Source organism: Sphingobium chungangianum (assembly GCF_977014255.1).
On record NZ_CDRNIV010000006.1, the window covers coordinates 2,122,204 to 2,234,459 of the forward strand.

107 protein-coding genes, 2 tRNA genes and 6 pseudogenes (2 of these 115 only partly in view) are annotated in these 112,256 nt (G+C 62.5%); 53 read left to right on the forward strand and 62 right to left on the reverse strand.

The window, feature by feature from the left end; all coding sequences use genetic code 11:
- A protein-coding gene (locus ACWNC0_RS17570) for an N-acetyltransferase (protein ID WP_449473455.1) crosses the window boundary here: on the forward strand, positions 1–195 show its final stretch. It extends 966 nt beyond the left edge of the window; only the last 195 of its 1,161 coding nucleotides appear in the window; its start codon lies off the left edge, out of view; it ends in the stop codon at positions 193–195.
- A gap of 4 nt (positions 196–199) precedes the next feature.
- Here ACWNC0_RS17570 and ACWNC0_RS17575 read toward each other — a convergent pair whose 3' ends face one another.
- Positions 200–1,090, reverse strand: coding sequence for a diacylglycerol/lipid kinase family protein (locus ACWNC0_RS17575; RefSeq protein ID WP_449473456.1), 891 nt, complete (start codon positions 1,088–1,090; stop codon positions 200–202).
- A gap of 72 nt (positions 1,091–1,162) precedes the next feature.
- Here ACWNC0_RS17575 and ACWNC0_RS17580 point away from each other — a divergent pair, with 72 nt between their 5' ends.
- Complete coding sequence (locus ACWNC0_RS17580) at positions 1,163–2,044, forward strand: metallophosphoesterase family protein (protein WP_449473458.1); 882 nt, start codon at positions 1,163–1,165, stop codon at positions 2,042–2,044.
- On the opposite strand, the gene xth is transcribed toward ACWNC0_RS17580, so the two are convergent.
- The 6 genes and pseudogenes from xth to ACWNC0_RS17610 form a co-directional block, all read right to left on the reverse strand.
- Positions 2,045–2,818: an exodeoxyribonuclease III gene (gene xth / locus ACWNC0_RS17585; protein WP_449473460.1), complete on the reverse strand. Its 774-nt coding sequence runs from the start codon at positions 2,816–2,818 to the stop codon at positions 2,045–2,047.
- 164 nt (positions 2,819–2,982) lie between these two features.
- The gene (erpA, locus tag ACWNC0_RS17590) at positions 2,983–3,309 is read right to left on the reverse strand and encodes an iron-sulfur cluster insertion protein ErpA (RefSeq protein ID WP_449473462.1); all 327 of its coding nucleotides are present in this window, start codon (positions 3,307–3,309) and stop codon (positions 2,983–2,985) included.
- A gap of 81 nt (positions 3,310–3,390) precedes the next feature.
- A complete protein-coding gene (locus ACWNC0_RS17595) occupies positions 3,391–4,116 on the reverse strand; it encodes a M23 family metallopeptidase (protein ID WP_449473464.1) in 726 nt (241 codons plus the stop codon).
- 109 nt (positions 4,117–4,225) lie between these two features.
- On the reverse strand, positions 4,226–5,035 hold the full coding sequence (locus tag ACWNC0_RS17600; protein ID WP_449473466.1) for a ferritin-like domain-containing protein: 810 nt from the start codon (positions 5,033–5,035) through the stop codon (positions 4,226–4,228).
- A complete protein-coding gene (gene bcp / locus ACWNC0_RS17605) occupies positions 5,032–5,493 on the reverse strand; it encodes a thioredoxin-dependent thiol peroxidase (RefSeq protein WP_449473468.1) in 462 nt (153 codons plus the stop codon). The genes ACWNC0_RS17600 and bcp overlap by 4 nt, the downstream gene beginning before the upstream one ends.
- Positions 5,477–8,198: pseudogene (locus tag ACWNC0_RS17610) on the reverse strand (bifunctional [glutamine synthetase] adenylyltransferase/[glutamine synthetase]-adenylyl-L-tyrosine phosphorylase). Before ACWNC0_RS17610 ends, bcp begins: the two are co-directional and overlap by 17 nt.
- A gap of 331 nt (positions 8,199–8,529) precedes the next feature.
- Between ACWNC0_RS17610 and ACWNC0_RS17615 the strand changes: the two are divergent.
- Positions 8,530–8,874 (forward strand): hypothetical protein, encoded by a 345-nt coding sequence (locus tag ACWNC0_RS17615; protein ID WP_449473469.1) that lies wholly within the window; start codon positions 8,530–8,532, stop codon positions 8,872–8,874.
- A gap of 16 nt (positions 8,875–8,890) precedes the next feature.
- Here the strand turns inward: ACWNC0_RS17615 and ypfJ are convergent, their stop codons facing one another.
- Positions 8,891–9,766, reverse strand: coding sequence for a KPN_02809 family neutral zinc metallopeptidase (gene ypfJ, locus ACWNC0_RS17620; RefSeq protein ID WP_449473471.1), 876 nt, complete (start codon positions 9,764–9,766; stop codon positions 8,891–8,893).
- Positions 9,767–9,911: 145 nt separating this feature from the next.
- Between ypfJ and ACWNC0_RS17625 the strand changes: the two are divergent.
- From ACWNC0_RS17625 to ACWNC0_RS17645, 5 genes and pseudogenes are all read left to right on the forward strand, one after another.
- Positions 9,912–11,089: pseudogene (locus ACWNC0_RS17625) on the forward strand (patatin-like phospholipase family protein).
- Entirely contained in the window at positions 11,086–11,877 is a 792-nt protein-coding gene (locus tag ACWNC0_RS17630; protein ID WP_449473472.1) for a 3-hydroxybutyrate dehydrogenase, read from the forward strand. The pseudogene ACWNC0_RS17625 and the gene ACWNC0_RS17630 overlap by 4 nt, the downstream one beginning before the upstream one ends.
- A gap of 21 nt (positions 11,878–11,898) precedes the next feature.
- Positions 11,899–12,057 (forward strand): annotated as a pseudogene (locus tag ACWNC0_RS17635) (opacity protein); the annotation flags it as partial.
- A 121-nt stretch (positions 12,058–12,178) separates the two neighbouring features.
- Positions 12,179–13,528 (forward strand): amidohydrolase, encoded by a 1,350-nt coding sequence (locus ACWNC0_RS17640; protein WP_449473474.1) that lies wholly within the window; start codon positions 12,179–12,181, stop codon positions 13,526–13,528.
- A gap of 46 nt (positions 13,529–13,574) precedes the next feature.
- Entirely contained in the window at positions 13,575–14,162 is a 588-nt protein-coding gene (locus ACWNC0_RS17645) for an arsinothricin resistance N-acetyltransferase ArsN1 family B (RefSeq protein ID WP_449473476.1), read from the forward strand.
- Here ACWNC0_RS17645 and ACWNC0_RS17650 read toward each other — a convergent pair.
- From ACWNC0_RS17650 to ACWNC0_RS17665, 4 genes are read right to left on the reverse strand one after another with little or no spacing between them, the layout of a single operon-like run.
- Entirely contained in the window at positions 14,159–15,190 is a 1,032-nt protein-coding gene (locus ACWNC0_RS17650; RefSeq protein ID WP_449473478.1) for a nucleotidyltransferase domain-containing protein, read from the reverse strand. The two genes, ACWNC0_RS17645 and ACWNC0_RS17650, sit on opposite strands and share 4 nt — an antisense overlap.
- On the reverse strand, positions 15,187–16,050 hold the full coding sequence (locus tag ACWNC0_RS17655; protein WP_449473479.1) for an HprK-related kinase A: 864 nt from the start codon (positions 16,048–16,050) through the stop codon (positions 15,187–15,189). Before ACWNC0_RS17655 ends, ACWNC0_RS17650 begins: the two co-directional genes overlap by 4 nt.
- Entirely contained in the window at positions 16,047–16,328 is a 282-nt protein-coding gene (locus ACWNC0_RS17660; protein ID WP_449473481.1) for an HPr-rel-A system PqqD family peptide chaperone, read from the reverse strand. Before ACWNC0_RS17660 ends, ACWNC0_RS17655 begins: the two co-directional genes overlap by 4 nt.
- Positions 16,329–16,387: 59 nt before the next feature.
- Complete coding sequence (locus ACWNC0_RS17665) at positions 16,388–16,726, reverse strand: hypothetical protein (protein WP_449474653.1); 339 nt, start codon at positions 16,724–16,726, stop codon at positions 16,388–16,390.
- 200 nt (positions 16,727–16,926) lie between these two features.
- On the opposite strand from ACWNC0_RS17665, the gene ACWNC0_RS17670 reads away from it, so the two are divergent.
- From ACWNC0_RS17670 to phoB, 7 genes and pseudogenes are all read left to right on the forward strand, one after another.
- On the forward strand, positions 16,927–18,180 hold the full coding sequence (locus ACWNC0_RS17670) for an ATP-binding protein (RefSeq protein ID WP_449473482.1): 1,254 nt from the start codon (positions 16,927–16,929) through the stop codon (positions 18,178–18,180).
- A gap of 145 nt (positions 18,181–18,325) precedes the next feature.
- Complete coding sequence (locus tag ACWNC0_RS17675) at positions 18,326–19,381, forward strand: substrate-binding domain-containing protein (RefSeq protein ID WP_449473484.1); 1,056 nt, start codon at positions 18,326–18,328, stop codon at positions 19,379–19,381.
- A gap of 9 nt (positions 19,382–19,390) precedes the next feature.
- Complete coding sequence (pstC, locus tag ACWNC0_RS17680) at positions 19,391–20,785, forward strand: phosphate ABC transporter permease subunit PstC (protein ID WP_449473485.1); 1,395 nt, start codon at positions 19,391–19,393, stop codon at positions 20,783–20,785.
- Positions 20,785–22,029: a phosphate ABC transporter permease PstA gene (pstA, locus tag ACWNC0_RS17685; RefSeq protein WP_449473487.1), complete on the forward strand. Its 1,245-nt coding sequence runs from the start codon at positions 20,785–20,787 to the stop codon at positions 22,027–22,029. Before pstC ends, pstA begins: the two co-directional genes overlap by 1 nt.
- 5 nt (positions 22,030–22,034) lie before the next feature.
- Entirely contained in the window at positions 22,035–22,823 is a 789-nt protein-coding gene (gene pstB / locus ACWNC0_RS17690) for a phosphate ABC transporter ATP-binding protein PstB (RefSeq protein ID WP_449474654.1), read from the forward strand.
- Between the two features lie 99 nt (positions 22,824–22,922).
- Positions 22,923–23,618, forward strand: coding sequence for a phosphate signaling complex protein PhoU (gene phoU / locus ACWNC0_RS17695; RefSeq protein ID WP_449473488.1), 696 nt, complete (start codon positions 22,923–22,925; stop codon positions 23,616–23,618).
- Between the two features lie 2 nt (positions 23,619–23,620).
- A pseudogene (phoB, locus tag ACWNC0_RS17700) lies at positions 23,621–24,321 on the forward strand (phosphate regulon transcriptional regulator PhoB).
- Between the two features lie 194 nt (positions 24,322–24,515).
- Here phoB and def read toward each other — a convergent pair.
- Both def and recR read right to left on the reverse strand, forming a co-directional pair.
- Positions 24,516–25,046, reverse strand: coding sequence for a peptide deformylase (gene def / locus ACWNC0_RS17705; RefSeq protein WP_449473490.1), 531 nt, complete (start codon positions 25,044–25,046; stop codon positions 24,516–24,518).
- A 48-nt stretch (positions 25,047–25,094) separates the two neighbouring features.
- Positions 25,095–25,691: a recombination mediator RecR gene (gene recR / locus ACWNC0_RS17710; RefSeq protein ID WP_449473492.1), complete on the reverse strand. Its 597-nt coding sequence runs from the start codon at positions 25,689–25,691 to the stop codon at positions 25,095–25,097.
- Positions 25,692–25,744: 53 nt separating this feature from the next.
- On the opposite strand from recR, the gene fmt reads away from it, so the two are divergent.
- Positions 25,745–26,653 (forward strand): methionyl-tRNA formyltransferase, encoded by a 909-nt coding sequence (gene fmt, locus ACWNC0_RS17715; RefSeq protein ID WP_449473494.1) that lies wholly within the window; start codon positions 25,745–25,747, stop codon positions 26,651–26,653.
- Positions 26,654–26,780: 127 nt separating this feature from the next.
- Entirely contained in the window at positions 26,781–27,518 is a 738-nt protein-coding gene (gene truA, locus ACWNC0_RS17720) for a tRNA pseudouridine(38-40) synthase TruA (RefSeq protein WP_449473496.1), read from the forward strand.
- Positions 27,519–27,558: 40 nt separating this feature from the next.
- Here the strand turns inward: truA and ACWNC0_RS17725 are convergent, their stop codons facing one another.
- Positions 27,559–28,278 carry a queuosine precursor transporter gene (locus ACWNC0_RS17725; protein ID WP_449473498.1) on the reverse strand — a complete coding sequence of 240 codons (720 nt, stop codon included), beginning with the start codon at positions 28,276–28,278 and terminating at the stop codon, positions 27,559–27,561.
- An 87-nt stretch (positions 28,279–28,365) separates the two neighbouring features.
- On the opposite strand from ACWNC0_RS17725, the gene ACWNC0_RS17730 reads away from it, so the two are divergent.
- Positions 28,366–28,442, forward strand: a tRNA-Arg gene (locus ACWNC0_RS17730).
- Positions 28,443–28,536: 94 nt separating this feature from the next.
- Here ACWNC0_RS17730 and ACWNC0_RS17735 read toward each other — a convergent pair.
- On the reverse strand, positions 28,537–28,887 hold the full coding sequence (locus ACWNC0_RS17735; RefSeq protein ID WP_449473499.1) for an antibiotic biosynthesis monooxygenase family protein: 351 nt from the start codon (positions 28,885–28,887) through the stop codon (positions 28,537–28,539).
- Between the two features lie 140 nt (positions 28,888–29,027).
- Positions 29,028–29,681, reverse strand: coding sequence for a fructose-6-phosphate aldolase (fsa, locus tag ACWNC0_RS17740; protein ID WP_449473500.1), 654 nt, complete (start codon positions 29,679–29,681; stop codon positions 29,028–29,030).
- 138 nt (positions 29,682–29,819) lie between these two features.
- Here fsa and ACWNC0_RS17745 point away from each other — a divergent pair, with 138 nt between their 5' ends.
- From ACWNC0_RS17745 to ACWNC0_RS17755, 3 genes are read left to right on the forward strand one after another with little or no spacing between them, the layout of a single operon-like run.
- Complete coding sequence (locus ACWNC0_RS17745; RefSeq protein WP_449473502.1) at positions 29,820–30,485, forward strand: DUF2490 domain-containing protein; 666 nt, start codon at positions 29,820–29,822, stop codon at positions 30,483–30,485.
- A 45-nt stretch (positions 30,486–30,530) separates the two neighbouring features.
- Complete coding sequence (locus ACWNC0_RS17750) at positions 30,531–32,702, forward strand: primosomal protein N' (protein WP_449473503.1); 2,172 nt, start codon at positions 30,531–30,533, stop codon at positions 32,700–32,702.
- Positions 32,703–32,716: 14 nt separating this feature from the next.
- Positions 32,717–32,884: a DUF1289 domain-containing protein gene (locus tag ACWNC0_RS17755; RefSeq protein ID WP_449473504.1), complete on the forward strand. Its 168-nt coding sequence runs from the start codon at positions 32,717–32,719 to the stop codon at positions 32,882–32,884.
- Positions 32,885–33,020: 136 nt separating this feature from the next.
- On the opposite strand, the gene ada is transcribed toward ACWNC0_RS17755, so the two are convergent.
- On the reverse strand, positions 33,021–34,109 hold the full coding sequence (gene ada / locus ACWNC0_RS17760) for a bifunctional DNA-binding transcriptional regulator/O6-methylguanine-DNA methyltransferase Ada (RefSeq protein WP_449473506.1): 1,089 nt from the start codon (positions 34,107–34,109) through the stop codon (positions 33,021–33,023).
- Between the two features lie 104 nt (positions 34,110–34,213).
- Between ada and ACWNC0_RS17765 the strand changes: the two genes are divergently transcribed.
- The 8 genes from ACWNC0_RS17765 (at position 34,214) to ACWNC0_RS17800 (ending at position 43,727) form a co-directional block, all read left to right on the forward strand.
- Positions 34,214–35,761 (forward strand): S1C family serine protease, encoded by a 1,548-nt coding sequence (locus ACWNC0_RS17765; protein ID WP_449473508.1) that lies wholly within the window; start codon positions 34,214–34,216, stop codon positions 35,759–35,761.
- A gap of 201 nt (positions 35,762–35,962) precedes the next feature.
- Entirely contained in the window at positions 35,963–36,517 is a 555-nt protein-coding gene (locus ACWNC0_RS17770; protein WP_449473511.1) for a F0F1 ATP synthase subunit delta, read from the forward strand.
- A 2-nt stretch (positions 36,518–36,519) separates the two neighbouring features.
- Positions 36,520–38,049 (forward strand): F0F1 ATP synthase subunit alpha, encoded by a 1,530-nt coding sequence (gene atpA / locus ACWNC0_RS17775; protein ID WP_449473514.1) that lies wholly within the window; start codon positions 36,520–36,522, stop codon positions 38,047–38,049.
- A gap of 105 nt (positions 38,050–38,154) precedes the next feature.
- Entirely contained in the window at positions 38,155–39,039 is an 885-nt protein-coding gene (locus ACWNC0_RS17780; protein ID WP_449473515.1) for a F0F1 ATP synthase subunit gamma, read from the forward strand.
- Between the two features lie 25 nt (positions 39,040–39,064).
- On the forward strand, positions 39,065–40,510 hold the full coding sequence (atpD, locus tag ACWNC0_RS17785) for a F0F1 ATP synthase subunit beta (RefSeq protein WP_449473516.1): 1,446 nt from the start codon (positions 39,065–39,067) through the stop codon (positions 40,508–40,510).
- 165 nt (positions 40,511–40,675) lie between these two features.
- Positions 40,676–40,930 (forward strand): ATP synthase F1 subunit epsilon, encoded by a 255-nt coding sequence (locus ACWNC0_RS17790; protein WP_449473518.1) that lies wholly within the window; start codon positions 40,676–40,678, stop codon positions 40,928–40,930.
- A gap of 218 nt (positions 40,931–41,148) precedes the next feature.
- The gene (locus tag ACWNC0_RS17795; protein WP_449473519.1) at positions 41,149–42,678 is read left to right on the forward strand and encodes a CpaF family protein; all 1,530 of its coding nucleotides are present in this window, start codon (positions 41,149–41,151) and stop codon (positions 42,676–42,678) included.
- Between the two features lie 212 nt (positions 42,679–42,890).
- Positions 42,891–43,727, forward strand: a complete 837-nt coding sequence (locus ACWNC0_RS17800; protein ID WP_449474655.1) for a DMT family transporter — start codon at positions 42,891–42,893, stop codon at positions 43,725–43,727.
- On the opposite strand, the gene ACWNC0_RS17805 is transcribed toward ACWNC0_RS17800, so the two are convergent.
- A complete protein-coding gene (locus ACWNC0_RS17805; protein ID WP_449473520.1) occupies positions 43,719–44,150 on the reverse strand; it encodes an OsmC family protein in 432 nt (143 codons plus the stop codon). The two genes, ACWNC0_RS17800 and ACWNC0_RS17805, sit on opposite strands and share 9 nt — an antisense overlap.
- 86 nt (positions 44,151–44,236) lie before the next feature.
- On the opposite strand from ACWNC0_RS17805, the gene ACWNC0_RS17810 reads away from it, so the two are divergent.
- The 11 genes from ACWNC0_RS17810 to ACWNC0_RS17860 all read left to right on the forward strand — a co-directional run bounded on the left by ACWNC0_RS17810 (position 44,237) and on the right by ACWNC0_RS17860 (position 54,842).
- A complete protein-coding gene (locus ACWNC0_RS17810; protein ID WP_449473521.1) occupies positions 44,237–44,602 on the forward strand; it encodes a PRC-barrel domain-containing protein in 366 nt (121 codons plus the stop codon).
- A gap of 150 nt (positions 44,603–44,752) precedes the next feature.
- A complete protein-coding gene (locus tag ACWNC0_RS17815) occupies positions 44,753–45,427 on the forward strand; it encodes an RBBP9/YdeN family alpha/beta hydrolase (protein ID WP_449473522.1) in 675 nt (224 codons plus the stop codon).
- A 97-nt stretch (positions 45,428–45,524) separates the two neighbouring features.
- Positions 45,525–45,716, forward strand: coding sequence for a YezD family protein (locus tag ACWNC0_RS17820; protein ID WP_449473523.1), 192 nt, complete (start codon positions 45,525–45,527; stop codon positions 45,714–45,716).
- Between the two features lie 175 nt (positions 45,717–45,891).
- Complete coding sequence (locus ACWNC0_RS17825) at positions 45,892–48,372, forward strand: TonB-dependent receptor (protein WP_449473524.1); 2,481 nt, start codon at positions 45,892–45,894, stop codon at positions 48,370–48,372.
- A 195-nt stretch (positions 48,373–48,567) separates the two neighbouring features.
- Positions 48,568–49,440, forward strand: a complete 873-nt coding sequence (gene panB, locus ACWNC0_RS17830) for a 3-methyl-2-oxobutanoate hydroxymethyltransferase (RefSeq protein WP_449473525.1) — start codon at positions 48,568–48,570, stop codon at positions 49,438–49,440.
- A 74-nt stretch (positions 49,441–49,514) separates the two neighbouring features.
- On the forward strand, positions 49,515–50,213 hold the full coding sequence (locus tag ACWNC0_RS17835; RefSeq protein WP_449473527.1) for a tetratricopeptide repeat protein: 699 nt from the start codon (positions 49,515–49,517) through the stop codon (positions 50,211–50,213).
- Between the two features lie 10 nt (positions 50,214–50,223).
- A complete protein-coding gene (locus tag ACWNC0_RS17840; RefSeq protein ID WP_449473529.1) occupies positions 50,224–51,573 on the forward strand; it encodes a PQQ-binding-like beta-propeller repeat protein in 1,350 nt (449 codons plus the stop codon).
- A 116-nt stretch (positions 51,574–51,689) separates the two neighbouring features.
- Positions 51,690–53,069, forward strand: a complete 1,380-nt coding sequence (der, locus tag ACWNC0_RS17845) for a ribosome biogenesis GTPase Der (RefSeq protein WP_449473531.1) — start codon at positions 51,690–51,692, stop codon at positions 53,067–53,069.
- Positions 53,056–53,271, forward strand: a complete 216-nt coding sequence (locus ACWNC0_RS17850; RefSeq protein WP_449473533.1) for a sulfurtransferase TusA family protein — start codon at positions 53,056–53,058, stop codon at positions 53,269–53,271. Before der ends, ACWNC0_RS17850 begins: the two co-directional genes overlap by 14 nt.
- An 84-nt stretch (positions 53,272–53,355) precedes the next feature.
- On the forward strand, positions 53,356–53,796 hold the full coding sequence (locus ACWNC0_RS17855) for an Hpt domain-containing protein (RefSeq protein WP_449473535.1): 441 nt from the start codon (positions 53,356–53,358) through the stop codon (positions 53,794–53,796).
- A gap of 56 nt (positions 53,797–53,852) precedes the next feature.
- Entirely contained in the window at positions 53,853–54,842 is a 990-nt protein-coding gene (locus tag ACWNC0_RS17860; protein ID WP_449473537.1) for an LLM class flavin-dependent oxidoreductase, read from the forward strand.
- Here ACWNC0_RS17860 and ACWNC0_RS17865 read toward each other — a convergent pair.
- Positions 54,835–55,932, reverse strand: coding sequence for an acyltransferase family protein (locus ACWNC0_RS17865; protein ID WP_449473538.1), 1,098 nt, complete (start codon positions 55,930–55,932; stop codon positions 54,835–54,837). The two genes, ACWNC0_RS17860 and ACWNC0_RS17865, sit on opposite strands and share 8 nt — an antisense overlap.
- Before the next feature lie 222 nt (positions 55,933–56,154).
- On the opposite strand from ACWNC0_RS17865, the gene ACWNC0_RS17870 reads away from it, so the two are divergent.
- Complete coding sequence (locus ACWNC0_RS17870; protein ID WP_449473539.1) at positions 56,155–57,807, forward strand: ATP-binding protein; 1,653 nt, start codon at positions 56,155–56,157, stop codon at positions 57,805–57,807.
- A 3-nt stretch (positions 57,808–57,810) separates the two neighbouring features.
- On the opposite strand, the gene ACWNC0_RS17875 is transcribed toward ACWNC0_RS17870, so the two are convergent.
- The 5 genes from ACWNC0_RS17875 to ACWNC0_RS17895 all read right to left on the reverse strand — a co-directional run bounded on the left by ACWNC0_RS17875 (position 57,811) and on the right by ACWNC0_RS17895 (position 64,832).
- On the reverse strand, positions 57,811–59,262 hold the full coding sequence (locus ACWNC0_RS17875; protein ID WP_449473540.1) for an MATE family efflux transporter: 1,452 nt from the start codon (positions 59,260–59,262) through the stop codon (positions 57,811–57,813).
- A gap of 35 nt (positions 59,263–59,297) precedes the next feature.
- A complete protein-coding gene (locus tag ACWNC0_RS17880; RefSeq protein ID WP_449473542.1) occupies positions 59,298–62,120 on the reverse strand; it encodes a valine--tRNA ligase in 2,823 nt (940 codons plus the stop codon).
- A 108-nt stretch (positions 62,121–62,228) separates the two neighbouring features.
- Positions 62,229–62,705 carry a DUF2497 domain-containing protein gene (locus tag ACWNC0_RS17885; protein WP_449473544.1) on the reverse strand — a complete coding sequence of 159 codons (477 nt, stop codon included), beginning with the start codon at positions 62,703–62,705 and terminating at the stop codon, positions 62,229–62,231.
- Positions 62,706–62,723: 18 nt separating this feature from the next.
- The gene (locus ACWNC0_RS17890) at positions 62,724–64,184 is read right to left on the reverse strand and encodes a TolC family outer membrane protein (RefSeq protein ID WP_449473546.1); all 1,461 of its coding nucleotides are present in this window, start codon (positions 64,182–64,184) and stop codon (positions 62,724–62,726) included.
- A gap of 15 nt (positions 64,185–64,199) precedes the next feature.
- Complete coding sequence (locus ACWNC0_RS17895; RefSeq protein ID WP_449473548.1) at positions 64,200–64,832, reverse strand: protein-L-isoaspartate O-methyltransferase family protein; 633 nt, start codon at positions 64,830–64,832, stop codon at positions 64,200–64,202.
- A gap of 190 nt (positions 64,833–65,022) precedes the next feature.
- On the opposite strand from ACWNC0_RS17895, the gene ACWNC0_RS17900 reads away from it, so the two are divergent.
- Positions 65,023–65,096: transfer RNA gene (locus ACWNC0_RS17900), tRNA-Cys, on the forward strand.
- 87 nt (positions 65,097–65,183) lie between these two features.
- Here ACWNC0_RS17900 and ACWNC0_RS17905 read toward each other — a convergent pair.
- A pseudogene (locus ACWNC0_RS17905) lies at positions 65,184–65,939 on the reverse strand (sulfite exporter TauE/SafE family protein); the annotation flags it as partial.
- A gap of 128 nt (positions 65,940–66,067) precedes the next feature.
- Here ACWNC0_RS17905 and ACWNC0_RS17910 point away from each other — a divergent pair.
- Positions 66,068–66,742, forward strand: coding sequence for a glutathione S-transferase family protein (locus ACWNC0_RS17910; protein WP_449473549.1), 675 nt, complete (start codon positions 66,068–66,070; stop codon positions 66,740–66,742).
- Between the two features lie 272 nt (positions 66,743–67,014).
- On the opposite strand, the gene ndk is transcribed toward ACWNC0_RS17910, so the two are convergent.
- From ndk to ACWNC0_RS17925, 3 genes are all read right to left on the reverse strand, one after another.
- Positions 67,015–67,437, reverse strand: coding sequence for a nucleoside-diphosphate kinase (ndk, locus tag ACWNC0_RS17915; protein ID WP_009820765.1), 423 nt, complete (start codon positions 67,435–67,437; stop codon positions 67,015–67,017).
- Positions 67,438–67,526: 89 nt separating this feature from the next.
- Positions 67,527–67,964, reverse strand: coding sequence for a DNA polymerase III subunit chi (locus ACWNC0_RS17920; protein WP_449473551.1), 438 nt, complete (start codon positions 67,962–67,964; stop codon positions 67,527–67,529).
- Entirely contained in the window at positions 67,964–69,409 is a 1,446-nt protein-coding gene (locus tag ACWNC0_RS17925; RefSeq protein WP_449473553.1) for a leucyl aminopeptidase, read from the reverse strand. The genes ACWNC0_RS17920 and ACWNC0_RS17925 overlap by 1 nt, the downstream gene beginning before the upstream one ends.
- Positions 69,410–69,664: 255 nt before the next feature.
- Between ACWNC0_RS17925 and ACWNC0_RS17930 the strand changes: the two genes are divergently transcribed.
- The 4 genes from ACWNC0_RS17930 (at position 69,665) to rsmA (ending at position 75,208) form a co-directional block, all read left to right on the forward strand.
- Positions 69,665–71,869 carry an LPS-assembly protein LptD gene (locus tag ACWNC0_RS17930; protein ID WP_449474656.1) on the forward strand — a complete coding sequence of 735 codons (2,205 nt, stop codon included), beginning with the start codon at positions 69,665–69,667 and terminating at the stop codon, positions 71,867–71,869.
- A gap of 100 nt (positions 71,870–71,969) precedes the next feature.
- The gene (locus tag ACWNC0_RS17935; protein ID WP_449473555.1) at positions 71,970–73,355 is read left to right on the forward strand and encodes a peptidylprolyl isomerase; all 1,386 of its coding nucleotides are present in this window, start codon (positions 71,970–71,972) and stop codon (positions 73,353–73,355) included.
- Entirely contained in the window at positions 73,333–74,370 is a 1,038-nt protein-coding gene (pdxA, locus tag ACWNC0_RS17940) for a 4-hydroxythreonine-4-phosphate dehydrogenase PdxA (RefSeq protein ID WP_449474657.1), read from the forward strand. Before ACWNC0_RS17935 ends, pdxA begins: the two co-directional genes overlap by 23 nt.
- A complete protein-coding gene (rsmA, locus tag ACWNC0_RS17945) occupies positions 74,360–75,208 on the forward strand; it encodes a 16S rRNA (adenine(1518)-N(6)/adenine(1519)-N(6))-dimethyltransferase RsmA (protein ID WP_449473556.1) in 849 nt (282 codons plus the stop codon). Before pdxA ends, rsmA begins: the two co-directional genes overlap by 11 nt.
- A gap of 15 nt (positions 75,209–75,223) precedes the next feature.
- Here rsmA and ACWNC0_RS17950 read toward each other — a convergent pair whose 3' ends face one another.
- The 16 genes from ACWNC0_RS17950 to ACWNC0_RS18025 all read right to left on the reverse strand — a co-directional run bounded on the left by ACWNC0_RS17950 (position 75,224) and on the right by ACWNC0_RS18025 (position 90,748).
- Positions 75,224–76,024, reverse strand: a complete 801-nt coding sequence (locus ACWNC0_RS17950; protein WP_449473558.1) for a COG4705 family protein — start codon at positions 76,022–76,024, stop codon at positions 75,224–75,226.
- Positions 76,025–76,362: 338 nt separating this feature from the next.
- A complete protein-coding gene (locus tag ACWNC0_RS17955) occupies positions 76,363–76,881 on the reverse strand; it encodes a tetratricopeptide repeat protein (RefSeq protein ID WP_449473560.1) in 519 nt (172 codons plus the stop codon).
- A 77-nt stretch (positions 76,882–76,958) separates the two neighbouring features.
- Positions 76,959–78,134 (reverse strand): RsmB/NOP family class I SAM-dependent RNA methyltransferase, encoded by a 1,176-nt coding sequence (locus tag ACWNC0_RS17960; RefSeq protein ID WP_449473562.1) that lies wholly within the window; start codon positions 78,132–78,134, stop codon positions 76,959–76,961.
- Positions 78,135–78,146: 12 nt separating this feature from the next.
- On the reverse strand, positions 78,147–79,604 hold the full coding sequence (guaB, locus tag ACWNC0_RS17965) for an IMP dehydrogenase (RefSeq protein ID WP_449473564.1): 1,458 nt from the start codon (positions 79,602–79,604) through the stop codon (positions 78,147–78,149).
- Positions 79,605–79,758: 154 nt separating this feature from the next.
- A complete protein-coding gene (locus tag ACWNC0_RS17970; RefSeq protein WP_449473566.1) occupies positions 79,759–80,109 on the reverse strand; it encodes a hypothetical protein in 351 nt (116 codons plus the stop codon).
- An 88-nt stretch (positions 80,110–80,197) separates the two neighbouring features.
- Positions 80,198–82,147: an ATP-dependent zinc metalloprotease FtsH gene (gene ftsH / locus ACWNC0_RS17975; protein ID WP_196226569.1), complete on the reverse strand. Its 1,950-nt coding sequence runs from the start codon at positions 82,145–82,147 to the stop codon at positions 80,198–80,200.
- Between the two features lie 73 nt (positions 82,148–82,220).
- Positions 82,221–82,412 (reverse strand): hypothetical protein, encoded by a 192-nt coding sequence (locus tag ACWNC0_RS17980; protein WP_449473567.1) that lies wholly within the window; start codon positions 82,410–82,412, stop codon positions 82,221–82,223.
- 208 nt (positions 82,413–82,620) lie between these two features.
- Positions 82,621–83,571 (reverse strand): tRNA lysidine(34) synthetase TilS, encoded by a 951-nt coding sequence (tilS, locus tag ACWNC0_RS17985; RefSeq protein ID WP_449473568.1) that lies wholly within the window; start codon positions 83,569–83,571, stop codon positions 82,621–82,623.
- Between the two features lie 9 nt (positions 83,572–83,580).
- Positions 83,581–84,486, reverse strand: coding sequence for a hypothetical protein (locus tag ACWNC0_RS17990; protein ID WP_449473569.1), 906 nt, complete (start codon positions 84,484–84,486; stop codon positions 83,581–83,583).
- 132 nt (positions 84,487–84,618) lie between these two features.
- Positions 84,619–85,548 (reverse strand): helix-turn-helix domain-containing protein, encoded by a 930-nt coding sequence (locus ACWNC0_RS17995; protein WP_449473571.1) that lies wholly within the window; start codon positions 85,546–85,548, stop codon positions 84,619–84,621.
- 90 nt (positions 85,549–85,638) lie between these two features.
- Entirely contained in the window at positions 85,639–87,915 is a 2,277-nt protein-coding gene (gene ptsP, locus ACWNC0_RS18000; protein ID WP_449473572.1) for a phosphoenolpyruvate--protein phosphotransferase, read from the reverse strand.
- A gap of 208 nt (positions 87,916–88,123) precedes the next feature.
- On the reverse strand, positions 88,124–88,591 hold the full coding sequence (locus ACWNC0_RS18005; protein ID WP_449473573.1) for an SRPBCC family protein: 468 nt from the start codon (positions 88,589–88,591) through the stop codon (positions 88,124–88,126).
- Positions 88,588–89,076 carry a VOC family protein gene (locus ACWNC0_RS18010; protein ID WP_449473575.1) on the reverse strand — a complete coding sequence of 163 codons (489 nt, stop codon included), beginning with the start codon at positions 89,074–89,076 and terminating at the stop codon, positions 88,588–88,590. The genes ACWNC0_RS18005 and ACWNC0_RS18010 overlap by 4 nt, the downstream gene beginning before the upstream one ends.
- An 11-nt stretch (positions 89,077–89,087) precedes the next feature.
- Positions 89,088–89,891 carry a VOC family protein gene (locus ACWNC0_RS18015; protein ID WP_449474658.1) on the reverse strand — a complete coding sequence of 268 codons (804 nt, stop codon included), beginning with the start codon at positions 89,889–89,891 and terminating at the stop codon, positions 89,088–89,090.
- A gap of 25 nt (positions 89,892–89,916) precedes the next feature.
- The gene (locus tag ACWNC0_RS18020) at positions 89,917–90,273 is read right to left on the reverse strand and encodes a DUF1428 domain-containing protein (RefSeq protein WP_449474659.1); all 357 of its coding nucleotides are present in this window, start codon (positions 90,271–90,273) and stop codon (positions 89,917–89,919) included.
- 31 nt (positions 90,274–90,304) lie between these two features.
- Positions 90,305–90,748: a VOC family protein gene (locus ACWNC0_RS18025; RefSeq protein ID WP_449473577.1), complete on the reverse strand. Its 444-nt coding sequence runs from the start codon at positions 90,746–90,748 to the stop codon at positions 90,305–90,307.
- Positions 90,749–90,871: 123 nt separating this feature from the next.
- Between ACWNC0_RS18025 and ACWNC0_RS18030 the strand changes: the two genes are divergently transcribed.
- Entirely contained in the window at positions 90,872–91,540 is a 669-nt protein-coding gene (locus tag ACWNC0_RS18030; protein ID WP_449473579.1) for a winged helix-turn-helix transcriptional regulator, read from the forward strand.
- Here ACWNC0_RS18030 and ACWNC0_RS18035 read toward each other — a convergent pair.
- The 3 genes from ACWNC0_RS18035 to ACWNC0_RS18045 all read right to left on the reverse strand — a co-directional run bounded on the left by ACWNC0_RS18035 (position 91,537) and on the right by ACWNC0_RS18045 (position 94,960).
- A complete protein-coding gene (locus tag ACWNC0_RS18035; RefSeq protein ID WP_449473581.1) occupies positions 91,537–92,364 on the reverse strand; it encodes a hypothetical protein in 828 nt (275 codons plus the stop codon). The genes ACWNC0_RS18030 and ACWNC0_RS18035 overlap by 4 nt on opposite strands.
- Positions 92,365–92,508: 144 nt before the next feature.
- Positions 92,509–93,522, reverse strand: coding sequence for an NAD(P)H-dependent flavin oxidoreductase (locus ACWNC0_RS18040; protein WP_449473583.1), 1,014 nt, complete (start codon positions 93,520–93,522; stop codon positions 92,509–92,511).
- A gap of 172 nt (positions 93,523–93,694) precedes the next feature.
- Positions 93,695–94,960 carry an aspartate kinase gene (locus ACWNC0_RS18045; RefSeq protein ID WP_196224203.1) on the reverse strand — a complete coding sequence of 422 codons (1,266 nt, stop codon included), beginning with the start codon at positions 94,958–94,960 and terminating at the stop codon, positions 93,695–93,697.
- A 390-nt stretch (positions 94,961–95,350) separates the two neighbouring features.
- On the opposite strand from ACWNC0_RS18045, the gene ubiG reads away from it, so the two are divergent.
- A complete protein-coding gene (gene ubiG / locus ACWNC0_RS18050) occupies positions 95,351–96,088 on the forward strand; it encodes a bifunctional 2-polyprenyl-6-hydroxyphenol methylase/3-demethylubiquinol 3-O-methyltransferase UbiG (RefSeq protein WP_449473584.1) in 738 nt (245 codons plus the stop codon).
- Between the two features lie 288 nt (positions 96,089–96,376).
- On the opposite strand, the gene ahpF is transcribed toward ubiG, so the two are convergent.
- The 4 genes from ahpF to ACWNC0_RS18070 all read right to left on the reverse strand — a co-directional run bounded on the left by ahpF (position 96,377) and on the right by ACWNC0_RS18070 (position 99,940).
- A complete protein-coding gene (ahpF, locus tag ACWNC0_RS18055; RefSeq protein ID WP_449473586.1) occupies positions 96,377–97,957 on the reverse strand; it encodes an alkyl hydroperoxide reductase subunit F in 1,581 nt (526 codons plus the stop codon).
- A gap of 164 nt (positions 97,958–98,121) precedes the next feature.
- Positions 98,122–98,685: an alkyl hydroperoxide reductase subunit C gene (gene ahpC / locus ACWNC0_RS18060; RefSeq protein WP_449473588.1), complete on the reverse strand. Its 564-nt coding sequence runs from the start codon at positions 98,683–98,685 to the stop codon at positions 98,122–98,124.
- Between the two features lie 106 nt (positions 98,686–98,791).
- Complete coding sequence (gene betI, locus ACWNC0_RS18065; protein ID WP_449473590.1) at positions 98,792–99,463, reverse strand: transcriptional regulator BetI; 672 nt, start codon at positions 99,461–99,463, stop codon at positions 98,792–98,794.
- A 132-nt stretch (positions 99,464–99,595) separates the two neighbouring features.
- Positions 99,596–99,940, reverse strand: a complete 345-nt coding sequence (locus ACWNC0_RS18070; protein ID WP_449473592.1) for an ArsR/SmtB family transcription factor — start codon at positions 99,938–99,940, stop codon at positions 99,596–99,598.
- Between the two features lie 287 nt (positions 99,941–100,227).
- On the opposite strand from ACWNC0_RS18070, the gene ACWNC0_RS18075 reads away from it, so the two are divergent.
- A complete protein-coding gene (locus ACWNC0_RS18075; RefSeq protein ID WP_449473594.1) occupies positions 100,228–101,367 on the forward strand; it encodes a DNA methyltransferase in 1,140 nt (379 codons plus the stop codon).
- Between the two features lie 99 nt (positions 101,368–101,466).
- Complete coding sequence (folP, locus tag ACWNC0_RS18080) at positions 101,467–102,591, forward strand: dihydropteroate synthase (protein ID WP_449474660.1); 1,125 nt, start codon at positions 101,467–101,469, stop codon at positions 102,589–102,591.
- Positions 102,592–102,979: 388 nt separating this feature from the next.
- Here folP and ACWNC0_RS18085 read toward each other — a convergent pair whose 3' ends face one another.
- From ACWNC0_RS18085 to glmM, 5 genes and pseudogenes are all read right to left on the reverse strand, one after another.
- Entirely contained in the window at positions 102,980–103,669 is a 690-nt protein-coding gene (locus ACWNC0_RS18085) for a L,D-transpeptidase family protein (protein ID WP_449473596.1), read from the reverse strand.
- A gap of 335 nt (positions 103,670–104,004) precedes the next feature.
- Positions 104,005–104,604: a ribonuclease HII gene (locus tag ACWNC0_RS18090; protein WP_449473597.1), complete on the reverse strand. Its 600-nt coding sequence runs from the start codon at positions 104,602–104,604 to the stop codon at positions 104,005–104,007.
- Entirely contained in the window at positions 104,597–105,358 is a 762-nt protein-coding gene (gene thiD / locus ACWNC0_RS18095) for a bifunctional hydroxymethylpyrimidine kinase/phosphomethylpyrimidine kinase (RefSeq protein ID WP_449473599.1), read from the reverse strand. Before thiD ends, ACWNC0_RS18090 begins: the two co-directional genes overlap by 8 nt.
- A complete protein-coding gene (locus ACWNC0_RS18100; protein WP_449473601.1) occupies positions 105,355–105,579 on the reverse strand; it encodes a DUF1272 domain-containing protein in 225 nt (74 codons plus the stop codon). Before ACWNC0_RS18100 ends, thiD begins: the two co-directional genes overlap by 4 nt.
- Positions 105,579–106,918 (reverse strand): annotated as a pseudogene (gene glmM, locus ACWNC0_RS18105) (phosphoglucosamine mutase). The gene ACWNC0_RS18100 and the pseudogene glmM overlap by 1 nt, the downstream one beginning before the upstream one ends.
- Before the next feature lie 88 nt (positions 106,919–107,006).
- On the opposite strand from glmM, the gene ACWNC0_RS18110 reads away from it, so the two are divergent.
- On the forward strand, positions 107,007–108,404 hold the full coding sequence (locus ACWNC0_RS18110) for an alanine/glycine:cation symporter family protein (RefSeq protein ID WP_449473603.1): 1,398 nt from the start codon (positions 107,007–107,009) through the stop codon (positions 108,402–108,404).
- Positions 108,405–108,467: 63 nt separating this feature from the next.
- On the opposite strand, the gene ACWNC0_RS18115 is transcribed toward ACWNC0_RS18110, so the two are convergent.
- The 5 genes from ACWNC0_RS18115 to ACWNC0_RS18135 all read right to left on the reverse strand — a co-directional run bounded on the left by ACWNC0_RS18115 (position 108,468) and on the right by ACWNC0_RS18135 (position 111,295).
- Complete coding sequence (locus ACWNC0_RS18115) at positions 108,468–108,650, reverse strand: CsbD family protein (RefSeq protein ID WP_449473604.1); 183 nt, start codon at positions 108,648–108,650, stop codon at positions 108,468–108,470.
- 140 nt (positions 108,651–108,790) lie between these two features.
- A complete protein-coding gene (gene rpsI / locus ACWNC0_RS18120; RefSeq protein ID WP_449473606.1) occupies positions 108,791–109,324 on the reverse strand; it encodes a 30S ribosomal protein S9 in 534 nt (177 codons plus the stop codon).
- The gene (gene rplM / locus ACWNC0_RS18125) at positions 109,324–109,803 is read right to left on the reverse strand and encodes a 50S ribosomal protein L13 (RefSeq protein WP_097092068.1); all 480 of its coding nucleotides are present in this window, start codon (positions 109,801–109,803) and stop codon (positions 109,324–109,326) included. The genes rpsI and rplM overlap by 1 nt, the downstream gene beginning before the upstream one ends.
- A gap of 131 nt (positions 109,804–109,934) precedes the next feature.
- The gene (gene cutA / locus ACWNC0_RS18130) at positions 109,935–110,255 is read right to left on the reverse strand and encodes a divalent-cation tolerance protein CutA (RefSeq protein WP_449473607.1); all 321 of its coding nucleotides are present in this window, start codon (positions 110,253–110,255) and stop codon (positions 109,935–109,937) included.
- Entirely contained in the window at positions 110,252–111,295 is a 1,044-nt protein-coding gene (locus tag ACWNC0_RS18135) for a COX15/CtaA family protein (protein ID WP_449473608.1), read from the reverse strand. The genes cutA and ACWNC0_RS18135 overlap by 4 nt, the downstream gene beginning before the upstream one ends.
- 140 nt (positions 111,296–111,435) lie before the next feature.
- On the opposite strand from ACWNC0_RS18135, the gene ACWNC0_RS18140 reads away from it, so the two are divergent.
- Positions 111,436–112,256 carry the 5' end (the start) of a PAS domain S-box protein gene (locus ACWNC0_RS18140; protein WP_449473610.1) on the forward strand. The gene runs 1,216 nt beyond the window's last position, so the window shows 821 of its 2,037 coding nt (coding positions 1–821); its start codon is at positions 111,436–111,438; its stop codon lies beyond the right edge, outside the window.

Sequence of the window (112,256 nt, forward strand, 5' to 3'; positions counted from 1 at the left end):
TCCTCCCGCCTTGCCAGCCAGCTCGCCTTCATGATGATCGAATATATCCGCCGCAATGCCGTCAGCCGCTATGGCGCGACGCGGGGTGAGCTCGGCTGGGTGCTCGACGACAATCAGGGGATGAACGCCATCGCAGATGCCATCGATGGCAAGGTGAACAAGATCTACCAGATCTACGAAAAGAACCTCGCCTGAAAGCCTAACCCGGCACCGCCACATCAATAGCGCCCGCGGCAACCTTGACCGTTGCGGGCGTCCTCGCGACCACCTCGCCATCGATCGAAATGCGCTGCCTAGGCTGCGTCTCGATCCGAAAAGACTGGCCCCGAAACTCCTCCGTCTGCGCATCCCTGTCGCGCAGCTTGAAGAATTTAGCGTACCAGTCCCACGCCAGCCGCGCATGGCTGCGCCCCACCACCGCCTGAACCACGATCTCGCCGCTATCCACGTCGGCACGATCGGACAGTTCAACCCCGCCATGATAGGGTCCGTTCAATATCCGCACTTCCGTCGACCACATGCGCCGCTCGGCCTGGCCGTCATCGATCATCAAGCGGAACGCCCGAAACCCGACCGAACATTTCACCGCCCAGATCAGATAGCCGATCCGCCCCAGATAGCGCTTCAGCTTGTGCGGCACCGTTTTCCCGATCATCGGCGACAACCCCAGCGAGGCCGCGTTGACGAAATAATCGTGATCGATCATCCCCAGGTCAATGCGCCGCCGCCTGCCCTGCGCGATCACCTGCACGGCCCCATCCAGATCCAGCGGAATGCCGAGCGTCCGCGCAAAGCTGTTGGCCGTGCCAAGCGGCAACACGCCAAACACGCAATCCTTCCCCACCAGCTCATCCACCGTCCCGGACAATGACCCATCACCGCCGCCCACGATGACCATCGGCGCACCACTGCCCACCGCCTCTCGCACCGTCTCCTGCAATCGTTCGGGATCGCGCACCGCATGGGCCGCAATCAAGCGCACCCCCGCCGCCTCCAACTTCTCGCGCGCCTGTTGGAAAAGCGCCTCTCCCTTCCGGCTGTGGACATTGACGATCAGCACCGCATCGCGCGGCAGGGAGTTCGTTTCCATGCCCCAACAACTCGCCAGAACCCCATCGGCTCCTCACCGCAACAAATCCGCGTGAACAGTCGTTGGAAAGCCATGGCTCGCATCGCTCACCTGTCCGACATCCATTTCGGCGCCAACGATCCCAAAATAGTATCCGCCACCGGAGCCTGGCTGGAACACAGCCAGCCCGACCTGGTCATCATCAGCGGCGATTTCACGCAGCGCGCCCGCATCGATCAGTTCCGCGCCGCCTCCGCCTGGCTCAATCGGCTACGCGCGGCGGGCATGCGCCTGCTCGTCATTCCGGGCAATCATGACGTCCCGCTCTATGACGTGGTCCGCCGTTTCGCCGCCCCCCTGGACCGCTACAAACGCTATATCAGCAATGAGCTTTGCCCCTGGTATGAGGATGAAAAGGTCGCGATCCTGGGCATCAACACGGCCCGTTCGCTGACGATCAAGGACGGGCGCATCAATCATGACCAGATGAAGATGATCGAAGAGCGCTTCGCACCGGTCACACCGGAAAAGACGCGCATCCTCGTGACCCACCACCCCCTGTTCGCCATGCCCATCGGCAAGGGTGGAGAGCTGAGCGAAGCGGTCGGCCGCCATGATGACGCGGTCGAAGCCGCAGCCGCAGCCGGAATCCACATCGCCCTCGCAGGCCATTTCCACCGCACCTATGCCGAAGCAGCGCAGAAGATGGTCGCCGACGCAGGCGGAGCGCTGGTCATTCAAGCAGGCACCGCGACATCGACCCGCCTGCGCAACGCCGAACCGCAAAGCTTCAACTGGCTCCACGTCCACCGCAACGACCGGATCGAACTGCAAGTCATCGTTTGGGATGGCGCGAGCTTCCAGCGCGGCCACCATGTCGAATATAGCCGGGACGCCGCCGGATGGCAGGCGCATGAACTGGACGACCCATCGGCTCGCCCAGGCATCCGCGTGGCGCAAGCCGCCCGCGCCTGATTATTCGCTCAGTTCAACCCATGTCGGCGCATGGTCGCTCGCCTTCTCCCGTCCGCGAAAATCCTTGTCCACTTGCGCGTCCATCAGGCGATCGGCCGCCGCCGGGCTCAGCAGCAGATGATCGATCCGGAAGCCAGCGTCACGCGGCCAAGCGTTCATCTGATAGTCCCAATAGGTCCACACCCCACCAGCCGGGTGTCGGCTCGCAATCGCATCGGTCCACCCGTCGCCTAGCAGGCGGCGGTAAGCGGCCCGGCTTTCCGGCTGCATCAGCGCGTCGTCCGCCATGGCCTTGACCGAATAGACGTCCCGGTCGCGCGGGATGACATTATAATCGCCAGCAAGAATGGCGGGCACTTCCTCCGCCCAAATCTCCGCCGCCCGGTCGCGCAGACGCTTCATCCAGCGCAGCTTGTAATCGAATTTCGGCCCCGGCTGCGGATTGCCATTGGGCAGGTAGATGCTCGCGATCCGAACGCCCTTCACATCGGCTTCGATATAGCGGCTATGCTCGTCCTCGGGCTCGCCCTCCAACCCCCGGCGTACCTCGACCGGCGTCTCGCCGCGCGCCAGGATGGCAACGCCGTTAAAGCCCTTCTGCCCGTGCCATATCGCCCCATAGCCGACATCCTCGATGTCCTTCAGCGGGAATGTCTCGTCCGAAGTCTTGATTTCCTGAAGGCAGGCGACATCTGGCTGCGTCTCGCTCAGCCATTCCAGCAGGCGCGGCAATCGCGCCTTGATGCCGTTGATGTTGAAGGTCGCGATGCGCATGGGGCTTTTCTCCTCCCGCGCATCCCTAAAGCATTTTCGAAGCAGGTGGTATCACCTGCTGGCTCGGAAAATGCGGAAAACAAAAGCTAAATGGAACATGATCCGATCCAATCGGGGCATGTTCCAAAGAAGATGACGGCCCTTAGACAAGGGACGGCCCGTGCTTAAATCGAAAAGCTCGCCCCGCAACCGCAGCCAGCAGTGGCATTGGGGTTCGTCACCTTGAACGCCGCTCCGCCAAGGTCGGAAACAAAATCGACGGCGGCGCCCCGCACCAGATCCAGGCTCACATCATCCACGACCAACGTCACGCCGTCCCGTTCCACGGCCACATCCTCCGCCTCCACCGCATCGGCGAGGCCAAAGCGGTACTGAAAGCCCGAACATCCGCCACCCTCCACGGCCAGTCGCAGGATAGCGGGCTTGCCCTGCTTGGCGGCAATCGCGGCCACGCGGGCAGCAGCGGAAGGGGTAAGGTCAATGTCAGCCATGGCGCCTAGATAAGATCAAGCAAAAGGCCCGGCAACCCATTGGTGCCGAGCCTTTGCAAAGGATAAGCGGCGTAGCGCGGATTATTCCGCGTCATGCTCCTGCGCTTTCGTCGGGCCGCCCATGGCGATCGGCGGTTTCGTGTTCATCGCCACGAGGACATCGGGACCGACGACGAACGGCATGGGGTTGATCGCCTGGCCATCCACGCGGACTTCATAATGAAGGTGGCTGCCAGTCGAACGCCCGGTCGATCCCATCAGGCCGATCAACTGGCCACGATGCACATAGCTGTTGGGGGCTGCGATCAGCTTCGACATATGGCCGTAACGGGTCTCAAGACCGCCGCCATGGGAAATCTGCACCAGATTGCCGTAACCGCTGGCCCAACCAGCGCGGCTGACGATGCCGTCTGCCGTGGCGTAAACCGGGGTGCCGACGGGTCCGGGAATATCGATACCCTTGTGCATCCGCGCGCCGCCGTTGAACGGGTCGGAACGAACGCCAAAGTTGGAGGTCAGCGACAGTCTTTCGACAGGCCGACCGGTCGGAATATTGTTGCTGGCCGCCTTTACGCCGCCGTCCAGCCGCTGAAGGCTGGTGAAAAGATTGGAAAAGCCGATATCTGCCGGGCCAAGCGCGCTGGTATTGATTTCCGTTGCATCGCCATAAGGATCGTCGGCGACAGCCTTGGCCTGCGCAGGCATCGCGGCGCACAATGCGCTCACTACGCCTATAGCCCCAATGGATTTACACGCAGACAGGAACCATCGCGCGCTACGCGCATTATTCGAACGAAGAAACAACATGCCGACCCCGACTTATCCTCCGGAGGCTTTTTGAGCCTCTCGGCGCTCCCCGTGTTGACCAAATGCGACCTAAATCGCCACCCGCGTCATCAAAAGGACATTTCCCGCTTCATTGTGCAAGCGCGCCGTAAAAATCCAGCGTTAAACCGGCTTGTCGACGCGCCGAGTCGTTAAACGGCGGCTTCAACGACCCGCGAAAATGGCGTTTTACAAGGATTTGGTAATGATTTGCGGGGGGCAGCCCCTCTCGGTTCGCCGCATGACCAAACCAACTTGTCCCGGCTCTAACGTGGCGAATCTCATCTGTCATAATGCGGCGCAACATGCGCGCGGATGCCTCGTCCCCCACGCCTTCGAACCGTCCGATCGTGGCGGGCGTGATGTCCAGCGCGCGCGCTTCCAGCACCATGGGAACGATGGCTAGCCGCGCCATGGCATCCCCTGCGGTTTCGGTAGCGGCCTGCCACAGCCCGTCATGGGCAGGCAGTTGGCCATAAAAGCTTCCCATTTGCCGCAGACGCCGGTCCAGCAACGCGAAATGCATCGCCTCTTCGGCGCCGACCTGCATCCAGTCATCGACGAAGGCTTGCGGAAACTCGCTCCCGAACCGGCCGATCAGGTCGAAGGCAAGGTCGATCGCGACAAACTCGATATGCGCCAGGGCGTGCAGCATGGCGATCCGCGCCCGATCCGAACCCATCTTGCCGCGCTTGGGCATCTGATTTGCTGGCAGCAGGGCGGGAGCGTCGGGCCGCGCAGGCGTGTCGGGCATCGCGGCATCGAACCGATGCGCCAACCGGCCCTGCCTCCAGGCACGGGCCACCGCGCGCGCCGCCATCAGCTTGTCCCGTGGCTCCGGCATCATCAACACATGAGCGCAGGCCTGCCCCACGCTCTCAATCTCGACCGGCAAATTCAAAGCGCCTTCACGGCCTCCAGAACTTCGGCAGCATGGCCCTTCACCTTCACCTTGGGCCAGACGCGCAAAATCTTGCCCGTTCCATCGACAAGAAAGGTCGCCCGCTCGATCCCCATATATTTCCGGCCATAGAGCGACTTTTCGACCCAGGTGCCGAACGCCTCGCACGCCTCCCCCGGTTCGTCGGATGCGAGCGTCACGTTCAGGCCGTATTTGTCCGCGAATTTCTTGAGCTTCGTGGGCTTGTCCTTGGAAATGCCGACCACCGGCACGCCCAATGCCGCATAGTCACCCGCCAGCTCGGTGAAGTCCTTGGCCTCATTGGTGCAGCCGGGCGTATCGGCCTTGGGGTAGAAATAGACGACGACCGGCTTCCCCTTGAACCGATCCAATGTGAAGTCGGCGCCGTCGGCATCCTTCAACGTCACGCTCGGCAGGGCATCACCGGCTTCCAGCATCTTCTTCCTCCGAATAGGGCGCGGACAGCGCTGCCCAGGCATCGCTCACCCTTTGCCGGGCCTGCGCATAGCTTTCAAGCAGCGCGTCCCAGCTTTCGACACCACATGCCCGTGCAACGACCGGCCGGGTGGCCTCCGGCGGCTCGGTCGATTTGGGCGAAACCAGCCGCGACACGATCAGGAAACGCGTGATCAGGTCATGCGCATCAATCAGGTCGGCTGGAAGATGACCCGCCTCGACCAGCTCATCCAAAGCCGCGCGCAGGTCAGGACTGAACGCCATATTATGCTTGAACTGGCTCACATGGATCAGGAACTCCAGATCCACCAGCCCCCCCGGCACCAGCTTGACGTCCAGCTCGCTGGCAGGCGGCTTGTGCGCGGCGATGTCGCGGCGCATCTTCACCGCCTGACGCGCCAGCTCCGGGAAATCGCGCGGCCGTTCCAAAGTCTCGGCCAATATCGCGCTCAACGCCGCCCGGCCGCTATCCGACCCGAAAACCGGCCGCGCGCGCGTCAGCGCCAGATGTTCCCAAGTCCACGCCTCCTCGCGCTGATATTTGGCAAAGCTGTCCAGACTGACCGCCAGCAACCCCTGCGCGCCCGACGGCCGCAACCGCGTATCCACCTCATAAAGCGGCCCCGCCGCCGTCTGCACTGATAACGCATTGGTTATGCGTTGCCCCAGCCGGTTGAAATATTGCGTAGCCCCCAACGGCTTTCTTCCATCGGATTCCTTCATGAAATCGCCGGAAAAAAGAAAAACCAGATCCAGATCCGAAGCATGCGTCAAAACGCCGCCACCCAGTCGGCCAAGCGCAAGGATAAGCATCTCGCCACCCTGCACCCGTCCATGCACCGTTTCGAATTCCCGAACGGTCGCACTCGCCAACGCCTCGATCGCCGCCTCAGCCACCCGCGAATAGCCACGCCCTGCTTCCAGGGGATCACCGCCGCGAATAATCTGCGCACCCAGCGCAAATCGCCGATCATTAACCCGCTGCCGCACCCGATCGAGCAGCGCCTGATAATCCTCGCCCGCTTCCAGCTGCGCGAACTGTTCCGCAAGTTGCTCCACGGCAGGCGGCGGATCGAAGGCGGACGTATCGATAAGCCCATCGAGCAGCTCGGCCCGTCGTCCCAGCGCATCCGCCAGCGTCGGCGCATGACTGAGCAACTCCGCCATCAGCTCTGCAAGCCCCGGCCGCGCGGCAAGCAGCTTGAAGAAGTTAATGGCGCTCGGCAGCCTGCCAATCAGATCATCAAGGCGGTTCAGCGCCCGTACCGGATCGGGCGCCGCCGCCAATGTGCGCATCAACCCCGGCAGCAAATCTTCCAGCGCTTCCCGCGAAGCCGTGCTGCGCAACGCCCTGATGCTGCCCGTGCGCCAGCGAGCGATCCGCGCAACCGGAGCCTGCGGATCAACAAAGCCCATTTCCGCCAGCTGCGCCGCCAGCCGGTCCTCGTCATGCGAAAGCGACTCTGATTTTTCAGCAGGCGTCAGCTGATCGTAATTGGCGCCCACCCATTCCACCTTAGGACGAAGCAGCTCGATCAGTTCCGCGCCATTCTCCAGTCCATGCAGCCGCGCGACATTGTCGATCGCTTCGGCGGTCTTGGGCAGCTCATGCGTTTGCCGATCCTCGACCATCTGCAATCGATGCTCGATCGTGCGGAACAGCACATAGGCTTCGTCCAGCTTGCGCGAGACTTCCGGATCGAAGACCCCTGCCGCCGCCAAGGCTTTCAGCGCCTCCCGCGTATTGCCTGACCGCAGCCCCGGATCGCGCCCACCATGTATCAACTGATGGGTCTGCGCGAAAAACTCGACTTCCCGAATGCCGCCACGTCCCCGTTTCAGATCATACGCCTGGCCCGAAAGCCTGACCCTGCGCATAATGGTCGCGGATTCGTCGCGATATGTCGGTGATCGCGTCGATCGCACCGAAATCCAGGTTCCGCCGCCAGACGAACGGACGAATCTGCTGCATGAAATAATCGCCCAGGCCAAGGTCGCCTGCCGCAGGACGCGCACGGACGAAAGCAGCCTGCTCCCATCCCATCGCCGTCGATTCATAATAGCCGATCGCCGCCTCGACCGGCAGCGCAATGGGCGTGGCTTCGGGAGAGGGACGCAGCCGTAAATCCACACGAAAGACGTAGCCATCACCGTCCCGCGCATTCAAAAGCTCGCTCACTCGCCTGCCGATCCGCACTGCCGCATCAGCCGGGTCTTCCCGCTCCCCATGCGGCAGGGTCGTCGGATCATAGAGCAGGATGGGGTCTATATCGGACGAGTAATTCAGCTCGCGGCTGCCATGCTTGCCCAATGCCAGCACGACAAATCCCTTCGGCTTCACGCCCGGGTACCGCTCGGCAAAGGTGGCGCGCAGTGCTTCTTCCAAAGCCTGGTCAGCAAAATCCGACAAGGTACGCGTTACACGATCCAAGTCCCAGGCGCCCGACAGATCCGCCGCCGCCGTGACCAGCGACAATGCGCCCTTCCGCCGCCGCAGCGATCTGGCGATCCCCTCGTCCGCGTCCGATACGTTTTGGGCCGCCTTCAGCGCCGCTTCGACGTCTCCACCTTCGAGCAGGTCAACCACTTCGGGAAACCTGTCCATCTGTCTGGCGAGGAAAGGCGAATGCCCACGCATCCGCGCCATTGCCGCCGTCCAGTCCGCCACCGCAATCTCTCCTGTCATACCGTTGCTATCGCCCGAGCCTTAAATGAATGCCAGAAACTTTTCCCGGTGCCGCCCGTTGTAGAAACATGGAAATGCAGCGTAAATCAGTGAGTCGATCTGGCAACGGGCGGAAGACGACTGATCGCAAATTCCTGACAGTTGGCGTCCCTCAGCCCTATGAAGGCATCGGCAACGCGTTACAGTCTACCTTCCGCGCCAAGCGTGATAGCTTGCCATCGGACATGATGGACCTGCTGAAAAAACTCGACCGAAATTAGAACGGCTGCGCAGGATTTTATTTACCGAAAGCCACTAGAAACGGCGCGTCTTTGGTTCAGGATGTGCCTGCATGCTCTACAAGGCTTTCGCCGCCATCACGTTGGTCAGCGCCCCAATAATCGTTCTGTTGGTTCAGGGCATCACGCCCCACCCTTCGGCGACACCATCAGCTCCGGTGGTTCAACCCATGATTCCGCAGCCCCCGGCTCAACAGCCATTGCCCGCCCAACAATCTGTCGTAGCGCCGGTGCCGATGGAGCAGGCCCCTCCTCCCATATCCTTTGGCCAGCCCATGCCGGAAGCGGGCAAGCCATTCCTCGCACCGGGCAACGGCCTTCCCGGTGAACCGCCGACCGGCGCGAGCGAAGCCGGTAACAGCGATGCCGCAACAAGTTCGCAAGCCCGCCCCTTCTGACAGCCTACGGCGCTTTTTAGCCCGCCGCCCTGGCAAAAGTATCGCATTGCGCCGGGTCCCCGTTGTCCAGCCCCTTGCGCAGCCAGATCGTCCGCTGCTCGCTTGATCCATGGGTAAAGCTTTCCGGCACGGGACGCCGTCCCGCCGCCTTTTGCAATGTATCATCGCCGATGGATTGCGCGGCGGTCATGCCTTCTTCCAGATCGCCCGCTTCCATCAGCCCCGTGCGCTTCGCCCACACGCCTGCATAGCAATCCGCCTGCAACTCGACGCTCACTTGCAGGGCATTGCCTTGCTCTTCACCCACACTGCGCTGACGCTGTTGCACCTGCCCCAACGTGCCTTCCAGATCCTGCACATGATGCCCAACCTCATGGGCGATCACATAAGCTTGGGCAAAGTCACCCGGCGCGCCAAAGCGCTGGCGTAGTTCATTGAAAAAATCGGTGTCCAGATACACCTTCTTGTCATTGGGGCAGTAGAATGGACCCATTGCACTTTGCGCGGCGCCGCAGCCCGACGCGCCAGCCTGCGAATAAAAGGACAGGACTGTCGGCTGATATTGCTGCCCCGATTGCTGGAAAATCTGGCCCCACACCTTCTCGGTCGATCCCAGGACCTTCAAAGACCAATGCTGAATTTCCGACAATTTCTGCGGATCGCGACTGACGGACACATCCTGCTGGACGCCGCCTCCGCCACCGACCAGGCTCAGCGGATTGACGCCCATCACCATCAGGATGATGAGCGCGACGACGATCCCGCCGCAACCAAAACGGCTGCCGATAAATGGCAACAGCATGCCAAGGCCACCGCCTAGCCCACCACCAAAACCGCCACGGCCGCTTTGCACCTCGAAATTGGAGCTTTCCCGTTCGTCGTCCAACCGCATGACGCCCTCTCTTTCATCCCATGCCTATCCGATCAGCGTGAAGGTTGGAACGGCTGCGATATGGAGTTGGTTGCTTTCAGCTTATCGGATTGTTGCAGCACATTAAGTTGGCACCCGCGCGCTAGTCGTTATATTGCACTGCGACATGGCCGATATCGATCCTTCCATTCCGCGCCGGGCGAGCACACCGCTCCCCTTGCCCCACGATGTTGCGCTGCTGCTTCAGGGTGGTGGCGCCCTTGGGTCTTTCCAGGCTGGGGTTTATCAGCGCCTCGATGAACTTGGAATCGACGTCAGCTGGGTCGCGGGCATTTCGATCGGCGCTGTCAATGCCGCGATCATAGCGGGCAATCCACCGCACCGCCGCATCAGCAGGATGAAGAAATTTTGGCTGACGGTTTCCGGCGGCCTTCCCAATATCGTCCTGCCCGAAATCGATCATATTCGTGAAGCGGCACATTTGATGGCGGCGGGAGCCGTTGCGACCTTCGGCGTGCCCGGCATGTTCCGCCCTCGCCTCTGGCCATCCGTGATGATGCCCGAAGGCACGCCGGGGGCGATCAGCTTCTATGACAGCGCGCCCCTCAAGGAAACGCTCGACGCTTGTGTGGATTGGGACCTTCTGAACGACGGCCCTGTCCGCCTCTCGGTCGGAGCGGTGGATGTAGAAAGCGGCAACTTCGCTTATTGGGACACGCGAGGCCCTGACGGGCGGACCCGCATCGACGCCCGCCACATCATGGCTTCGGGCGCGCTTCCCCCGGCTTGCCCCCGGTGGAAATAGATGGGCGGCATTATTGGGACGGCGGTCTCGTTTCCAACACGCCCCTAGCTCATGTGCTGGAACATCAAAATGACGACATGCTCGTCTTTCAGGTCGATCTTTTCCCCGCCGAAGGTCCGATGCCGCGCCAGATGACGGACGTCTATTCCCGCGCCAAGGACATTCAATATTCCAGCCGGACGCGTCAGGTCACTGATCAATATTTACGTCTGCGCCGCGAGCATAAGGCGATCAAGGCGCTGCTCGACAAATTGCCGCCGGACCTCAAAGACGACGCCGACGCCCAGCGCCTCAAGCAATATCTCGACCGTGGCTCGGTCAACATCGTCCACCTCATCTACCGCAGTCGCGCCTGGGAAAGTGGCGCCCGCGACTTTGAATTTTCCCGTTCCACCATGCTGGATCATTGGAGCCAGGGCCGCGACGCCGTCGAGGAAGTGATGCACAAGGGCGACCTTATCGCCCGCAACATCACGAACGGCAAAAGCGCCACCTTCGACCTCCAGGCCCCTGACACTCTCAAGGAGAAAAACGCATGACCAAGTCCCTCGCCGGAAAGACAGCGCTGATCACGGGCTCCACCTCCGGCATCGGCCTTGCTTATGCGAAGACCCTCGCGGCCGAGGGCGCGAACATCATCATCAACGGCTTCGGCGACAGCGCTGCGATCGAACAGGAACGGCAGGCGTTGGAGCAGGCGAGTGGCGCCAAGGCGCTCTACAGCGGGCATGACCTCACCAAGACCGCCGAGATCGAAGCGATGATGCAGGAAGCGGCCAGTGCTTTTGGCGGCGTCGATATCCTCATCAACAATGCCGGTATGCAGCATGTCGCCCCGGTCGAGGATTTCCCGGTCGACAAATGGGACCTCATCATCGCCCTGAATCTGACCAGCGCGTTCCACACGTCCCGACTCGCGATTCCCTATATGAAGTCGAAAAAGTGGGGGCGCATCATCCAGACCGCCAGCGCCCATTCGCTTACAGCCTCTCCGTTCAAGAGCGCTTATGTGACCGCAAAGCACGGCCTTGCCGGGTTTACCAAGACGCTGGGCCTCGAACTCGCCACGTTCGGAATTACCGCCAACTGCATCTCACCGGGCTATGTCTGGACGCCGCTGGTCGAGAACCAGATTCCCGACACTATGAAAGCGCGGAACATGACGCGCGAGCAGGTGATGAATGATGTGCTGCTCGCTGGACAGCCGACCAAGCAATTCGTGACCGTGGATCAGGTTGCCGCCATGGCGCTCTTCCTGTGCAGTGATGCGGCGGCCAATATCACGGGCGCCAACATGAGTATCGACGGCGGCTGGACTGCCCAATAAGAGCGCGTTGCAATTTTACCACGCAAGGACTGGATGCACGGCGTCGGCGTCGAAGTCGGCCCGAAGAACATCGGCCTTGGCGGCATCACCGGCAACAGCGGCATCCTCCTGCGCTTCCAGACCGAAACCTATGATTTCGACAGCTTCCGTCCGACCGCGGGTGTAATCTTCCATTTCTGATCCCGTCGCGACGGGTCATGACAGGCGCTCGTCCTTCAATGGACGGGCGCCCTTTCATATCTGCCACTTTCCTTGCGCCGCCAAATCTTCCTATGCTCCCATCCAACAGGGAGAATAGCCGATGCGTCACGCGTTCAAGCTCATCATGGCCGCCGCCACTCTTTCGTCTGCCGCCACGGCACAGACTGGTGCCGCTCCTGCATCCCCAGTTCCACAGGCACAGGGGATAGCCGCCCAGATCGATCGCGACATGAGCGACCTCATGACGCTTTACCGCGATCTCCATGCCCATCCCGAACTGTCGGAACAGGAGACGGCAACCGCCGCAAAGCTCGCCCGCCGCCTTAAGGCGATGAAGTTCGAAGTCACCGAAAAGGTGGGCGGCACCGGCGTCGTCGCGGTCATGAAAAATGGCGAGGGACCGGTTCTCCTCATCCGCGCGGACATGGATGGCCTGCCAGTCACGGAGCAGACCGGCCTCCCCTTCGCCTCCAAAGTTCGCACCAAGACGGCTGAAGGCATCGAAACCGGTGTCATGCATGCCTGCGGCCACGACACGCACATGACCGCCTTCATCGAAACAGCCCAACTCCTGTCATCGAGGAAGGACAGCTGGCGCGGTACGCTGGTCATGATCCTCCAGCCAGCCGAGGAAGTAGGCCGGGGAGCGCGCATGATGCTGGACGATGGGCTCTACACCCGCTTTCCCCGTCCCACGCATGCCATCGCCTTCCATGACGCCGCCAATCTGCCGGCGGGCACGATCGGTTATACCCCCGGCTATGCGCTCGCCAATGTAGACAGCGTGGACATAGTCGTTCGAGGCACCGGCGGTCATGGCGCCTATCCTCAAACGACAAAAGACCCCATAGTGCTGGGCGCCCGCATCGTCGGAGCTCTTCAGACCCTCATCAGCCGTGAACAGGACCCTCTGGACCCCGCAGTCGTCACGGTCGGCAGCTTCATCGGCGGCGCGAAGCATAATATCATCCCTGACGAGGCAAAGCTGCTTCTCACCGTCCGCAGCTATTCCGACGAGAATCGCGAACGGCTGATCCACGGCATCGAACGCATCGCGCGCGGCGAGGCAATCGCGGCGGGCATTCCCGACGATCGGATGCCAATTGTCTCGCTAAAGGATGAATTCACGCCCGCCGCTTACAATCCGCCCGCCTTCGCCAACGAAATGGCCGGACTGCTCAAAACGCATTTCCCCGAAGGACGCGTCATCGAGACGAAGCCATCGATGGGCGGTGAGGATTTCGGCCGCTATTACCGGGCTGACAAAAGCATCAACAGCTTCATCTTCTGGGTCGGAGGCGTTCCCGCCGATCAGATGGCAAAAGCCGCCGCTGGCCAGCTCACCCTTCCCTCCCTTCACAGCCCCTTCTGGGCGCCGGAGGCCGACAAGGTCATCGCCACGGCAAGCGAGGCCATGACGGTGCTCGCGTTGAACATATTGAAGCGATGAGCCGCAGCAATCCCTCTGTTCCCCCTGTCCCAACAGGATTCATGGCATGACGGCAATCATAAGAACGGCTGTTGAGGACGATGCGCCTCACCTCGCGGCAATCTACGCTCCTTATGTCTTGAACACCGTAATTTCGTTCGAAAGCGTGCCTCCAGACGCTGAGGAATTCAGCTTTCGGATGGCCGATTGCTTAAAATATTACCCATGGCTCATCGCGGAGGTGGATGGTCAGATAGTGGGATATGCCTATGCCGGACCCCATAGCGGCCGGGCAGCTTATGATTGGTCGGCGAATATCTCCGTCTATCTGACGGCTGATCATCATCGTCGCGGGATCGGGAGGCGTCTCTACGACATATTGATCCAGATATTGCGGCATCAGGGCTATCACAGCCTCTTCGCGGGCATCACCCTTCCGAACAGCGCCAGCGTGGCCATTCACACTGCGTTGGGTATGAAAGAGGTGGGCATCTACAGGGAAGTCGGCTTCAAATTCGGTCAATGGCATGACGTGATGTGGATGGGGATGGCGATTTCAGCCTCTGCCGAACCTTCTGGAAAACCGACGCCTTTCCCCTTACTCGGCGATCTTCAGCATATTGTTCCCGACCTACAGGTTACGGCCAACCGCTAGGCGGGGCGGTGCCCTTTGCGCCACTTCGTCAGCAAGTGCCGGGCCAGCATCATGGGGGGCATGCGCAGCCAGTGTGACCGGACATAAAATGCGAAGCGCAGCAGCTTGCGCCTTTCACGCCCCCAACCGTCCCGAGCCAGCAGCCGAGCAATGAAAAGACGGTCGCTCCATCTCGGGCGATAGTCCACTTGAATGGGTGAGCCAAGGGGCCGGACAGGGGTGCCAAACAGGAAGTGCGCCAGTCTCAGCGCGCGCAACACCGCCGCATACAATTGATGCTCCGCCGCCCTTTCAAGCAAGCCAAGATCAAAATCCTGCTGCTTCTCCCCAAATTCGCGGCACAGGCAGTGAATATCCCACAGGTTGCGCAAACCACCCGCCAGATCGCCATCCGCAAACAAGTGCGCGGCGGAATGGCAGATCATATCCTCCGGCGACAAGACCGATAACCGATCAGTCACCGGCACCGCATCCGCCAGCATCGCCTCCGCGTTCGGCCTCGGCCGCGCGGTCAGCGGCAGGATCGTATGATGGACATCGATCATCCTGTCCCGCTCGCGATGGATCATCGGCGGCAGTTCATGCATCCATTGCCGGTAATAGGCGTCGTCATAGGCGTCTTCCTTGACCCACTCCCACCCCGCCGCGATCAACCTGTCCTCGACCTGCTTCAAACGGCCGTGCAGAACCAGAATGTCGAGATCGCCGATAAATCTTCCCTCGCCTGCCTTGAGCCCAGCTGCCGCATAGGCAGTCCCCTTCAACAGCAGCACCGGCTCGCCGAGCGCTTCGGCAGCCCGATCGGCTTCCCATAAAGCCTGCCGGGCTTCCCGTGCCGCATCCAGCCGAGCATCTGCGAGAATCGGCCACACCTTCTCGGGCACCAATCCCTCATCGACGACCATAGCTAGCGTTCCGATCAGCCGCTCAGCCCGAGCCGCCGCGATCAACGCATTCCACCCGGCGCTGTCCAGACGCCTGACCGACGCCGGATCGCGGAGCGACCTGACCAAAAGCGCGGCGCTCATGCGAGTTCTTCCCACAATCGCTCGACCATCGCGATGGCTTCGTCCCCTGAGGGAAAGTCGATCGCCCGCGCGGGTACATGCTGTACGAACCGGGTTAGCGCGCCGAACCCGGTCTCTCCCAATGCGACATAGTTGGTGGACGCCTGAGTCAGGCGCATGAAAACCTCGCCCTGCCCCACCGGGCGAACGTCGGCGGCATGCCCGAAACGCGGGAAAAGCAGCAGGGCGGGCTTTGCCGCTTCCGTCATCCGCGCGACCGCATCGGGGCGAGGCATGAGGTGTCGAATGTCCCCCTTCGCCGTGCCCGCCATTAACGGCCCCATCCGCTCGGCCGACACCTCCCCCGTGATCACATCGATGGCGCCGTTCTTGAGCGAAACGAGTCGAGGGAAAGGCAGTAATTCGCCGGTAGCCAAATCCAGCAGAGCAAATTCATCACCCATGAGCCGCCAGCCACGTTCGCCAAGCTGGGCCGCGAGCGTCGACTTGCCGGACCCGGATTCGCCGGTCATCACAAGCGCGCGACCATCCTTCTCCACGCTTGACGCATGGAGCAGCAGGTGCCGCCGCCAACCCAGCGCCATTTGCAGGTTCATACCCATTTCCGCCGCCAACAGCCCATGCGTCAAACTCATCGGCGCCGCGTCGGCCAGGCCATGGTCGCCGGTGATGAAGATCGACGGCCTGACCCATCGCCGGACCATGCTCGTCGGCTGCAGCCGCACAGTAAAGTCGGCCACATCTTCCTTTGGCTGAGGATAGCTGTCGTACAGCTTCGCCAGCAATTCCAGCGGCTCCCGCCATGCTGAACCGATCCGAAATGACGCGGGGCCGATCGACAGGGAAAGCTGGTGCCTCATGAACAGCGCACCAGACCCAGCGCCGTCAGCCCTTCCAGATGCGTCTCGATTTCCGCAATCGCCTGCGCCCGCTCGCCCAGATCATAGTGACGTTCCAGCCGTGCAAGCAGTTGCGCGGCTGTGGAGTCAGCTTCGTCATCCAGCGCCTCCAATATCTCTGGAGCAGGGCTGACCATCATATGCGTCTGGCCCGACGCGCGATGGTAAAGGACGATGATGTCCTCCAACACGCACGCGGCAGTGTCACTGTCTCTACGGTAACGACGTTCTGCGGTCACAAACTGCTCTCAAACTCACTGGCGGCGCTCAGCTGTAGCGCACAGGAGTAAGCAGGTGCCTAACGCGGCATTTGCAATGATGCGTAGCAGGTGAAGCCGCTGGTTCCGGACTGAAGGCGCCGGATATAGTTCAGATACGCCTGATTCTGCTCATAGCTTGTGCCCGGCAGCCTGCCGCCGCGCAGAGCCTGCCGGACCTGCTCACCGCTATAGCTGCGTCCTTGCGCGGGCACGGCGCCCGCTGTCCCTGCCGGTACAAGCTGGCCATTGGGCGCGATATATTTTCCCGCACGCGCCTGATCGGGAACCGGAATGGTGCAGTTCAGCACGGACGCGGCGGTATTGGCCAGAGCCGGACGGATGGACACAATCGCTGATGCGGCAACGGCGCCACCCATCAGCAGCTGGCGGCGCGAAGACGCGATCGAGTCGGCGTCCCGCTCCGTGGCCTCTGAAGGCACGGAATCGGAAGCATGCTGTCCGGGCGATTGATCTTTCATACCGTCCTGATCCGCTATCGCGCTTGCCAAAGCGTAAAGAATCCACGCTATTGCGCCAGCCATTGCAGCAAAGCAGCCAATAATCCAGCGCGGTAACCATGAATCGACTGAGCATTTCCCAGATCACGGCGTCGCTCGCCATGCTGTTTTTGGCTACCGGAACCGCATTGCTGATGGGCGCGGCGCTCTCAGCCATCGCTCTTCCTGTGCTCGCGGGCATCGCCGTCCTGATCATCGCCGCGCAAGCGCCCACGTCCCGCCCTGCCGAGCCTGCCTCAATCGAACCTATCACCGACATAGTCGAACACCCCGACTTCGCGGACATGATGGAGGCGATTGCGGACCCTCTGATGCTCATCGAGCGCGGACGCATCATCCGGGCCAACCGGGCGGCGCAACGCTTGCTCGGCGCCCATATCGAGGGCGAGGATGCCCGCATCGCCATCCGCCATCCCGCCGCCGCCGAACGGCTCGCCAGCCTTGCGCCGATGAGCGAGGCGGTGATGCTGGAGCTGGTGGGTCTCGGCACACGCGATCAACGCTGGCAGATGCGCATTGCACCGGTCGGCGATGATGACGCAGTGCGTCGGCTGGTGCATCTTGCCGACCATAGCGGCGCCTATGCCGCCGAAAAGATGCGCGTCGATTTCGTGGCCAACGCCAGTCACGAGCTTCGCACGCCGCTTGCGGGCATTTTGGGCTTCATCGAAACGCTGGGCGATCCGGACCTTGGCCGCGACAATGATACGCGGCAACGCTTCCTCAAGATCATGGACGGTGAGGCGCGCCGAATGCAGCGGCTGATCGACGATCTCATTTCCCTGTCCCGCATCGAGGCGGAAAAATATCGCGTCCCTGACAGCCCCGTCGATCTTGGCGCCTTGGCTGCCGAGGTGGTGGGCGTTTTCCGGACGAGCCATGGCGACCGGGGCCGGGAAGTGGAATTGGACGTTACGCCCGGCCTGTCGGAAGTCGCGGGAGACAGGCCGCAATTGTCACAGCTGCTTCACAACCTGATCGGCAACTCGGTGAAATATGGAAAGGCCGGAACACCGATTCGCGTGAGCCTGACCGAAGGTCCGGGCGGAATGACCCGCCTCACCGTCGCTGACGAAGGCGAAGGGATCGGCCCGGATCACCTGCCCCGCCTGACCGAACGTTTCTACCGCGTCGATTCCGGGCGCAGCCGGGCTGTGGGCGGCACCGGCCTTGGCCTCGCCATCGTGAAGCATATCGTGGAGCGGCACCGTGGTCGGCTCGACATTGTAAGCGCGCCGGGAAAAGGGACCACGATCACGGTCCTGCTGCCGCCGATGCCCGCTGAAGAGAGGCTGTCGCTGTCCAAACACTGAATAAATTCTGCTCATCTTTTGAGCTTCCGGCCGCGATGTCATAAAAGTGCAACTGGACTGTCACAAAGGCGCGACCTACCGCGGCTACTGCGCGCCAAGGGGGGCAGCGATTGCGAATCGCGGCCTTTGATAAAGGAGACTATCCGTGAAGCATTTCGCTCTGATGGCTGCTACCGCAGCGGCCGCTCTTACTCTTGCCGGTTGCGGCGACCAATCGGGCGGCAGCGCCGGTGGGACGCGTGACCAGATCCGCGCGGTCGGTTCCTCGACCGTTTATCCCTTCGCGACAGCGGTCGCCGAAATGTTCGTTCAGGGCAATTCGGGCATGAAGTCGCCGATCATCGAATCGACCGGCACCGGCGGCGGCATGAAGCTGTTCTGCGCGGGCGTCGGCGCACAGCATCCCGACATCGCCAATGCTTCGCGCCGCATGAAGAAGGCCGAGTTCGAGGACTGCCAGAAGAACGGCGTTAAGGACATCATCGAAGTCCAGGTGGGCGTCGATGGCCTCGCCTTCGCCGAGTCAAAGGACGGCCCGGGTTTCAAGCTGACCCCGAAGATCGTCTATGAAGCGCTCGCCGCCAATCCTTATGGCAAGGGTCCGAACAAGGCGGAAACCTGGAAGGACGTTGACCCGAGCCTGCCCGCAACCGCGATCAGCGTATTCGGCCCGCCCTCGACCAGCGGCACCCGCGATTCGCTTGCCGAACTGATCCTGACCAAGGGCTGCGAAACCGATCCGGCCATGAAGGCGCTCAAAGAAAAGAGCGAGGACGAGTTCAAGGCAACCTGCACCCGCATCCGCGAAGACGGCAAATATGTGGATTCGGGCGAAAACGACAATCTGATCGTTCAAAAGCTCGCCGCGAACCCCAATGCTCTCGGCGTGTTCGGCTTCAGCTATCTTGAGGAAAACAAAGACAAGCTGAAGGACGTGTCGATCAACGGCGTCGAAGCGACCTATGAAACAGTGTCGACCGGCAAATATCCGGGCGCTCGCCCCCTCTTCATCTATGTGAAGAAGGCGCACATGACCGCGATCCCGGGTCTTCAGGCCTATCTCAACACCTTCGCCGCCAACTGGGCGCCCGACGGCGCGCTGACAAAGCGCGGCATGGTTGCCGCACCGGAAGACGTGCGCAAGGCGAGTGCCGAGACGATCAAGTCGCTGACTGTTCTCGACGGTTCGCAGCTCAAGTAAGCGGAAAATATGACAGGTCCTGCAATCTTCCTGCTGCTGGCAGGCCTGGGCGCCATCGCCTGGGTCAGTGCCCGGACGCGCGCGCTGCGGCTGCAAACCGCCGCACGCGCTTCGGGCCGCCGCGACGCCGTGCATAGCCTTCCTGGCTATCATGGCTGGTATGTCGCGCTCTGGACGCTCATCCCAGCGGCGATCTTTCTCGCCGTCTGGGCGAATATCTCCCCCGGGCTCGTCACTCAGCAAGTGTTGAGCAGCCCGGCCGCGCACAGCCTGCCAGCAGATGATTTCTCGCGCTCGGCCATATTGGGCGAAGCGCGCGCGATCGCCAGCGGTTCGCAATCGGGAGCGTTCAACCCGCTCTCGCAGGGCCTTGTCCAACCCTATAAGGACGCCATCGGCAAATATGGCATCGCGGGCGCAGCGCTCGCACTGGTGCTGGCCTTTGCCGGGGGCGCCTATGCCTTCACTCGCGTGCGGCCTGATTTCCGGGCGCGCACGCGGGTCGAACGGCTCGTGATGGCGGTGTTGCTTGTGGCATCGCTCCTCGCGATCGTTACCACATTGGGTATCGTCGTGTCGCTGCTGTGGCAGAGCCTGCGCTTCTTCTCGATGGTGAACCCGTTCGATTTTCTCTTCGGCACCAAATGGAGCCCGCAATCGGCGGCGCTGGGCTACGGTAATGATGACGCGTTCGGCGCCGTCCCGCTATTCTGGGGTACGATCTTCATCGGCGCGATCATCGCGATGGTCGTCGCCATCCCGCTTGGCCTGATGAGCGCCATTTATCTGACCCAATATGCCAGCCCCACGGTACGCAAGTGGATGAAGCCCATCCTTGAGGTGCTCGCGGGCGTGCCCACCGTCGTCTACGGCTATTTCGCCGCGCTGACGGTCGCCCCTGCTCTTCGAGACTTCGCGGTGGCGATCGGCATCCAGGGCGCATCTTCGGAAAGCGCCTTGGCCGCTGGTCTGGTCATGGGCGTGATGATCATACCCTTCGTATCCTCCATGGCGGACGATAGTATCGCAGCCGTGCCGCAATCCATGCGCGACGGTAGCCTCGCCATGGGCGCAACCACCAGCGAAACAATCCGCCGCGTGCTGATCCCCGCCGCCCTTCCCGGCGTCGTCGGCGGCGTGCTGCTGGCCGTCAGCCGCGCGATCGGCGAGACGATGATCGTGGTGATGGCAGCCGGTCTGGCGGCAAACCTCACCCTGAACCCCTTCGCCAGCGTCACCACCGTGACAACGCAGATCGTCCAGCTTCTGACCGGCGACCAGGAATTCGACAGCGCAAAGACGCTGGCCGCCTTCGCCCTTGGCCTCGTCCTCTTCGTGGTAACACTGCTGCTCAACATCGTGGCCCTGCGGGTCGTGAAGAAATATCGCGAGGCTTACGAATAATGGCACCCGAACGGCTCCCCACCGACTGGAAGTCGGACGCGATGCGCAAGCGGATCGCCCGGCGCTATGCATCCGAACGCCGCTTCAAGGCAGCTGGCCTTCTCGCCGTGGCACTGTCGGCCGCCTTTCTTGCCTTCCTGCTGTTCAACATGATGGGCAATGGCCTGCGCGGTTTCACGCGGACGGAAATAGCGGTGAAGATCGACTTCCCCGCGTCGCCGCTGCTGCTCGATCCGAATGCGATCACCGATCAGGCGCTCGCCAACGCGAACCTGCCGATGGTGACGGGCGACGTCGTGAAAAAGGCGCTGGGCGCGGATGCCGAGGAATGGGTGTCGCCCACGGCCTGGGTCGTTCTGCGTGACGCTATCAAGGCCGATCCCGACATCCTGAGCCGCACCGAGACCATCAAACTGCCCGCATCGACCACCATCGATCTAGCGGCCAAGAGCGAGGGTTCGCCCGAGGCCGAAGCGGCTGTGGAGCGCCTGAACAAGGCAGGCCTGCTCACGACCGGTTTCAATATGAGCTTCCTGTCCGCCAGTGACGGCACCGACCCGACACAGGTCGGCATCTGGGGCGCATTCAAGGGATCGCTGCTGACGATGCTGGTGACGCTGGTGCTCAGCTTCCCGATCGGCGTCGCGACTGCCGTCTATCTGGAAGAATATGCGCGCAAGAACTGGCTGACCGACATCATCGAAGTGTCGATCAACAATCTCGCCGCCGTCCCCTCGATCATCTTCGGTTTGCTGGGCCTGTCGATCTTCCTCAACTTCCTCCACCTGCCCCGCTCCGCCGCATTGGTCGGCGGCATGACGCTGGCGCTCATGACCATGCCGGTCATCGTCATCGCAGGCCGCAACGCCATCAAGTCGGTCCCGCCCAGCATCCGCGACGCGGCGCTCGGCATCGGCGCCAGCCCGGTGCAGGTGGTCTTCCACCATGTCCTGCCGCTTGCCCTGCCCGGCATCCTGACCGGCACGATCATCGGCATGGCCCGCGCCTTGGGCGAGACGGCACCGCTCCTCATGATCGGCATGCGCGCCTTCATCGCCACGCCGCCGGGCGGGATTACCGATCCGGCGACCGTCCTGCCGGTGCAGATCTTCCTCTGGTCCGACGAAGTCTCCAAGGGCTTTGTCGAAAAGACCTCCGCCGCCATCATCGTCCTGCTGGTCTTCCTGCTCGCGATGAACGGCCTCGCCATCTACCTGCGCAACAAGTTCGAAAAACGGTGGTAAACATGATGCACGAACCGCAAACACTGGTGCCCGCCACCCAAGTCAAGATGACCGCGCGCGACGTGAAGGTCTTCTATGGCGAAAAGCAGGCGATCAAGGGCGTCTCGATCGACGTCGATATGGACAATGTCACGGCCTTCATCGGTCCGTCGGGCTGCGGCAAGTCGACCTTCCTGCGGACGTTGAACCGCATGAACGACACCGTCGCTTCGGCCCGGGTCGAAGGCGCGATCACCCTGGACGGCGAAGACATCTACGCCCCCTCGATGGACGTGGTGCAGCTGCGTGCCCGCGTCGGCATGGTGTTCCAGAAGCCCAACCCCTTCCCCAAGTCGATCTACGAAAACATCGCCTACGGCCCGCGCATCCACGGCCTGGCCCATGCCAAAGCGGACCTCGACGTCATCGTCGAAAAATCGCTCCGCCGCGCGGGCCTGTGGGAAGAGGTGAAGGACCGCCTGCACGACAGCGGCACCGCGCTTTCGGGCGGCCAGCAGCAGCGCCTCTGCATCGGCCGCGCCATCGCGGTGGAACCGGAAGTCATCCTGATGGACGAGCCCTGCTCGGCACTCGACCCCATCGCCACCGCCAAGATCGAGGAGCTGATCCACGAACTGCGCGGTCGTTACGCGATCGTCATCGTCACCCACAATATGCAGCAGGCTGCCCGCGTGTCGCAGCGCACCGCCTTCTTCCATCTGGGCGAACTGGTCGAATATGGCGTGACCTCGGACATCTTCACTAATCCCCGCCAGGAGCGGACGAAGGACTATATCACCGGTCGCTACGGCTGACCCGAGCGATTTCGAGCCAGATGGAACATCTGGCGGCTCGGAAATCGCGCAACAAGATCCAGCATCGATCAACGATCGATGCCCGCGGAGAGACGACATATGGCTGAACATACGATCAAGGCGTTCGACGAGGAAATCGACAAGCTGCGCGGCCTTATCGCCGAAATGGGCGGTCGTGCCGAAGCCGCCATCGAGAATGCAATGGTTGCGCTCCAGCGGCAGGACAAGACGCTCGCCGCGCAGGTGGTCACCGACGACAAGCGCATCGACGCTATCGAGGCGGAAGTTGAAAAGCTGGTGATCCAGGTCATCGCCCTGCGCGCGCCCATGGCCAACGACCTGCGCGACGTCATCGCCGCGCTAAAGATCGTCGGTGTGGTCGAGCGCATCGGCGACTATGCCAAGAATATCGCCAAACGCGTTCCCCTGATCGCCACCAACCAGCGCACGCTGGAGCCGGTTTCCCTCCTCCCCTCCATGGGTCAGGTCGCGGCCGAAATGGTGCACGACGCGCTCAACGCCTTCGCGGCCCGCGACGCCGATCTCGCCACGGCGGTGATCGAGCGCGACACAGTGGTGGACGATTTCTACAACAGCGTCTTCCGCAGCCTCGTTACCTACATGGTCGAAAATCCCAAGACCATCAGCGAGTGCGCGCATCTGCTCTTCATCGCGAAGAATATCGAGCGGATCGGCGACCACGCCACGAACGTCGCGGAGATGGTCTATTACGCCGCGACCGGCCAGATGGCCCCGGAACGCGAACGCGGCGGCACCCAGCCCCTGGAGGACTGACTATGGCGAGAGCCAAGATGCTTCTGGTTGAAGATGACGCGGCCCTCGCAGAACTTCTCATCTGGCATTTCAAGCGCGAGGATTTCGAGGTCGCCCACACCGTCGATGGTGAGGAGGCCTTATTGCTGGCGCAGGAAAATGTGCCCGACATCGTCCTGCTCGACTGGATGGTGGAAAGCCTGTCCGGCATCGAAGTCTGCCGCCGTCTGCGCCGCATGAACGGCACGGCCAATGTGCCAATCATTATGCTCACAGCGCGCGGTGAGGAGGAAGATCGGGTTCGCGGCCTGGAAACCGGCGCCGACGATTATGTGACGAAGCCTTTCTCCCCCGCGAACTGGTGGCGCGCGTCGGCGCAGTCCTCCGCCGCGTCCGCCCGGCGTTGGCTGGCGAGACGCTCACTTTTGCAGACGTGGAAATGGACACCGTCGGTCACAAGGTGCGTCGCGGCGGCCAGGTGATCCCCCTCGGCCCCACAGAATTCCGCCTGCTCAAGCATTTCCTGGAGCATCCCGGCTGGGTCTTCTCGCGCGAGCGGCTGCTGGACAGCGTCTGGGGTCAGGACAGCGACATCGAACTGCGCACCGTCGACGTCCACATCCGCCGCCTGCGCAAGGCAATCAACGCCGACGGCCAATATCGCGACATCATCCGCACCGTGCGTTCAGCGGGTTACGCGCTAGACACGGATGGGGTGGGTTAGCGTACCTGCTCCCTCTCCCCTTCAGGGGAGAGGGCCGGGGAGAGGGGAATGAGGGAACATCGCCTTCATAGCCCCGTCTCCCGCCTTCGCTACGCTCGGCACCTCAGCCAGAGTCACGTGCCTCTGGCTGACCCCTGAAGGAGAGAGCGAATCATATTTCAAGCCAGAGCGCTTCCCTGACCTCTACAGGCGTCTCAAGCCGCCTTGCGCGCCTTCACCAGCTTCTTCATCAACATGTCCCGCTTCAACCGCGAGAGATGATCGATGAACAGCACGCCCTGCAAATGATCCATCTCGTGCTGTAAGCAAGTGGCCAGAAGGCCCTCAAGCTGCTCCTCATGAATACGCCCTTCGCGATCCATCCAGCTCGCCCGGATCGTCGCGGGCCGCTCCACCTCGGCATATTGGTCCGGCACCGACAGGCAGCCCTCATTATAGACGGACAGGTCCGCCGAACCCTCCAAAATCTCGGGATTGATGAATACCATCGGCTTTTTCACCGAAGGCGCACCCTCTTCATCCGATTCGGGCTCCTGCAAATCCATCACCAGCACGCGCTTCGGCACGCCGACCTGTATCGCCGCCAATCCGATGCCCGGAGCGTCGTACATGGTTTCAAACATATCATCGATCAGACGCTGCAAATCGTCATCGATCGCCTCCACCGGAGACGAAATGGTACGCAGGCGCGGGTCAGGCGCCTCAAGGATTGGAAGAATGGCCATGTGGTTAAAATAGCCGCAACGACGGGCTTTTTCAAGCGACCGCCAAATTCACCCAAGAGGCCGCCGCGCCCGCAAAGCCTGCGCCAATGTGCCCTCATCCAGATAGTCGAGTTCACCGCCCACAGGCACGCCATGGGCCAACTGCGTCAACCGAACGGGAAAGCGCTCCAGCCGTTCCGCCAGATAATGCGCGGTGGTCTGCCCCTCCAGCGTCGCATTCATCGCCAGCACCACTTCATCAATGCCACCCGCTTCGACTCGCGTCACCAGCCCATCAATGGAAAGGTCTTCCGGCCGCACCCCTTCCAGCGCCGACAATCGCCCACCTAATACATGGAAACGCCCCGGAAAAAGCCTCGACTTGTCGAGCGCCCACAGGTCCGCCACATCCTCCACCACGCACAGCGCGCGAGCGTCGCGGCGCGGGTCGGCACAGATGCCGCAGGGATCCACCGTATCGACATTGCCGCACAAACCGCACGTAACCAGCCGGTCGTTCACCGCATCAAGCGCACGCAGCAGCGGTTCCAGCGCGCTTTCCCGCTTCTTCAGCAGGTGCAGCACAGCGCGACGCGCCGAACGCGGGCCAAGGCCCGGCAGACGGGACAGCGCCTGCGTCAGCGCATCAATCTCGAGAGAAGCCATGGAACCGAGATAGGGGCTTGCAAGTCCGGGGTCAAAAGAGTTGAGAGGCGACTATGCGCATCATCTATATGGGAACCCCGGATTTCGCCGTCCCCGCCCTCGTGACGCTGGCCAAGGCCGGGCACGAAATCGTGGCGGTGTATAGCCAACCACCCCGCCCCGCCGGGCGTGGGAAGGCGCTACGCCCCTCCCCCGTTCAGGCTCAGGCTGAGCAGATGGGCATCGAGGTTCGCACGCCGATTTCGCTCAAGGACGCGGAGGTGCAATCCGCCTTTGCCGCACTGAACGCCGATGTCGCGGTGGTGGCTGCCTATGGCCTCATCCTGCCGCGTGCTGTGCTGGATGCCCCCCGTTCCGGCTGCCTCAACATCCACGCTTCGCTCTTGCCTCGCTGGCGCGGCGCAGCGCCGATTCAGCGCGCTATCCTCTCGGGCGACAATGTGACCGGCGTCACGATCATGAACATGGAAGCGGGCCTCGACACCGGCCCCATGCGCGCCAAGCATGTGACCCCGATCGAGGACAAAACGGCTGGCACGCTCACCGCCGAGCTGGCGCAGGCAGGCGCCGAATTGATGATCGAGGTCTTGGACGACCTCCCTGCACACCCGGCTGTGCCCCAGCCAGAAGAGGGCGTCACCTACGCCGCCAAGATCGACAAGAGCGAAGCCCGTCTCGACTTCACCCGCGACGCGCATCAGGTCGAACGGCAGATACGCGCCTTCAACCCCTTCCCCGGCGCATTCCTGGAATATCGCGGCGAACGCTTCCGCATCCTCGCAGCCCATGTTGAGGAGCATGAAGGCCAGCCAGGCGAGTTGCTCGACAACAGCCTGCTCATCGGCTGCTGCCACGGCGCGATCCGCCCCACCCTGCTCCAGCGCGCCGGCAAGGGTGCGATGTCTCCGGGCGAACTCCTGCGCGGCTACGACATGCCCGCCGGGTCGCGCGTCGATGCCTAATCCCACTTCACCCCACAACCGTCGTCCCAGCGAAAGCTGGGATCTCAGGGGACGGCATGCCACATGGTCCAACATCCCAGTTTCCCCTGGGATGACGGCGTCAATATTTCCGCTGATATAGCCCCCCATGACCCGCTTCGCCTTCACCGTAGAATTTGACGGCCGCCCGTTCATGGGCTGGCAACGGCAGGCGCACGGCCCCAGCGTCCAGCAGGCGCTGGAAGACGCCATCCACGCCATCACCGGCGAGCGCGCCGTGATTCACGCAGCGGGCCGAACCGACGCCGGGGTCCACGGCCTTGCCATGCGCGCCCATGCAGACATTGAGAAGCCGATCGCGCCCTTCCGCCTGATGGAAGCGATGAACGCGCTCCTGCGTCCCGACCCCGTCGCCATTCTCGCCTGCGAAACCGTACCCGATGACTGGCACGCCCGCTTCTCCTGCATCGGCCGCGCCTATGTTTACCGCATCGCCAATCGCCGCGCGCCGCTCACATTCGAAAGCGGTCTGGTCTGGCGCGTTATCCAGCCGCTCGACACCGACGCCATGCAGGAAGCCGCACAATTGCTCGTCGGCCGTCACGACTTCACCACCTTCCGATCGGCCCATTGCCAGGCGGAAAGCCCGCTAAAATCCCTCGACCGCCTCGACGTGCAGCGCGAAGGCGACCGCATCGCCATCCACGCCGAGGCGCGTTCCTTCCTCCACCATCAGGTGCGCTCGATGGTCGGTTGCCTGGCGTTGGTCGGCATGGGTCGCTGGTCGATAGCCAACATGCGCGCTGCCCGAGACGCGAAGGACAGAGCCGCGCTCGGCCTAAACGCTCCGCCAGACGGCCTGTATTTCGTGCAAGCGCGCTACTGAACCCCTCGTCATCCCAGCGAAAGCTGGGATCTAAGCCCCCCTAAATCCGCGTCCGGAACGGCGTAAAATCCGTCCCCGCATCATAGACGTCCAGCCCCTCGGCGCGCTTCAGGCTGTTCACCACCAGATAGGTCAAGGGCGTCAAAACCGCTTCCCACGTCACCTTCAACATCCAGTTGGTGACCATCACCGTCAGCACCTGCGCATTGCTCCACACGCCAACAAAGGCCAGCGGATAGAAAAGCAGGCTGTCCACTCCCTGCCCCACGATCGTCGACCCGATCGTCCGCATCCACAGATGCTTGCCCTGCGTCAGCAGCTTCATCTTGGCCAGCACGAAGCTATTGGCGAACTCCCCCGCCCAGAATGCGGCCAGCGAGGCAAAGACGATGCGCCATGTATTGCCGAAGACCGCTTCATAGGCCTTTTGGTCCGGCCAGCCTTCCGCAGGCGGCAGCTTCACCACCACCCAACTCATCAGCGCCATGAACAGCATCGCGCCAAAGCCCGCCCAAACGCATCGGCGGGCGCGGGCGTAGCCATAGACCTCGGTCAGCACGTCCCCCAGCACATAGCCAAGCGGAAAGAAAAGGATGCCCGCGCCGAAGGTGAAGCCGCCAACCGTCGACAGCTTCGCCGCCCCGATCAGGTTCGACAGCAGCAATATGGCGACGAACGCCGCGATGAAGAAATCGAAATAGCGCATCGGCCGCCCAGAGAGCGCCTGCGCATCGATTTTCCGAACCCCCAAATCGGTCATGCGCCCTTGCATATCGGCTGCCCAAGCAAATGCAATGCCAGGCATGATTGCGCGCGGGCACAAGCCCCGCTATCGAAGCGCCGATGCGGCCCCGTAGCTCAGCTGGATAGAGCATTCGCCTTCTAAGCGAATGGTCACAGGTTCGAATCCTGTCGGGGTCGCCATCTTCCCTACAAGCGCCATCCGAACAACAGCATCAGCAGCCCGGCAATGAGGATCGCCGCGGCCAGGAATCCCCAGCCAAAATCCAAGCCGTTCCTATTCGCCATCGAGCGGACTGTCTTGTGGCCGCGCCCGCATCAGCAGGTCGTCGGTCACCGTCATGGTGAAGATTGGATCCGCATCAGGCGGCACTTCCGCGATCGCATCGACAAAGGCGGCTCGGGTTTCCGGCTCATCATAGACCATCTTCTGGTCGAACGCCGCGCGCCAGGTCTCCTCGTCCGGCCACTCCGCATAGCCGACAAAGCGCCCATCGGCATCCCGGTGGAGCCGTGAACCGAAGCTGCCATATTTTTCGCGGATCAGGTCAGTTCCGCGCCGCCATGCCGCGCGGAACTGATCTTCTTTTCCCGGATGCACCCGCCACCAATAGACCGCGACGAACATCGCACCTCTCCTTTACAGGAGAGAATGATGCAGCGGACAAGAGGTTGCGACTTAAATCCACCGTGCTCCTGCGCAGGCAGGAGCCCAGTTCAAGCGGCGGGACTAGGTTCCTGCATGCGCAGGAACACCTCGCTCCCGGATCAGAGAACCGACTGCCCGGTCTTCTCCCAGTCCGCCAAGAAGCCCGCAATTCCCTTGTCGGTCAACACGTGGTTGAACAGCGCCTTGATCACCGAAGGCGGCGCGGTCATCACGTCAGCTCCGATCTTCGCGCTTTCCAGCACATGGATAGGATGCCGAACGCTCGCCACCAGAATCTCGGTATCGAACGCATAATTGTCGTAGATCAGGCGGATATCTTCGATCAGCTGCATGCCATCAAAGCCGTTATCGTCATGCCGCCCAACGAAAGGCGAGATGAAGCTCGCGCCCGCCTTGGCCGCCAGCAGCGCCTGATTGGCCGAGAAGCACAGCGTGACGTTCACCATTACGCCATCACTGGTCAGCGCCTTGCAGGTCTTGAGGCCATCGATGGTCAGCGGCACCTTGATGCAGACATTGTCCGCGATCTTCCGCAGCACGGCGGCTTCCTTCATCATCGTCTCATGGTCGAGTGCGACGACTTCGGCGGAAACGGGGCCATCGACGATGCCGCAGATTTCCTCGACCACTTCCATGAACTTGCGGCCTGATTTGTGGATCAGCGAGGGATTGGTCGTCACGCCGTCCAGCAGGCCGGTGGCGGCAAGGTCGCGGATTTCGTTGGTGTCGGCGGTATCGACGAAGAACTTCATGGGTCTGCTCCGGGGCGGGATGTGCGAATCGGCTCCCCTTTAGCGGCTGATCGCCGGTTTAGCCATTATTGCCAGCGGCGGGCTTTACGGAAACAGGTCCGTAACATTATGAGCGCTACACCGTTCCAAGGATACCGCATGCCCGTCCCCACGCCCGGCCGCAGCGCTCTGGCAGCGCTCGCGCTCATTTTACTCGCCTTCAGCCCCGCTGCGCAGGCGGCCGAAGAGGAAACGCAGCTATGGCTCGGCGCATCGGCAACGATCAAGGCCAGCCCTCACGACATCGTCCTGATCGACATCGGCCACCGCTTCCGTCGCGATGAATCGGGCGGCGAACAGCAACTCGCCCGCATCGCGCTTGATCATGCGCTTGCTAAAGATGTCCAGATCGGCGGCGGCTTGGCCTTCTTCCATTCCGGTCCTGAACAGGAATTGCGCACGTTCCAGCAGTTGACCCTCACCCACGGCATCTGGCAAAGCCGCACCCGGCTGGAGCAGCGCTTCTTCGACACGACTGACGAAGCAAGCTGGCGGCTACGGCAGCGAGTGCAGGCCTCCATTCCACTGGACGCCGCGAAAAAATGGACGCTGGTCGCAGCAGGCGAGCTCTTCTTCCACCTGAACCGGGCCAAGCCGAGCGACAAGACCGGCCTTGCCGTCATGCGCCAGCAAGCCGGGCTGCGCCACGCGCTCAGCAAGTCCATCGATATCCAGGCACTCTATATGCGCCAGCAGACCTTCCGCGACGACCGGCCCGACGCGGTCGCCCATATTCCCTGGCTGACGCTCAGCTGGAAAATCTGAACGCGCCGCCTTGCCTCCTGCCCCCCAGACGATAGGGAGAGGCGGATGAGTTCGCGCGCCCGTGTCATCCTGCTGAACGCCGCCCTTGGGCCGCTCGACTATCGCGTGCCGCACGGCATGAACGTGCAGCCGGGCAGCATCATCGTAGCGCCGCTCGGCCCACGGCAAATCATCGGCGTGGTGTGGGACGAGGATAGCTTCCCCGATGTAGATAGCGTCGGCGACAACCGCCTGCGCAACATTGTCGGACCCGTGGACGCGCCGCCGATCCCCGAAACCCTCCGCCGCCTGATCGAGTGGACGGCAGACTATTATCTCGCCCCCATCGCCTCGGTCCTGCGCATGACGCTGGCATCCCTGTCGGCGCTGGAAGGCGCGCGCACCGTCATCGAATATCGCGCCACCGGCGACCTGCCGGACCGCATGACCGAACAGCGCGCCCAGGCCATGGAGCGCATCGGCGATCGGCAGGGCCTGATCCGCGAACTGGCGTTGATCGGCGGGGTCAGCGACGCCGTGATCCGGGGCCTCGTAAAGGCAGGCGCCTTCGAAGCGGTGGAAGTCAGCATCGACACGCCCTTCCCCCGGCCCGACCCCGACCATGCCCCGCCGCAACTATCCGACGGCCAAGCCAACGCCGCCGCCGAATTCGTGGACGCAGTACGCCAGCGCGACTTCGCCCCCTTCCTGCTCGACGGCGTCACCGGCTCCGGCAAGACTGAAGTCTATTTCGAAGCGATCGCCGCAGCCATCCGCGAAGGACGGCAAGTGCTGGTCCTCCTGCCCGAGATCGCGTTGACTGAACCCTTCCTCGAACGCTTCGAAAAGCGCTTCGGCACCGTCCCCATCAGTTGGCACAGCGGCCTGCGCCAATCCGAACGCCGCCGCGCCTGGCGTGCCATCGCATCAGGCGAAGCAGCGGTCGTCGTTGGCGCTCGCTCGGCTCTCTTCCTCCCCTATCCCAATCTCGGCCTCATCGTCGTCGATGAAGCGCATGAGGCAAGTTTCAAGCAGGAAGACGGCGTCCATTACCACGCCCGCGACGTCGCGGTGATGCGCGGCCTCATGGAAAAATTCCCCGTCATCCTCGCATCGGCCACCCCCGCGATCGAGACCCGGCATCAGGTCGAACTTGGCCGCTATCGCGAAATCAAGCTGCCCTCCCGTTTCGGCGGCGCGGAAATGCCAGGCATAGAGGGCATCAACCTGCTCACCGACCCGCCGGAGCGCGGCCGCTGGATCGCGCCGCCCCTCATCCGCGCGATCGATGAAACGATGGAGAAGGGCGAACAAAGCCTCCTCTTCCTCAACCGCAGGGGCTATGCGCCGCTCACCCTCTGCCGCCATTGCGGCTATCGCTTCCAATGCCCCAACTGCACCGCCTGGATGGTCGAACATCGACTGACCAAGCGCCTCGCCTGCCATCATTGCGGCCATGTCATCCCCTCCCCCCGCTTCTGCCCGGACTGCAAGGAGGAGGACAGCCTCGTCGCCTGTGGCCCCGGCGTGGAGCGCATTGCGGACGAGGTAAAGGCGCTCTGGCCGCAGGCGCGCATTGCCATCGTCACTTCCGACACGCTCTGGTCGCCCGCCAAGGCCGCCGAGTTCGTGAAGTCGGTCGAAGCAGGCGCGGTCGACATCATCATCGGCACCCAGTTGGTGACGAAGGGCTATCACTTCCCCAACCTGACGCTGGTGGGGGTGATCGACGCCGACCTCGGCCTTGAAGGCGGCGACCTGCGCGCGTCCGAACGCACTTTCCAGCAAATCGTCCAGGTCGCGGGCCGCGCGGGCCGTGGGCAGAAACCAGGCCGCGTCTTCATCCAGACCCGCATGCCCGAATCAGAAGTCATCAAGGCCCTCATCGCAGGCGATTCGGAACGCTTCTATGAGGTGGAGACAGAGAACCGCCGCCGCGCCAACGCCCCGCCCTTCGGCCGCTTCGCCGCCATCATCGTCTCCAGTGAGGATGCCGATGAAGCCGCGCAGGTCGCCCGCCTGATCGGCAAGTCCGCCCCGCTGATCGACGGCATGCGCGTCTATGGCCCCGCCCCCGCGCCCCTCTCCGTCCTGCGCGGCCGCCACCGCCATCGCCTGCTGATCCACGCAAACCGCCAGATCGACGTGCAGGCGGCGATCCGCGAATGGCTGGATAATATCACCTGGAAATCAGGGACGCGGGTCGCGGTGGACGTCGATCCCTACAGCTTCATGTGATGGCCTGAACGCCCATGGAAAGCCCCTGCATAAACATCTGCAAGCTGGACAAGGCAGGCCGCATCTGCACCGGCTGCGGCCGGACGGTTCAGGAAATCGCCCGCTGGCGCGGCATGAGCGAAGCGGAGCGCCGCGCGATCATGGAACGGCTGAAGGGATCGCAACGCGACCGACCTCTCTAAATCCTCCCTACGCGAAGCGTGGGGAGGGGGACCAGCCGCAGGCTGGTGGAGGGGAAATGGCATGACCTGTGAGATTTCCCCTCCACCCTTCGCTTCGCGAACGGTCCCCCTCCCCATCTCACGATGGAGAGGATGATTATCCACGATCATCCAAGCCTAGCTTCTGCCCCCCACGCTCCCGCTCCAGCAAAGCCTTTTTCCGCTCCAACCCATAGGCATAGCCGCCAAGGCTACCATCACTCCGCAACACCCGGTGGCAGGGAATAATCACAGCCAACCCATTATCCCCACAAGCCGTCCCCGCAGCCCGCACTGCCCCCGGCCTCCCAATCGCCGCCGCGATCTCGCCATAGCTCCGCGTCTCTCCCGCCGGAATCGCCTTCAACGCCGCCCAGACCGCCTGCTGGAAAGCCGTGCCATTCACATCCATCGGCAAATCCAAAGGCTCAGCCGGATTCTCGATCAACCGCACCACCTGCCCCGCCAACGCTTCCAGCGCCGCATCTCCCTGCACGATTTCCGCCTTGGGAAAGCCCCGCCGCAGATCACCCTCATCCTCATCAAAGCTGATCCGGCAGAGCCCCTTGGCCGTCGCCGCCACCAGCACAGGCCCAAGACTCGACCCCACCACAACGTATCGGATCGCAACGCCGCGCCCGCCATCCTTCCACGCACTCGGCGTCATGCCCAAATGCCGATCCGCATCGGCATAGGCCCGGCTCGGCGCATTATAGCCCGCGTCATAGATCGCGCTGGTCACGCTGCCACCTTCCTCCAAGGCCGCCTTCAGCCGCTCGGCACGCAGCGATCGAGCATAAGCAGCAGGCGTCAGGCCCGTATCCCGCTTGAACAGCCGATGGAAATGATGCGGCGCATAGCCCGCATGCGCCGCCACCTCTTCCAGCAACGGGATCGCCTCGCACCCAGCAATGAAGGCCTTAGCCGCTTCAACCGCCAACCGATCCCGCCCCACCTCATCCGGTCGACAGCGCAGACAGGCGCGAAAGCCCGCCGCCCTCGCGGAAGCAGGATCAGGCAAGAAGATCATATTCTCCCGCCGGGGATGCCGCGCCGCGCAGCTTGGCTTGCAATAAATGCCGGTCGTCAGCACCGCGCCCACAAACTGCCCATCCACGTCCCGATCGCGCCGCTGGAACGCATTCCAGCAGGCATCGTCATCCATCGGCAGCGCCGTCGAGGCGGAAACTTCGGTCATCTGGTTCATGCATATGGGATAACAGGCGCGATCGGGCCAGCCTTCCCGCCACTTGCGCTCAAAGCATTTCCCGATTGCCTCAGCCAGACTTTACCATATGAATGCGCCGCATCATGGTCGAATTCTTCCGTCGCCTCTGCATGTTGCTCGCCCTCGCCCTTCCCGCGACAGCGCGCGCCGAACAGCAGGACATCGCCGCCGCCGCGCGCGGCGTTGTCCGCATCGCCATCGTGGCGACGGACGGCAGCGAAGCCTATTTCGTCGGCCATGGCAGCGGCTTTGCGGTCGCGCCGGATAAGGTGCTGACCAATGCCCACGTCGTCGAACTGACCCGCGAGGAAAAAAACCTCGTCATCGGCGTCGTCCCTTCCGAAGGCCGCAAAAGCTACGGCGGCCGCGTCATCGCCTACTCCCCCGGCAACGACCTCGCGCTGATCCAGCTGGAGGAAGGCCGCCTGCCGGTCAGCACCTTCTACGCGGGCGCCGTCAGCGATGGGCAGCATGTGACCGCGATCGGCTATCCCGGCACGGTCGATCGGGCGCAGGGCCTTGGTCTCAAGGAAATGGTGGAGCCGCTCGGCACGGTAAAGACCAGCGGCAACGTGTCGTCGGGCCGGTCAAGCCACAGCTTCGACACCATCCTCCACACCGCCCCCCTCGCCGCTGGCAACAGTGGCGGCCCGCTCGTCGATGATTGCGGCCGGGTGCTGGGCGTCAACAGCTTCGGGTCCATCTCGGACGGCAATGACGCCGAGTTCGGTTTCGCCGTGTCCTGGCGCGAAGTCGCGTCTTTCCTCCGGCAGGCGGGCGTTTCATCCCTGCGTACCGTCGTTCCCTGCCGCTCCATGGCCGAAGCCGACGCCGCAGACGCCGCGCTCACCCAGCGCGCGGCGCAGCAAAGCGAACAGTCGGAGCGCGCTCGTGCCGACGCGCGCGAAGCCGCGCTGGGCAAGGCGCGCGACGCGGCGGAACGCGAAGTCATCTCCGGCCGCGAAAATGCGATGGCGGGCGCGGCCGTGCTTCTGGCGCTGGCGGTGCTTGGGCTCGGCGCGGGCGGCCTCTTCTACAGCCAGGGCCGCGAACGCCGCGCGACATGGTCGCTCGCGGGCGGCGGCCTGCTGCTGTTGGGCGCGGTCGCGCTGTTCCTGCTGCGGCCGAGCTTCTCCAGCGTGGATGAGCGCGTAAAACTGCCCGACGACGGCAGGGTGGCTGGCAACCATGCCTATGCGTGGGAAGGCGACAATGTCTGCGCGGTCGACCTCAACCGCAGCCGCCTCACCGTGTCGGAGGCCAACGACATTCCCTTCAACTGGACCGGCACCGGCTGCGCCAACGGCAACAGCCAATATGTCAGCGCGGGCAATGAATGGGAGCGCGCCGCCGTCCCGGATTCGGGCAACTTCATCACCGTCAGCCGCTTCGACCCGGCAACGGGCACCTTACGCGTCCAGCGCTGGCTGCCGGATGGCGATGCGATGGACAAGGCTCGCGCCTTGTTGAAGGACGGCCCGATCAAGGCGTGCGGGACCGATCCCGATCTGCTCGCCCGGATCGCCGCCCTGCGAAGCGATCTTGCTTCCCTGCTGCCCGCGCAGCCCAACGAACGCCTGGTCTATCATTGCCGCAAGGGCCGCCTCGCTCCCCCCGACCCCGCAAACTGACCAAAATCGCGCGGCGGAAAGCGCCGTCTAATCGTCTCCATTCCATCCTTGCGACGGAATCGCGTTCCATGACTTGCATAGTCATAAAGCCGCTGCTAACCGGCCGGGCAACAGGGGATCGGGACGGATAAGACCGCGCCCCTCTTTTCGCATGACCGGCAAATCAAGTGCCAGTGACAGAAATTGGAGGACGGTAAGCGCGTGGAGACTACCGGCGGCATTCAGGCTAGCCTCAGCGGACGCTACGCGCTTGCGCTGTTCGATCTGGCCCGCGACGGCAACGCCCTCGACACCGTGGCGGCCAGCCTCGGTGCGATCAAGGCGGCGATCGCCGAATCGGCTGATTTCAAAAGCCTCATCAACAATCCGGTGCTGAGCCGCGAAGCGTCTGGAAAGACCATTGCGGCGGTGGCAGCATCCATCGGCATCGACGCGCTGACGACGAAGTTCCTGGGCGTCCTCGCCGCGAACCGCCGCCTGTCGCAGCTGCCCGCCGTCATCCGCGCCTATGAAACGCTGCTGTCGAATCACAAGGGCGAAGTCCGCGCGGAAGTGACCAGCGCGCATCCGCTCGATTCGAACCAGATCACCGCGCTTGCGCAAAACCTCCGCACCCGCGTCGGCCGCGACGTCGCGCTCGAAGCCAAGGTCGATCCCGCGATCCTGGGCGGGCTGGTCGTCAAGATCGGCAGCCAGATGATCGATTCCTCCATCCGCACCCGTTTGAATAGTCTCGCCCAGGCGATGAAAGGCTGAACATGGATATCAACGCCGCAGAAATTTCGAAGGTCATCAAGGACCAGATCGCCAATTTCGGCACCGAAGCGCAGGTGAGCGAAGTCGGTTCCGTGCTGACCGTGGGTGACGGCATCGCCCGTGTCCATGGCCTCGACAACGTCCAGGCGGGCGAAATGGTCGAGTTCGCCAATGGCGTGCAGGGCATGGCGCTCAACCTCGAAGCCGACAATGTTGGCGTCGTGATCTTCGGCTCGGACGCCGAAATCAAGGAAGGCGACACCGTCAAGCGTACCGGCACCATCGTCGACGTTCCGGTCGGCAAGGGTCTGCTGGGTCGCGTGGTCGACGGCCTCGGCAACCCCATCGATGGCAAGGGCCCGATCCAGTATACCGAGCGCAAGCGCGTTGAAGTCAAGGCTCCGGGCATCATCCCCCGCAAGTCGGTGCACGAACCCGTGCAGACCGGCCTGAAGGCGATCGACGCCCTCGTCCCCGTGGGCCGTGGCCAGCGCGAGCTGATCATCGGCGACCGTCAGACCGGCAAGACCGCCGTCGCGATCGATACCTTCATCAACCAGAAGGGCATCAACGCGGGCGATGATGAGGGCAAGAAGCTCTACTGCATCTACGTCGCGATCGGCCAGAAGCGCTCGACCGTCGCGCAGATCGTCAAGCAGCTCGAAGAAAATGGCGCGATGGAATATTCGATCGTCGTCGCCGCGACCGCTTCGGAACCCGCTCCGCTCCAGTATCTGGCGCCCTACACCGGCGTCACCATGGGCGAATTCTTCCGCGACAACGGCATGCATGCCGTGATCGTGTATGACGATCTGTCCAAGCAGGCCGTCGCCTATCGTCAGATGTCGCTGCTGCTGCGTCGTCCTCCGGGCCGCGAAGCCTATCCCGGCGACGTTTTCTATCTCCACAGCCGCCTGCTGGAACGCGCTGCGAAGATGAACGACGCCAATGGCAATGGTTCGCTCACCGCGCTGCCGATCATCGAAACGCAGGCGGGCGACGTGTCGGCCTATATTCCGACCAACGTGATCTCGATCACTGACGGCCAGATCTTCCTCGAAACCAACCTCTTCTACCAGGGCATCCGTCCGGCCATTAACGTGGGTCTGTCGGTGTCGCGCGTCGGCTCTGCCGCGCAGACCAAGGCGATGAAGAAGGTTTCCGGCTCGATCAAGCTGGAGCTGGCCCAGTATCGCGAAATGGCGGCCTTCGCCCAGTTCGGTTCGGACCTCGACGCTTCGACCCAAAAGCTGCTGAACCGCGGTGCGCGCCTGACCGAACTGCTGAAGCAGGCTCAGTTCTCGCCCCTGCCCTTCGAAGAGCAGACCGCGTCGATCTTCGCCGGCACCAACGGCTATCTGGACTCGATCCCGGTCAAGGACGTCACGCGCTATGAAGAGCTGATGCTCGCCTATCTGCGTCACGACCATGCCGACGTCCTCGCCGCGATCCGCGACAGCAAGGATCTGGGCGACGAGCCCAAGGCCAAGCTGAAGGCCGCGCTGGACTCGTTCGGCAAGACGTTTGCGTAAAGGATAATCCGTCATCCCAGCGAAAGCTGGGATCTCAGGCCCAAGGGTTCAGCCCGGAGGCACGAGATCCTGACTTTCGTCAGGATGACGAACAGAAGGTTCGTCATGGCCAGCCTCAAGGAACTGAAGATCCGCATCGGGTCGGTTAAATCGACCCAGAAGATCACCAAGGCGAAGCAGATGGTCGCCGCGGCTAAGCTGCGTAAGGCGCAGGCTGCCGCCGAAGCCGCGCGCCCCTATTCCAGCCGTCTGGAAGCCGTCGTCGCCAGCCTCGCGTCGAAGATCGCGGGCGGCTCGGGCGAAGGCGCCTCGCCGTTGCTCGCTGGCACCGGCAAGGATGACGTCCATCTGCTGGTCGTCGCCAACTCCGACCGTGGCCTTGCGGGTGCGTTCAACGCGAACATCGTCAAGGCGGCTCGCGCCAAGGCGGACGAGCTGATCCAGCAGGGCAAGACCGTGCGCTTCTACCTGATCGGCCGCAAGGGTCGTCCGGTCATCAACCGCACCTTCCCCGGCATGATCGTCGCGCAGTTCGAAACGACCGGCGCAAAGGAACCGGGCTACGCTCAGGCCGAAGTGATCGCGCATGAGCTGACCGACATGTATCTGAACGGCAAGTTCGACGTAGCGCACCTCTTCTTCTCGCGCTTCAAGTCGGCCCTCGCCCAGATCCCGACGGAGCAGCAGATCATCCCGGTTAAGATCCCCGAAGACGCGGATCGCAACGCCATCCCCGCGACGGTCGAATATGAACCGAGCGAAGAAGCGATCCTCGACGACCTGCTGCCGCGCAACATCACGGTGCAGATTTTCAAGGCGCTGCTGGAAAACAACGCGTCCGAACAGGGTGCATCGATGACCGCCATGGACAATGCGACCCGCAACGCAGGCGACCTCATCAACAAGCTGACCATTCAATACAACCGCAGCCGTCAGGCCGCGATCACCACCGAACTGGTCGAAATCATCTCGGGCGCAGAAGCCCTTTAAAGATCACGCACGCAAGGAAGCAGTCATGGCAACCACCAACAATGTAGGCCGCATTTCGCAGGTCATCGGCGCTGTCGTCGACGTGACCTTCCCCGATGCGCTCCCCGCAATTCTCTCGGCGCTGGAAACCAGCAACAACGGCAACCGCCTTGTTCTGGAAGTCGCCCAGCATCTGGGTGAAAACACCGTCCGCACCATCGCGATGGACTCGACCGAGGGTCTGACCCGCGGTCAGGAAGTGACCGACACCGGCGCGCAGATCAGCGTTCCCGTCGGCCCGGCCACGCTCGGCCGCATCCTGAATGTCGTTGGAGAACCGATCGACGAACGCGGCCCGGTCGCCACCACGCTGACCGCGCCGATCCACGCCAAGGCTCCCGAGTTCGTCGATCAGTCGACGGAAAGCTCGATCCTCGTCACCGGCATCAAGGTCATCGACCTTCTCGCCCCCTACGCAAAGGGCGGCAAGATCGGCCTGTTCGGCGGCGCGGGCGTCGGTAAGACCGTCCTCATCCAGGAACTGATCAACAACATCGCAAAGGGCCATGGCGGCACCTCCGTGTTCGCGGGCGTCGGCGAGCGTACTCGTGAGGGCAACGATCTTTATCACGAATTCCTCGACGCTGGCGTTATCGCCAAGGACGCCGATGGCAACGCGATCAGCGAAGGTTCCAAGGTGGCGCTGGTTTATGGCCAGATGAACGAGCCCCCGGGCGCCCGTGCACGCGTCGCCCTGTCGGGCCTCACCATCGCGGAATATTTCCGCGACCAGGAAGGGCAGGACGTGCTGTTCTTCGTCGACAACATCTTCCGCTTCACCCAGGCGGGCGCGGAAGTGTCGGCTCTGCTCGGCCGTATTCCTTCGGCCGTGGGCTATCAGCCGACCCTGTCGACCGACATGGGCGCTCTCCAGGAGCGGATCACCTCGACGAACAAGGGTTCCATCACCTCGGTTCAGGCCGTCTACGTTCCCGCGGACGACTTGACCGACCCGGCGCCTGCAACCTCCTTCGCGCACTTGGACGCCACCACCGTTCTCAACCGCGCCATTTCGGAACTCGGCATCTATCCGGCGGTCGATCCGCTGGACTCGACCAGCCGCGTTCTCGAACCCCGCACCGTGGGCCAGGAACATTACGACACGGCTCGCGCTGTCCAGTCGATCCTGCAGAAGTACAAGTCGCTTCAGGATATCATCGCGATCCTGGGCATGGACGAGCTGTCGGAAGAAGATAAGCTCACCGTCGCCCGCGCCCGCAAGATCCAGAAGTTCCTGTCGCAGCCCTTCCACGTCGCCGAAGTCTTCACCGGCATCTCGGGCAAGTTCGTCCAGATCGAAGACACGGTGAAGTCGTTCAAGGCTGTGGTCGAAGGCGAATATGACCACCTGCCCGAAAACGCCTTCTACATGGTCGGCGGCATCGACGAGGCCATCGAAAAGGCAAAGAAGCTGGCTGCTGAGGCAGCGTAAGCTTCCAAATGTTTCCCCTCCCGCAGGCGGGAGGGGATTAAGGGGTGGGCCGCGACCCCGGACTTGATCCGGGGGAGCCGACCTATCCCGAAGCGTTGCAGGCGATTGCTAACGCAAGCGCACCCACCCCTGCCCCTCCCTTAAAAGGGAGGGGGAGAGTTACAGATGGCACTGCATTTCGAACTCGTGACCCCCGAAAAGCTCGTCCGCTCGGAAGAGGTCTATCAGGTCGTCGTCCCCGGCACCGATGGCGACTTCGGCGTGCTGGAAGGCCACGCGCCGTTCATGTCCACCGTCCGCGACGGCGCGATCCAGATCTTCGCCAGCGCGGGCGCCGCGCCCGAAATCATCCCAGTTCAGGGCGGTTTCGCTGAAGTCAATGAAAAGGGCCTGACCGTCCTCGCGGAGCATGCGGGCTGAAGCAGCCAAAGCAATCCCGCCAATAAATTAAAAGGCCGCCTCCAAACCGGAGCGCGGCCTTTTTCCTATCTGGCACAGCCCGCCACCGCCGGTCACCAGGCCACCCCGCTCAGCGCCATTAGCCATTTGTCAAAGTTTCCGCCTTATTCACCATTGCAACCAATTCGGATCAGCCTGTTCCGGCAGGCGAATCCTACGGAATATCGCGGCGGAGAATTATGAGCGCGTTTGGACGGAAAAATGGACCTGCCGGCATCAAGCCGGGATTCGGTGTAGCCCGGCCAATGCAGGGCAGCGCCCCGCGTGAGGAAGCGCGAGGCGGAGACCAGTTCCCCCCGCTAGACATGGCTCCCCTGCCCGCCGCCGACACCCCAATCGATCCGCTGTCCGCGCCCACCAGCCAGATGCAGCGCAACGCAGACGCATTGCAGCGCTTGTCCGATCGCGCCAACGCCGAGCATGTCGCCGATGCGGGGCCGCAAGGCTTCGAAGCGTCAGTCCACAAGATCAAGGAACAGGTCCTCCCCCGCCTGCTCGAGCGCGTCGACCCCGAAGCCGCCGCGACGCTCAGCAAGGATGAACTGGCCGAGGAATTCCGCCCGATCATCATGGAGGTGCTGGCAGAGCTCAAGCTCACCCTCAACCGCCGCGAACAATTCGCGCTGGAAAAGGTGCTGGTCGATGAACTGCTCGGCCTCGGCCCGCTAGAGGAGCTGCTGGCCGACCCCGAGGTCACCGACATCATGGTCAACGGGCCGGAGCAGACCTATATCGAAAAGAAGGGCAAGCTGATCATCGCGCCGATCAAGTTTCGTGATGAGGAGCATCTGTTCCAGATCGCCCAGCGCATCGTGAACAAGGTCGGCCGCCGCGTCGACCAGACCACGCCGCTGGCCGACGCCCGCCTGCCCGACGGCAGCCGCGTCAACGTCATCGTGCCGCCGCTCTCGCTGCGGGGCACCGCCATCTCGATCCGTAAATTTTCGGCCAAGCCGATCACCATCGACATGCTCGCCCAATGGGGCGCGATGAGCCCGAAGATGGCCACCGCGCTCAAGATCGCTGGCGCATCGCGCATGAACATCGTGATTTCCGGCGGCACCGGCTCGGGCAAGACCACGATGCTCAACGCCCTGTCGAAGATGATCGACCCGGGTGAGCGCGTCCTCACGATCGAAGACGCAGCCGAACTTCGCCTGCAACAACCGCACTGGCTACCGCTCGAAACCCGCCCTCCGAACTTGGAAGGGCAAGGCGCCATCACCATCGGCGACCTCGTCAAGAACGCCCTGCGTATGCGTCCTGACCGCATCATCCTGGGCGAAATTCGTGGCGCGGAATGCTTCGACCTGCTCGCCGCGATGAACACAGGCCATGACGGCTCCATGTGTACGCTCCACTCCAACAGCCCGCGCGAGTGCCTGGGCCGTATGGAAAACATGATCCTGATGGGCGACATCAAGATCCCGAAGGAAGCCATCTCCAAGCAGATCGCCGACTCCGTCGACCTCATCGTGCAGGTAAAGCGCCTGCGCGACGGTTCGCGCCGCGTCACCAACATCACCGAAGTCATCGGCATGGAAGGCGACGTCATCGTCACGCAGGAACTGTTCAAGTTCGAATATCATGACGAAGATGACAGCGGTAAGATCGTTGGCGAATACCGCTCCATGGGCCTGCGCCCCTACACGCTCGACAAGGCGCGCCAGTTCGGGTTCGACCAGCCTTTCCTGGAAGCCTGCCTCTGATCTTGTCGGCAGGATAGCAGGGGAACGACCGCCGCTACATTTTCCAAAGACGAGTCGATAATTATCATGGGGTGGTTGCGTCATCCTGTCCGCCGGTTAAAGCGACCTGCGTGCAACCCCCTGCCCCCATTAGCCCGCCAGAGGAGCTTCCGCCGCCACCATCGGCGCGTGACGAACATGCGCTGACAGGCATCGGCCTGCGTTTGCTGGCGATGTTGTTCATGGCCGTCATGTTTGCCCTCGGCAAGCTTGTGGGCACGCGGGGCGTCAGCTTGGTCGAGCTGATCTTCTACCGTCAGGCGCTCGCCCTGCCCCTTATCGTCACGTGGGTCGCGATGACCGATGGCCTTGCCTCGGTCCGCACGAACAGGCTGGGCGCGCATGTCAGCCGGACCGTGCTTGGCCTTACCGGCATGGTCCTCAATTTCGGCTCCTATCTGCTTCTTCCCCTAACCGAAGCCACCGCGATCGGCTTCACCATGCCCATCTTCGCCACGCTGCTGTCGGCCATCCTTTTGCGCGAAGCGACCGGCCCCCACCGCTGGGCTGCCATCATGCTGGGCTTTGTCGGGATCATCGTCATGGTCCGCCCTGATGGCGCGCATTTCCCGCCGTTCGGCCTTGCCGTCGCGTTGTCCGCCGCCATCATCACGGCCTGCATCGGCTTGCTGTTGCGCGACCTTGGCCGCACCGAAAAGACCGGCGTCATCGTATTCTGGTTCACCATCCTGTCCGTGCCGCCGCTGGGTATCCTGATGCTGTTCGTCGGGAAGGCGCACGATCCCATGACCTGGGCCATGCTCGTCGGCGTCGGGCTGACAGGCGGTATTGCGCAGCTCTGCATGACCGGCGCGCTTCGCCATGCGCCTGTATCCGTGGTGCTGCCGATGGATTACAGCACCATCATCTGGTCCACACTGCTGGGCCTGTTGATCTGGGGCGAATGGCCGATGCACACTACCTGGGTAGGCGCAGCGCTCATCATCGCCAGTGGCCTATATATTGCGTGGCGGGAGCATGTCCGCACCCGCCGTTTCGCTTCAGCCTAGCAATTCCGCCTCCAGGCTGATCTGCGCGTTCAGCAGCTTCGACACGGGGCAATTTTCCTTGGCTTTGGCGGCCAGCTCCTGGAATTTGGCGTCGTCAGCACCGGGAATGGTCGCCTTCAGCGTCAGCTTGCTCGCCGTTATCGCAAAGCCGCCCTCCTGCTGCTCCAGCGTCACGACCGCGTTCGTTTCCATTTTCTCCGCCGTCAGCCCGGCCTCCCCCAAAATGAGAGATAGCGCCATGGTGAAGCAGGACGCATGGGCGGCGGCGATCAATTCTTCCGGATTGGACCCCGGCACCCCTTCGAACCGCATGGCATAGCCATAAGGATGCGCGTCCAAAGCGCCACTTTGCGTGGAGATCGCGCCTTTGCCCTCTTTCAGGCCGCCGCTCCATACCGCCGAACCACTGCGATTGATCTTCATGTCATCCTCCTGCGTGAAGAGTGGGAACCCCGCTGACCCTGCTCGGTTTCATCATCATAGCCTTATTCCTGTTCAGGAGGGTGACAATGACTGACCCGGCAGTGGAAAATCCCGGCGACCTGATCGCATCCGACCGTGTCGAAGGAACCGCCGTCTACAACCGCGAAGGCGAACGGTTGGGCCATATCTCGAATTTCATGGTGGAAAAACGCAGCGGCCAGGTCCGTTACGCCGTCCTATCCTTTGGCGGCTTTCTCGGCATCGGCCATGACCATTACCCCATCCCATGGGCGATGCTGAGCTATGACACGGGCAAGGGCGGCTATATCGTCGATCTTAGCAAGGAGATGCTGGACAGCGCCCCCCGTCATCTCGCGGACACTCGGCCGGAATATGACGAGGCCTATGGCCGCAACGTCTACTCCTATTACGGTCTTATATATCCTTGGTAACAGGCGAAGTTGTTGCCCTGACGGCGCCCTTCCAATGCTGAACCCCAGATGAATCCAGTCGCCTAAATTTGGACACATTTGGTCGCTGAAGTATTGTCTACCTAAAGAATAGAATATACATCCATCGTGCAATTGGACGAGGATCACACCATGGACCGATTCGGACATCTGGGCGACGCGCGCAATCCTGTCGTGCTGACCATACCGGGTCTCAACAACAGCGGCCCCGGTCATTGGCAGACCCTTTGGGAGGGCATGCGCGGCGATTGCGAGCGTGTCGATCTGGGCAGTTGGGCCAGCCCAAACCGCAATGCATGGGTCACTCGACTTGATGCGGCGATCCGCGAAGTCGAAGGACCGATCATCCTGGCCGCGCACAGCCTGGGTTGCCTCGCTGTCGCCTGGTGGGGCGCGTTGCAAAGCCAGGCTTATGGCTGGCCGGTGACGGGCGCATTGCTGGTCGCCCCGCCTGATTGCGACCGGATGGAAACGCCCGAAACGATCGGGGGCTTTGGACCGACGCCACGAGCACAGCTACCCTTCCCGTCGATCGTCGTCGCCAGCCGCAACGACCCTTATATCTTCTTCGAACGCGCCCACAGTATCGCCAAAAACTGGGGCAGCAGCTTTGTCGACGCGGGCTTTAGCGGACATATCAATGCTGAAGCCAATCTTGGCACATGGGATTTCGGCCAATCCCTGCTCGAACGGCTGGTCGACAACGCACATGAACAGGCTTCGCTCATGCGGCAGATGCGGCCAGCCATTCCCCTGGCCCATCATCAACATGACCGCAAACTGGCGGCGATGCGGTTGATCGGCTGAATTCCAAAGGGGCGCGACAAGGCAAACTTGGGCGCCCTATATATTTGCTTTTTTGTCTATGTAATTAGTTGAGATAAAAGCGGGCCATGAGGTGCTTATGAGTGACAGCCCATCAACAGAATTTGCCCGCAACGGCCGCGCAGATGGCCAGCGGGCGGACATTTCCGTCAGCATCGAAAAGGTTCGCGGCGTTCTTGAAGCGCTGCGTTTCGGGTCGATCACATTGACCGTGCATGATGCCCGCGTCGTCCAGATCGACGTGACGGAAAAGACTCGTCTCACCGCCTGAAAAAAGGCGGGGGCCTTTAAGGGTTGCAAAACCGAGCCGTCGGACAGGCGGTTAATGATAGGCGGCAGGGGGTGGGCCGCCAACTGTCCAGTACCATTCCCAGACCAACGGTGTTGACCGGCCAACCGGAAACGCCGCGATCAACATTCACCGGACCTCCGGAAGGGGAATTTTTATGATTGCGCGTTCTCTGTTGCTCGCCGGTGTGGCGAGCGCATCCATCTTTGCGTCCAGCGTTCATGCTGAGGAAGTGCCTGCGCCAGTTGCCGATGCAGCAGTCCCGGCCACGGACGCGGCCGAACAGCCTGCCAATCCTCGCGGCGACGTGATCATCGTCACCGCCCGCCGCCGCGCCGAAACGGCGCAGGAAGTGCCGCTGGCGATCTCCGTCATTCGCGGCGACAGCATCGAAGCGACCGGCAACTTCAACGTCGTGAAGCTCCAGCAGCTTGCGCCGACCTTGCAGGTCTATACCACCAATCCGCGCAACACCTCGGTCAACATCCGTGGTCTGGGCGTGCCGTTCGGCCTTACCAGCGACGGGTTCGAGCAGGGCGTCGGCATCTATGTCGACGACGTCTACAATTCCCGCGTCGCCGCCGCGACCTTCGACTTTCTGGATGTGAACCAGGTCGAAGTGCTGCGCGGCCCGCAGGGTACGCTCTACGGCAAGAACACGACGGCGGGCGCGATCAACATCACGACCAACCAACCGACCTTCGATTTCGAAGGCCGTGCGGAACTCAGCGTCGGCAACCTCAATTACCGGCAGGCAAAGGCCGCCATCTCCGGCCCGCTTTCCGACACAGTCACCGCCCGCCTCGCGGTCGCCGCGACCAGCCGCCGGGGCACGCTCTACAACGTCACGTCGCAGCGCTGGATCAACGAACAGGACAATCTCGGCCTTCGCGGCCAGCTGCTGTTCAAACCTAACGACGATTTCAGCATCACCCTGTCAGGCGACTACAGCAAGCAGGACCCGGAATGCTGCGGCACTACTTTCGTCCGCGTCGGCCGCACGCAGCGCCCGCTGAACCGTCAATATGACGCTCTCGCCGCAGCGCAGGGCTATGTCGTGCCCAGCCGCAATCCCTATGACCGCCTGTCCGACCTCGACAGCAATCTGAACGCTGGCAACAAGATCGGCGGCGTTTCGGCGCGGGTGAAGTGGGATGTCGGCCCCGGCACGCTGACCTCGGTCACCGCCTGGCGCTTCTGGGATTGGAAGCCGGAGAATGACCGCGACTTCACAGGCCTGCCCATCGTCTCAAAATCGCAGAACCCCTCGCAACAGAACCAGTATAGCCAGGAATTCCGCTACAATTACGAAAGCCAGAAGATCGACTTTGTCGTCGGCCTCTTCGGCTTCAAACAGCGGATCGACACACAGGGCACCGAACAGCAGGGGGCAGCAGCCGCCAAGTGGAGCCTTGCACCCTCGGCCGATCCTTTGAATCCCGCCAACAACCCCGCGACGCTTGCGGGCCTCACCGCCAGCAACACGCAGTGGCTGAAGAGCGAGAGCGCCGCGCTGTTCGGCCAGCTCAGCTGGAAAGTCACCGATGCGCTGACGATCCAGCCCGGCCTGCGTCTCAACTATGACAAGAAATCGGGCTTCTACCAGCGTGTCGTGACGAACGCGCAGGGTCAGGCGATCAGCTGCACCACGCCACCGGCACCCGGCACGATTGCGGGCACCTCACAGCAGTGCGGCATCTATCAGCCGCAGGTAAGCGCCCCATCGGACAGCGCGTGGAACTTCACCTACGACTTCAACGTCAACTACAAGTTCGCGCGGGACGTCCTCGCCTATGCGACCTATGCCAAGAGCTTCAAGACGCTGGGCATCAACCAGAACGGCTTGCCGCTCAACCTGGACAATACGGTCAACTATGACGCCGCAACGGTGAAGCCGGAATCGGTCCAGCATTTCGAAGTCGGGCTGAAAACCCAGCTGTGGGATCGGCGCGCGACCTTCAACATCTCGGCCTTCCGCACCACGATCAAGGATTTCCAGGCAACCGTGAACGGCGGCCAGTTCGGCACCGTGCGCGGCTATCTCGCCAATGCGGAAAAGGTCCGGTCGCAGGGTATCGAGGCGGACTTCAAGGTGGTCGCCAGCGACCGCTTCACCGCCTATGCCAATGCCGCCTACACCGACGCCAAATATAAGAAGTTCACCAACGCGCCCTGCCCGCCTGAATTGTCGGGTGGCCCCTCGCAACCTTCTGGCGCCACGCCGGATTATTCGCAGCCAGGCGTTCCGGGCGCTGCCAGCCCTCGCCAGTGCGACATCTCCGGTCAGGACCTGCCCGGCGTGTCGAAATGGGCTTTCTCCTACGGCGCGGAATATAACATTCCGGTGACGCTGCTGGCGAAGGAAGGCCAGGTCGATCTGGGCGTGGACGGCAATTACCGCTCGCACTGGAACTCCAACGCCTCACCCTCGCGCTACACCGAAGTAAAGGGCTACGCGCTCACCAACTTCCGCGCAGGCTTCCGCGGCGAAGGCTTCGATGTCTTCGGCTGGGTCCGCAACGCGTTCGACGTCAACTATATCGAAAATCTTCAGGTTGCTCCCGGCAACACCGGCCTGATCGCTGGCCAGCCTGGCGATCCCCGGACTTGGGGCGGGACGATCAAATTCTCGTTCTGATCCCGTAACGATGTTCACCCCCTGCGGGAGCGGCACAGGCCTGCCGCTCCCGTTCTTTTTGGTACAGGGGTTCGTCATCCCAGCGAAAGCTGGGATCTCAGGCAAAGCCTGGCCCAAGGAGATCCCAGCTTCCGCTGGGATGACGGAATTACAACCCGATTTGCGCCTGCAACCCCACTGGGGTACATCGCCTTCATGTCCACCACCTTCACCCTCGACACCTCCACCAGCCGCGCCAATCCCACGCCCGCGCCAATGAAGCGCCTGACCGTCCCCGCCATTCAGCGCCGCAAGGTCGAGGGCAAGACGGACGAACCGCTGGTGATGCTGACCGCCTACACCGCCCGGCAGGCACAGCTCCTTGATCCCCATTGCGACATGCTGCTCGTCGGCGATTCGCTCGGCCAGGTGATCTACGGCCTGCCCTCGACCCTTGCCGTCACGCTCGACATGATGATCGCCCACGGGGCCGCCGTCGTCCGGGGCAGCTATCACAGCCTCGTCCTCGTCGACATGCCCTTCGGCAGCTACGAAGCCTCCCCCGCCCATGCCTTCGCCAGCGCCAGCCGCGTCATGGCTGAAACCGGCTGCGCAGCCGTGAAGCTGGAAGGCGGGCAAGCCATGGCGGAAACCATCGCCTTCCTTACCCAGCGCGGCATTCCCGTCATGGCGCATGTCGGCCTCACGCCTCAGGCGGTGAACGCGCTGGGCGGCTATGGCGCGCGCGGCAAAAGCCAGGAAGAACATGCCAAGATCATGGACGACGCCCGCGCCGTTGCTAAAGCCGGCGCGTTCGCCGTGGTCCTTGAAGGCGTGATGGAAGACCTCGCCGTCGCCATCACCGACAGCATCGACATTCCCGTCATCGGCATCGGCGCATCGGCCCATTGCGACGGCCAAGTGCTGGTCGCGGAGGACATGCTCGGCATGTTCGAACGCGTGCCACGCTTCGTGAAACGATACGAAAACATTGCCGATACCATCAGCAATGCGGCCGAACGCTATGCCGTCGAAGTACGCAATCGCAGCTTTCCCACCGCAGATCAGGTCTATCGCCCCAAAAAGTGATTTGCGCTAAGCGCCACCGCCGCTATTGATCGCGCCTTCCGCGAGCTTTTTCTGACGCATATCTGGAGACCCACGTGGCCCTGACGCCGCAAAATAGCGAAGCATTCATGCGCGAGGTCGACGAGGCCGTGCGTCAGGACCAATTGCTGACCTTCTGGCAGCGCTTTGGCCGCTGGATCGTCGCGGCCGTGGTCATCGGCCTCGTTGCCTTTGCGGCATGGCTTTATTGGCAACATTACAGCGCCACTCAATCGCAAGCCGTGTCCGAGGAAATGGACAAGGTCATCTCGGCCGCTGCGGGCGGCGGGACCCCGGATGCCAAGCTACTCGACACGCTGACCGACGCCAGCCAGCCCGGCTTCCGCGCGTCAGCCCTGCTCGTGAAGGCTGGTGTCGCCGCTCGCAAGGGCGACAACAAGGCCGCGATCGCCGCTTACAAGGCAATGGCAGCCGACAGCTCGCTTGATCAGCCCTATCGCGATCTCGCCCTGATCCGCCAGACCACGCTGGAGTTCGAGACGCTTCAGCCGCAACAGGTGGTCGATCGCCTCAAGCCCCTCGCCGTTGAAGGCGCGCCATGGTTCGGCAGCGCGGGCGAACTGGTCGCCATATCCTATATGAAGATGCGCAAGCCCGATCTTGCTGGCCCGCTGTTCGCAGCGATGGCAAAGGATGCCACCGTGCCTCAGTCGATCCGTTCACGCGCGCGACAGATGGCTGGCTTATTGGGCATAGATGCAGTCGAAACGCCGACCGTACCGGGACAGGGATGAAGATAAGCGCATGGGGATGCACAGCATGACGAAATTTGCGGGCACGCGCCGGGTCCTGACCGTCGCCGCGATGGTCGCGCTATTGGCGGGCTGCGGCGTCATCGGGGGCAAGAAGGGTGGACCCAAGACCCCCGTGGTCGGCAACCGCGTATCCATCCTGACCAACGAGCAAGGCGTGGAGGTCGATCCGACCCTTGCCGATGTGCCCGTGTCACTACCCGAAGCCTATGCCAACGACCAATGGTCGCAGCCGGGCGGCAACCCTGCCAAGGCGATGGGTAACCTTGCGCTGGGCGCCTCGCCCGCGACGGCCTGGACCAGCTCGATCGAAGGCAGCACCCCTCGCGCGCGCCTCGCCTCCTCACCCGTGATCGCCAATGGCAAGCTCTACGTCATCGACGCGGGCGCCCATGTCATCGCCTTCGATGCCGCGACCGGCGCGAAGCTCTGGCAGACTGCCCTGCCCGCCGAAGGCAGCGGTCGCGCCTTGTTCGGCGGCGGCGTCAGCATCGTCGATGACAAGGTCTATGCCAGCACCGGCGTCGGCGACGTCGCTGCTCTCAGCGCCGCAAACGGCTCCATCCTGTGGAAGAAGCGCCCCGGCGGCCCGCTACGCGGCGCACCGACGCTCGCCAACGGCCATGTCTATGTCATGGGGCAGGACAACCAGATCTTCGCGCTCAACCAGAGCGATGGCGAAGTGCAGTGGACCGACAGTGGCACGTTGCAGGTGACCGGCGTGTTCGGCGTCGCCGCCCCCGCCGCTGCGCAAGGCACTGTAATCGCGGGCTATAGCTCGGGCGAACTCACCGCCTACCGCTATGAAAATGGCCGCACGCTGTGGGGCGATGCCCTTTCGCGCACCAGCATTTCAACGGCCGTCGCCTCCCTCACCGACATCGATGCCAATCCGGTTATCGACCGTGGCCGCGTCTTCGCCATCGGTCAGGGTGGCCGCATGGCCTCCTATGAACTGGTGAGCGGCCAACGCCTGTGGGAAATCAATATTGCGGGCATCTCGACGCCGTGGGTTGCGGGCGAATGGGTATTCGTCGTGACCAGCGACGCGAAGCTGCTCTGCGTCGCCCGCGCGACCGGCAAGATTCGCTGGATCAGCCAGCTTCGCCGCTGGGAAAAGGAAAAGAAGAAGGCGAACGCCATCCGTTGGACGGGTCCCGTTCTGGCAGGCGGTCGCCTGATCCTGGTATCCACCCATGGCGATCTCAACTATGTCGATCCGGCAACGGGCGCCGTTCAATCAGCAGTTGATATGGACAAGTCCATGTCGCTTTCCCCCGTTGTCGCCAACAACATGCTTTATATCCTTGCTGACAACGGCAAGCTGACGGCGTTTCGTTAACGCCTTAGATGATGTTAGATAAGCGTGCTCCTGCGCAGGCGGGAGCCCAGATCCGCCGTTTGGACTGGGCTCCCGCCTGCGCAGGAGCACCGTCATTTTAAAGGAAACGGGCTATCATGCTGCCCACAGTTGCCATTGTAGGGCGGCCCAATGTGGGCAAGTCCACCCTCTTCAACCGGCTCGTCGGCAAGAAGCTGGCGCTGGTCGATGACCAGCCCGGCGTCACGCGCGATCGGCGGGAAGGGCAAGCGAACCTGCTCGGCGTCGATTTCACCATCATCGACACCGCCGGTTATGAGGACGAGGATCCTCAGACCCTCCCCGGCCGGATGCGCATGCAGACGCAGGCGGCGGTCGAAAATGCCGATGTCGCCCTGTTCGTCGTCGATGCACGCGCTGGCATCACCCCGTTGGACGAGGAAATCGCCCGCTGGCTACGCGAAGGCGACGCGCCCGTCGTGCTGATGGCCAACAAGGCCGAGGGCAAGGCCGGTGACGACGGCGTGATGGAGGCATTCAGCCTAGGCATGGGCGACCCCATCCCCTTTTCCGCCGAACATGGTCAAGGACTTGCCGACCTGTTCCAGGCGCTCCTCCCCTATATCGACCGGGAGGATGAGGAAGAAGAGGAAGCCGAACCGAGCGAGGCCGATCTGGAGGCCGCTCCGCTCAAGCTCGCCATCGTCGGCCGTCCCAATGCGGGCAAATCGACCCTCATCAACCGGCTGCTCGGCGAAAACCGTCTGCTCACCGGCCCCGAAGCAGGCATCACCCGTGATAGCATCGCGGTGGACTGGACTTGGACAGACCCCCGCAATGAGGAGGCTGAACCCCGCCCCGTCCGCCTGATCGACACCGCTGGCATGCGCAAGCGTGCGAAGGTGCAGGACAAGCTCGAAAAGCTCGCCGTTTCGGACGGTCTGAACGCTGTGAACTTTGCCGAGGTCGTGGTGCTTCTGCTCGATTCCACGCGCGGGCTAGAGGCGCAGGACCTGCGCATCGCCGACAAGGTGCTGGAGGAAGGCCGCGCCCTCGTCGTCGCGCTCAACAAATGGGACACGGTCGAGCATGGCTCGGCCTTGTATCAGGGCATCAAGCAGGCGCTGTCCGACGGCCTGGCGCAGATACGCGGCGTGCCGATCATGACCGTGTCAGGCGCGACCGGAAAGGGTCTGGACGACCTCATCCGCGTCGCCTTCGAAACGCGCACCGCCTGGTCGCAGCGTGTCTCGACAGGCATTCTCAACCGCTGGTTCGAACGCGCACTGGAGGCCAACCCGCCCCCCGCCCCCGGCGGCAAGCGGATCAAGCTCCGCTACATCACCCAGAACAAGACCCGCCCGCCTACCTTCGTGCTGTTCGGCACGCGTCTGGACGAACTGCCGGAAAGCTACCGACGCTATCTCGTCAACGGCATCCGCAAGGAACTGGGCTTCGGCGCCGTGCCCGTGCGCCTTACGTTGCGCAGCGCGCGCAATCCCTATGCCACCAAATGATACCGCCTATGTGAATGCCAGGGGAATGAAATGCCCCTGGCCCGCATTGCGCGCCGCCCGCGCGATGCGGTCGGCCAATGCGGTAACGGTCGAAGCGGACGACCCCAACGCCGCCCGCGAATTGGAGGCGCTTACCCGGCAGCATGGCTGGAATTTCTCCGCCGCTGCTGGCGATCGCTTTGAATTGTCGCGTAAATCCTGACGCCAACCTTGTTCTGACGCCTCCGCTTAACCTGCTGTTTACGCGCGGCTTCTATGCTGAAGTCGAAACAGGGAGTGTGACAGGGTGTCGTATCAAGAGGCAGAACTGGTCAATCAGGCCGATCTGGCAAAGTCCCGGTCGGAACTGGGCAGCGCATTTCTCCGGATTCTCAGCTATTTTCGCGAGGATGGCGACAAGGCCATTGGCGCGATCGAGCAGGCGATCCGCGAACGCAATGCCATCGCGCTCGTCACGCCCGCTCACACATTGAAGGGCGAATCGGCTCAATTTGGCGCCCATCGCTTGAGCAGCATGGCCGAACGCATTGAAATGGTCGCGCGCCGCTGCGTCGAAACACGCGAGGGTCCTGACGAATTGATCGAGGTTGTCGTCAGTTTGCGGCCCTGCTTTACCGAGACAATGTCCCTCCTCGATCACGACTCCAATCCGTTGGTCGCACGTCGCCCCGCCACATTTGGCCGCCGATCCGAACCACCGTCGCAGGGGTTCGGCCGCGTAGGCTGATCTTAGCTAACATCTAGGTATTGAAATAAAACGGATCATCGCCCCATATCCGGGCAATGATCCGTTTTTCCGTTCTGGACCTCGTCCCCGTCATTGAAGGAAGCACCGTTGGCGAAGCCCTCGTCAACGCCGCGGCCTTCGCCGTTCATGCTGAACAACTCGGCTTCCATCGCTATTGGGTTGCCGAACATCACGGCATGCCGGGCATCGCATCGGCCGCAACTTCGGTAGTGCTGGCGCATATCGGACAGGCGACATCGACCATCCGCATAGGTTCGGGCGGCATCATGCTCCCCAACCATGCCCCCCTGCTGATAGCCGAACAGTTCGGTACGCTCGCAGCGCTTTTCCCCGGTCGAGTAGACCTTGGGCTAGGCCGCGCGCCCGGATCGGACCAGCGGGTGGCTCAGGCCATGCGCCGCACGCTTTCCGGTGGGCCGGATGAATTTCCGCGCGACTTGCTGGAATTGCAGGCCTATTTCGCGGGTGACGGAAGGCTCGGCTTTCAGGCGACGCCCGGCGCGGGTGAAGATGTTCCACTCTGGATCCTCGGGTCCAGCCTCTACGGCGCCCAACTCGCCGCCGCTCTGGGTCTGCCCTATGCCTTCGCCTCCCATTTCGCTCCTGGCGCGCTTGAGGATGCGATCGCGGTTTACCGTCGCGACTTCAAACCATCGGCCCAGCTTGATCGCCCCTATGTGATGGCAGGCTATAATATATTCGCGGCGGACAGCATGGAAGAAGCGCGACTGCTCGCCACCTCCATGCAACAGGCCTTCGTTCGTCTCCGCACTGGGCAGCCGGGGAAATTGCAGCCACCCGTGCCCGGCTATTTCGAAAGCCTGCCACCCGGCGCGCAGGCGATGCTTTCGGATGTCCTGAGCGCCACGTCGATCGGCACGCAGGATAAAGTCCAAGAGGATCTTGCCGCTTTCGTAGAGCGGACGGGTGTCGATGAATTGATCATCGGCGGGCAAATCCATGATTTCAGTGCCCGCAAGCGTAGCCTGGAAATCGCCATGGCCGCCGCCAAAGCAATTAGCTGACCGCCGAGGCTCCCTGCAAGCGTCCTCCACTCAGCACCTTGGCCAGACCCGGCCAGGCACGGCTGAGAAGCGATCCCAACAGCAGGACCGCGATCAGGACAAGCACCGGCTGGATCAGCAGATAAGCGGGATAGAAGGGCGAACCGAGCTTCCCGAACAACACGCCCAGCAACGGCCCGCCCAGCCAGATCAGGATCAGATGCGAACAGAATAGCAGAAAGGCGAAAGGCTCGATCCTCAACAGCATTCCCCGCACGGGACTTCCCGCCAGCCCCCAGGACAGCCGCCAGAAACAGGTGGCCGCAGCAACACGCACGGCAAGGTCGAGCAAGCCGACGCCTATGGCCGATCCCTGCGCCGCTTGCAGGGAAAAATGAAGCTGCACGGCCATGAGCAACAGGAAGGGCATGGCCGCTGCGGCCCAACCCAGCCCCGCAACCCGCTCCGCCAGCCCGGTTCGCCGGGCCATCATGCCCAGCACGAAGAAGAACAGGATCGCCGGGCGCATCAGCACCGGCGGCCCCCAACCCGCAAGTTGGGCGACCGCTGCGACAGCAGCAACGCCAATCAGCACGCGATTGGGCAGGCGAAGCAGCAGCGGAGCAACGACCATGCACAGGAACAAGTCGCGCAGGAACGGCATCTGCACGTTGATGTCCGGGTTCCGGGTCACGACGAACAGTTCCTGAAACAGCCAGTCAAACGACACCGGCACGGGCGCTGACAACCCAAGGGACCACGCCGCGCCGGATACCAGCAAGATGCCAAGGCCATTCCACAGGATCATTGGCAACAGGATCGTCCGCGCCTTTTGCAGCACATGACGGAACCAGCTCTGCGCGCGGGACGATCCCGCCACCAGCCACCCCGAAATGACGCCCAGTAACGGCACTGCGCTGCGCCCGAATATTTCCATGAGCAGCCAGCGCAGATTTTCCTGCGGTGTGCCGCGGGCGATTTCCAGGTCATGACCGTTCAACCCGGTCCAGGCGTGCACATAGACCACACCCAATATGCAGATCACCCGAGCTATGGAAATCGCATCGGATCGGCGCGCCGCATCGGCCGTCATCAACTGGGTCAAATGCATATCCTGATCTTACGGCAGTCAGCGGCCGATACGCATGGCGAACGATTCGCGCCAGAGCAGGTGCCCGAACGCGCGGCGGAATGTGGCGATAGCGGGGTTAACAGGGTCGCGCGATCGCAGGCGCAAAACGTCGGCGATAAGCCATTTCTTTACCTATGTACGGCTACACAGGCAGGCCGACTTCCGGCAGCGCGCGCCGGAAATCAGATTCAAGGGGGGTGTATGAGCCACATGCCGGGTGCTGCCGAATTCACGCACGGCCAAACAAAGCCTGCCGCAGCCAACGCCATGGGCGCGGTTTTTCAGATAGCCGGTTCCAGTTCCAAGGTGCTGATCGACGCCGCCTCCATCGCGACGCTGGCCCATGACAGCGACCCCTGCACGGCAATGGCGGGGCAAGTCGGCAGCCAAGTGAAAATGCGTGTGGGCAGTGCATGGCTTATCGCCAGCGTGCGCTCCATGACGATGGATCGGCAGGACAGCGGCCTGATCATCGCTGACGTCGATTTTTTGGGCGAAGGTGACGAGGAACGGCTTACCGGTCGCATTCATCACTTCCGTCGCGGCGTCACCCGCTATCCTGCACCGGGCACAGAAATTTTCCCTGTATCCAGCGCCGACATGCAGCAGATCTACGCCGCCGATGACCGGCCCCATGTGCAGATCGGCACCGTCTACCCCACGACGGACACGCGTGCCGCGCTCTATGTCGACTCGATGCTGGGCAAACATTTCGCCCTGCTGGGTTCGACCGGTACGGGCAAATCCACCAGCGCCGCTCTCATTCTTCACCGCATTTGCGACCTGTCGCCCGAAGGCCATATCGTGATGGTCGATCCGCATGGCGAATATGGGGCGGCCTTTGCCCAGAATGGCGCGGTCTTCGACGTAGGCAACCTCGCTCTGCCCTACTGGCTGATGAATTTCGAGGAGCATTGCGAGGTATTCGTCACCTCCGAAGGCTCCGATCGCACGGTCGACTGCGACATTCTGGCAAAATGCCTGCTCGCCGCGCGACAGAAGAACCGGCTGGCGGAAAGCATCGGCAGGCTGACCGTCGATTCGCCGATCCCCTATTTGCTGTCGGACCTCACCAACATCCTGCAAAATGAGATGGGGAAACTCGACAAGGGCACGGGCGCCCTCCCTTATATGCGGCTCAAGACCAAGATCGACGAGATCAAGGCGGACCCGCGTTACAGCTTCATGTTCTCAGGCATGCTCGTCGCGGACACGATGCAGGAATTTCTGGCAAAGATCTTCCGCCTGCCATCGGGCGGGAAGCCGATTTCGATCATCGACGTGTCGGCCATGCCGTCGGACATCACCTCCGTGGTGGTATCGGTACTGTCCCGTCTGGTCTTCGATTATGCCATTTGGGCGCGGGACGAGGCTCAGCGGCCGATCCTGCTCGTCTGCGAAGAGGCGCACCGCTATATTCCGAGCACAACCACCGGCACCGGCCAGGCCGTCCGCCGCATCCTGGAGCGTATAGCCAAGGAGGGCCGCAAATATGGCGTATCGCTTGGCCTCATCACGCAGCGACCGTCGGACCTTGCCGAAGGCGTGCTGTCGCAATGCGGCACCATCATTTCCATGCGCCTCAACAATGATCGCGACCAGGCATTCGTGAAGGCCGCCATGCCCGAAGGCGCGCGCGGTTTCCTCGACTCCATTCCCGCGCTCCGCAATCGAGAGGCGATCATCTGCGGTGAGGGTGTCGCGGTGCCCATCCGCGTCGCGCTGGACAATCTGGAGGAGCACCGGCGGCCCGCATCGGGCGATCCGAGCTTCACGGATCTTTGGCGTCAGTCCGGTGGAGAGGCAGACATTCTCGACCGCACCATCACCCGCTGGCGCAGCCAGGGACGATAAGCGTCAGCCCGCAGGTGCGAACCGCCCTGCGGGTTCGCTCTCCGCGCTGATGCTTTCCCGGCACTCTTCCTCATGCACGGGGACGAGCAGCGTCGCCTTGCGCCAGCCGCCCTGCAGATAGGCGAGACCTGCAATCAGAAGGGCTGATCCCGAACTCACAGGGAAGCTCAACCACAAGGCATTGGCGCCCAGATACGGATAGCTGAAGTGATAAAAGCCAAGGCGAACGCCGAACAACGTGACGGTAAGGATCAATAGCGGCCTCACCACGACGCCATTCGCCCGCATCACCCCGAACAGGATCATCGTCGCGCCGAACAGCATATAGCTCCAGGTCGCAAGCAACTGCATTTTCCAGGCGGCATCGATCGCGGCCCTGTTGTCGCCAAGGAAGAGCGAGAGCAACGGCGCGTGAAACAACAGGATCACGCCAATCATCGCGCCCGTAATCAGCAGCAGATAGCCCAATCCATAAGCGGTAATCCGGCCAATCCTGTCCCACCGGCCCGCACCGATATTTTGCGCCGCCATGGCGCTGACAGCCGCACCCATGGCCATCGCAGGCATCTGCAAATAGGTCCAGATCTGCTGCGCCGCGCCATAAGCCGCCGTAACGATAAGCCCTTCGCGGTTAACCAGACCGATGATCATCAGGCCAACCGCCGACATGACGATCATCTGAAGCCCCATCGGCAACCCTTTGCCCAGCAGGATACGCAATTGGTCCGGCGCCGGGATCAGATAGCGCAGCTCCTGCCCTCGCAAACGCAGCGGCAGGTCCTTGGCATAGACATAGAAGATCAGGCCAAGCAGGCTGGCGATGCCGGCGGCCGCCGTGGCCGCCGCTGATCCGCCGATGCCCATCGCCGGAATCGGCCCCAGCCCAAGGATGAATACCGGGTTCAGCACCAGATCGATCCCGACGCTGACGAACATGAAAATCAACGGAGTGCGCGCGTCCCCAGCTCCCCGCAATCCCATCATCATCATGACGCTGATCAACGTTGCGGGCATCGCAATGAAAATCACGCGCAGATAGATCAGCGCCATGTCAAATGCTTCGGCAGGCGTTCCCAGCAGGTGCAACATTGCGGGCGATGCAGCCCATCCGGCCGCAGCGACAACGGTGCCCAATATGGTGCAAAAGCCCGTCGCTGACCCGAAGGACCGGCGGGCGGCATCCATATCGCCCCGACCCGCCGCCTGGGCGATCACCACGGTCGATGCCATGCCGAATCCGAACACGATGGAAAACATCAGGAACATGGTGATGTTCGCGTTGGCCGTGGCGGCAAGAGCCTGCGCGCCCAGAAAGCGGCCGACCCAGATCGCGTTGATCGATCCATTCAATGACTGAAGCACGTTGGACGCCAGCGTCGGCACGGCAAAGACCAGCAAGGACGACGCGATAGGCCCGTTTACCAGGTCCCTTGTTTCACGCTTCCCTGCCGCCATTCTTGCCCTCCCCTAAGCGCTTCATCATTAACCGATCAGGCCAGACGATCCAGCGCTGCCGCCAACCTTTCCGCCTCCGCGGTTTTCTCGGCATGATCTTCACGCGCCTTGGCCACCGCCTCGGGCTTGGCCTTTTCCACGAAACTCGGATTGGAAAGACGCCCGGAAAGCGAATCCCGTTCCTTTTCCGCAGCGGCGAGAGCCTTTGCCAGCCTCGCCTTTTCCGCAGCGATGTCGATCACGCCCTCCAGCGGGAGGATGAAGGTCGCCTCATCGACAACGATCTGCGCCGCGCCACCAGCTACGCTATCGCCAAAGGACAGGCTCTCCACCCGTCCCAAGCGCGCCAGGGCCGCCCCCTGCCGATCGATGCGGCGTCGCGTTTCTTCCGACGCTTCGCTGACAACGACCTTCAGCTTGGCGCCCGGCGGCACGTTGAGTTCCGTTCGCGCCGTGCGCATCGCGCTGATCAAGCGGATCAGCCAGTCAATTTCTGCCTGCGCCTCGCTATCGACGGCATAGAGCGCCTGCGGCCAGCGAGCGACGATCAGTTCCGTCTCACGGGTGCCAGTCAGGTTCCACAGCTCTTCGGTGATGAAGGGCATGAAGGGGTGGAGCATGACGAGGATCTGGTCGAACGCCCAGCCCGCGACAGCCTTTGTCTCCTCATCCATCGAACCCTTGGTGAGTTCGATGTACCAATCGCAAAACTGGTCCCAGACGAAATGATAGATGGCATTCGCTGCTGCGTCGAAGCGCAGCTCGGTCATGGCGGTGTCGATCGCCTGCACGGTCGCGACCGTCTCGGCAATGATCCAGCGGTTGACCGGCGCTGCGGCGGCAGGCGCCTCATGGCTGGTCGATGCGGTGACACCGTTGGATTGCAGGAAGCGCGCCGCGTTCCAAAGCTTGGTCGCGAAGTTGCGATACCCCTCAACCCGCTTCTCATCCATCTTCACGTCGCGGCCCTGGCTTTCCATGGCGGACATGAAGAAACGCAGCGCATCCGCGCCGAACTTGTCGATCAGGCCCAGCGGATCGACGACATTGCCCTTGGACTTGGACATTTTCTGCCCGTCCGCCGCACGCACCAACCCATGGAGGTAGAGCTTGCGCCACGGCACATCGCCCATGAACTCCATCCCCTGCATCGCCATGCGCGCATCCCAAAAGAACAGGATATCGAAGCCGGAAATCAGAAGGTCGTTGGGATAATGGCGCTGGAGCAACGAGCCGGGACGAGGGATCAAGCCCCTCCCCTTCAGGGGAGGGGTTGGGGTGGGGGATTGCCCCAAGCGCTGCGTATGATCGAGAGCCCCCACCCCCGGCCCCTCCCCTGAAGCGGAGGGGTGCGTGAGGTTGTCCGGCCAACCCAGCGTGCCGAAAGGCCACAGCGCCGAGGAAAACCATGTGTCGAGCACATCAGGATCGCGAACCAGCTTTTTGTTGCCAGCAAGCGCCTGCGCTTCCTCCTCGCTGTCCGCGACATAGGGATTGCCATCCTCATCATACCAGGCGGGAATCTGATGCCCCCACCAAAGCTGGCGCGACACGCACCAGGGCTGGATATTCTCCATCCAGTTGAAGAAGGTCTTTTCCCAAGTCTTGGGCACGATCTCGATCCGCCCATCACGCACGGCCTGCATCGGCGCGACCGCCAGCTTCTCGGCATCGACATACCATTGGTCGGTCAGCCAGGGTTCGATCACCACGCCCGAACGATCGCCAAAAGGCGTCTGGATGGTGCGCGGCTCGAAATCGGCTTCGACCTCCTCGCCCTCCTTGTTCTTAGTGACATGCGGCACCAGCATCCCCAGCGCCGTCATCTCCGCAACGACCAGTTCGCGGGCGCCATCGACGCCATCGCGACGGAAGCGATGCAGCCCCAAGAAGCGCTCCGGTATCAATCCATCCGCCGTCTGCACGACATTGGCATCGGCATCGAACATGTTGAGCATCTCGGCCGCGCGGAAGCCCGCCCGCTTGCCCACTTCGAAATCGTTGAAGTCATGCCCCGGCGTGATCTTGACCGCGCCCGACCCCAGTTCCGGGTCAGCATGCTCGTCACCCACCACCTTGAAGCGCCGCCCCGTGATCGGCTGGAGAATATCCTTGCCGATCACGTCCTTGTAGCGTGGATCGTCAGGATGCACCGCCACCGCCATGTCGGCCAGCATCGTCTCCGGCCGGGTTGTCGCAACAACGATATGATCAGCACCATTGGCCAGCTTCACGCCGTCCGCCAGCGGATAACGGAAATGCCAGAAGCCGCCCCTCACTTCCTGCGTCTCGACCTCAAGGTCAGAAATCGCGGAGCGGAAGCGCGGGTCCCAGTTCACCAGCCGCTTGTCGCGATAGAGCAGACCGCGCTTGTGCAGTTCCACGAACACCTTGATGACGGCCTTCGAAAAGCCCTCATCCATGGTGAAGCGCTCATTGGCCCAGTCCATCGAGCAGCCCAGACGACGCAGCTGGCGCGTAATCGCGCCGCCGCTTTCGGCCTTCCACTCCCAGACCTTCTCGATGAACTGCTCGCGCGTGTAGTTGGTGCGCTTGTCCTGCCGCGCCTCCATCTGCCGCTCGACCACCATCTGGGTGGCGATGCCCGCATGGTCGGTGCCCACGACCCACAGCGCGTCCTTGCCCCGCAGCCGCTCGTACCGGATCACGATGTCCTGAAGCGTGTTGTCGAGCGCATGGCCGATATGCAGGCTGCCGGTCACATTCGGCGGCGGATTGACGATGGTGAAGGGTTCGGCGTCGGGGCGTTCCGGGCGGAACAAGCCCTTCTCTTCCCAATGGGCGTACCAGCGGGATTCGATTTCGGCGGGGTCGAAGGTCTTGGGCAGTTCGGTCATGGGAAGGCGCCTTAAAGCCCCTTCCCTGACCATTCCAGCGCTTTTACCGCCTTGCGGGCGTCAACCGAGCCAATGCGCCATAAGTTGGAACGCGGAGAGCCTGCCAGATCAGCGGCCAGTGATGCGGGCGATTTCCTTTGCCACCATGTCTTCCACCAGCGCGGGAAGGCGGGCATCCAGCCATTCCTTCAACATCGGCTTCAACATGGACCGCACCAGACCGTCCAGCGTGTTATCCTCGCCATCCTTGGGCGTTACCAGCATGGACGAAAGCGCCGAAAGCGAATGCCGCGCGGCCACTTCGCTTTCAACCGAGAGGATTAAGCTTTCCTCAACCGGCGCTTCGACCTGCGTTGCACGGCCAGTCTTGTGGGCAGGCATCGGCTCCTCCGCTCCAACCTCGTCAGTCAGTTCCAGCACTTCCTCGACCGCAGGGTCGGCGGGTTCGGCAGCCTGCTTGGGTGCGACATCGGATTTGCCCCGGCGCGACACCGCTTGCGCAGCCTCCTCGCCTTCCTCAGCAATGATGCGCTTGATGGACGAAAGAATGTCCTCCATCGAGGGTTCCTTGCTCATGTCGCCCATGAATAACCCCTGTTAACCTTAAGGTTGTTGCGCCAAACCAGCAGGCACATTGGCATTTTGTGCAGGCGTGTCAACGGTTCTGGTCGCTTCCGGCTTGGGCGCGGGACCGAAATCCCAATCGAACCACTTGCCCTTGACCCGATCATAATTAACCATGGGATCATAGAGCGTGCCTGCTTCCAGGCTGAGGTCGTCCGCTTCCGCATGGCCCATCGCGGCCAGCAGACTGAAGCCCGCGACATAGGCGTTACGGCGAGCAGACACCAACTGCACCTTGGCGTTGAGCGCTTCCTGTTCCGCATTCAATATGTCCAGGATGGTGCGGCTACCGACAGAATTTTCCGCGCGCACCCCTTCAAGCGACAGATTGGCCGCCTCGACCGCCTTCTGGTTGGATTCGATGCTTTGCAGCGATGCCTGCCAGCTCGCATAGGCTGATCGCGTTTGAGCGATGACGCCACGCTCAACCTCAATCTCCTGCTCCATCGCCCGCGATTCGAGCGCCTGGTTCTGGCGCACCTGCGCGCCGGGCCGGCCGCCCTGATAAAGCGGAAGGCGCAACGTCGCTCCCGCAACCACCTGCTTGTTCAGCTGCGACGGATCGGTCGGGTCATCAAGTGATCCCAGATAATGGGTATAACTGCCCTGCGCGAAACCGGACAGCGTCGGGAGGACGCCTGCCTTCGCCACCCGCACGTCATAACGAGCAGCTTCACGCGCTTTTTTCGCGGCGACAAGGTCAGGATTGTCGGCAAGCGCCACCTGCACCGCCGTTTCCGGGGTGGCGGGAAGGCCGGGGAGCGGCGGCGGCGGCTGCAAGTCATCCGGCGTAGCACCAACCAGGGCGATGTAATTTTCGCGGCTGGCGATCAGGTTCGCCTGCGCCGTCTGCAGGTTGGATCGGGCCAGCGCGAGCCGCGATTCGGACTGGGCGACGTCTGTACGCGTCAGGTCGCCCACTTCGAATCGGTCGTTCGTTGCCTGCAAATTGACGCCGAGCGCGCTGACATTCGCCAGATTGAGCGACACGACCGCGCTGTCGCGGATCACGTCCATATAGGCGGCGACAACCTGGGAGAAGATCGATGCCTCGGTCCCGCGCAGATTGGCCTGCCCCGCCTGCACGCGCACCTGGGCCGCCTTCACCCCGTTACGCACTGCGCCGCCCTGATAAATTGGGACGTTCACCGTAGCGGTGCCGACGAGCGAACGATCAGGCGCGAGGAAGGACCGCGCGGGCTTTACCAGCAACTCCTGATATTCGGTGGTGGTGCCAATATTGGGCCGCCCATCCGCCTTGCGGATCGGCACAGTCTCATCCGTCGCCCGTTGCTGCGCCCGGGTGCCGGTGAGCGTGGGGTTGGAACGATAAGCCTTTGCCAACGCGCCCTGCAGGGTTTCGGCCTGCGCGATCCCAGCGTTGAGGAGCAGCAGAGCCATGGCGGCCGAGTGCCGAAGAAACACCTGCTTTGCCGTCATGACCCCCCCAGCCGGTTAAAAGACGAAACGCTCCGGCGCCGCAAAACCGGGCAGGATGACCATCTCAAGGTCGGTCAGGCTGACAAGACCCAGAATACCGGAAACCACCCGCCCGCTGCACAGGCGTGTAACGCCGCGCTCGACAAGACCGGTCACCACACGCGCACCATCGGCAAGCTGCCCGACAAGCGTCGCGGGCACTTCCTGCACCGCCCCATCAATGAAAAGTATGTCATAAGGCGCGCCCTGCGGATAGCCCGCTTCCAACGGGCCGCGCATGACCGCGGCGCCATTGCCTGACAATTGCGGACCATCCTCGGTCTCGACTGCCGTCACCTGGGCGCCAAGAGCGGCCAGAAGCGCCGCGCTATATCCCGTGGCCGCGCCGATGAGCAGAACGCGATCGCCCTCTTCCACCTGCGCTTCCTTGAGCAGCCGTCCGGTGGCCAGCGGCGGATTGAGCGCACGGCCGGAGGAAAGCGGAATCGAACGATCGACATAGGCCATCGCGCGCCGTTCAGCAGGTACGAAATCTTCCCGCGGCACGCGCGCCATCACGGCGATCACCCGTGGGTCATCGACATCGCTGGTGCGAAGCTGGCTTTCGACCATGGCGGCCCGCATCGATGAAAAATTCTGCTCGGTCACGATACTACCTCGATTGGCATAACTGTATTGGCATGACAATACAGCGCTGACATTACCGGAACGTCTAGATCACGCGACAAGCAACGCCAAGCGGCTTTCCACGCCCGTGAGCGATAATCTTGGGATCGGTCAACATGGCCGCGCTTCGACTTTGCATCAAAAGCCGCACATTTGCGGCCACCCACGCCGAGGCCCGATGGCGGAGTGGTTACGCAGAGGACTGCAAATCCTTGCACGCCGGTTCGATTCCGGCTCGGGCCTCCAAAGCTGCCTCATCCCGCGATAAGGCGCCAGCCCACCAGAAGCCAGGATGATCGCCAGCAACGGCTGAAGCACGCGATCCGATGCGCGCGTCGCCAGCAGCGATCCGATGATGATGCCCGGGATTGATCCGATCAGCAGGTTGGCGAGCAGCATGCCGTTCACATTGCCGATCCACAAATGGCCAAGCCCGGCGATCAGGGTAAGCGGCACGGCGTGGACAATATCAGTCGCCACCAACCGTTGCAGCCGCATGCGGAGGGGATAGAGCGCAAGGAGCAAGGTCGCGCCGATCGCCCCCGCACCCACGGACGTCAATGTTACCATCGCCCCCAGCAGCGCACCAGCGACAACCGTCAGCGGAGGCTGCCAACGCGTAAAGCGATCGGCGGTGCCGACACGACGAGCCAAGGCCCAGCGATGGAAATGTCCACGCAGCAGGGTTGCAATCGCCGTGACGATCAGGACGCCCCCCAGTGCGCTCGTGACGATGCCGCCCTTGATCTGCTGCATATGCGTCTGGGAAAGGATCAACAGCGTGATCAGCGCGGCGGGAAGGCTCCCCAAACACAGGCGCTTCACCACCTGATAATCCGGGCCGCCATCTGGCCCGCCGTGACGGTGATGGATCGCACCGCCCACTGACTTGGTGATGGCCGCAAACCATAGGTCGGTGCCGACCGCCGTCGCCGGTGCCACGCCGAACAGCAGGATGAGGATTGGCGCCATCAGCGACCCGCCGCCAACACCCGTCATTCCGACCATGATTCCGACGAACAGGCCCGCTATTCCATGCAGCCAGTCCATAATTCCCCCCACTCGGCGTTCAGTTCGCCGTCGGGCCATACGACGGCGCCCATGATGCAGCCAAGCCCCGCACGAAGGATTTTCTACCAGAATAATATAGAAAGTGATTCGAATGCGCCATCCGGTTGCTCTCGACACCCCTTCCTTCGCCCGTCTAAAGAAGGGCGATGATGAAGCTATTCATAGGCAACAAGGCATATTCCAGCTGGTCTCTGCGCGGCTGGCTCGCCTGCAAGCTCAGCGGGTTGCCGTTCGAGGAAGTCGTGGTCCCGCTTTATGATGAAGCCTGGGAAAGGCGGCGCGAAGGCGATGAATTCGCCCCTTCTTCAGGTAAGGTGCCCATATTGTGGGACGGCGACGACACCGTTGTCTGGGACAGCCTGGCGATCATTGAATATCTGAACGAGAAGGCTGGCGGCGACAAATTCTGGCCCACCGACACGGCGGCGCGGGCGATGGCCCGGTCAATGGCGGCGGAAATGCATTCCAGCTTCGCGGCGCTGCGGCGCGAGCACAGCATGAACATTCGCCAGATTTACGACGCCGTGCCGCCCTCTGAGGCTGTTGCGCAGGACATCGCCCGTATCATGCAGCTTTGGGCACAGGCCCGGGCTCGTTATGGCGGCGTGGGCGACTTCCTGTTCGGCGAATTTGGTGCAGCGGATGTGATGTTCGCCCCGGTCGTGACGCGCTTCATAACCTATCAGCTGCCCGTCGCACGTTTTGCCGAAGCCTATATGCAGGCGGTCGTCAATCATCCCTGGATGCAGGAATGGATCGGCGGCGCACAGGCTGAGGAATGGGTGATCGATCGATTCGAAGCACCGCCCGTTTCGAATTAAGGTTGTGAGGGGCTGAGCGGCGGAGGCGGGACGCATTTCGCTAAAATCTCCCTCTCCCCTTCAGGGGAGAGGGCCGGGGAGAGGGGAGCAACCGAAGATCAGCATGTCCCCTCTCCCGCCGTCGCTACGCTCGGCACGTCGGCCAGAGTCACGTGCCTCTGGCCGACCCCTGAAGGGGAGAGGGCGAAGATCTCCAGGCCGCAAGGAACTGCTAACAAAAAAGGGCCGGCGGACTTGCGTCCCCGGCCCCTTTTTCATCCTGATCGATTAGATCAGCCGACGATTTCTTCGGGCTTGAAGAAATAGGCGATCTCGATCGCGGCATTTTCTTCGCTGTCCGAACCATGGACAGAGTTGGCTTCGATCGACTCGGCATAATCCTTGCGGATGGTGCCTTCGTCGGCGTTGGCCGGGTTGGTGGCGCCCATGATGTCGCGGTTGCGCTTCACGGCGTCTTCGCCTTCCAGAACCTGGACGACGACCGGGCCGGAAATCATGAAGGCCACCAGATCAGCGAAGAAAGGGCGTTCCTTGTGAACGGCATAGAAGCCTTCGGCCTGCTCGCGGCTCATGCGGATGCGCTTGGACGCGACAACGCGCAGGCCTGCTTCTTCCAGCTTCTTGGTCACAGCGCCGGTCAGGTTGCGGCGCGTGGCGTCAGGCTTGATGATCGAAAAGGTGCGGGTCACGGCCATAAGGCTCAAAAGCTCCGGATTGTTGGAATTGGCGCGCCCTTTAGACCGCGCCGCTTCGCACCGCAAGGGGGCGTGGCCGCCCCGCTTGCTCACGGACCCTGCACCCATTTCCCCTGCTCCTGCCGCCAGAAGCGGGGCGTCACCCCCTCCCGCTTCGACAGGGCACGCCAGCTTTCGCGCGCGCCATCGACGGTCAGCGTGTCGAAAAAGTAGAAAGCGCGCTCGAAATCGAGCGCCTCTTCACGCCATAGGCCATCGGCAATCGCGACGTGCCGGGCACCGTTCGCAGGGCTGCAATCCTCCGCCAAAAGTACCGGCTGCATCGCCTCGCCGCCCTCCCCCGCCCGGCCATGGGCAAGGAAGCTTTCCGGCGGCCCGTTCCACAGCCCAGCCGAAATGCGTTCCAGCTGTTCCTCGTCCTGCGCGACCACCAGCAACCGTTCACCCAGGCCGAGTATGCGCGCCGCAATGGCGGGCAGCACCCGGTCCACAGGATCACGGCTAAGCTGGTAGAAATCGACCTGCATCAGCGCTCAAACTTGTCCGCCACCAGACGATCGATCAGGCGCACACCATAGCCGGTCGCGCCCTTATCCCAGGTTGCGCCGGGCTTGTCGGCCCACACCATGCCCGCAATGTCGAGATGAGCCCATTTGACCCCATCATCAACGAATCGCTTGATAAACTGCGCTGCGGTGATCGATCCGGCATAGCGCGCGCCCATATTCTTCATGTCCGCGATCGGGCTGTCGATCAGCTTGTTATAGGCGTCGCCGAGCGGAAAGCGCCAAAGCTGGTCCCCCGCCGCCTTGCCAGCAGCGAGCAAATCTTCGGCAAGCCCTTCGTCATTGGCAAACAGTCCGGCATATTGATCGCCCAACGCCACGATCATCGCGCCGGTCAGGGTGGCCAGATCAATGATGACCTCAGGAGAATAGGTTTTTTGCGCCCAGGTGATGACGTCGCACAGCACCAGCCGCCCTTCGGCATCGGTGTTGATCACCTCGATCGTTTGGCCCGACATGGAGGTCACGATGTCACCGGGACGCTGCGCGTTGCCGTCCGGCATGTTTTCCACAAGGCCGCAAACGCCGATGACGCGCGCTTTCGCCTTGCGCCCCGCGAGCGCCTTCATCGCGCCCGCGACCGCGCCTGCGCCGCCCATGTCCCACTTCATGTCTTCCATGCCCGCGCCGGGCTTCAACGAAATGCCGCCGGTATCAAAGGTGACACCCTTGCCGACAAAGACGATGGGCTTGTCGCCCGCGCCGCCCGTGCCATCCCACTCCATCGCCAACAGGCGGGGTTCGCGTACCGACCCCTGCGCAACGCCGAGCAGCGCGCCCATGCCCAGTTCCGCCATCGCCGCCTTGTCGAGAACGGTGACCTTGACGCCCAGTTGCTCCAAATGACGGCAACGTTCGACGAAGCTTTCCGGATACAGGATGTTCGCGGGTTCAGAGACCAGCTCGCGCGTGAAGGTTACGCCATCGGCCACCGCCGACAGCCGCTGCCAATGCGCGTCCGCGTCATTCGCCACGACCGACAGCTTCATCAATGTCGGCTTTGCTTTTTCCGGCTGTCGGGTGCGATAGGTATCGATCCGCCATGCGCGCAAGGATGCGCCAAAGGCAAAATGGGCCGCCTTATCGCCAGCCGCGCCGCCGAAAAACTCCACTGCGGCATGGCTCGCCCCGCTCGTAAGCAAGCGTGCAGTCAGCGCCGCGCCCGCCCGTTCATAATCGGCCTCGCTCCCGCTGCCCGTGCCGACGAGAACGATGCGCAGCACCTTACCACCCTCTTCGACGAAGCTTTCAAAGCTTGCCCCCGCCTCGCCCGTGAAGCGTGCCGCCGCAGCACCCGCCGCCAAAGTAGGCGCCGCCGCGATCGGCAAGGCATCGAAACCGCCCTTGGGAACGGCAAAGACCAGCGTGTCGGCGTCGGGACGCACCGGGGTGAATGCGATTTCCATCAAGGGTCCTTCTTCTGCTTTTCTGATCGTGTGGCGCTAGGAACGCTCCATGCCAGATAATGTCGCTTGCTCCATCTGGCAAAGCCGTTCGACCGATTTCCCGCAAAAGAAGCGTGACGAAAGATTGCGGCGCGCGCAAAGCAATGCGATAGGCGGGCAACGAAGCGCCCCTGAAGAGGCACGATCCCCTTGCAGAATTTTTCCCGTTCCTCGCGTCTGAAACATATGCTGGCCGCAAACGCGGCGCTCGCCTGCATGGGCGGGATGCCGCATGCCTTCGCGCAGGAACTGCAATCACCGCCGACGCCAGTCAGCGCGCCCGACGCTCCCGTGCCCGCGACCGACGAGCAAATCGGCTTTTCGGCCGACGCCCTGGAATATGACAATAATACGGAGATTGTGACAGCCACCGGCAATGTCCAGCTGCTCCGGCAGGGCAACCGTCTGCGCGCGGACAAGGTGGTGTGGAACCGGACGACCGGCGAGGTGGAAGCGCGCGGCAATGTCTCGGCGACTGATCCTGAAGGCAATATCGCTTATGGCGACCGCTTCCAGGTGACCGACACGCTGAAGGACGGCACGGTCGAAAACATGCTGCTGGTGCTCCAGTCGGGCGGCCGATTGGCGGCGGTGCAGGGCGTTCGGGTGAACGGCGTCTATACGCTGCACAAGGCTGCCTACACCGGCTGCAGCGTAGTGGACAGCGACGGCTGCCCCAAGGAACCCACCTGGCAGATCAAGGCGGTCAAGGTCGTCTACGACCCCGTCGCCGCCCGCGTGCGATACCGCAATGCCAGCGTGGAAATATTCGGCCTGCCGCTCATTCCGCTGCCCGGCTTTTCGCACCCGGTGGGCGACACGGGGGGCACGGGCCTTCTGGTGCCGAACCTCCGCTACGACCGGAATAACGGCCTCGAAGTCGCCCTGCCTTATTATATCAAGCTGGCGCCCAACCGCGACCTGACGATCACGCCGCATGTCTATTCCAAGACGCTGCCGATGCTGGAGACGAATTTCCGCCATCGCTGGGACCGTGGCGCCTATCAGATCACCGGATATGTGACCCATGCGCGGCGGATCGACGCCAGCAGTTCCCTGCCCAGCTCCACCGGCCCAGCAGGATCGGAAAAGGATTTTCGCGGCTACCTTGACGCCAGCGGCGCCATGCAGCTGACACCGGAATGGAGCGTCAACGGATCACTCCGCGTTGCGAGCGACCGCACCTTCCTTCGCCGCTACGACATCAGCCGCGACGACCGGCTGCGTTCGACCCTGGGCGCTCAGCGCATCGGCGAGAACAGCTATTTCTCCATCGCTGGCTGGGCCGTCCAGACGCTGCGCCTTGGCGATCCGCAGGGGCAAACGCCGATCGCGCTGCCCGTGATCGACTATCGCCTGCGCCTGATCGACCCGCTTCTCGGCGGCCGGATCCAGTTTCAAGCGAACAGCCTCGCGATCACCCGCACCCACGGCCAGGATACGCAGCGCGCCTTCGCTGCCTTTGAATGGAACCTGCGCAAGCTGACGGGCATGGGTCAGGAGGTGAATTTCACCACCTATCTTCGCGGCGACGTGTACCACAGCAGTGACAATCTGCAGAACAACATCGCCCGTTATGCCGGCGATCCCGGCTGGCAGGCGCGCGGCATCGCCGCAGCCGCAATCGATGTCCGCTGGCCCTTCATGGGTGAGGCGTTCGGCGGTGTACAGCGGATCGCGCCACGCGTGCAGATCGTGGCAGCGCCCCGGCTGGCAAATCTGTCGCTACCCAATGAAGACGCCCGCGCCATCGATCTGGAGGACAGCAACCTCTTCGCGCTCAATCGCTTCGCAGGCTATGACCGGTTCGAAGATTCGACCCGCATCACCTACGGTCTGGAATATAGCCTCTCCCTGCCCGGCTTTTCGCTGGAAAGCGTGGTCGGCCAGAGCTACCGCCTTAACAGTCGCGAAAGCATCCTGCCCGACGGCACCGGCCTTTCCGATCGCATGTCCGACATTGTCGGCCGCACGACCGTCCGTTTCCGCGATTTCGTCAGCCTCATCCACCGTTTCCGCCTGGACAAGGACGGGCTGGCGGTGCGCCGCAACGAAATCGACGCGACGATCGGCAGCCGCAAAACCTATGCCATGGTCGGCTATCTCCGGCTCAACCGGAACGCCGCGCCGGGGCTTGAGGATTTGCAGGACCGCGAGGAGCTGCGTTTCGGCGGCCGCGTGCAATTCGCCCGTTTCTGGTCCGTCTTTGGGTCCACCGTCGTCGATCTGACCGACCGGAAAGAAGATCCGCTCAGCGTCTCTGACGGCTACGAACCCGTCCGTCATCGGCTCGGCATCGCCTACCAGGATGACTGCCTGACGCTGGGCCTGACGTGGCGTCGCGATTATCTGGCCGCTGGTGACGCGCGAAAGGGCAATAGCTTCCAACTACGGCTGGCTTTTCGGAATATCGGCATATAAGGATCAGCCTTCCCGTTCAGGACCGGTTCTGGCCGCTCAGGACCGGTTAAGGCGGACCGGCGCATCACGCGCTGGACCGTAATGGAGAGTTTTGTCGACGATGCAGCCTGTCGTTTCCCCGCCTTCCCGCCTTGGACAATCGCTTCGGACCAGCGCGCGCGCCTTGCTCCTGTCCTCTATCCTGTTGGGATCGATCGGCAGCCCTGTCGCCGCCCAGACCGTCAATGACGATGAAGGGGTTGCCGCGCAGCAGTTGAACCTTCCCAAGGACGTGACCGTCTTTGGCAAAAGCGATCCTAATGTCCGCAAGGCTACGGCCATCGTCAACGGCCGCATCATCACCGGCACGGACGTTGACCAGCGCCTGGCGCTCATCCTCGCGGCAAATGGCGGCAAGGTGTCGCCAGAGGAACGGGAGCGGCTGCGCGTGCAGGTGCTGCGCAACCTCATCGACGAGACGCTTCAGATTCAGGAAGCCGCCGCCCACGACATCAAGATCGACAAGTCGGAAATCGACCAGAGCTATGAACGTGTCGCGGCGAACTTCAAGCAGTCGCCCGCCCAGTTCGACCAATATCTGCGCGCTCAGGGCAGCGCGCCCGCCAGCATCAGGCGCCAGATCGAAGGCGAGCTGGCCTGGAGCCGCCTGCTCCGCCGCAACATCCAGCCCTTCGTCAACGTTTCCGCCGATGAAGTGAAGTCGGTCGTCGATCGCATGAACGCGGCCAAGGGCAGCGACGAATATCGCATCGGTGAGATTTACCTGTCGGCAACGCCCGAAAATGAGGCGCAGATCGTCTCGAACGCCCGCAACATCATCGAACAGATCAAGCAGGGCGGCAGCTTCGCCGCCTACGCCCGGCAGTTTTCCGAAGCATCGACTGCTGCGGTTGGCGGCGACCTCGGCTGGGTACGCCCGGCGCAGTTGCCCGATGAACTGGCCAAGGCCGCCAATGAGATGCAGGTCGGGCAGCTCGCTGGTCCCATCCCCGTTCCGGGCGGCATCTCCGTCATCTATGTCATGGACAAGCGCAAGGTGCTGACCGCAGACCCGCGCGACTCTCTGCTCAGCCTCAAGCAATTGTCGATCAGCTTCCCGCCCGGCACGACCAAGGAGCAGGCGAGTGCCAAGGCAGCCAGCTTCGCCGCGCAGATCAAGACGATCAAGGGATGCGGCCAGGCGAACGAACTGGGTGGCAAGATCGGCGCCGATGTCGTGGACAATGACAATGTGAAGGTGCGCGATCTGCCCCCGCAGTTGCAGGAAATCCTCCTCGGCCTGCAAGTTGGCGAAGCGACCCCTCCCTTTGGCTCGGTCAATGACGGCGTGCGCGTTCTCGTCGTTTGCGGCCGCGATGAAGCCAACAGCGCCGCCGCGCCGAACGCCGAACAGATCATGGCTCAGCTTGAGGAAGAACGGGTCAACAAGCGCGCCCGCATCTATCTGCGTGACCTTCGCCGCGATGCCATCATCGACTATAACTGATCCAGCCTCGGCTCGACCGGAGCTGGCGCCTTTTGCCGTCCCGCTGGGCGACCCGGCGGGGATCGGGCCGGAAATCGTAGCGAAAAGCTGGGTGATGCGCGAAGCACGCGGATTGCCCACCTTTTTCGCCGTGGGTGACGCTGCATCGTTGCGCCGGGTCTGGTCCGGCCCTGTCGCCCCCATCGCCACGCCGCAAGAGGCAGCGGCCCTGTTCGACACCGCGCTTCCCTGCCTTCAGGTTGCCGACGCCGGTGACATCGTACCGGGCTCCCCCAGCATCGACGGCGCGCGCACTGCGTTTCAGGCACTGGAAGTGGCGGTCGGCCTCGCCCGCACCGAATCGGCCGCCGGGATCGTCACCGCCCCTGTCGGCAAGGAACAGCTTTACGGCGTCGGCTTCACCCATCCTGGCCAGACTGAGTTCATCGCCGAACGTTGCGGCGTAGCCCCCCACAATGCGGTGATGATGCTCGCCGGTCCTTCATTGAAGGTGGTGCCCATCACCATCCATATCCCGCTGGCAGAGGTCGCCTCGGCCCTGACCATCGACCTGATCCGCGCCCGCGCCACGACCACGGTCAAGGGATTGCAGCGCAATTTCGGCATCCCGCGCCCGCGCATCGTCGTCGCCGGACTCAACCCCCATGCGGGTGAGGGCGGCGCGCTGGGCCGCGAAGAAATCGACATCATCAGCCCCGCGATCGAATCGCTGCGGGCGGAAGGCATGGACATTGTCGGCCCACTGTCAGCCGACGGCCTGTTCCACGCCCGCGCCCGCGAAACCTACGATGCGGTGCTGTGCATGTATCACGACCAGGCGCTGATCCCGCTCAAGACCCTGCATTTCGATGAGGGCGTCAACATCACGCTGGGCCTGCCCATCGTGCGCACCTCGCCCGACCATGGCACCGCCTTCGGCATTGCCGGAACGGACAGTGCAAACCCCGGCGCGATGATGGCCGCGCTCAAGATGGCGGCCGAAGCGGCCCGATCGCGGTTGAGCCATGGGAGCTGAGACCCGGCCGGTCCTGCCGCCGTTGCGTGAAGTCATCGCTGCGCACGGCCTGCAGGCGAGCAAGGCGCTCGGCCAGAACTTCCTGCTCGATGAACAGTTGCTCGATCGCATTGCCGCCATCCCCGGATCACTGAACGATCAACCCGCGTTCGAGGTTGGACCCGGCCCCGGCGGCCTGACCCGCGCGATCCTGCGAGCCGGAGCACGGCTGGTCGCTGTCGAACGAGATCACCGCTGCCTGCCCGCTCTTGCTGAATTGTCAGACGCCTTCCCCGGCCAGTTGCGCGTCATATCTGGCGACGCCATGCAGGTGGACGCGCATGCCGAAGCGGGCGAACATGCCCACATCATCGCCAACCTGCCCTATAATGTTGGCACCGCCCTGCTGATCGGCTGGCTGTCTACGGAATGGAACCCGCTGCCCTGGTGGTCTTCCCTGACGCTCATGTTCCAGATGGAAGTCGCCGAGCGCATCGTCGCAAAACCGGGCGGCGACCATTATGGCCGTCTCGCCGTCCTGTCCCAATGGCGCAGCGACGCCCGCATCGCCATGAAAGTTCACCGCAGCGCGTTCACCCCGCCGCCCAAGGTCATGTCCGCCGTGGTGCACATCACGCCCAAAGCAGCGCCAGAGGGCGTGCAACTAAAGCATCTCGAACGCCTCACCGCGGCCGCCTTCGGCCAACGCCGCAAGATGCTGCGCCAAAGCCTCAAAGGTCTACCAGGCGCACTCGATGCGCTGGACCAACTCGGCATAGATCCCCAACGCCGCGCCGAAACGGTCAGCGTCGAGGAATTTGTTGAAGTGGCCCGGGTGATGGGATCGCGCAGACCCTAGGTCTGCTGTGGGTGGTCAGCGGACGTTGCGGGCACGTCCACCGGCGCGTTGCGGAAACACTAAAATGAGACAAAGGATGACGGCTGCTATAGCTGCGGTAGCCAACGGACGGCTGAACTCCAGACCACCCTTTGCGATAGGTTTGTCCAAAAAGTCGCCCACAGTCGCGCCTAAGGGACGAGTTAAGATGAATGCCGCCCAAAAGAGAAGCACGCGCGAAACCGAAGTCCAGACATATAAAGCGGCAACTAAAATGAGCAGCCCACCGAAGATCATCGCTGCGCCGCTATACCCAAGCGAGCCGTCAGCAACCCAGTCGCCAAGCGCAGTTCCGAGGGTCTGTGAAAAAGTAATGGTGATCCAATAGAAAGTTTCGGCCCTGGCCGTTTCAACGCAATTGACGTCCACTGACCCCAAGGTGCGATGCCAACTGAACAGCGACGCAATCACTAACGAAAACAGAAGAAGTGATCCACCCGGATATCCGAGCCCCATGGAACGTGTCACATAGTCGGCGAGTGTCGTCCCTGCGGTGGTTGAGGCAATAATTGTAGTCCAATAGAGCCACGGGTTGAAACGCCGAGCTCTAATTTGCAGCCACACAAGCGCTACAAGTAGAAGGCCGAAAATGGCGGTGCCGATAAGATAGCCGTTTATGCCGCTGCTGCCAGCGTTCGGCGTCGTTTCGCCGAGCCAACTCATGCTGACAGCATCTCCACCCGTTTCGCCAAGTGTGGTGGCGAGCACCTTGATCACCCAAAAAATTAGAGTCGCGGCGGGGACTTTGCTGATCCCGGCACGGGGTGAATCAAGCATGCGTCATCTCACAGAACATCATTGAGTCTCGACGATCTTAGGACAACGCGTTCTGTCCGCCAATGGCCAATGGTCGCTTGCCGCTGGGCACTTACCCGTCTCTATCCGGAAGCCACCTATGGAGCGCAGCCTAACGATCAGCGCCGTCAATGGCTGGCCAGAGTGGATTTCAGTCATCCCCCTCCCGCTAGCGGGAGGGGGCTAGGGGGTGGGCCAGCGCAACGCCCGACCTTATTCTTCAACGGCACGCCAGCAGGCCCGCTTCGCTCGCGCCCAAACTTATTAACCCTTCCCACCTACGGGAGGGGAATGTCTTGCGTGACCCCTTCAAGACAGCCTCAAGGCGTCTCGGTCGTCGCAGCCTTCGGCACCACGACAGCATCCTTCGCACTCAACACAGTCGCGGGCGGCCCCTTCTGGATCGCGGCGGCAAGTTTACCGACGGCCGCGCAGTCGGACTTGCACGCGCTCTGCGCCTGGGCGAGATTTTCCTTTGCCTTGGCGATCGCGCCCTTCTCGACCATCGCCTCGCCCTGTCCGACCAGTGCATGCACATCGTTCGGGTCGAGCAGCAGCGCCTCCCGATAAAGGCGGATCGCCTTGCCTTGCAGACCCTGCGCACGGGCCACTTCGGCCAGTTCGATATAGGCGGAGCGGTTACGCGGATCGACCGCCAGCGCCGTTTCCAACGCATCGTTCGCCGCGTTGAAATTCCCCGCCCGGCGCGCAGTGACGCCCGCCTGCTGCCATTCAATCGACAAAGGCGAAATCTGGGCATCCGGGCGCTGCGTCAGACCGGCGCTCGACACGGTGGTCAGCAGGACTGCAAAGGCGATCGAAGCAGGGGTAAAACGCATGCACAACTCCAGCCATGTTTCAGGCGTTGATTCTGCCCGAGTGTCGTCATTTTGGCGGGGCTTGTCCATCGCCTCTTTCATGCACCGCGCCGAAGCCGGGCGGAATAGAAACCGTCCGTCGCGTCATGCCCCGGCGTCAGCAAACAGCCATGCCCATGCACCCGCCCGGCCGTGATCGAGATCGCCTCAGCCGCCCAGCCTTCGTGGCGATCGAGAAACGCCTGCACCTGCCCCGCCCCTTCCTGATCGGTCAAGGCGCAGGTCGCGTACATAAGCACCCCACCGACCGCCACCAGCGGCGCAGCGAAGTCCAATATGCGCGCCTGTTCGCCCACCAGCCGTTCCAGCCGCGCGGGTGTCAGGCGCCAGCGAGCCTCGGGATTGCGCCGCCAGGTCCCGGTCCCGGAACATGGCGCATCGACAAGCACGACGTCCGCTTGCCCCTGCAGGCTCTCCAGCCCCCGCGCCTCATGCCCCTGATCGAGCAGCAATGTCTGGATGAAGGTCGCCCCCGCCCGCTCGGCGCGCGGGTCGAGGCGTGAGAGGCGCGAGCGGATCGTGTCCGCCGCGATCAGCGTCCCTTGTCCGGCCATCGACGCCGCAAGCGCCAGCGTCTTGCCGCCCGCTCCCGCGCAAAGGTCGATGACGGTCATGCCGGGCGCAGCGCCGCACGTCGCAGAAATGAGCTGGCTGCCCGCATCCTGCACCTCGACCAGCCCCTGCTTCCACGCATCGCTCTGCTCGACCGGCCAACCCTCCGGCAGGCGCAGCGCGTCAGGCAAGCCGTCGATCGGCACCGCTTCGGGAAAGATCGGCGCGGCATCTTCCGGCGTCGCTTTCAACCGGTTCACCCGCAAATCCACAGGCGCCCGGCCCAGCAACTCCTCCTGCTCCACAGGCGCCGCAAACAACGGCTTGAGCCAGACGGGCACCGCTCCGGCTATCGCACCCGCCTCATCGGCGAGGATGGGCGCAGGAGCATGGCTCGATCCATCGAACAAGTCCGCGATATCCGGCCGCTCCAGCGCCAGTCCGATCATCGCCGCACGGCCATTTTCCGGCCGCTCCGCAGCCCGGCGCACCGCATCATAAACATGATCGCGCACCGCCCGCCGGTCGCGCGAACCGGCATAGCGCCGTTCCTTGAAATAGCGTGCGATCAGCGTATCGGCAGCCGGTCCGCCATCGCGCGCCGACGCTATGATGGCGTCCAGCAGCTCGATCGCGGCCTGAACACGCGCGGAGGGGGTCACCCCGCCCTACCCTCAGCGGGTGGGATAGTTGGGCGCTTCCCGCGTGATGGTCACGTCATGGACATGGCTTTCGGACAGGCCCGCATTGGTGATCTGAACGAAGCGCGCGCGCTCCTGAAGGTCCTTGATCGTGCGGCTGCCGGTGTAGCCCATCGCCGCCTTCACGCCACCGACCAGCTGGTGGATGACGTCCTTCGCAGGCCCCTTGAACGGCACCTGCCCCTCGATCCCTTCGGGCACCAGCTTCATCTGGTCCTTGATATCCGCCTGGAAATAGCGGTCGGCAGAACCGCGCGCCATCGCGCCGACGCTGCCCATGCCGCGATAGCTCTTGTAAGCGCGGCCCTGATACAGGAAGGTTTCACCCGGTGCTTCGGCCGTACCCGCCAGTAGCGATCCTACCATGACGCAGCCCGCGCCAGCCGCCAGCGCCTTTGCCACATCGCCCGAGGTGCGAAGCCCGCCGTCCGCGATCACCGGAATGCCCTGCTTTGCCGCTTCATTGGCCGAATCCATGACGGCGGTCAGCTGCGGCACGCCCACGCCCGCAACCACGCGCGTGGTGCAGATGGAGCCAGGCCCGATCCCGACCTTCACGCAGTCGGCCCCGGCGTCGATCAAAGCCTTGGTCGCTTCAGCGGTCGCAACATTACCCGCCACGACCTGAACATGGTTGGACAGACGCTTCACCGCCTCAACCGCGACCGCGACCTGCTTGCTATGGCCGTGCGCGGTATCGATGACGATCAGGTCGCATTCGGCGTCGATCAGCGCCTCGCTGCGTTCCAGCCCCTTATCGCCCACGGTCGTCGCCGCCGCGACACGCAGGCGGCCCGAACCGTCCTTGGTCGCCTGCGGATAGGTGACCGCCTTTTCGATGTCCTTGACGGTGATAAGGCCGACGCAATGATAGTCATCATCCACCACCAGCAGCTTTTCGATCCGACGCTGATGCAGCAGACGCTGCGCTTCATCCTGCCCCACGCCCACCTTGACCGTGGCAAGATTATCCTTGGTCATCAGTTCGCTGACGGGCTGATTGGGATTTTCCGCGAAGCGCGTGTCACGATGGGTCAGGATGCCGACCAGCTTACCGCTGTTCTCGACCACCGGAATGCCGCTGATCCGGTGCCGCTCCATCAACATCTGCGCGTCTGCCAGGGTCGCGCGCGGCGTAATCGTAATGGGGTTCACCACCATGCCGCTTTCGAAGCGCTTGACCGCCCGCACCGCATCCGCCTGCTCTTCGATCGACAAGTTGCGGTGCAGGACGCCGATGCCGCCCAGCTGCGCCATGACGATCGCCATGTCGGCCTCCGTCACCGTGTCCATCGCAGAGGACAGGACCGGGATGTTCAGCTTGATCTGCTTGGTCACATAAGTGCTGGTGTCCGCCTGGCTGGGCAGCACATCGGACTCGCCGGGCTGCAACAGCACGTCGTCAAAGGTGAGGCCGAGGCGGATATCCATGTGAAAGCCACTTTCTTCTGTGCGACCTGCCAAGGGGCATAGCGCGATCGCTGGGGATTCGTGGCGGCCCATGTAACCATTAACCAGCGAAACGGCCAGACCTTAGGCGCATTTTGTTGCTGGCCGCCTCACGGCACAGGAGGACGGGCGCTTTTCAGGATTTGGCGGTAGCACCCACAAGCCGATCCAGCCATGCCTGCGCCTGCTTCGGCTCCCCGACCGCCTGCGAACTGACCGGGCCGCGCGATGCAAGAAACTCCTGTTGCAACTCAAACGGCGGCATCAAAAGTTGCTCCCGCGCCTTGTCGATGGCTTCCCCGATTTCCGCCAACTGTTCGATGACCGGAGCGGATGCGGCGCGGCTTGCCCGGTCCTCCTTATGCCCGAACAGGCCCCATTTCCCCGAAGCAGTCACGCGCAATGCGTCGATGAGCTTCTCGGTATATTCCGCCTCCAGTTCCAGGCGGCGGGTGTCCAGGCGTTCCAGTCGATCAGCTTTTGCCATGGCATCCCTATCTCACCACGGTGATATAGCCGCAAACAAAAAGGGCGCCGCCCGACGGCAGCGCCCTCTTCGAACCCTTGACCGCAGATTAGATCCCGGCAGGCGAAGGATCGCCAAACGGCCCCTTGCGCTTGCGCGTCTTGGGGATAGACGAACCCGCCGCTGGGACGACCGATGGCTTGATCGTGGTGCCGTCGTCACGGGTAATCTCACCTTTGTCGAGCAGCGTCTTGATCTCCTCACCGGACAGCGTCTCATATTCCAGCATGGCGTTGGCAAGCAGATGCAGCTGGTCCTCATGACCCTTCAGCACTTCCTGCGCCCGGGTATAGCCCTGCTCCACCAGTCCGCGGATTTCCTTGTCGATCAGCTTTGCCGTCTCGTCCGACATATGAACGCGCTGGCTCTGCGAATAGCCGAGGAAGGTTTCGCCCTGCTGCTCTTCATATTGCAGCGGGCCGAGCTTGTCGGACATGCCCCATTGCGTGACCATGTCACGGGCCAGCTTGGTGGCATATTGAATGTCACCCGACGCACCCGACGACACCTTGTCATAACCGAAGATGATCTCCTCGGCGACGCGCCCGCCCATGGCGACGGCCATGTTCGCGTGCATCTTGTCGCGGTGATAGCTGTAGCTGTCCCGCTCCGGCAGACGCATCACCATGCCCAGCGCACGGCCGCGCGGGATGATCGTCGCCTTGTGGATCGGATCGGACGCCGGTTCATGGACTGCGACGATGGCATGGCCCGCCTCATGATAGGCGGTCATCTTCTTCTCGTCCTCGGTCATGACCATGGAGCGGCGCTCGCTGCCCATCATGACCTTGTCCTTGGCCGCCTCAAACTCATCCATCGCGACCAGACGCTTGCCCCGCCGCGCCGCCATCAGCGCCGCTTCGTTGACAAGGTTCGCAAGGTCAGCGCCCGAGAAGCCCGGCGTACCGCGCGCAATGGTACGCGGATTGACGTCCGGCGCCAGCGGCACCTTCTTCATGTGCACGGCCAGGATTTTCTCGCGACCCTCAATGTCGGGACGCGGCACCACGACCTGACGATCGAAGCGACCCGGACGCAGCAGCGCAGGGTCCAGCACGTCGGGGCGGTTGGTCGCCGCAACGATGATGATACCCTCATTCGCCTCAAAACCGTCCATCTCGACCAGCAACTGGTTCAGCGTCTGCTCGCGCTCGTCATTGCCGTTACCGAGGCCCGCGCCGCGATGACGGCCGACCGCGTCGATTTCGTCAATGAAGACGATGCAAGGCGCGTTCTTCTTCGCCTGCTCGAACATGTCGCGTACACGGGAAGCACCCACGCCGACGAACATCTCGACGAAATCCGAACCCGAAATGGTGAAGAAGGGAACCCCCGCCTCACCCGCAATCGCGCGCGCGAGCAGCGTCTTACCCGTACCCGGCGAACCCACCAGCAGCGCGCCCTTGGGAATCTTACCGCCCAGCCGCGCAAATTTGGTCGGGTCCTTCAGAAACTCGACGATTTCCTGCAATTCCTCGCGCGCTTCATCGATGCCCGCAACGTCATCAAACGTAACTTTGCCGTGCTTCTCGGTCAGCAGCTTTGCCTTGGACTTGCCAAAGCCCATCGCACCGCCAGCGCCGCCGCCCTTTTGCATCTGCCGCAACACGAAGAAGGCGATGCCCAGGATCAGCAGGAATGGCAGCGACTGGTAGAGCATGATCTGCCAGAAGCTCGGCTGCTCCTCAGTCTGTCCGGAATATTTGACGTTATAATCGTCAAGCAGCCCGGTCAGCCCCGGATCATTCACGGGTACGGTGTTGAATCGCTGTCCGCTGGTCAGTGTGCCGGTAATCTTGTCGGTCGCGATCGCAACGTCCTTGACCTGCCCCTCCTGAACCTTTGATCGGAATTCGGAATAGGCAAGGCCGCTCCCCGCCTGCGAAGCGGAACGGCTGTCGAACATCGAGACGAATAGCAGCAGAGCGACAATCACTCCCGCCCAAATCATCGCGCTCTTGATCCAGGGGTTACCCTGCGGGTCCTTCTCGTCGTTCATCATCACTCTCTTTCACCGGGCAAGATAGGATGCTCCGGCAAAATCGCAAGTTGGGTGCAACGGTCTGCTGACGTTATCCGCCCACGAACTGCGACAGGGCGATGTAGGCCAGGATCATGGCCAGGCCCACCGACACACCGCATAGCAGATATCCGACATACAGCAGCAACGGCGGATGCGGGCGAGCCAGCTTCCGGTTACGTTGCGCCGCCGAAAGGATCACACTGGCGAGCACACCATAGGTCAACGCCGCAAATTCGAACATAAATGACTTTCCATGCCTGAGTGCCGACCCCAATACGCCAGCAGGCTATTAAGGAAAGGTCATTGCGCTGCAACAATTCGATGGAGCGAGGCGTCGGCGCGTTGATCCGTGGAACCTTTCCGTAACGATCAATTCAATGCTCGAAGTCGTTTCGGACGAGACTCATCATCCCGGTCATCGGCGGGGTGCGCCCAAGATCGATTCTGACTCAACGTCGCGGCGGCGCCACGCGAACTTTCCAGGCGGCGCCCCCTTTCAGGAGTAATCCGCCAAGGCTCGCCTGCCCGCCCCGCATAGCAACCGCGATGGCCCGATCGAGCGTGTCCCCTCGCGGTTCCGCGCCGGGTTCCGCCTCCGCGATGATGCGCAGCAACAGGCGCCGCAGCAGCTCACGGGGCAAATCCGTGCGGGTCAGCAGCCACGCCCCCCCTTCCCTGCGAACATGCGCCGCCGCGATATCCTCGACCGTCCAGTCCAGCGCTTCCTCGCACTCCGCCAGCGCCGCCGCACTGCGGACGGCACTTTGCGGGTCGAGCCATTCGGCTTCCTTCAGATGCCGTCGAATCACCGCCCGATCAAATCGCGGATCGACATTGGAAGGATCGTTGACGAAGGGAAGCCCGCGCTCACGCGAATAGTCGAACAGTTGCGCGCGCCGCACGCCAAGCAGGGGCCGCAATATATGCCCTTGCCGCGCGCGGATTCCGGCCAGACCATTGACCCCGGCGCCCCGGTTAAGCCGCATCAGTACGGTTTCCAGCTGATCATCGGCATGGTGCGCGGTGAAGATCCAGTCGATACCGCGATCGACCCTCCATTGCTCCAGCGCCGCATAGCGTTGCGTTCTCGCCCATTGCTGGACGTTGCCGGTAAGAGGCTGGGACGGATGCAGCACTGCATGCGTGACGCCGCTGCCATGGCACCACTGCCCCACCATTGCGGCCTCTTCCGCCGACTCCGGCCTCAATCCATGGTCAACGGTGGCCGCTTCCACCCTGCCCGCGAAGGCATGCGCAGCCATGGCAAGCAACGCCATACTGTCGGGACCGCCCGACACCGCCACGCCAAAACGCAGTGAGGCATCATCGCCCACCAGCGCACCAACCGACCGCGTCAGCAACGCTTCCAGGTCAGGCTGAGCCGAATGCGGCGCGGCCATGCGAGTGCCTTAGCTGCACTTCGCCTTGGCGCGGCCCTTGTCCATCATGCCGCGCTGGCTGGCCGACATGGTGGTGCCATAGACCTGTTCCAGCTCCGCATAGACCTTGCACGCGTCGGCGGGCTTCTTGAGCTGGATCAGCGCCTCACCCAGATAGGCCAGGCTGTCGGCGGCGCGATCCCCCTTGGGGCGCTTCTGATAATTGTCGTAAAAAGCGACGGAGGCCAACGCGGGCTTGCCATCGTCCAGATAGGCACGACCCAACAGGTTAGAAGCGCGGCTCGCGACCGGCGCAGTACCATATTTATCCACCGTCGCCTTCAGTTGCGCCTGCGCCTCGGGATAGAATTTGGCGGCCCACAAACGATAGCCATAGCTATAGGCGTCGGCCGCCGCATCGCCGGTCGCGGGCCGTTCGATCGCCGCAACGGCCGCCTTGCGCGCTTCGGTCGCACCACCATTGGTGCCCGGCTTCGGCGCCGTCGGGGTTGCATTATCGGCGGGAGCCGCGGGGCGCACGGGCGGCGGAGCAACCACTTCGGCGCGGCTCTGCGCCTCAGCCTTATATTTGTTGAACGCCTCTTCCAGCTGACGGATCTTGAAGCTGTTTTCCTCAACCTGTCCGGTCATCGAGGCAAGCTGCGATTCCAGTGCGCCCACGCGCGCCGTCAGATCGGCGACGGGCGATGATGACGGCGTGCCGGGCGGAACGGTGGTCGTCACCGGGCGATTAATTTCCGCCTCCAGCGGAGCGCCTGCGGGAAAGACCTTGCGCTGTACCGCGCGCATTTCCTTTTCCAGCCGGTCAACGCGCACATCCAGCGCCACATTCTGGGCGGCCGCTGCTGGCGCGAGCGCAACCATAGCGGGCGCGCCCAGCAGCAGGGCGGTTGTCGCAAACAAGGCGTAACGCATGATGATCCCCGACTAAAACTTAAATTTACCGACGATACGGCCCGCAAAGGCCGCGCTCCCCGCTCTTAACCATAAGGCCATATTCGCCGCCGTAAAGCAGGACGTGCGGCTCAAACAGGGATTGGAGACGCGTTAATCCGTCGGGGGTGGGGCAGCTGGTGCGGGCTCCGCAGGGATCGCAGGCGCCACACTCCCGGTCACGGGCCGCGCGGCAGGCGTTTGCGGAGCCGATGGGGCAGCCGCAGGGGCAGGCGAAGCGGCCGGAGCGACCGGCGCCGGAGCAGCCCGCGCCAGCAACGCCGCCGCCGAAACGGGCACATCGGAAATCGTGCGATCAGGTGCGCCAAGCGGTGCAATAGGCTTGCCACCGACTGTAACTGTCAACGCTTGCGGACGGCCGGTCAGGATCATGGGGTTGCGGGCAGTAGCAGGCAGGGTGAAGCTCTCACCCTTCTTCATCAGGCCATCCTTCAGCCGGTCGCCAGCCTCATCATAAATGCGCAGCCACACATCGTCGTTGGCGGTGAACACAACCGTCTGCACCACCGGCGCGGCGGGACGCGCGCCCGGCGCCGGTTTCGCGGCAACGGCGGGCTTGGCCTGTTCGGCGGCGATCTCCTGCCCCGTCGGCGGAGTCAGCATCTGCGTGCGCCAGATGGTGAAGCCAGCCACCAGCACAATCACGATCGCCGCAGCCGTCCAGGCAAGCAGGCGCGACGGCACGCGGGCCGGATCGGCCGGTTCGAACGCCTCGTAGCGATTGGCGCCTAGGTCGGAATTATGGACGGCATGGCGCACATCGGCGGCAATGGCCACCTCGTCCAGATCGACAGCGCGGGCATAAGCGCGGGCAAAGCCGACCGCATAGGGAATTCCCGGAAGCGCAGAATAGTCGTCCCGCTCGATCGCCTCCAATTGACGTTGCGCAATGCGCGTGCGCGTCGCCACGTCCTGGATCGACAGGCCATGCGCCTCACGCGCCGCGCGCAGCTTTGCGCCCGGAGTGCCCAATTGCACGTCCGGCGCCGTCGCGCCGCTTTCCACTTCGGGTTGTTCTGCCATGCTGCTCCGCGATCTTATAAGCCGGTCTTGTCTCATTCCGGCACAGGGATTGTCAACGCCGCCGGGGTCGTGCCTGACCCATTTTCCGGTTCAATTCAGTTCGATGCCCCGCTCATCCGCCCATTGCGTCAGCGCGCCACGAATATCGACGATCCCGTCGTCCAGCAGCTTGCGCATCAACGCCTGCAATTCGGCGGCATCGATAGCCCGGATCATGGCCTTGACCGGACCAACCGACGCAGGCGTAATCGACAGGCGCCGAACGCCCAGGCCAACCAGCGCCATCGCTTCCAGCGTCCGCCCGCCCATTTCCCCACAGACGCCAACCGGCACCTGATATTCCTCGCAAGTCCGCACCACCCGGCTGAGGAAGCGCAAGATGGCGATACTCAGCCAGTCATATCGCTCCGCCAGCTTGGGATGCGCCCGGTCGGCCGCAAAGAGAAATTGCGTCAGGTCATTGGTGCCGATCGACAGGAAATCGAGCTTCGGCAGCAGCAGGTCCAGCACCTCCGCCAGCGCAGGCACCTCCAGCATCGCGCCATAGCGCACCGCCGTCGGCACCTTCTTGCGCTGGGAAACCAACCATTCGCGCTGATGCTCCACCAGAGCGCGCGCCTTCTCATATTCCCACGGCTCCGACACCATCGGGAACATGATATTCAGCACCTTGCCCGCCGACGCTTCGAGCAGCGCCCGCGCCTGCGCCTTCATCAACCCGTCGCGGTCCAGCGCCAGCCGCAGCGCGCGCCAGCCCATCGCCGGATTGTCCTCCAGCTCCTCATCCTCATCGCGCTGCATATAGGGCAGCGCCTTGTCACCCCCGATATCGACGGTGCGGAAGATGACCGGCCGGTCGCCCGCCGCGTCCAGCACATCCTTGTAGAGGCGCTGCTGCTTTTCCCGCTGCGGCAAAGTCGCGGACACGAGGAACTGGAACTCCGTCCGAAACAGCCCAATGCCGTCAGCGCCGACCAGGTCCAGCGCCTGCGCATCCTCACGCAGGCCCGCATTCACCATCAACTCGATACGCTGCCCGTCCGCCGTCACGGACGGCAGGTCACGCATCGCGGCAAATTCGGCCCGGCGCTTCTGCGTGACATGCAGCTTGTTCTCGAACGCCTCGTCCATGTCCGCCGTCGGGCGGATCAACAGGTTATTCGACACGACGTCCATCAGGATGAGGTCGCCCTCATTCACCTTGTGCCGTATTTCACGAACGCGCCCCAGCACCGGCACGCCCATGGCGCGCGCGACGATAGTGACGTGCGCGGTCAGCGACCCTTCCTCCAGGATCACGCCTTTCAATCGCCGCCGGTCATATTCCAGCAGCTCCGCCGGACCCAGATTGCGCGCGATCAGGATGGCGTCTTGCCTAAGGCCCATGGTTGCCGCTGTGCCCAACTGCCCCGACACGATCCGCAACAGGCGATTGGCCATGTCCTCCAGATCATGCATGCGATCCTGCAAAAGCGCGTCATCGATTTGCCGCATGCGCATGCGGGTGCGTTGCTGCACGCGCTCGATCGCCGCCTCGGCGGTCAATCCGCTGTCGATCGCCTCATTGATCCGCCGGATCCAGCCTTCGTCATAGGCGAACATCTTGTAGGTCTCGAGCACCTCCTGATGCTCGCCCTCCATCCCGAATTCGACCGCGCCCGTCATGCGGTCGATCTGTTCGCGCATTTTGGTGAAGGCCGAAATGACGCGCTGCCGCTCCGCCTCGGTATCCTCCGCCACCGTATGTTCGACATGAACACGCGGCTGGTGGAACACCGCATGCCCCCGCGCCATGCCCATGACCAGCTGCAAGCCTTGCAACATGATCGTGCCCGTATCCTGCACGCGCGAATCCGCCGGGCCATCATCGGCCAATTCAGCATTGGCGATCAGTTCCGAAAGCACCATGGCCACGGTCTGAAGCGCCTCGATCTCGACCTCTTCATAACGGCGCGGCTCCACATGCTGGACGCACAATACGCCGATCGCCCGCTCCCGCCGTACAATCGGCACACCCGCAAAGCTGTGGAACAATTCTTCGCCCGTTTCCGGCCGGTAGCTATAGTCGGGATGCGCCGCAGCTTCGTCCAGGTTCAGCGTTTCCACATTGGTGGCGATCAGACCGACAAGCCCCTCGCCCATCGCCATGCGGGTGACGTGGACGGCCTCCTGCTTCAAACCGCGCGTCGCGAACAGTTCCAGCAGCCCCTCGCGCACCAGATAGATGGAGCAAACCTCGCTCGACAGCGCCTGGCCGATAATGTCCACAACCTTGTTCAGCTTGGCCTGCGCGCTCGTTCGCGCAGCCATCACCTCCTGCAAACTGGTGAGGATGTGGCGGGCGGCTGCGGCGGGTGTCGTGGGCATGGTCAAGCGCTAACAGATCGCAGCCCCCCTTTCCAAGGGGAAGTCAGGGTTAATCTGGCGAGAACCCCATCAAATCGTCAAAAGACGAGCGCCTTCCCCCAAAATCCTCCCCATCGCCAAATGGGGAGGGGGACCGCCAAAGGCAGTGGAGGGGAAAATGCGCAACATCAGCCCGCTTCCCCGCCTCGCGACAGGGAGGAGTACCCCATCACGCCGTCGCCGCCGAAGTCTCGCACAATTCCTTGAACTGCTGCGCCATCTGATCCCATCCCGGATGAAACCCCATCGCCTCATGCCGCTTCAGCGCTTCCTCGCTCCAATGCCGCGCCGTCGCGGTAAAGCGCGTCCCCTCTCCCTCTGGCGCAAAGCTCCAGATCGACGTGAGAAACGGCTCCTGCGGTATCCAGCCGGAAGCATAAGCATCGGTCGACACCACCCGCTCTCCCGGCACCACCTCCAGGAAGACACCCTCCATCGGCCCGGTATCCTCGCCATCGGGGCCGAACATGCGCACGGCGCTACGGCCACCAGCGCGCAAATCTTCCTCGATCACCTCGGCTCGCCACGGCTTGGGGCAAAACCATTGATCCTTCAGGTCCGTCCACACCTTCCACACAATCTCGCGCGGGGCGGCGATGTGACAGTTGACCGACAGCTCATGTTGCGCGCTGCTCATACCGTCGCCCCCTCATAAGCCGCCTTCATCCGGGCAAGGTCCAGCTTTTGCATGGTCATCATCACCGCCATCATCGGCTGAATACCCGGGCCGCCCTTCCGGTGCATTTCCATCACTTCTTCGGGCACCAACTGCCAGGACAGGCCATATTTGTCCTTCACCCAACCACAGGGGCCGGGCGAACCGCCATCGGCCGTCAGCACATCGAAATAGCGGTCCAGTTCCGCCTGATCCTCGCAGGACACTGACAAGGACACCGCTTCGGTAAACGGAAATTTCGGCCCGCCGTTCAGGCCCTGATAGCTTTGCCCGAACAGGGTGAACTCCACCATCAGCACATCCCCTCCCTTGAAAGGCGCGGGGCTGGGAACATCATGGGGATAGCGGCTGATCGAATCCACCGATCCGCCAAAGACCGAGACATAAAAGCGCGCGGCTTCCTCGGCCTGTCCGTCGAACCACAGACAGGGTGAAATCTTGGACATCGTTTCTCTCCTTACGCTGCGGTCGAACGCATGCCGACCAGCGCGAACATCGCGCCTTGCGGGTCGGTCGCCTGGATGATCCAGGCGCCGCCCGGCACTTCGGCAGGGCCATTGAGCACAGTGCCACCGCCCGCCTTCACCTTCTCCACACCGACATCAATGTCGGGCACCACGAAGTAGAACAACCATTGCGGCACCGGCATTTGCTCGGGCTTGCGCATCATGCCGCCCTCCATCGCGTTGAACTCGGTGGCGCCGGACATGGAGAAAAGCTGATAGCTTCCCATCGGCCCCATATCCATCGCTTCACCCTTCCCCCAGCCGAACTGGGACGTGTAAAAAGCCAGGTCCGCATCGAAATCGCCGCTGTACAGCTCGTGCCAGCCGACATGGCCGTTCGCCATCGGGGGCGCGGCGTCCATGCCATCGGGGCTCGACCCCTTGAGCAGCATGAAGATCGCCCCGCCCGGATCGCTCATCACGGCAAAGCGGCCAACGCCGGAAATATCTTCCGGCGGCCGCTTCACGCTTGCTCCCGCGCCGCTCAACCGCCCGGCATCCGCATCGACATCGGCCGATCCGACATAGCCGCCCCACCAGGGCGACATGCCGCATTCCTTCGCTTCGGCCGGAATGCGCATGATGCCACCCACCGGACCCGCGCTGCCGGACACGACATTATAGGGATCGTCCGTCCGCTCGCCGCCAAAGGGCTGCGCCGTCCAGCCTACCACGTCGCCGTAGAAGGCGATCGCCGCGTCAGGGTCGCTGGTCATCAGTTCGTACCAGAAAAATTTGCCGGTGAGATCGGTCATCATCCGTCTCCTCTAAAAGGAAGTTTCAGGCCTTTTGGTCGAGCATCACGTCGAACCCGCCATAGATCATCCGCTTGCCGGAAAAGGGTATCTCCCCATCTTCCTGCATGCGGGGGTCCTTCATCGCTTTTTCCTGCCCCGCATCACGGGTCGCCTTGTCGGGCCATTCGATCCAGGAAAAGACGACATCCTCGTCCTCTTCGGCGATCACGGATGTCCGGAAGTCATTCACCTTCCCCACCGGGACATCATTGCCCCAGCATTCAACCATACGCAGCGCGCCATGTTCCAGAAAAACGGGCGCGGAACGGGCGGCAAACTGCTGATACCGCTCCTTCTGCCCCTTGGGCACGGGAACCACGAAGCCATCGATATAGCTCATCATCTCTCTCCTTATATCTGTCAGGACGAAGTCAGGCCGTCGTTTCCGGCTGATTCACAGCCAGGGCCCCCTCCATATCCATCCACGCGAGTTCCCAGATATGGCCGTCCAGATCGGCGAAATCGCGGCCGTACATGAAGCCATGATCCTGCAACGGATTGGGTTCCGTCCCTCCCGCCGCCAGCGCCTTGGCCATCGTCGCATCGACCGCAGCCCGGCTTTCCTCGCTGAGCGCAAGCAGCACCTGCGCCGTTTCATGCGCATTGGGAATGCGCCGCGCCGTGAAGCTGGAAAAACGTTCATGTGTCAGCAGCATGACGTGGATTGTGTCGGAAAAGCTGACCATCTGCGCGCTGTCATCGGCAAAGTCATTGTTCCGCACGGCACCGACCGCTTCGTAAAAGGCGATGGAAGCGGATAAGTCCTTCACCGGCAGGTTAACGAAAATCATCTTGGGCGCGGGGGCATTGGGCATCACGCATCTCCTTGAGCTTCGCGGCAAGGAACTGTCGCTCTCGACTCACCGCCTTGAACTTTGTGGACCCATAGATTATCTTCTGCAACATATAAGTTATAAAAAATAACTAAGGACTCGCAATTGAAAAAGCGCGCCTATCAGGATGGCTGTGCAGTCGCCCATGCGCTGGACCTTGTCGGGGACCGCTGGGCCATGCCCATCATGCGGGAATTGATGCTGGGGCCAAAGCGCTTCACCGATCTGCGCGCCAGCCTGCCCGGAATCAGCGCCAACGTGCTGACGCAGCGACTGGAGGAGCTGGAGGCGGCCAGCGTCCTCATCCGCCGCCGCCTGCCCCCACCCGCCGCCAGCCAGATTTACGAACTGACGCAATGGGGCCGCGAGTCGGAAATCCTTTTCCAGGTTCTCGGCCGCTGGGCCTGCCGCTCACCCACTATGCAGCCCGGCCAGCCAATGAGCAACGTCTCGGTCGTCCTCTCCATGCGCACGATGATCGACCGCAGCCGCATTGGCGATCTCAACGCAACGATCGGCTTCCGCTTCGGCGAGGAGGAATTTCGCGCGCTATTGAAGGATGGCGACTTCACCATCGATCGCGGCTCAGCCCAGGACGCAGACGTGCTGTTCAGCGGCGATCAGAACGCCCTGGCCGCCGTCGTCTATGGCGGAGCCAGCTTCAAGGATGTCGCCGACGCGCTGCAAGTCGAGGGCGACCCCGCATTGGCGGAACGCTTCGTGCGCCTGTTCCCCCTGCCCGCCAAGGCCCCCGCGACCTACCCCTCCGCTTAGCGCGTAATCGGGAAAGTCGGCACAATCACACGGGGCGCGGATGTAGCGCCCGGCACCAGCGCCTGCCCGCTTTCCTCACGCAACCTTGGCAGCGCGGGCGGCGGGACGAAGCCCGCTCCGATTTCCGCAGGCGGCTTGGGCGGCGGCGGCAAAGGCGTTGGCGACACAATCACCGTCACAGTCCCGCCAAAGCGCGACTGCCACTCCGCCAGCCGCCGCAGATAGTCGGCGTAGGCCTCGTAAAATTCCTGGAACGGCTGTTCGAGCGCGGTCAGCGCCTCGGGAGCATAGCCCAGCAGCTGGCTCGACGGCATCGTAAGCACCTTCGCCCCGACCTCGATCGCGGCCTTGCAGAAGGTCGCCTGAACCGGCGGCAGCGAGAAGAAATTATACACGACCGTATTCAGCAACTCACGCGACTGAAGACCCCCGCTCCCATAAGCGGCGGTGTAGTTGCGATCGACTGCGGCATTGGCCTCCCGCAGCACGTCCTTATGCACCCGCAATATCTGATTATATTGCACCCGCGCCGGTTCGTTTACGCCATGACAGGACAGCGCCGCCACATTCAGCGCCATTCGCACGTGCCATAGCGCCGTATTAGCCGTCACCCCGCGATTGGGCGTCAGATATTTGCCCTGCGGGTCAACCTCGGGAATGCTCATATCCTCTACCGCGCCCATCGGCGGCAATGGCTTGATCGTCCGAACGACCGGCGGCGGAGGCGTGGGCGGTGCCTTAGGCGTGGAGCAGCCTGCAACCAGCGCCAAGGCGCCCACCGAAGCGATTGTCCAGACGCGACATGAAACGGCACGCAGCGGCAACCCGATATCCCCTATGAATAATTCTCTGCGCAAAAACTCATGGCCCAAACTCATGCCAAAGCCGCGCGTTCCTGGCGATGACCGCCCGGATCACTTCACCTCTCAAGAGATTCGGCTCATCCCGATATCGGGACCGGGTACACTTCAGGCGCTACGCCGCTCCAGCGCAACCGCCGCTTCGGCCATCAGTTGAGCGATGATCTCGGCGACCGGCTCTTCCTTGGTCACCATGCCGACCGACTGACCCGCCATCAGCGACCCGCCCTCGACATCCCCGTCAATCACAGCGCGACGCAGGGCGCCTGCCCAGTAATGTTCGATCTGCAACTGCGCCTCGCCCATGTCCACAGAGCCGCTGTCGAGCAGGTTGGCGACTTCACGCTGCTTCGCGGTGAATGCTTCCGTGCCGTTGTTCTTGAGCGCGCGCACGGGGATGACCGGCAGGCGCGGGTCGATCTGGACACTCGCGATCGCGTCGCGAGCGGATGCGCGGAAGAAGGACTTTTTGAAATTCGGATGCGCGATGCTCTCGCTCGCACAGGCAAAACGGGTGCCCAGCTGCACACCCGCCGCACCCATTTCCAGATAGGCGGCGATCGCCTCGCCGCGCCCGATGCCGCCCGCGACGAACACCGGCACCTGCGAAGCCATTTCGGGCAAGATTTCCTGCGCCAGCACGCTGGTCGCCACCGGGCCGATATGACCGCCCGCTTCCATCCCCTCGACCACCAGCGCGTCCACGCCCGAACGCACCAGCTTCTTCGCCAGGCTCAGCGCCGGGGCAAAGCAGATCAGCTTCGCGCCCTTCGCCTTGATCGCCTCGATGCTGCCCTTGGGCGGCAGGCCACCTGCCAGCACGACATGACCGACTTCATGACGCGCGCACACTTCGATCAGGTCGAACAGCTGCGGGTGCATGGTGATCAGGTTGACGCCAAAGGGCTTGATCGTCAGCGCCTTCGTCGCCGCGATTTCCTTGTCCAGCAATTCAGGCGTCATCGCCCCACAGGCGATCACGCCGAACCCGCCAGCGTTGGAAATGGCCGCGACCAGGTTCCGCTCCGACACCCAACTCATCGCCCCGCACATGATCGCGACCTCGCACCCGAGAAATTCGGTGCCGCGAGCCATCAGGGAAGTGAGTTTGGCGTTGGTCATATTGCAAGCCTCTAGAATCAAACAGCCCCTCCCTTTCAAGGGAGGGGTTGGGGTGGGTCGGCGCGCTAGCGCCGCTCCGAACTATCAGGATAGAGCAGAAGCTCCCCCGGATCGGCTCCGGGGTCGCGCCCACCCCTAACCCCTCCCGCTTGCGGGAGGGGGACTGTTTTTGTCAAGCGACCGGCGCGTCGAGCCCATAAGCCGTGTGCAACACACGCACCGCCAGCTCCGTCTCATCCTCGTCGATCAGCACCGAAACCTTGATCTCGCTGGTCGAGATGGCGAGGATATTGATCCCACGCTCGGCCAGCGACTTGAACATGGTCGAAGCGACACCCGCATGGCTCTTCATGCCGACGCCCACGACGCTGATCTTCGCAACCTTCGTATCCGGGATCACGCGGTTGAAGCCGATCTCTTCCTTCTGGCTTTCCAGCACGTCGAGCGCGCGGGCCAGATCAGCGCCCGGCACGGTGAAGGTAACGTCCGTCTCGCCCTTGTCGCGGCCGACATTCTGGATAATCATATCGACGTTGATCGCCGCATCGGCCAGCGGGCCAAAGATGTGCGCCACCGCGCCCGGACGATCCGGCACGCGGGTCAGGGTGATCTTCGCCTCATTCTTGTCATGGGCGATGCCGGTGATGAGCTGACGTTCCATCTTGTCTTCCTTGAGCTTGGCTTCCAGTTCCTCTTCGCTGACGATCAGCGTGCCGGGGAGGTCGGTCTGGGTGGGATCATCGAAGGAGGAAAGCACCTGCACGACCACGCCTTCCTTCATGGCGAGGCCGACGGATCGGGTCTGGAGCACCTTGGCGCCGACCGATGCCAGTTCCAGCATTTCCTCATAGGTGACGAGGTCCAGCTTGCGCGCGCGCGCCACGATGCGGGGATCGGTGGTGTAGACGCCATCGACGTCGGTATAAATGTCGCAGCGATCAGCCTTCAGGGCCGCCGCGACTGCGACCGCCGAAGTGTCCGAACCACCACGACCCAGGGTCGAGATGCGGCCATCCTCCATCATGCCCTGAAAACCGGGGATAACCGCCACGGTGCCGCCGCGCATGGACGAAAGCAGATCGATCGTGTCGATCTCACCAATGCGTGCCTTGGCATGGGCTTCATTGGTACGGATCGGCAGCTGCCAACCGAGCCAGCTGCGCGCGTCCACACCCATGGCCTTCAACGTCATGGCCAGCAGACCGCTAGTCACCTGCTCGCCGCTTGCAACCACGACGTCATATTCCGCCGGATCGTAAAGCGCGGAAGCTTCCTTGCAGAACCCCACCAGCCGGTCGGTCTCGCCTGCCATGGCCGACACGACGACAGCGACTTCATGACCCTGCTCGACGACATGTTTCACGCGCGCGGCCACGTTGCGAATTCGCTCCATCCCCGCCATGGAGGTGCCGCCGAATTTCATCACGATGCGCGCCATTTGCCTGTCAAACCTGTCTGCTGATCTGGAAAGCGTCTGTCCCCCTCCGGGGAAAAACGGCGCCGCTATAGCAGCAGCGGCAGATATGGCAAGCAAGCCATCGGCCGGGCGGAACCCCATACTGCCATCGCTCATGCATATCGCCGCCCCGCAAGACTTAGAGCTTCATACCTCTTATCTGAATCACCCTACCCCGTTCGGGCTGAGCTTGTCGAAGCCCTCTTTTTCATGAAAAGAAACAGAGTCCCCTTCAACTACCTGCTTACAGCAGGCGCTCAGGACAGGCTTCGACAGGCTCACGGCAAACGGAAGCAGGAGACGGTGCCGGTTTAAAGCATGATGCTTTAAATGCCCGTGGCGCGCAGTCGCGCAGCTTGATAGTCAGGGCGCATGGCCAATTCAGCGACAAGCACGATCGATCCCCGCGAAGCCGCGCACTTCGGCGCAATGGCGGCCGACTGGTGGGACCCCAAGGGCAGCAGCGCCATGCTGCACAAACTCAACCCGGTAAGGCTGCGCTATATTCGTAGCGCGATCGACAGACACTGGCTTGGCGAGGAAAGCAGCTTCCACCCACTTGAAGGCAAATCTGCGCTGGATGTTGGATGCGGCGCGGGCCTGTTGTCCGAACCTCTGGCGCGGTTGGGCGCTGCGGTCACCGCGCTCGACGCGGCGGAAGAAAATATCGCCATCGCCCGCGCCCATGCGGACGGTCAGGGTCTCCTGATCGACTATCGCGCGACGCCCGTCGAACAGCTCAACGCCGGAAGCTTCGATCTCGTCACCTCCATGGAAGTCGTCGAGCATGTCACCGACCCCGCCGCCTTCGTCCGTGCGCTGGCGGACAAGCTCAGTCCCAACGGCCTGCTCGTCATGTCCACGCCAAATCGCACACCACTCTCACGCCTCGCCATGATCCGCATCGGCGAAGGTATCGGCGGCATTCCAAAGGGAACGCACGACTGGGACAAGTTCCTGACGCCCGAGGAGCTGACAGACATGCTGGTGAAGGCCGGACTGGAGGTGACGGATGTAACCGGCCTCTCCTTCGACCCGCGCAAAGGCTTCACGCTCTCGTCGAACAAGGCGATCAACTATCTGCTGACCGCCCGCCACGCTGGCGGTTGAGGGTCCGCGTTCGGCACCCCCTCAATACCGTTCGCCCTGAGCCTGTCGAAGGGCTCTACTTTCTTAAGTAGAGGGCTTCGACAAGCTCAGCCCGAACGGCGTTAAGATACTCTGCTGATTTAAGCATCAACTGTAGTCGCTAGGTTGGAACTGGCGCCGCCTCCTCAAGAATACGCCGCATCTCACCATAAGCGCACGGATAACCCCCTCAACCCAGCACCCTAAAAAGCGGCCGCCACCGGGCCTGGGGGCGACCGCTTCCCAACCCCCCGCTCGGGGGCTGTCTCGTCAGGCGGCTTGCGCTGCCTCTTCCGAAGCGGGCAGGCGGATAAGATAATCGAAGGCGGAAAGCGCCGCTGTCGATCCCGCTCCCATGGCGATCACGATCTGCTTGTAGGGCACGGTCGTGCAGTCACCCGCAGCGAATATCCCTGGCTGACTCGTTTCGCCCCTGGCGTCAATCTCGATCTCTCCGCGTGGCGACAGCGCGATCGCGTCCTTCAGCCATTCCGTGTTCGGGACCAGCCCGATCTGCACGAAAATGCCCTCCAGCTCGACATCATGCTCGGTGCCATTGTTGCGGTCCTTGTAGGACAGGCCCGTAACCTTGGCTCCATCGCCGTCCACCTTGGTGGTGAGCGCCGAAGTGATGATCCGCACATTGGGCAGGCTGGCGAGCTTGCGCTGCAACACCGCGTCGGCGCGCAACTGGCTGTCGAACTCGATCAGCGTCACATGAGCAACGATACCGGCCAGATCGATCGCCGCTTCGACACCACTATTGCCGCCGCCGATCACCGCCACACGCTTGCCCTTGAACAAGGGGCCATCGCAGTGCGGGCAATAGGCCACGCCCTTGTTACGATATTCATCTTCGCCCGGCACCCCCATCTGCCGCCACCGGGCGCCGGTGGACAGGATCACGGTGCGCCCTTTGAGCGACGCGCCATTTTCCAGCACGACCTCATGATAACCGCCTTCACTCTGGGCCGGGATCAGCTTGGCCGCCTTTTGCAGGTTCATGATCTCGACATCATAATCCTTCACATGCGCTTCCAGCTGCGCGGCCAGCTTCGGCCCCTCCGTGTGGCTTACCGAGATGAAATTCTCGATCGCCATCGTGTCGAGCACCTGCCCACCGAATCGTTCCGCCGCAACACCGGTACGGATGCCCTTGCGCGCCGCATAGATCGCCGCCGCCGCACCAGCGGGTCCACCGCCGACCACCAGCACCTCGAAAGGTTCCTGGGCCTTGATCTTCTCCGCCGCCCGATCCGCCGCGCCGCTGTCGATCTTCGCGACGATCTGCTCCAGTTCCATGCGACCCGAAGCGAAGGGCTCGCCATTCAGGAACACGGTCGGCACCGCCATCACCTGACGCGCATCCACCTCTTCCTTGAACAGCGCGCCATCGACCGCGACATGCTTAATGCGCGGGTTCAGCACGCTCATCAGGTTCAGCGCCTGCACCACGTCGGGGCAGTTCTGGCACGACAGCGAAAAATAGGTCTCAAAGCTGAAATCGCCGTCCAGCTCCTTGATCTGCTCGATCAACTCCTGCGCCGCCTTCGACGGGTGCCCGCCCACCTGCAACAGCGCCAGCACCAGCGACGTGAACTCATGTCCCATCGGAATGCCCGCGAAGGTTACGCCGATGTCAGTGCCCACGCGCCGGATCATGAAGCTGGGCTTGCGCTTGTCATTGCCGGGCGTGACAGTCACCTTGTCCGAAAGCTCGGCAATCTCGTTCAGCAAGCCTTCCAACTCACGCGACTTCGCGCCTTCGTCCAGCGACGCCACCAGCTCGATCGGCTGCGTGATGTTCGCCATATAGGTCTTCAACTGACCCTTCAGATTTGCGTCCAACATCTATCGTAGCTCCATTGAATTGGCGCGCTGCCTGGGGCGCGCAGCTTTCCCTTCGCCGGCACGGCCCAAAGGCCCGGCGTGAGATTAGCAGTCAAATTGTCAGGTAAAACCCCCGCCGGGCCGGGGAGTTGCTCAACCCGGCCCGGCGAAAGGTCAGGTTTTGCTTAGATCTTGCCGACGAGGTCGAGCGAGGGAGCGAGCGTTTCTTCACCCTCTTCCCACTTGGCCGGGCATACTTCGCCGGGGTGAGCGGCGACATATTGCGCAGCCTTGACCTTGCGAAGCAGTTCGGTCGCGTTGCGGCCGACGCCTTCCGAAGTGATTTCCATGAACTGGATCACGCCTTCGGGATCTACCAGGAAGGTCGCGCGGTCGGCCAGGCCGACGCCCGGACGCATCACGTCGAAATTGTTGGTGATCTGGCCCGACTGATCGCCCAGCATATAATAGTTGATCTTGCTGATCGCGGGCGAGGTGTCGTGCCAAGCCTTGTGGCTGAAATGCGTATCGGTCGAAACCGAATAGACTTCCACGTTCAGTTTCTGCAGCGTCGGGTAGATGCCGGCCAGGTCTTCCAACTCGGTCGGACACACGAAGGTGAAGTCAGCCGGGTAGAAGAAGAAAATCGCCCACTTGCCCTTCACGTCTGCGTCGGTGACGTCGACGAACTTGCCTTCCTTGAACGCGGTGGCTTTGAACGGCTTGATGCTGGTGTTGATGAGAGCCATGGGCTTTCCAGTTCCTTCTGAGGGGTTGCTGTTGCCCGGCCTATGTAGGGAGGTAGCAGGGTAAGGGGAAATTGCTTTTCTTCACACCACTGATTGAGAAAAGCGATCAACCCACCCGTCGTTGATCGACCGGCTCATCCCTTGGCTTCTGAAGGACATAGGTCATAGCCTCCCTGGCCATCTCCAGCGCCTCATCGATAGTGAAAGTCGAAGAATCCAGACAAAGCTCCAGCCACAACCCATCCAGCATGGCCGTCAAACCAATCGCCGCGATCCGCGCAGCCGGACGCGGAATCTGCGGCGCCGCCTCGCGCAGCAACACCTCCAATCGCTCGCGCGATCCGCCATAGGTTTCCGCATGCGTCGCAGCGATCTCGGGACTGGTCTTCACCAGACTCCAGAAGGAAATCCAGGTCGCCAGCAAATTGGGGTCCAGCACCGGCGGCTGCAAATTCGCCCTTATATAAGCCCACAGCCGGTCAAGCGGATCAGGCCCCGCCTCCGCCACGGCCTGCTCCAGCGCCGCCGCCACCTTATTTCCAACCTCGCGATAGGTGGCGAGGATCAGGGCATCGACACCATCGAAATAATGCGTCAGCAACCCCGCCGACACACCCGCCCGCGCGCAGATCGCCCGGACGGAAGTCGCGGCCACGCCCTTCTCCGCAAGGCACTGCGCCGTCGCTTCGATCAGCGCCTGACGCCTGACATCGGGTGTTTCCCTGACAAAGCGCGCGCGCCCCTCTATCCTACCAAGGCGGCCTGCAATCTTATCCACGTCTCGTTTCCCGTCACCATGCCGCATGCCCTTAGGGCGGCACATCCCGCCCCCTTCCCGCAACATGGATCACCGCGCCTTCGATCACCATTTAGGCCAGCAATGCAAGGGGAATTATGGCGCGCAGCCCCGTCAGGCAGGCTCGCTCAACTCTTCCAAAGCGGTAAAGCGTTGCGACCACAGCGCCCCGTAAATCGCCATCCATTGCACGACCGGAGCCAAGCCCTTCACCCGCGCCGCATAATAGGTCTCCCGCCCCGCCCGGCGAGCCGTCACGAGCCGCGCCCGCTTCAGCTTCCCCAGATGCCGCGACACCATCGGTTGCGATACATCGGAGACGGCCGTCAGGGCATGCACGCTCTGCTCCCCCTCCTTCACCAGATATTCGAGCAAGGCGCGCCGCGTCCCGTCGGAAAGCGCCTTGAAAAGTTCGTCACATGCCGCCGAGCGGTCGCCACTTGAAACAGGATCATTCATTGCGAACTCATAACCAAATGATTATGAGTAGATCAAGCGAAGACCGTTTTTGACGGGTCGAAGCGACGTTAACCAAAAAAAGTTGGCGGGGTCCAGCAGCTGAGTCTTTTGAGTCACACCACCTGATATTGAGTCCCGCGACTAAATCCGGACTCAACATGTCGTGTCTACCTCTTTCGTTCTCACGCTGTTAACTTTTGTCTGAGGCTCTGCGGCTAAGCCGTTGATCTTGACGCCGGACTCTCGACGACTCAACGCTGGTCCTCGAAACGAATGGGGGTCACATAATGGGTGTCATGGAACGCGTCGCACCGCGGCGTAAAAGGGCGGTTGCGCCGATCGAAAAAGAGGCGGTCAACGTCCCGGCAAACTGCCTGCTGCGCGGCGACTGCATCGCCGAAATGGCCAAGCTGCCCGACGCCTGCATCGACATGATCTTCGCTGATCCGCCCTATAATCTTCAGCTGGGCGGCGACCTGTTCCGCCCCGAAGGCGGCCGGGTCGATGCCGTCGACAATGACTGGGACAAATTCGATACGCTCAGCAGCTATGACCGCTTTACCAAGGCATGGCTGGCGCAGGCCCGCCGTATCCTGAAACCCAATGGCAGCATCTGGGTCATCGGCAGCTACCACAACATCTTCCGCGTCGGCACCGCCCTTCAGGACGAAGGCTTCTGGATCCTCAACGACATCATCTGGCGCAAGTCGAACCCGATGCCCAATTTCAAGGGCACGCGCTTCACCAACGCGCATGAAACGCTGATCTGGGCCAGCCAGGGCGAGGACGCCAAATATACGTTTAACTACAAGGCAATGAAGACGCTCAATGACGAGTTGCAAATGCGCTCCGACTGGGTGTTGCCGATCTGCGGCGGCCAGGAACGGCTGAAGCGTAACGGGACAAAGGCGCACCCGACGCAGAAGCCCGAAGCCTTGCTCTACCGCGTGCTGCTGGCCTGCACAAAGCCGGGCGACGTCGTGCTCGATCCCTTCTTCGGCACCGGCACCACAGGCGCCGTCGCCAAGCGCCTCGGCCGCAAATGGATCGGCATCGAACGGGAAGACAGCTATATCGAAGTCGCCATGGAGCGCATCGAAGCCGCCCTGCCGCTGGACGAATCCGCGCTCACCATCATGCAGAGCGCCAAGAGCCAGCCCAAGGTCGCCTTCGGCACGCTCGTCGAAACCGGCTATCTTCAGCCCGGAGCGATCCTCACCGACGCCAAGCGCCGTTGGCAGGCCACCGTGCGCGCGGACGGCTCGCTCAGCGTCGGCACCGACACCGGATCGATCCATAAAATGGGCGCAACCCTGCAAAACGCGCCCAGCTGCAACGGCTGGACCTTCTGGCACCATGAAGTCGATGGCGCTCTCAAGCCCATCGACACGCTGCGCCAGACCTACCTGCTGGCAAACGAACCCTGATGTTTAACTAGACCCCCGTTCGGGCTGAGCCTGTCGAAGCCCCTTCCTTTCCTTTAACAAGGAAAAGCCCTCGACAGGCGCAGCGTGAACGAGACCAGCATGACCCTCTCCACTCTCCCCCAAGACGCCCGGCTTTACCTGAAGCCCACATGGTTCGTCCCCTCCCCCATCGGCCTGTCCGATGGGTCAGCGGCGCGCATGGCCAACGGCCTGATATGGTTCCAGGCCTATGAGCTAACCGCACTTCAAGGCCCCCAACGCCTCGCCCGAACCACCATCCCGGTAGCGCAGTTTACCGAAACCATCGCCACCCTCCCCGACGCGCTCGCCGAACGAGCGCAACGTCTCGCAACAAACATCTCAGCCCAACGCCAGCCGCTCGCACTCGGCGATCGCACCATCCGCTTCGACGCGCCGCAGGTCATGGCGATCCTCAACGTCACACCCGACAGCTTCTCCGATGGCGGCAAGCATATGGACGACCCGCAAGCCGCAGCCGACGCAGGCTTCGCCATGGCGGCCGCAGGCGCCGCGCTTATCGACATAGGCGGGGAATCCACCCGCCCCAAAGCGCCCAAAGTCTGGGAGGGCGACGAAATCGCCCGCGTCGTCCCCGTCATCGAAAAACTGGCCGCCGCAGGAGTCCCGGTCTCCATCGACACCCGCAAGGCGTCCGTCATGGAAGCGGCTCTCGCAGCAGGCGCAAAGGTCATCAACGATGTCAGCGCCCTTGCCCACGACCCGCGCGCGATGGAAGTCGCCGCGCGGTCAGCCTGCCCCGTCATCCTGATGCATGCGCCCTCCTCCGGCGATGACCCGCACGACAATCCCGGCGGCTATGGCGATGTCGTCGCCGACGTGTTCGACATGCTCGAAAGCCGCATTGAAGCCTGTGTCGCCGCAGGCATCACGCGTGACAGGATCATGGTCGATCCGGGCCTGGGCTTCGGCAAATCGCTCGCCGACAATCTCGCGCTGGTCAACGGCCTCGCCACCTTCCAAGGCCTCGGTGTACCCCTCCTCTTCGCCGGAAGCCGCAAGCGTCTGATCGGCGCCCTCTCCAACGAAGCCCCCGCCCCCGACCGCCTCGGTGGCTCGATCGCCCTCGCCTTCCGCGCCGCGCAATCGGGCGCGCAGATGGTGCGCGTCCATGACGTAAAGGAAAGCGTGCAGGCCCTGCACCTATGGCGCGGCCTCGCCGACGCAGGGCTGAGCGCGGTCTGAAGCATGATCATGTTTGAGTGATCGTCACCCCGGACTTGATCCGGGGTCCCGCTTCTTTTCTGATGCTGCCGATGCAGCGGGACCCTGGGTGGAACCCGGGGTGACGGAAAATCAGCCTTAATGCGATGCTTCCGTGTAAAACGATCAGCCTCTAAGGATCGCAAACACTCTTAACCCGGCCGCCCTGAGCCTCAGGCCAACAACCCAAGCCCGTTCGGGCTGAGCTTGTCGAAGCCCCTTCCTTCTCTTCAGCAATCAACCCGGAAAGCTGCAAAGGCCCGCTATCAGTGCTAAGCCGTCCCGCCTCCGTCCCGTTCAGGCTGAGCAGATCGAAGCCCTCACCTGTTCAAAACGAAGGCCCCAGACCTCCGGAAAATAGGCACCAACCCTACCACCGCCGCAACCTCGGCCGAAACACACTCGGATCAATCGCGAGCACAGGAACATCCCCAGCCGCCAATTCAACCTTCGCCTGCTCCACCACCGGCAGCTTGGCACCCGGCGTGAAAGTCACCACCGCCGTCCCCGGATCATCCAGCACCAGCCGGTCGAGCATCAATGCCGGTCCCAACTCGTCCGCATTCACCCGAACCAGCGTGCCAAGCTCCGTCATCCCAAACAATGTCCGGGCAAAGGCAGTAGGCAATCTTATGCAACCATGGCTCGCCGGATAACCCGGATTATGCCCCGCATGCAGCGCCACCCCATCCCATGTCAGCCTTTGCATGAACGGCATGGGAGCGTTGCTGTAGAGGTTGGACCGATGCCATTCCCGCTTTTGCAGGATCGTGAACTCGCCGGTCGGCGTCCGATGCCTCGCCGTGCCGGTCGACACGCTCGCCACGCCCACCAGCCGGTCCCCGCTATAGACATGCACCATCTGCCGCTGAAGGCTGATGATCAGGTAAAGCGGCCCGTCGAACGGTCCTTCCTCCAGCCAACGATAGCCGCCCGGCTGCACCACCTCACCATCCGGAATCGCGGACTCAGCAGCAGCGTCACGCGTCGGCGAAAGAGAGGTTATGGCGACAAGCGCCAGCAGGAACGGCATCACGCGCATAAAGACTTTCTTAGCCATAATGCGCGGCTACGCCAGCCAGTACGGGACTATCGCCTCACTATTCTTAATCCCATTGCGACACAGGTTAAGAATGCCGATCTTTTCCGCATGCGGCGCACAAGAACATTGTTCACGCAACCGGCATCTCTGCTGGCCCGGAAAATGCGGGCGACAAGCGCAATGACTGATCTGCTGACGCCGGTAGAATCATGGGAAGGGCTGAATCCTTCCTTGGGCATGATCCAACCCGACCTGATCGGATGCCTTAGCCGTTCAATCGGCCGCCTGATCTTATCCGATGCCAGTGGGATGAAGCGACCAAGCGCCGCACCGTCAATTTCGCCCTATAGATCCTATAGCAAGACCAATTGCGCGACCGGGGCAAAGCTGCGGCGGTGCAGCGGCGTCGGACCATGTTCCCGCAACGCCGCCAGATGCATCGGGCTACCATAGCCCTTGTTGCTTTCCCAGCCATAATGGGGATGCACCGCCGCCGCCTCTATCATCATGCGGTCGCGCGCCTCCTTGGCCAATATCGACGCAGCGGCGATCGACAGGCATTTGGCGTCGCCCTCCACCACAGCCGTCGACGCCCACCGCCATTTCGGGCAGCGATTGCCGTCCACCAGCACATGTGCGCAATCATGCGCCAGCGCCTCCACCGCCCGCGTCATCGCCAGCATCGTCGCCCACAGGATGTTGATCTCATCAATCTCCTCGACCGACGCGACCCCGATCCCCCAGCACAGCGCCCGCGCCTTGATCTCGACCTCCAGCTCGGCGCGCCGAGCGGCGGTCAGCTGCTTGCTGTCGTTAAGGCCATCCGGGCAATCCTCCTGCCGCAGGATGACGGCAGCGGCCACCACCGGCCCCGCAAGCGGCCCCCTGCCCGCTTCGTCCACCCCGGCGACAAAGCCCGGATGATGCAACCGCTCATGCGCAAAATCAGGCATGCTGGTGAAACCCGAACGGCGCCCCCATAGGCCCATGACCCTGCCCCAGCCCCGGCGCCAACATCAACGCCTCTCGAACATATTTACGAGCAAATTCAATAGCTTCTACCAGGTTTGAACCCTGCCCCAGCCGAGCAGCAATAGCACTGGCCAAGGTACACCCGGTCCCATGCGTATGAATCGTTTCAATTCGCGCATTGCTCCATGACTTTACCAACCCCTGCGGCCCAATCAGCCGATCCGTCAGCATTGCCCCCTCGCCATGCCCACCCTTCGCCAGCACATGCGTGCCGAAACGGATCGCAATCTCCTCGCCCCCCAACGCCTCCAGCTCAGGAATGTTCGGCGTCACCAAAGTCGCCAGCGCCATCAACCGCTCAAACGCCGCAATCGTCGCCTCGTCCGCCAGCACCGATCCACTTGTCGCGACCATCACCGGATCGAATATAATCGGTACATCAGACAACTGCGCAAGCCGATCAGCAACGGCCTGAGCAGTCTCAGCCGAACCGATCATCCCGATCTTCACCGCATCCACACCGATATCGCTGATGACGCTATCCATCTGCCGCAGCACCATATCAGTGGGCACCGCATGCACGCCCTGCACCCCCAGCGTATTCTGAGCAGTGATCGCAGTGATCGCCGTCATCGCATGCCCACCCAGCAGCGTGACTGTACGGATATCCGCCTGAATGCCAGCCCCCCCGCCACTGTCCGACCCGGCGATGATCAAAATGCGCGCGGGCTTCATGCCTTGTAGTGACGCTCGGTAGAGGCGGGATGGCACGCAAGCGCATCGCCTGTGCGCGTCGGCCGGTCCATCAGTTCCCCGCCGCAATTAGGGCAACGGTCATCAAGCGCCTCGGCACAGGCAGCGCAAAAGGTGCATTCGAATGAGCAAATGAACGCACCCGGCTCCGCAGCTGGCAGATCCTCGCCGCATCGTTCGCAATCAGGACGCATATCCAGCATCAGGCTGCCACCCTCGCCACCGCGTCGCATATCCGTTCGACGACGTCCTTCACCTGATCTTCCCGATCGCCCTCGGCCATGACACGGATCACAGGCTCCGTGCCCGACGGACGAATAACCAATCGGCCGCAGCCATTGAGTTCACTCTCCGCCTGCGCGATCACCCGCTTGACCTCCTCATGCTCCAGCGGTTTGCCACCGGAAAAGCGGACATTTTTGAGTAGTTGAGGCACGGGATCAAACTGATGCAGAACTTCGCTGGCGGGCTTGCCCGCGCGGACAAGCGCAGCAAGCACCTGAAGCGCCGCTACGGTCCCATCGCCGGTCGTCGCATAGTCGGACAGGATCATATGTCCCGACTGTTCACCGCCGACATTGAAGCCACCCTCACGCATCCGCTCCAGCACATAGCGATCCCCAACCTTGGTGCGCTCGAGATTAATGCCTTGCACGGCCAGGAAGCGCTCCAAGCCGAGGTTGGACATAACCGTCGCAACCAATCCGCCCCCCGGAGCAATCCGTCGCGTGCGAAATTGCTCGCGATCAGCGCCATGATCTGATCGCCATCAACGATCTGGCCCTTCTCATCCACGACGATCAGCCGGTCGGCATCGCCGTCAAGAGCGATCCCGATATCCGCACCGGAGGAGACAACTGTTTCCTGGCACAGAAGCGGAGAAGTAGATCCGCAACCATCATTGATATTGATGCCATTCGGCGTCACCCCAATCGCGATCACCTCCGCGCCCAATTCCCACAGAGCCGACGGCGCCACTTGATAAGCGGCACCGTTCGCGCAATCGACGACGATTTTCAGCCCATCAAGGCGAAGGTCGGCGGGAAAACTGGACTTGACCGCATGGATGTAGCGGCCCCGAGCGTCCTCGACCCGGCGCGCACGTCCGATTTCCGATGAAGCCGCGAGCGGGATGTCCTGCTCCAGCATCGCCTCTATCTTCATCTCATCTTCATCGGACAGCTTGTATCCGTCGGGTCCAAACAGCTTGATCCCATTGTCGGCATAGGGATTGTGACTGGCCGAAATCATGACGCCCAAATCTGCCCGCATCGAATGGGCCAACAACGCAACGGCAGGTGTTGGGATCGGCCCGAATTGGACGACATCCATCCCCACCGCAGTGAACCCCGCGACTAGCGCGTTTTCGACCATATAGCCGGACAGCCGCGTATCCTTGCCGATCACAACCCGATGCCTGTGGCTCCCCCGCTGGAAATGCTTCCCGGCGGCCATGCCGACCTTCATCGCCAGTTCGGCGGTCATCGGCCATTGGTTCGTACGGCCCCTGATCCCGTCGGTGCCGAAATAACGCCTGCTCATGATTCTGTCCTGCAACGCGACCTAAGTTGCCGTCGTCCATAGCAATCTTTGTTCGACTTTCCACTGGCCGACAGTCATCCCATAGCAGATGGACGGTTTCAATGCAGCGGTGGACGCGCTTTCAAGTGCGGTCTTCTTCAAGGTGCCCGTCATGGGTGCCCGGATCGAGCTGGTCATTCTCTATCTTGCGGTCCCGATGTTGTTTTTCACCATCTGGCTAGGCTTTCCCAATGTCCGCACTGTGGGACGGGCGCTACGGATATTGCGGACCCAGCCAGGCGCAGGCGAGGCCAAGGGCGACGTCAGTCAGTGGGGCGCTTTGACCACGGCGCTCGCCGGGACGATCGGCCTCGGCAACATCGCCGGGGTCGCGGTTGCGTTGACCATGGGTGGGCCGGGCGCGATCTTGTGGATGTTCGTGATCGGCTGGTTCGCAATGACCGTGAAGATGGCCGAAGTAACGCTCGGCCTCAAATACCGGACGTTCGATCAACGCGGCCATGTGCATGGTGGCCCCATGTATGTGCTCAAAGCCATAGGCACCGCCCGAGGCTGGCCCCGTCTAGGACTTACGCTCGGCGGCCTTTACGCCTTCTTCGCCCTGTTTGGCGCGATCCCGATGGTGCAGGTTAACCAGAGCTTCGCGCAGGTGAGGGTTGTGACCGGTCTCTCTAATGGTTGGGCCTATGGTGTGCTTCTGGCTGCCGCCGTAGCGCTGGTGACACTGGGCGGCGCGGCATGGCTTGGCGAGGTCGCGAAACGGCTGACCCCAATCAAGGTGGCCGTCTACCTCATTGGTGTCGCGGCCGTCCTCATCATCCACGCGTCGGCGATACCCGACGCATTGGCCCAGATATGGCACGGCGCCTGGAATGGCAGCGCGGCCACGGGGGGTGCTGTCGGGGCCTTCGTCTCGGGAATGAGGCGAGCGGTCTTTGCGAGCGAGGCCGGTGTCGGCTCTGCGGTGATGGCGCATAGCCTCGCAAGGGTGCGCCATCCGGTTTCAGAAGGCCTGGTGGCCCTGCTCGAACCGCTGCTTGGAACGATGATAGTCTGTTCGGTAGGAGGTCTGGCGCTTGTGGTCGCGGGCACTTGGACATCTGGATTGGAGGGCATCGCAATCACATCTGCCGCCTTCGCGCAGGTATCACCATGGTTTCCATGGCTACTAGCGGCCGTCGTTGTGCTGTTTGCCTATTCGACGCTTGTGGCGTGGGGCTTTTATGGTCTTCAGGCGTGGGGATATCTGTTTGGTCATGGACCAAAGGCGCAGTGGAGCTACAAGATCCTCTATATCCTCGCGTTGCCCCCTGCCGCCGCGATCGACCTAGGTCGGGTTGTGGACATCGTTGATAGTAGCTTCTTCCTGATGGCGATCCCCAACATCATAGCGCTCTATCTCTGTGCTGGGGAATTACGGCGAGACGTGCGTGCCTATCTTAGCAATGCGGAAGAACATGTCTCACCAAGCGGATTTAAGGACTAACCGATAAGCGAAAGGCCCCACCAGTTGGCGAGGCCTCTCTTAAATTATATCAGTTAGGTTGGGTCAGATCTTGTCGCCAAGCGCACCCTTCACAGAGCCTTTGATGTCCTGAGCGGTGCCCTTAGCCTGCTGCGCCTTTCCCTCTGCGACCAGATCGGCATCATTCTGGTTCCGGCCCGCAGCTTCCTTGACCGCTCCAGCAATCTTATTGCCTGCCGCTTTAACCTTGTCAGTCATTTCACCCATAACGTCCTCCTATCGAAAGCTACGATGGGTCAACAACTTGGAGTAACCGAAGGTTGCCACCGGTACGATTGCGCAACGGTTGCAGACAAAGAAAAAGGGGCCGGAAAACCGGCCCCTTCCAAAATAATGGTAGCTGACGCTTAGCGCTTCGAGAACTGGAAGCTGCGGCGAGCCTTGGCGCGGCCATACTTCTTACGTTCGACGGTACGGCTATCGCGGGTCAGGAAGCCTTCGGCCTTGACTGCGCTGCGCAGCGCCGGCTCATACTTCGTAAGAGCCTGGGCGATGCCGTGCTTGACCGCGCCGGCCTGGCCAGACAAACCGCCGCCCTTGACGGTGGCGATCACGTCATACTGACCTTCACGCTCAGTGATGCCGAAGGGCTGGTTGATCACCAAACGCAGGGTCGGGCGAGCGAAATAGATTTCCTGATCGCGGCCGTTGACCGTGATCTTGCCGGTGCCGGGCTTCACCCAGACGCGGGCGACGGCATCCTTACGCCGGCCGGTGGCGTAGGCGCGGCCGAGGCTGTCGATTTCCTGGGCGCGCAGGGGAGCCGAGGGCTGAACAGGAGCGATCGGCGCGTCGGCAGCGACGGTCTCACCAGCGGCGGGCGCGGGAGCGTTGGCGGTCAGCGACGCGAGGTCGGACAGGGACTGGCGGTTATCGGACATTATGCACCCACCTTGTTCTTGCGGTTGCGCGATGCGAAATCGAGCACTTCGGGGTTCTGCGCTTCGTGCGGATGTTCAGCACCGGCGAAGATGCGCAGGTTGCGCATCTGCTGACGGCCGAGCGGACCGCGCGGGATCATGCGCTCAACGGCCTTTTCCAGGACGCGCTCAGGGAAACGGCCTTCCAGGATCTTGGCGGGCGTGGTTTCCTTGATGCCACCAGCATAGCCGGTGTGCTTGTAGTAAACCTTGTCGGTCAGCTTGCGGCCGGTGAACTTCACCTTGCCAGCGTTGATGATGATGACATTGTCACCGCAATCGACGTGGGGCGTGAAGCTGGTCTTGTGCTTGCCGCGAAGGATGTTCGCGACGGTCGAGGCGAGGCGGCCGACGACGAGACCTTCCGCGTCGATCAGGATCCACTTCTTTTCGACCGTTGCCGGGGTTGCCGGCTTAGTGGTCTTCATCAGCGCCTTCATGGTGCCAATCTCCAGAATGAAATAGTGAATTGAACGCGTTTTGAGGGCGTTCAAAGATGGGCGCTAATGACCGGCGAGGTTCAAGAAGTCAAGAGATTCGGCGGGTTTCCTGACGGGTAAAATAATACCCGTCACTTTGTGATCTGTTCGGCCACCCATTTTGCGTAGCGTAAATCAGCGCTTTCCACCGGTAATGCGAGGATTGCGGGCACTTCATAGTCGTGAAGCTCCGCGATGCGCGCCATCAGCGCGTCGCGGCGCGAGGGCGTGGTCTTGAACAACACCGGCACCTCCGCCGCGCTTTCCAGCACGCCGTTCCATTCATAGAGGGAAGTCGCAGCCCCGAGCATGTTGGCGCAAGCAGCAAGCCCTTCCCCGATAAGCTGGCGCGCGACGCGGTCGGCGGCCTCCGCGGAGCCGAAGAGCGTGTAGACGAGCGCGACGCCGCTCACCCCCGGCGCGACCCGACCGCATGCGCGCCCCAGGCGGCGGAAGCGACGACGAGGGCGCCGACCGCCTGATGCAGCACCGCGAGCGGCAAGGCGATGCCGCTGACGACAGTGGCGATGCCCAGCGCGATCTGCGTGCCGACGGCAGCGTTGATGGCGATTGAGGGACCTCGCCGCCCCGCCCGCTTTGCCTTACGCGCAAGCAGGACCAACATCGCGGCGGCAACCCATGCCCACCAGCGATGGATGAAATGGACGAGATAAGGGTCGCTGGACAAGGTCGCCCAAAGCGATCCCAGCCACGAAATCCCCTCCGGCACGAGATGGTCGTTCATGAGCGGCCATGTGTTCGAGACATAACCGGCGTCGAGCCCAGCGGTGAACGCGCCGAACATCAGCTGGACCAACAGCACCAGCAGGGCGACCAGCGCAAAGGGCTTCAGCGCAGCAGGACGGGCGGCAGGGTTCCGCGCCAAGGCAAACAGATCAAGCGCGGTCCAGATGAGGCCGCCGATGATGAAAAGTGCCGTCAGCAGATGAACCGCGAGCCGGTAATGGCTGACATCGGTGCGCACGGACAGGCCAGAAGTCACCATCCACCAACCAATCGCACCCTGAAGGCCGCCGAGCGCCAGCAAAGCGACGAGACGCCAGCCGTAGCCGTACGGGATAGCGCGGCGAAAGGCGAACCACAGGAGCGGCAGGGCAAAGGCGAGGCCTATCAATCGTCCAAGAAGCCGATGCACCCATTCCCAGAAGAAGATGAACTGGAAATCAGACAGGGTCATGCCCTGCCGCAATTGCTGATATTCGGGGATCTGCTGATAGAGGCGGAAGGCGTCCATCCACTGATCATGGGTCAGCGGCGGAATGGCGCCGGTGATCGGTTTCCACTGCGTTATTGACAGGCCCGATTCGGTAAGCCGGGTAATGCCGCCCACCACCACCATGCAGAAAACGAGCGCTGCCACCGTGAGCAGCCAGCGGGCGATCGCGACGGGACGGGAAACATCCATGGCCGGGCGAAGGGCAAGTTCGGTCATGGCGCCGATCCATGCGCCGATGCCCGGATTGTTGCAAGAGGGCGACCATAGGACAAAAGGTCGCAACGCTCCGTAACGAGCGGATACAAATCAGCGGACAGGCGTATCCCGTCTATGCACTTCTTAACAGAGGATAATCGATGAGCGCCCCGGCGACCGACATTGCCGGGATGATCGCTGCACACGGTCCGATCGGAGACCTGACGGCGCGCATCGGCGACGGGTCCCCTCTGGGGCCGGTCAGCCGATGGTCGCCTGCGCTGATATCCACGGTGCGGCTGATGCTGTCTTCCAAGGCGGAGATCGTGCTGTTCTGGGGGTCGGACCTCTGCGCGCTCTATAATGAAGCCTATGCGCCGACGATCGGCGACAAGCATCCGGGGGCATTGGGCCGTCCGGCGCGGGAGAATTGGGCCGAATTATGGGACGATCTGGAGCCGCTGCTGCTGTCGGTGATCGAGCGGGGCGAGACGGTGCATGCCAAGGACCGCCCCTTTTACATCGAACGCGACGGCGGCCGTGGCGAGGAAGTCTATTTCGACATCAGCTATTCCCCCGTGTTCGAAGCGGACGGGTCGATCGGCGGGGCGCTGTGCATCGTCAGTGAGACGACGCAGCGCGTCCGAACCGAGCGCGAGATGCTGGCGGATAGGAACCGATTATGGACGCTGGCCCGCGACCCATTTCTGATCGCCGACATGGACGGCACATGGCTGTCCGCCAGCCCCGCATGGACGGACATATTGGGATGGAGCCAAGAGGAGCTGATCGGCCGCACGTCGGAATGGATGGAGCATCCCGATGATGTCGCACGCGTCCGGAAAGAAGTTGACACGCTCCAGCAAGGCGTTCCCTCGCTGCGCTTCGAAAACAGGTTCCGAACAAAGGACGGCGGCTATCGCAACTTCAGCTGGACGGCCGTGCCGGACAATGGGCTGATCTATTGTGTGGCGCGGGATGT

Bases quoted from the DNA above. Each gene is read 5' to 3' on its own strand.
- ACWNC0_RS17890 (WP_449473546.1), bottom strand. From the start codon at position 64,184: ATGACGGCAAAGCAGGTGTTTCTTCGGCACTCGGCCGCCATGGCTCTG.
- truA (WP_449473496.1), top strand. From the start codon at position 26,781: ATGACCCGCTTCGCCTTCACCGTAGAATTTGACGGCCGCCCGTTCATG.
- ACWNC0_RS18075 (WP_449473594.1), top strand. From the start codon at position 100,228: ATGGGTGTCATGGAACGCGTCGCACCGCGGCGTAAAAGGGCGGTTGCG.
- ACWNC0_RS17805 (WP_449473520.1), bottom strand. From the start codon at position 44,150: ATGAAGATCAATCGCAGTGGTTCGGCGGTATGGAGCGGCGGCCTGAAA.
- ahpC (WP_449473588.1), bottom strand. From the start codon at position 98,685: ATGGCTCTCATCAACACCAGCATCAAGCCGTTCAAAGCCACCGCGTTC.
- folP (WP_449474660.1), top strand. From the start codon at position 101,467: ATGACCCTCTCCACTCTCCCCCAAGACGCCCGGCTTTACCTGAAGCCC.
- ACWNC0_RS17970 (WP_449473566.1), bottom strand. From the start codon at position 80,109: ATGGCAAAAGCTGATCGACTGGAACGCCTGGACACCCGCCGCCTGGAA.
- tilS (WP_449473568.1), bottom strand. From the start codon at position 83,571: ATGGCCGCGCCGCATTCGGCTCAGCCTGACCTGGAAGCGTTGCTGACG.
- ACWNC0_RS17750 (WP_449473503.1), top strand. From the start codon at position 30,531: ATGAGTTCGCGCGCCCGTGTCATCCTGCTGAACGCCGCCCTTGGGCCG.
- ACWNC0_RS17765 (WP_449473508.1), top strand. From the start codon at position 34,214: ATGGTCGAATTCTTCCGTCGCCTCTGCATGTTGCTCGCCCTCGCCCTT.
- ndk (WP_009820765.1), bottom strand. From the start codon at position 67,437: ATGGCCGTGACCCGCACCTTTTCGATCATCAAGCCTGACGCCACGCGC.
- ACWNC0_RS18025 (WP_449473577.1), bottom strand. From the start codon at position 90,748: ATGCCCAATGCCCCCGCGCCCAAGATGATTTTCGTTAACCTGCCGGTG.
- atpD (WP_449473516.1), top strand. From the start codon at position 39,065: ATGGCAACCACCAACAATGTAGGCCGCATTTCGCAGGTCATCGGCGCT.
- ptsP (WP_449473572.1), bottom strand. From the start codon at position 87,915: ATGCCCACGACACCCGCCGCAGCCGCCCGCCACATCCTCACCAGTTTG.
- ahpF (WP_449473586.1), bottom strand. From the start codon at position 97,957: ATGTTGGACGCAAATCTGAAGGGTCAGTTGAAGACCTATATGGCGAAC.
- ACWNC0_RS17755 (WP_449473504.1), top strand. From the start codon at position 32,717: ATGGAAAGCCCCTGCATAAACATCTGCAAGCTGGACAAGGCAGGCCGC.
- ACWNC0_RS17790 (WP_449473518.1), top strand. From the start codon at position 40,676: ATGGCACTGCATTTCGAACTCGTGACCCCCGAAAAGCTCGTCCGCTCG.
- ACWNC0_RS17990 (WP_449473569.1), bottom strand. From the start codon at position 84,486: ATGCGTTACGCCTTGTTTGCGACAACCGCCCTGCTGCTGGGCGCGCCC.
- ACWNC0_RS17745 (WP_449473502.1), top strand. From the start codon at position 29,820: ATGCCCGTCCCCACGCCCGGCCGCAGCGCTCTGGCAGCGCTCGCGCTC.
- ACWNC0_RS17665 (WP_449474653.1), bottom strand. From the start codon at position 16,726: ATGGGTGGCGCCGTTGCCGCATCAGCGATTGTGTCCATCCGTCCGGCT.
- panB (WP_449473525.1), top strand. From the start codon at position 48,568: ATGTCCACCACCTTCACCCTCGACACCTCCACCAGCCGCGCCAATCCC.
- guaB (WP_449473564.1), bottom strand. From the start codon at position 79,604: ATGGATATCCGCCTCGGCCTCACCTTTGACGACGTGCTGTTGCAGCCC.
- rpsI (WP_449473606.1), bottom strand. From the start codon at position 109,324: ATGTCCGATAACCGCCAGTCCCTGTCCGACCTCGCGTCGCTGACCGCC.
- fmt (WP_449473494.1), top strand. From the start codon at position 25,745: ATGCGCATCATCTATATGGGAACCCCGGATTTCGCCGTCCCCGCCCTC.
- pstA (WP_449473487.1), top strand. From the start codon at position 20,785: ATGGCACCCGAACGGCTCCCCACCGACTGGAAGTCGGACGCGATGCGC.
- ACWNC0_RS17910 (WP_449473549.1), top strand. From the start codon at position 66,068: ATGATGAAGCTATTCATAGGCAACAAGGCATATTCCAGCTGGTCTCTG.
- ACWNC0_RS17880 (WP_449473542.1), bottom strand. From the start codon at position 62,120: ATGACCGAACTGCCCAAGACCTTCGACCCCGCCGAAATCGAATCCCGC.
- ACWNC0_RS17825 (WP_449473524.1), top strand. From the start codon at position 45,892: ATGATTGCGCGTTCTCTGTTGCTCGCCGGTGTGGCGAGCGCATCCATC.
- ACWNC0_RS17615 (WP_449473469.1), top strand. From the start codon at position 8,530: ATGCTCTACAAGGCTTTCGCCGCCATCACGTTGGTCAGCGCCCCAATA.
- ypfJ (WP_449473471.1), bottom strand. From the start codon at position 9,766: ATGCGGTTGGACGACGAACGGGAAAGCTCCAATTTCGAGGTGCAAAGC.
- ACWNC0_RS17800 (WP_449474655.1), top strand. From the start codon at position 42,891: ATGTTGTTCATGGCCGTCATGTTTGCCCTCGGCAAGCTTGTGGGCACG.
- ACWNC0_RS18135 (WP_449473608.1), bottom strand. From the start codon at position 111,295: ATGACCGAACTTGCCCTTCGCCCGGCCATGGATGTTTCCCGTCCCGTC.
- ACWNC0_RS17630 (WP_449473472.1), top strand. From the start codon at position 11,086: ATGACCAAGTCCCTCGCCGGAAAGACAGCGCTGATCACGGGCTCCACC.
- ACWNC0_RS18115 (WP_449473604.1), bottom strand. From the start codon at position 108,650: ATGGGTGAAATGACTGACAAGGTTAAAGCGGCAGGCAATAAGATTGCT.
- ACWNC0_RS17920 (WP_449473551.1), bottom strand. From the start codon at position 67,964: ATGCAGGTCGATTTCTACCAGCTTAGCCGTGATCCTGTGGACCGGGTG.
- ACWNC0_RS18015 (WP_449474658.1), bottom strand. From the start codon at position 89,891: ATGACCGATCTCACCGGCAAATTTTTCTGGTACGAACTGATGACCAGC.
- ACWNC0_RS17995 (WP_449473571.1), bottom strand. From the start codon at position 85,548: ATGGCAGAACAACCCGAAGTGGAAAGCGGCGCGACGGCGCCGGACGTG.
- ACWNC0_RS17820 (WP_449473523.1), top strand. From the start codon at position 45,525: ATGAGTGACAGCCCATCAACAGAATTTGCCCGCAACGGCCGCGCAGAT.
- ACWNC0_RS18085 (WP_449473596.1), bottom strand. From the start codon at position 103,669: ATGGCTAAGAAAGTCTTTATGCGCGTGATGCCGTTCCTGCTGGCGCTT.
- pdxA (WP_449474657.1), top strand. From the start codon at position 73,333: ATGCCATCATCGACTATAACTGATCCAGCCTCGGCTCGACCGGAGCTG.
- erpA (WP_449473462.1), bottom strand. From the start codon at position 3,309: ATGGCTGACATTGACCTTACCCCTTCCGCTGCTGCCCGCGTGGCCGCG.
- ACWNC0_RS17645 (WP_449473476.1), top strand. From the start codon at position 13,575: ATGACGGCAATCATAAGAACGGCTGTTGAGGACGATGCGCCTCACCTC.
- ACWNC0_RS17860 (WP_449473537.1), top strand. From the start codon at position 53,853: ATGATCCGTTTTTCCGTTCTGGACCTCGTCCCCGTCATTGAAGGAAGC.
- atpA (WP_449473514.1), top strand. From the start codon at position 36,520: ATGGATATCAACGCCGCAGAAATTTCGAAGGTCATCAAGGACCAGATC.
- der (WP_449473531.1), top strand. From the start codon at position 51,690: ATGCTGCCCACAGTTGCCATTGTAGGGCGGCCCAATGTGGGCAAGTCC.
- ACWNC0_RS17950 (WP_449473558.1), bottom strand. From the start codon at position 76,024: ATGCTTGATTCACCCCGTGCCGGGATCAGCAAAGTCCCCGCCGCGACT.
- ACWNC0_RS18070 (WP_449473592.1), bottom strand. From the start codon at position 99,940: ATGAATGATCCTGTTTCAAGTGGCGACCGCTCGGCGGCATGTGACGAA.
- ACWNC0_RS18100 (WP_449473601.1), bottom strand. From the start codon at position 105,579: ATGCTGGATATGCGTCCTGATTGCGAACGATGCGGCGAGGATCTGCCA.
- ACWNC0_RS17850 (WP_449473533.1), top strand. From the start codon at position 53,056: ATGCCACCAAATGATACCGCCTATGTGAATGCCAGGGGAATGAAATGC.
- phoU (WP_449473488.1), top strand. From the start codon at position 22,923: ATGGCTGAACATACGATCAAGGCGTTCGACGAGGAAATCGACAAGCTG.
- ACWNC0_RS17840 (WP_449473529.1), top strand. From the start codon at position 50,224: ATGGGGATGCACAGCATGACGAAATTTGCGGGCACGCGCCGGGTCCTG.
- fsa (WP_449473500.1), bottom strand. From the start codon at position 29,681: ATGAAGTTCTTCGTCGATACCGCCGACACCAACGAAATCCGCGACCTT.
- ACWNC0_RS18040 (WP_449473583.1), bottom strand. From the start codon at position 93,522: ATGACCAACGCCAAACTCACTTCCCTGATGGCTCGCGGCACCGAATTT.
- ACWNC0_RS17735 (WP_449473499.1), bottom strand. From the start codon at position 28,887: ATGTTCGTCGCGGTCTATTGGTGGCGGGTGCATCCGGGAAAAGAAGAT.
- recR (WP_449473492.1), bottom strand. From the start codon at position 25,691: ATGGCTTCTCTCGAGATTGATGCGCTGACGCAGGCGCTGTCCCGTCTG.
- ACWNC0_RS18005 (WP_449473573.1), bottom strand. From the start codon at position 88,591: ATGAGCAGCGCGCAACATGAGCTGTCGGTCAACTGTCACATCGCCGCC.
- ACWNC0_RS17595 (WP_449473464.1), bottom strand. From the start codon at position 4,116: ATGTTGTTTCTTCGTTCGAATAATGCGCGTAGCGCGCGATGGTTCCTG.
- ACWNC0_RS17955 (WP_449473560.1), bottom strand. From the start codon at position 76,881: ATGCGTTTTACCCCTGCTTCGATCGCCTTTGCAGTCCTGCTGACCACC.
- def (WP_449473490.1), bottom strand. From the start codon at position 25,046: ATGGCCATTCTTCCAATCCTTGAGGCGCCTGACCCGCGCCTGCGTACC.
- xth (WP_449473460.1), bottom strand. From the start codon at position 2,818: ATGCGCATCGCGACCTTCAACATCAACGGCATCAAGGCGCGATTGCCG.
- bcp (WP_449473468.1), bottom strand. From the start codon at position 5,493: ATGCTGGAAGCCGGTGATGCCCTGCCGAGCGTGACGTTGAAGGATGCC.
- rsmA (WP_449473556.1), top strand. From the start codon at position 74,360: ATGGGAGCTGAGACCCGGCCGGTCCTGCCGCCGTTGCGTGAAGTCATC.
- ACWNC0_RS17885 (WP_449473544.1), bottom strand. From the start codon at position 62,705: ATGGGCGACATGAGCAAGGAACCCTCGATGGAGGACATTCTTTCGTCC.
- ACWNC0_RS17650 (WP_449473478.1), bottom strand. From the start codon at position 15,190: ATGAGCGCCGCGCTTTTGGTCAGGTCGCTCCGCGATCCGGCGTCGGTC.
- ACWNC0_RS17925 (WP_449473553.1), bottom strand. From the start codon at position 69,409: ATGGAAATCGCATTCACCCCGGTGCGTCCCGACGCCGACACGCTGGTC.
- pstB (WP_449474654.1), top strand. From the start codon at position 22,035: ATGCACGAACCGCAAACACTGGTGCCCGCCACCCAAGTCAAGATGACC.
- ACWNC0_RS17640 (WP_449473474.1), top strand. From the start codon at position 12,179: ATGCGTCACGCGTTCAAGCTCATCATGGCCGCCGCCACTCTTTCGTCT.
- ACWNC0_RS17670 (WP_449473482.1), top strand. From the start codon at position 16,927: ATGAATCGACTGAGCATTTCCCAGATCACGGCGTCGCTCGCCATGCTG.
- ACWNC0_RS18090 (WP_449473597.1), bottom strand. From the start codon at position 104,604: ATGCCTGATTTTGCGCATGAGCGGTTGCATCATCCGGGCTTTGTCGCC.
- ACWNC0_RS18045 (WP_196224203.1), bottom strand. From the start codon at position 94,960: ATGGCGCGCATCGTGATGAAATTCGGCGGCACCTCCATGGCGGGGATG.
- ACWNC0_RS17725 (WP_449473498.1), bottom strand. From the start codon at position 28,278: ATGACCGATTTGGGGGTTCGGAAAATCGATGCGCAGGCGCTCTCTGGG.
- ACWNC0_RS17780 (WP_449473515.1), top strand. From the start codon at position 38,155: ATGGCCAGCCTCAAGGAACTGAAGATCCGCATCGGGTCGGTTAAATCG.
- ACWNC0_RS17810 (WP_449473521.1), top strand. From the start codon at position 44,237: ATGACTGACCCGGCAGTGGAAAATCCCGGCGACCTGATCGCATCCGAC.
- ACWNC0_RS17580 (WP_449473458.1), top strand. From the start codon at position 1,163: ATGGCTCGCATCGCTCACCTGTCCGACATCCATTTCGGCGCCAACGAT.
- ftsH (WP_196226569.1), bottom strand. From the start codon at position 82,147: ATGAACGACGAGAAGGACCCGCAGGGTAACCCCTGGATCAAGAGCGCG.
- ACWNC0_RS17865 (WP_449473538.1), bottom strand. From the start codon at position 55,932: ATGCATTTGACCCAGTTGATGACGGCCGATGCGGCGCGCCGATCCGAT.
- ACWNC0_RS17980 (WP_449473567.1), bottom strand. From the start codon at position 82,412: ATGTTCGAATTTGCGGCGTTGACCTATGGTGTGCTCGCCAGTGTGATC.
- pstC (WP_449473485.1), top strand. From the start codon at position 19,391: ATGACAGGTCCTGCAATCTTCCTGCTGCTGGCAGGCCTGGGCGCCATC.
- ACWNC0_RS17875 (WP_449473540.1), bottom strand. From the start codon at position 59,262: ATGGCGGCAGGGAAGCGTGAAACAAGGGACCTGGTAAACGGGCCTATC.
- ACWNC0_RS17930 (WP_449474656.1), top strand. From the start codon at position 69,665: ATGGGCGGGATGCCGCATGCCTTCGCGCAGGAACTGCAATCACCGCCG.
- thiD (WP_449473599.1), bottom strand. From the start codon at position 105,358: ATGAAGCCCGCGCGCATTTTGATCATCGCCGGGTCGGACAGTGGCGGG.
- ACWNC0_RS17795 (WP_449473519.1), top strand. From the start codon at position 41,149: ATGAGCGCGTTTGGACGGAAAAATGGACCTGCCGGCATCAAGCCGGGA.
- ACWNC0_RS17870 (WP_449473539.1), top strand. From the start codon at position 56,155: ATGAGCCACATGCCGGGTGCTGCCGAATTCACGCACGGCCAAACAAAG.
- ubiG (WP_449473584.1), top strand. From the start codon at position 95,351: ATGGCCAATTCAGCGACAAGCACGATCGATCCCCGCGAAGCCGCGCAC.
- ACWNC0_RS17935 (WP_449473555.1), top strand. From the start codon at position 71,970: ATGCAGCCTGTCGTTTCCCCGCCTTCCCGCCTTGGACAATCGCTTCGG.
- ACWNC0_RS17575 (WP_449473456.1), bottom strand. From the start codon at position 1,090: ATGGAAACGAACTCCCTGCCGCGCGATGCGGTGCTGATCGTCAATGTC.
- rplM (WP_097092068.1), bottom strand. From the start codon at position 109,803: ATGAAGGCGCTGATGAAGACCACTAAGCCGGCAACCCCGGCAACGGTC.
- ada (WP_449473506.1), bottom strand. From the start codon at position 34,109: ATGAACCAGATGACCGAAGTTTCCGCCTCGACGGCGCTGCCGATGGAT.
- ACWNC0_RS17655 (WP_449473479.1), bottom strand. From the start codon at position 16,050: ATGAGGCACCAGCTTTCCCTGTCGATCGGCCCCGCGTCATTTCGGATC.
- ACWNC0_RS18020 (WP_449474659.1), bottom strand. From the start codon at position 90,273: ATGAGCTATATCGATGGCTTCGTGGTTCCCGTGCCCAAGGGGCAGAAG.
- ACWNC0_RS17815 (WP_449473522.1), top strand. From the start codon at position 44,753: ATGGACCGATTCGGACATCTGGGCGACGCGCGCAATCCTGTCGTGCTG.
- ACWNC0_RS18110 (WP_449473603.1), top strand. From the start codon at position 107,007: ATGGACGGTTTCAATGCAGCGGTGGACGCGCTTTCAAGTGCGGTCTTC.
- ACWNC0_RS18010 (WP_449473575.1), bottom strand. From the start codon at position 89,076: ATGTCCAAGATTTCACCCTGTCTGTGGTTCGACGGACAGGCCGAGGAA.